The organism is Pseudomonas fluorescens group sp. (genome assembly GCF_020093335.1).
Classification (GTDB): Bacteria; Pseudomonadota; Gammaproteobacteria; order Pseudomonadales; family Pseudomonadaceae; genus Aquipseudomonas; species Aquipseudomonas petroselini.
This window is the reverse complement of record NZ_JAIOKW010000007.1, coordinates 56,218-167,835: the sequence shown is the minus strand read 5'-3', so window position 1 is coordinate 167,835 and position 111,618 is coordinate 56,218. Positions and strand designations below refer to the sequence as shown.

At 61.7% G+C, this 111,618-nt stretch carries 117 protein-coding genes and 1 pseudogene (2 of these 118 cut by a window edge); 61 read left to right on the top strand and 57 right to left on the bottom strand.

All coding sequences use genetic code 11. The annotated features are described in order from the left end of the window. On the top strand, positions 1–1,165 hold the 3' portion of the coding sequence (locus K7431_RS10860; RefSeq protein ID WP_015886016.1) for an MFS transporter. The gene continues 170 nt to the left of window position 1, outside the view; the window shows 1,165 of its 1,335 coding nt (coding positions 171–1,335); the start codon falls outside the window, past its left edge; its stop codon occupies positions 1,163–1,165. Positions 1,166–1,178: 13 nt separating this feature from the next. On the opposite strand, the gene K7431_RS10855 is transcribed toward K7431_RS10860, so the two are convergent. Next, positions 1,179–2,057, bottom strand: a complete 879-nt coding sequence (locus K7431_RS10855; RefSeq protein WP_015886017.1) for a DMT family transporter — start codon at positions 2,055–2,057, stop codon at positions 1,179–1,181. A gap of 199 nt (positions 2,058–2,256) precedes the next feature. Here K7431_RS10855 and K7431_RS10850 point away from each other — a divergent pair, with 199 nt between their 5' ends. The 3 genes from K7431_RS10850 to K7431_RS10840 are packed head-to-tail and all read left to right on the top strand — an operon-like array spanning position 2,257 to position 4,604. After that, positions 2,257–2,670, top strand: coding sequence for a membrane lipoprotein lipid attachment site-containing protein (locus K7431_RS10850; protein ID WP_015886018.1), 414 nt, complete (start codon positions 2,257–2,259; stop codon positions 2,668–2,670). Between the two features lie 56 nt (positions 2,671–2,726). After that, on the top strand, positions 2,727–3,614 hold the full coding sequence (gene ypfJ / locus K7431_RS10845; protein ID WP_015886019.1) for a KPN_02809 family neutral zinc metallopeptidase: 888 nt from the start codon (positions 2,727–2,729) through the stop codon (positions 3,612–3,614). After that, positions 3,615–4,604, top strand: coding sequence for a hypothetical protein (locus K7431_RS10840; protein ID WP_015886020.1), 990 nt, complete (start codon positions 3,615–3,617; stop codon positions 4,602–4,604). A gap of 57 nt (positions 4,605–4,661) precedes the next feature. On the opposite strand, the gene K7431_RS10835 is transcribed toward K7431_RS10840, so the two are convergent. The 3 genes from K7431_RS10835 to K7431_RS10825 are packed head-to-tail and all read right to left on the bottom strand — an operon-like array spanning position 4,662 to position 6,735. Further along, positions 4,662–5,261 carry an HAD family hydrolase gene (locus tag K7431_RS10835; protein ID WP_015886021.1) on the bottom strand — a complete coding sequence of 200 codons (600 nt, stop codon included), beginning with the start codon at positions 5,259–5,261 and terminating at the stop codon, positions 4,662–4,664. Continuing rightward, the gene (tesB, locus tag K7431_RS10830) at positions 5,258–6,127 is read right to left on the bottom strand and encodes an acyl-CoA thioesterase II (RefSeq protein WP_015886022.1); all 870 of its coding nucleotides are present in this window, start codon (positions 6,125–6,127) and stop codon (positions 5,258–5,260) included. The genes K7431_RS10835 and tesB overlap by 4 nt, the downstream gene beginning before the upstream one ends. 38 nt (positions 6,128–6,165) lie before the next feature. After that, a complete protein-coding gene (locus K7431_RS10825) occupies positions 6,166–6,735 on the bottom strand; it encodes a GNAT family N-acetyltransferase (RefSeq protein ID WP_015886023.1) in 570 nt (189 codons plus the stop codon). 75 nt (positions 6,736–6,810) lie between these two features. Here K7431_RS10825 and K7431_RS10820 point away from each other — a divergent pair, with 75 nt between their 5' ends. Beyond that, a complete protein-coding gene (locus K7431_RS10820) occupies positions 6,811–7,731 on the top strand; it encodes a histone deacetylase family protein (protein ID WP_015886024.1) in 921 nt (306 codons plus the stop codon). Positions 7,732–7,902: 171 nt separating this feature from the next. Beyond that, the gene (locus K7431_RS10815) at positions 7,903–9,129 is read left to right on the top strand and encodes a TIGR03862 family flavoprotein (RefSeq protein WP_015886025.1); all 1,227 of its coding nucleotides are present in this window, start codon (positions 7,903–7,905) and stop codon (positions 9,127–9,129) included. Positions 9,130–9,265: 136 nt separating this feature from the next. On the opposite strand, the gene K7431_RS10810 is transcribed toward K7431_RS10815, so the two are convergent. After that, positions 9,266–10,600 (bottom strand): DEAD/DEAH box helicase, encoded by a 1,335-nt coding sequence (locus K7431_RS10810; RefSeq protein WP_015886026.1) that lies wholly within the window; start codon positions 10,598–10,600, stop codon positions 9,266–9,268. Between the two features lie 48 nt (positions 10,601–10,648). Further along, entirely contained in the window at positions 10,649–11,545 is an 897-nt protein-coding gene (gene yedA / locus K7431_RS10805; protein ID WP_015886027.1) for a drug/metabolite exporter YedA, read from the bottom strand. A 160-nt stretch (positions 11,546–11,705) separates the two neighbouring features. Here yedA and K7431_RS10800 point away from each other — a divergent pair, with 160 nt between their 5' ends. After that, on the top strand, positions 11,706–12,167 hold the full coding sequence (locus K7431_RS10800; RefSeq protein ID WP_015886028.1) for an Lrp/AsnC family transcriptional regulator: 462 nt from the start codon (positions 11,706–11,708) through the stop codon (positions 12,165–12,167). Positions 12,168–12,256: 89 nt separating this feature from the next. Here the strand turns inward: K7431_RS10800 and K7431_RS10795 are convergent, their stop codons facing one another. Then, positions 12,257–12,520 carry an acyl carrier protein gene (locus K7431_RS10795; RefSeq protein WP_015886029.1) on the bottom strand — a complete coding sequence of 88 codons (264 nt, stop codon included), beginning with the start codon at positions 12,518–12,520 and terminating at the stop codon, positions 12,257–12,259. Next, entirely contained in the window at positions 12,510–13,076 is a 567-nt protein-coding gene (locus tag K7431_RS10790) for a hypothetical protein (RefSeq protein WP_043205943.1), read from the bottom strand. Before K7431_RS10790 ends, K7431_RS10795 begins: the two co-directional genes overlap by 11 nt. Before the next feature lie 479 nt (positions 13,077–13,555). Here K7431_RS10790 and K7431_RS10785 point away from each other — a divergent pair, with 479 nt between their 5' ends. Further along, the gene (locus K7431_RS10785) at positions 13,556–13,852 is read left to right on the top strand and encodes a DUF6124 family protein (RefSeq protein WP_015886031.1); all 297 of its coding nucleotides are present in this window, start codon (positions 13,556–13,558) and stop codon (positions 13,850–13,852) included. A 223-nt stretch (positions 13,853–14,075) separates the two neighbouring features. Here the strand turns inward: K7431_RS10785 and K7431_RS10780 are convergent, their stop codons facing one another. From K7431_RS10780 to K7431_RS10770, 3 genes are all read right to left on the bottom strand, one after another. After that, positions 14,076–14,687 (bottom strand): 3'-5' exonuclease, encoded by a 612-nt coding sequence (locus K7431_RS10780; protein WP_015886032.1) that lies wholly within the window; start codon positions 14,685–14,687, stop codon positions 14,076–14,078. A gap of 43 nt (positions 14,688–14,730) precedes the next feature. Beyond that, entirely contained in the window at positions 14,731–15,207 is a 477-nt protein-coding gene (locus K7431_RS10775) for a LabA-like NYN domain-containing protein (RefSeq protein WP_015886033.1), read from the bottom strand. A gap of 117 nt (positions 15,208–15,324) precedes the next feature. Further along, positions 15,325–16,071, bottom strand: coding sequence for a DUF2076 domain-containing protein (locus tag K7431_RS10770; protein WP_015886034.1), 747 nt, complete (start codon positions 16,069–16,071; stop codon positions 15,325–15,327). Between the two features lie 176 nt (positions 16,072–16,247). Here K7431_RS10770 and K7431_RS10765 point away from each other — a divergent pair, with 176 nt between their 5' ends. Both K7431_RS10765 and K7431_RS10760 read left to right on the top strand, forming a co-directional pair. Next, the gene (locus tag K7431_RS10765; protein WP_015886035.1) at positions 16,248–16,907 is read left to right on the top strand and encodes a YciC family protein; all 660 of its coding nucleotides are present in this window, start codon (positions 16,248–16,250) and stop codon (positions 16,905–16,907) included. Positions 16,908–16,947: 40 nt separating this feature from the next. Continuing rightward, complete coding sequence (locus K7431_RS10760; protein WP_015886036.1) at positions 16,948–18,036, top strand: endonuclease/exonuclease/phosphatase family protein; 1,089 nt, start codon at positions 16,948–16,950, stop codon at positions 18,034–18,036. 61 nt (positions 18,037–18,097) lie between these two features. Here the strand turns inward: K7431_RS10760 and hrpB are convergent, their stop codons facing one another. After that, on the bottom strand, positions 18,098–20,608 hold the full coding sequence (gene hrpB / locus K7431_RS10755) for an ATP-dependent helicase HrpB (protein ID WP_015886037.1): 2,511 nt from the start codon (positions 20,606–20,608) through the stop codon (positions 18,098–18,100). A gap of 124 nt (positions 20,609–20,732) precedes the next feature. Here hrpB and K7431_RS10750 point away from each other — a divergent pair, with 124 nt between their 5' ends. Then, positions 20,733–21,152 carry a hypothetical protein gene (locus K7431_RS10750; RefSeq protein WP_043205945.1) on the top strand — a complete coding sequence of 140 codons (420 nt, stop codon included), beginning with the start codon at positions 20,733–20,735 and terminating at the stop codon, positions 21,150–21,152. A 9-nt stretch (positions 21,153–21,161) separates the two neighbouring features. Then, complete coding sequence (locus K7431_RS10745; RefSeq protein ID WP_015886039.1) at positions 21,162–22,055, top strand: cation diffusion facilitator family transporter; 894 nt, start codon at positions 21,162–21,164, stop codon at positions 22,053–22,055. Here K7431_RS10745 and K7431_RS10740 read toward each other — a convergent pair. Beyond that, positions 22,052–23,125, bottom strand: a complete 1,074-nt coding sequence (locus tag K7431_RS10740; RefSeq protein ID WP_043205947.1) for a DUF6515 family protein — start codon at positions 23,123–23,125, stop codon at positions 22,052–22,054. The genes K7431_RS10745 and K7431_RS10740 overlap by 4 nt on opposite strands. Before the next feature lie 397 nt (positions 23,126–23,522). Here K7431_RS10740 and K7431_RS10735 point away from each other — a divergent pair, with 397 nt between their 5' ends. Continuing rightward, on the top strand, positions 23,523–24,002 hold the full coding sequence (locus K7431_RS10735; protein WP_003176264.1) for an Lrp/AsnC family transcriptional regulator: 480 nt from the start codon (positions 23,523–23,525) through the stop codon (positions 24,000–24,002). Between the two features lie 199 nt (positions 24,003–24,201). Beyond that, positions 24,202–24,411 carry a DUF2788 domain-containing protein gene (locus K7431_RS10730; protein ID WP_025999909.1) on the top strand — a complete coding sequence of 70 codons (210 nt, stop codon included), beginning with the start codon at positions 24,202–24,204 and terminating at the stop codon, positions 24,409–24,411. Here K7431_RS10730 and K7431_RS10725 read toward each other — a convergent pair. The 4 genes from K7431_RS10725 to K7431_RS10710 all read right to left on the bottom strand — a co-directional run bounded on the left by K7431_RS10725 (position 24,406) and on the right by K7431_RS10710 (position 30,877). Further along, positions 24,406–25,041 (bottom strand): pseudouridine synthase, encoded by a 636-nt coding sequence (locus K7431_RS10725; RefSeq protein ID WP_015886041.1) that lies wholly within the window; start codon positions 25,039–25,041, stop codon positions 24,406–24,408. The genes K7431_RS10730 and K7431_RS10725 overlap by 6 nt on opposite strands. Positions 25,042–25,112: 71 nt before the next feature. After that, a complete protein-coding gene (gene amn, locus K7431_RS10720; protein WP_162471075.1) occupies positions 25,113–26,585 on the bottom strand; it encodes an AMP nucleosidase in 1,473 nt (490 codons plus the stop codon). 178 nt (positions 26,586–26,763) lie between these two features. Next, the gene (locus K7431_RS10715; RefSeq protein WP_043205950.1) at positions 26,764–28,419 is read right to left on the bottom strand and encodes an acyl-CoA dehydrogenase family protein; all 1,656 of its coding nucleotides are present in this window, start codon (positions 28,417–28,419) and stop codon (positions 26,764–26,766) included. A 67-nt stretch (positions 28,420–28,486) separates the two neighbouring features. Then, positions 28,487–30,877, bottom strand: a complete 2,391-nt coding sequence (locus K7431_RS10710) for a hybrid sensor histidine kinase/response regulator (protein ID WP_015886044.1) — start codon at positions 30,875–30,877, stop codon at positions 28,487–28,489. A 276-nt stretch (positions 30,878–31,153) separates the two neighbouring features. Between K7431_RS10710 and K7431_RS10705 the strand changes: the two genes are divergently transcribed. From K7431_RS10705 to K7431_RS10690, 4 genes are all read left to right on the top strand, one after another. Then, the gene (locus K7431_RS10705; protein WP_015886045.1) at positions 31,154–31,951 is read left to right on the top strand and encodes a hydroxymethylpyrimidine/phosphomethylpyrimidine kinase; all 798 of its coding nucleotides are present in this window, start codon (positions 31,154–31,156) and stop codon (positions 31,949–31,951) included. Between the two features lie 18 nt (positions 31,952–31,969). Then, the gene (thiE, locus tag K7431_RS10700) at positions 31,970–32,599 is read left to right on the top strand and encodes a thiamine phosphate synthase (protein WP_015886046.1); all 630 of its coding nucleotides are present in this window, start codon (positions 31,970–31,972) and stop codon (positions 32,597–32,599) included. Positions 32,600–32,610: 11 nt separating this feature from the next. Then, positions 32,611–33,894: a glutamate-1-semialdehyde 2,1-aminomutase gene (gene hemL / locus K7431_RS10695; protein ID WP_015886047.1), complete on the top strand. Its 1,284-nt coding sequence runs from the start codon at positions 32,611–32,613 to the stop codon at positions 33,892–33,894. A 225-nt stretch (positions 33,895–34,119) separates the two neighbouring features. Continuing rightward, a complete protein-coding gene (locus K7431_RS10690) occupies positions 34,120–34,674 on the top strand; it encodes a tetratricopeptide repeat protein (protein ID WP_015886048.1) in 555 nt (184 codons plus the stop codon). A gap of 146 nt (positions 34,675–34,820) precedes the next feature. Here K7431_RS10690 and K7431_RS10685 read toward each other — a convergent pair whose 3' ends face one another. Beyond that, positions 34,821–35,147, bottom strand: coding sequence for a DUF1820 family protein (locus K7431_RS10685; protein WP_003194436.1), 327 nt, complete (start codon positions 35,145–35,147; stop codon positions 34,821–34,823). A gap of 131 nt (positions 35,148–35,278) precedes the next feature. On the opposite strand from K7431_RS10685, the gene miaB reads away from it, so the two are divergent. From miaB to lnt, 5 genes are all read left to right on the top strand, one after another. After that, positions 35,279–36,607, top strand: a complete 1,329-nt coding sequence (gene miaB, locus K7431_RS10680) for a tRNA (N6-isopentenyl adenosine(37)-C2)-methylthiotransferase MiaB (protein WP_015886049.1) — start codon at positions 35,279–35,281, stop codon at positions 36,605–36,607. A 215-nt stretch (positions 36,608–36,822) separates the two neighbouring features. After that, positions 36,823–37,827: a PhoH family protein gene (locus K7431_RS10675; protein ID WP_015886050.1), complete on the top strand. Its 1,005-nt coding sequence runs from the start codon at positions 36,823–36,825 to the stop codon at positions 37,825–37,827. After that, positions 37,820–38,314, top strand: coding sequence for an rRNA maturation RNase YbeY (ybeY, locus tag K7431_RS10670; protein WP_015886051.1), 495 nt, complete (start codon positions 37,820–37,822; stop codon positions 38,312–38,314). Before K7431_RS10675 ends, ybeY begins: the two co-directional genes overlap by 8 nt. Positions 38,315–38,319: 5 nt before the next feature. Continuing rightward, the gene (locus tag K7431_RS10665) at positions 38,320–39,159 is read left to right on the top strand and encodes an HlyC/CorC family transporter (protein WP_010206772.1); all 840 of its coding nucleotides are present in this window, start codon (positions 38,320–38,322) and stop codon (positions 39,157–39,159) included. 8 nt (positions 39,160–39,167) lie between these two features. Continuing rightward, positions 39,168–40,691: an apolipoprotein N-acyltransferase gene (gene lnt / locus K7431_RS10660; RefSeq protein WP_015886052.1), complete on the top strand. Its 1,524-nt coding sequence runs from the start codon at positions 39,168–39,170 to the stop codon at positions 40,689–40,691. 123 nt (positions 40,692–40,814) lie between these two features. On the opposite strand, the gene K7431_RS10655 is transcribed toward lnt, so the two are convergent. Both K7431_RS10655 and K7431_RS10650 read right to left on the bottom strand, forming a co-directional pair. Continuing rightward, positions 40,815–41,576 (bottom strand): YdcF family protein, encoded by a 762-nt coding sequence (locus K7431_RS10655; protein WP_015886053.1) that lies wholly within the window; start codon positions 41,574–41,576, stop codon positions 40,815–40,817. Between the two features lie 98 nt (positions 41,577–41,674). Beyond that, a complete protein-coding gene (locus K7431_RS10650) occupies positions 41,675–41,992 on the bottom strand; it encodes a hypothetical protein (RefSeq protein ID WP_043205955.1) in 318 nt (105 codons plus the stop codon). 262 nt (positions 41,993–42,254) lie between these two features. Between K7431_RS10650 and leuS the strand changes: the two genes are divergently transcribed. The 5 genes from leuS to K7431_RS10625 all read left to right on the top strand — a co-directional run bounded on the left by leuS (position 42,255) and on the right by K7431_RS10625 (position 48,401). Next, positions 42,255–44,861, top strand: a complete 2,607-nt coding sequence (gene leuS, locus K7431_RS10645; RefSeq protein ID WP_015886054.1) for a leucine--tRNA ligase — start codon at positions 42,255–42,257, stop codon at positions 44,859–44,861. An 88-nt stretch (positions 44,862–44,949) separates the two neighbouring features. Beyond that, positions 44,950–45,555, top strand: coding sequence for an LPS-assembly lipoprotein LptE (locus tag K7431_RS10640; protein ID WP_015886055.1), 606 nt, complete (start codon positions 44,950–44,952; stop codon positions 45,553–45,555). A gap of 39 nt (positions 45,556–45,594) precedes the next feature. Next, positions 45,595–46,632 carry a DNA polymerase III subunit delta gene (gene holA, locus K7431_RS10635; protein WP_015886056.1) on the top strand — a complete coding sequence of 346 codons (1,038 nt, stop codon included), beginning with the start codon at positions 45,595–45,597 and terminating at the stop codon, positions 46,630–46,632. Positions 46,633–46,849: 217 nt separating this feature from the next. Continuing rightward, a complete protein-coding gene (arfA, locus tag K7431_RS10630; RefSeq protein ID WP_003176285.1) occupies positions 46,850–47,014 on the top strand; it encodes an alternative ribosome rescue factor ArfA in 165 nt (54 codons plus the stop codon). A 61-nt stretch (positions 47,015–47,075) separates the two neighbouring features. Then, on the top strand, positions 47,076–48,401 hold the full coding sequence (locus K7431_RS10625; protein ID WP_015886057.1) for a lytic murein transglycosylase: 1,326 nt from the start codon (positions 47,076–47,078) through the stop codon (positions 48,399–48,401). Positions 48,402–48,531: 130 nt separating this feature from the next. On the opposite strand, the gene K7431_RS10620 is transcribed toward K7431_RS10625, so the two are convergent. The 13 genes from K7431_RS10620 to K7431_RS10560 all read right to left on the bottom strand — a co-directional run bounded on the left by K7431_RS10620 (position 48,532) and on the right by K7431_RS10560 (position 61,039). Further along, positions 48,532–49,452 carry a S66 peptidase family protein gene (locus K7431_RS10620; protein WP_015886058.1) on the bottom strand — a complete coding sequence of 307 codons (921 nt, stop codon included), beginning with the start codon at positions 49,450–49,452 and terminating at the stop codon, positions 48,532–48,534. A gap of 182 nt (positions 49,453–49,634) precedes the next feature. After that, entirely contained in the window at positions 49,635–50,636 is a 1,002-nt protein-coding gene (gene lipA, locus K7431_RS10615) for a lipoyl synthase (protein WP_057444888.1), read from the bottom strand. A 26-nt stretch (positions 50,637–50,662) separates the two neighbouring features. Further along, the gene (lipB, locus tag K7431_RS10610) at positions 50,663–51,310 is read right to left on the bottom strand and encodes a lipoyl(octanoyl) transferase LipB (protein WP_015886060.1); all 648 of its coding nucleotides are present in this window, start codon (positions 51,308–51,310) and stop codon (positions 50,663–50,665) included. After that, positions 51,310–51,585, bottom strand: coding sequence for a DUF493 domain-containing protein (locus K7431_RS10605; RefSeq protein WP_015886061.1), 276 nt, complete (start codon positions 51,583–51,585; stop codon positions 51,310–51,312). Before K7431_RS10605 ends, lipB begins: the two co-directional genes overlap by 1 nt. 84 nt (positions 51,586–51,669) lie before the next feature. Further along, on the bottom strand, positions 51,670–52,827 hold the full coding sequence (locus K7431_RS10600) for a D-alanyl-D-alanine carboxypeptidase family protein (protein WP_015886062.1): 1,158 nt from the start codon (positions 52,825–52,827) through the stop codon (positions 51,670–51,672). A 180-nt stretch (positions 52,828–53,007) separates the two neighbouring features. Then, complete coding sequence (locus K7431_RS10595; protein ID WP_015886063.1) at positions 53,008–54,012, bottom strand: septal ring lytic transglycosylase RlpA family protein; 1,005 nt, start codon at positions 54,010–54,012, stop codon at positions 53,008–53,010. After that, entirely contained in the window at positions 54,012–55,022 is a 1,011-nt protein-coding gene (mltB, locus tag K7431_RS10590) for a lytic murein transglycosylase B (protein ID WP_015886064.1), read from the bottom strand. Before mltB ends, K7431_RS10595 begins: the two co-directional genes overlap by 1 nt. A 17-nt stretch (positions 55,023–55,039) precedes the next feature. Continuing rightward, positions 55,040–56,143, bottom strand: a complete 1,104-nt coding sequence (rodA, locus tag K7431_RS10585; protein ID WP_015886065.1) for a rod shape-determining protein RodA — start codon at positions 56,141–56,143, stop codon at positions 55,040–55,042. A 31-nt stretch (positions 56,144–56,174) separates the two neighbouring features. After that, positions 56,175–58,073 carry a penicillin-binding protein 2 gene (mrdA, locus tag K7431_RS10580; RefSeq protein WP_015886066.1) on the bottom strand — a complete coding sequence of 633 codons (1,899 nt, stop codon included), beginning with the start codon at positions 58,071–58,073 and terminating at the stop codon, positions 56,175–56,177. 15 nt (positions 58,074–58,088) lie between these two features. Continuing rightward, positions 58,089–58,556 (bottom strand): 23S rRNA (pseudouridine(1915)-N(3))-methyltransferase RlmH, encoded by a 468-nt coding sequence (gene rlmH / locus K7431_RS10575; protein ID WP_003176297.1) that lies wholly within the window; start codon positions 58,554–58,556, stop codon positions 58,089–58,091. 9 nt (positions 58,557–58,565) lie between these two features. Beyond that, entirely contained in the window at positions 58,566–59,060 is a 495-nt protein-coding gene (gene rsfS / locus K7431_RS10570; protein WP_003237041.1) for a ribosome silencing factor, read from the bottom strand. A 69-nt stretch (positions 59,061–59,129) separates the two neighbouring features. Next, the gene (gene nadD / locus K7431_RS10565; RefSeq protein ID WP_043205958.1) at positions 59,130–59,774 is read right to left on the bottom strand and encodes a nicotinate-nucleotide adenylyltransferase; all 645 of its coding nucleotides are present in this window, start codon (positions 59,772–59,774) and stop codon (positions 59,130–59,132) included. Then, positions 59,774–61,039: a glutamate-5-semialdehyde dehydrogenase gene (locus K7431_RS10560; RefSeq protein ID WP_015886068.1), complete on the bottom strand. Its 1,266-nt coding sequence runs from the start codon at positions 61,037–61,039 to the stop codon at positions 59,774–59,776. Before K7431_RS10560 ends, nadD begins: the two co-directional genes overlap by 1 nt. Before the next feature lie 175 nt (positions 61,040–61,214). Between K7431_RS10560 and K7431_RS10555 the strand changes: the two genes are divergently transcribed. Further along, a complete protein-coding gene (locus K7431_RS10555) occupies positions 61,215–61,898 on the top strand; it encodes a DNA-3-methyladenine glycosylase (protein ID WP_015886069.1) in 684 nt (227 codons plus the stop codon). A gap of 64 nt (positions 61,899–61,962) precedes the next feature. Continuing rightward, positions 61,963–63,279, top strand: a complete 1,317-nt coding sequence (locus K7431_RS10550; protein WP_015886070.1) for a bifunctional DedA family/phosphatase PAP2 family protein — start codon at positions 61,963–61,965, stop codon at positions 63,277–63,279. On the opposite strand, the gene K7431_RS10545 is transcribed toward K7431_RS10550, so the two are convergent. The 4 genes from K7431_RS10545 to K7431_RS10530 form a co-directional block, all read right to left on the bottom strand. Continuing rightward, complete coding sequence (locus K7431_RS10545; RefSeq protein ID WP_043205960.1) at positions 63,273–63,488, bottom strand: hypothetical protein; 216 nt, start codon at positions 63,486–63,488, stop codon at positions 63,273–63,275. The two genes, K7431_RS10550 and K7431_RS10545, sit on opposite strands and share 7 nt — an antisense overlap. A 100-nt stretch (positions 63,489–63,588) precedes the next feature. Further along, positions 63,589–64,179: an LON peptidase substrate-binding domain-containing protein gene (locus tag K7431_RS10540; protein WP_015886072.1), complete on the bottom strand. Its 591-nt coding sequence runs from the start codon at positions 64,177–64,179 to the stop codon at positions 63,589–63,591. A 21-nt stretch (positions 64,180–64,200) separates the two neighbouring features. Beyond that, on the bottom strand, positions 64,201–64,917 hold the full coding sequence (locus tag K7431_RS10535) for an LrgB family protein (protein ID WP_015886073.1): 717 nt from the start codon (positions 64,915–64,917) through the stop codon (positions 64,201–64,203). Further along, a complete protein-coding gene (locus K7431_RS10530; RefSeq protein ID WP_015886074.1) occupies positions 64,914–65,267 on the bottom strand; it encodes a CidA/LrgA family protein in 354 nt (117 codons plus the stop codon). The genes K7431_RS10535 and K7431_RS10530 overlap by 4 nt, the downstream gene beginning before the upstream one ends. Before the next feature lie 176 nt (positions 65,268–65,443). Here K7431_RS10530 and K7431_RS10525 point away from each other — a divergent pair, with 176 nt between their 5' ends. The 3 genes from K7431_RS10525 (at position 65,444) to K7431_RS10515 (ending at position 68,393) form a co-directional block, all read left to right on the top strand. Next, a complete protein-coding gene (locus K7431_RS10525) occupies positions 65,444–65,899 on the top strand; it encodes a MaoC family dehydratase (RefSeq protein WP_003194496.1) in 456 nt (151 codons plus the stop codon). A gap of 104 nt (positions 65,900–66,003) precedes the next feature. Next, positions 66,004–67,722 carry a C13 family peptidase gene (locus K7431_RS10520; protein WP_015886075.1) on the top strand — a complete coding sequence of 573 codons (1,719 nt, stop codon included), beginning with the start codon at positions 66,004–66,006 and terminating at the stop codon, positions 67,720–67,722. A gap of 29 nt (positions 67,723–67,751) precedes the next feature. Beyond that, the gene (locus tag K7431_RS10515; RefSeq protein WP_015886076.1) at positions 67,752–68,393 is read left to right on the top strand and encodes an oxidoreductase; all 642 of its coding nucleotides are present in this window, start codon (positions 67,752–67,754) and stop codon (positions 68,391–68,393) included. Positions 68,394–68,582: 189 nt separating this feature from the next. Here the strand turns inward: K7431_RS10515 and K7431_RS10510 are convergent, their stop codons facing one another. Genes K7431_RS10510 through K7431_RS10495 form a run of 4 tightly spaced genes read right to left on the bottom strand, consistent with a single transcriptional unit; the run spans position 68,583 to position 72,800 of the window. After that, on the bottom strand, positions 68,583–68,867 hold the full coding sequence (locus tag K7431_RS10510) for a YceK/YidQ family lipoprotein (RefSeq protein WP_015886077.1): 285 nt from the start codon (positions 68,865–68,867) through the stop codon (positions 68,583–68,585). Continuing rightward, a complete protein-coding gene (gene ubiX, locus K7431_RS10505; protein ID WP_015886078.1) occupies positions 68,860–69,489 on the bottom strand; it encodes a flavin prenyltransferase UbiX in 630 nt (209 codons plus the stop codon). The genes K7431_RS10510 and ubiX overlap by 8 nt, the downstream gene beginning before the upstream one ends. After that, entirely contained in the window at positions 69,486–70,835 is a 1,350-nt protein-coding gene (gene mpl / locus K7431_RS10500; protein WP_015886079.1) for a UDP-N-acetylmuramate:L-alanyl-gamma-D-glutamyl-meso-diaminopimelate ligase, read from the bottom strand. Before mpl ends, ubiX begins: the two co-directional genes overlap by 4 nt. Positions 70,836–70,892: 57 nt before the next feature. Next, on the bottom strand, positions 70,893–72,800 hold the full coding sequence (locus K7431_RS10495; RefSeq protein WP_015886080.1) for a sigma-54-dependent Fis family transcriptional regulator: 1,908 nt from the start codon (positions 72,798–72,800) through the stop codon (positions 70,893–70,895). A gap of 273 nt (positions 72,801–73,073) precedes the next feature. On the opposite strand from K7431_RS10495, the gene exaC reads away from it, so the two are divergent. The 11 genes and pseudogenes from exaC to K7431_RS31095 form a co-directional block, all read left to right on the top strand. Then, complete coding sequence (exaC, locus tag K7431_RS10490) at positions 73,074–74,594, top strand: acetaldehyde dehydrogenase ExaC (protein ID WP_015886081.1); 1,521 nt, start codon at positions 73,074–73,076, stop codon at positions 74,592–74,594. 205 nt (positions 74,595–74,799) lie between these two features. Then, entirely contained in the window at positions 74,800–76,233 is a 1,434-nt protein-coding gene (gene eat, locus K7431_RS10485) for an ethanolamine permease (RefSeq protein ID WP_015886082.1), read from the top strand. A gap of 64 nt (positions 76,234–76,297) precedes the next feature. Then, positions 76,298–77,692, top strand: coding sequence for an ethanolamine ammonia-lyase subunit EutB (locus K7431_RS10480; protein WP_015886083.1), 1,395 nt, complete (start codon positions 76,298–76,300; stop codon positions 77,690–77,692). Then, positions 77,689–78,522 carry an ethanolamine ammonia-lyase subunit EutC gene (gene eutC, locus K7431_RS10475; protein WP_015886084.1) on the top strand — a complete coding sequence of 278 codons (834 nt, stop codon included), beginning with the start codon at positions 77,689–77,691 and terminating at the stop codon, positions 78,520–78,522. Before K7431_RS10480 ends, eutC begins: the two co-directional genes overlap by 4 nt. A 92-nt stretch (positions 78,523–78,614) precedes the next feature. Next, on the top strand, positions 78,615–79,073 hold the full coding sequence (locus tag K7431_RS10470) for a GNAT family N-acetyltransferase (protein WP_015886085.1): 459 nt from the start codon (positions 78,615–78,617) through the stop codon (positions 79,071–79,073). A 309-nt stretch (positions 79,074–79,382) separates the two neighbouring features. Next, complete coding sequence (locus K7431_RS10465) at positions 79,383–80,039, top strand: DedA family protein (RefSeq protein ID WP_043205963.1); 657 nt, start codon at positions 79,383–79,385, stop codon at positions 80,037–80,039. 6 nt (positions 80,040–80,045) lie between these two features. Continuing rightward, positions 80,046–80,861 carry a zinc-dependent peptidase gene (locus K7431_RS10460; RefSeq protein ID WP_015886087.1) on the top strand — a complete coding sequence of 272 codons (816 nt, stop codon included), beginning with the start codon at positions 80,046–80,048 and terminating at the stop codon, positions 80,859–80,861. Between the two features lie 109 nt (positions 80,862–80,970). Further along, positions 80,971–81,498, top strand: a complete 528-nt coding sequence (ppa, locus tag K7431_RS10455) for an inorganic diphosphatase (RefSeq protein WP_003219382.1) — start codon at positions 80,971–80,973, stop codon at positions 81,496–81,498. Positions 81,499–81,711: 213 nt separating this feature from the next. Beyond that, positions 81,712–82,488, top strand: a complete 777-nt coding sequence (locus tag K7431_RS10450; RefSeq protein WP_015886088.1) for a LexA family transcriptional regulator — start codon at positions 81,712–81,714, stop codon at positions 82,486–82,488. Positions 82,489–82,724: 236 nt separating this feature from the next. After that, complete coding sequence (locus tag K7431_RS31400; protein WP_371914028.1) at positions 82,725–83,084, top strand: DUF4145 domain-containing protein; 360 nt, start codon at positions 82,725–82,727, stop codon at positions 83,082–83,084. Between the two features lie 164 nt (positions 83,085–83,248). Beyond that, a pseudogene (locus K7431_RS31095) lies at positions 83,249–83,850 on the top strand (Fic family protein); the annotation flags it as partial. A gap of 56 nt (positions 83,851–83,906) precedes the next feature. Here K7431_RS31095 and K7431_RS10440 read toward each other — a convergent pair. After that, positions 83,907–84,143, bottom strand: a complete 237-nt coding sequence (locus K7431_RS10440) for a DUF6124 family protein (protein WP_043205969.1) — start codon at positions 84,141–84,143, stop codon at positions 83,907–83,909. A gap of 451 nt (positions 84,144–84,594) precedes the next feature. On the opposite strand from K7431_RS10440, the gene ycaC reads away from it, so the two are divergent. After that, positions 84,595–85,227: an isochorismate family cysteine hydrolase YcaC gene (ycaC, locus tag K7431_RS10435; protein WP_015886090.1), complete on the top strand. Its 633-nt coding sequence runs from the start codon at positions 84,595–84,597 to the stop codon at positions 85,225–85,227. A 52-nt stretch (positions 85,228–85,279) separates the two neighbouring features. Here the strand turns inward: ycaC and K7431_RS10430 are convergent, their stop codons facing one another. Both K7431_RS10430 and K7431_RS10425 read right to left on the bottom strand, forming a co-directional pair. Continuing rightward, positions 85,280–86,593: a sensor histidine kinase gene (locus K7431_RS10430; RefSeq protein WP_043206336.1), complete on the bottom strand. Its 1,314-nt coding sequence runs from the start codon at positions 86,591–86,593 to the stop codon at positions 85,280–85,282. Between the two features lie 184 nt (positions 86,594–86,777). After that, positions 86,778–87,860 (bottom strand): PDDEXK nuclease domain-containing protein, encoded by a 1,083-nt coding sequence (locus K7431_RS10425; protein ID WP_015886092.1) that lies wholly within the window; start codon positions 87,858–87,860, stop codon positions 86,778–86,780. 211 nt (positions 87,861–88,071) lie between these two features. On the opposite strand from K7431_RS10425, the gene K7431_RS10420 reads away from it, so the two are divergent. The 7 genes from K7431_RS10420 (at position 88,072) to K7431_RS10390 (ending at position 95,448) form a co-directional block, all read left to right on the top strand. Beyond that, positions 88,072–88,716 carry an NAD(P)H-dependent oxidoreductase gene (locus tag K7431_RS10420; RefSeq protein WP_043205970.1) on the top strand — a complete coding sequence of 215 codons (645 nt, stop codon included), beginning with the start codon at positions 88,072–88,074 and terminating at the stop codon, positions 88,714–88,716. Next, the gene (locus tag K7431_RS10415; RefSeq protein ID WP_015886094.1) at positions 88,655–89,035 is read left to right on the top strand and encodes a MerR family transcriptional regulator; all 381 of its coding nucleotides are present in this window, start codon (positions 88,655–88,657) and stop codon (positions 89,033–89,035) included. The genes K7431_RS10420 and K7431_RS10415 overlap by 62 nt, the downstream gene beginning before the upstream one ends. An 89-nt stretch (positions 89,036–89,124) precedes the next feature. Beyond that, positions 89,125–90,264: a Fic family protein gene (locus K7431_RS10410; RefSeq protein WP_015886095.1), complete on the top strand. Its 1,140-nt coding sequence runs from the start codon at positions 89,125–89,127 to the stop codon at positions 90,262–90,264. A 75-nt stretch (positions 90,265–90,339) separates the two neighbouring features. Further along, a complete protein-coding gene (locus K7431_RS10405; protein ID WP_003176346.1) occupies positions 90,340–90,582 on the top strand; it encodes an exodeoxyribonuclease VII small subunit in 243 nt (80 codons plus the stop codon). Then, positions 90,579–91,466 (top strand): polyprenyl synthetase family protein, encoded by an 888-nt coding sequence (locus tag K7431_RS10400; RefSeq protein WP_015886096.1) that lies wholly within the window; start codon positions 90,579–90,581, stop codon positions 91,464–91,466. Before K7431_RS10405 ends, K7431_RS10400 begins: the two co-directional genes overlap by 4 nt. Positions 91,467–91,576: 110 nt before the next feature. After that, entirely contained in the window at positions 91,577–93,475 is a 1,899-nt protein-coding gene (gene dxs, locus K7431_RS10395; RefSeq protein ID WP_015886097.1) for a 1-deoxy-D-xylulose-5-phosphate synthase, read from the top strand. 77 nt (positions 93,476–93,552) lie between these two features. Further along, a complete protein-coding gene (locus tag K7431_RS10390; RefSeq protein ID WP_015886098.1) occupies positions 93,553–95,448 on the top strand; it encodes a TonB-dependent receptor domain-containing protein in 1,896 nt (631 codons plus the stop codon). A gap of 19 nt (positions 95,449–95,467) precedes the next feature. On the opposite strand, the gene K7431_RS10385 is transcribed toward K7431_RS10390, so the two are convergent. From K7431_RS10385 to nrdR, 11 genes are all read right to left on the bottom strand, one after another. Beyond that, positions 95,468–96,256: a cobalamin-binding protein gene (locus tag K7431_RS10385; RefSeq protein WP_015886099.1), complete on the bottom strand. Its 789-nt coding sequence runs from the start codon at positions 96,254–96,256 to the stop codon at positions 95,468–95,470. Continuing rightward, on the bottom strand, positions 96,253–96,672 hold the full coding sequence (locus K7431_RS10380) for a nuclear FMR1 interacting 1 family protein (protein ID WP_015886100.1): 420 nt from the start codon (positions 96,670–96,672) through the stop codon (positions 96,253–96,255). The genes K7431_RS10385 and K7431_RS10380 overlap by 4 nt, the downstream gene beginning before the upstream one ends. After that, entirely contained in the window at positions 96,669–97,286 is a 618-nt protein-coding gene (gene ribA, locus K7431_RS10375) for a GTP cyclohydrolase II (protein WP_015886101.1), read from the bottom strand. The genes K7431_RS10380 and ribA overlap by 4 nt, the downstream gene beginning before the upstream one ends. A 129-nt stretch (positions 97,287–97,415) precedes the next feature. Continuing rightward, a complete protein-coding gene (locus K7431_RS10370) occupies positions 97,416–98,144 on the bottom strand; it encodes a transporter substrate-binding domain-containing protein (protein WP_015886102.1) in 729 nt (242 codons plus the stop codon). A gap of 62 nt (positions 98,145–98,206) precedes the next feature. Further along, positions 98,207–99,172, bottom strand: a complete 966-nt coding sequence (thiL, locus tag K7431_RS10365) for a thiamine-phosphate kinase (RefSeq protein WP_015886103.1) — start codon at positions 99,170–99,172, stop codon at positions 98,207–98,209. An 18-nt stretch (positions 99,173–99,190) separates the two neighbouring features. After that, positions 99,191–99,691 carry a transcription antitermination factor NusB gene (nusB, locus tag K7431_RS10360; protein ID WP_015886104.1) on the bottom strand — a complete coding sequence of 167 codons (501 nt, stop codon included), beginning with the start codon at positions 99,689–99,691 and terminating at the stop codon, positions 99,191–99,193. Continuing rightward, positions 99,688–100,164 (bottom strand): 6,7-dimethyl-8-ribityllumazine synthase, encoded by a 477-nt coding sequence (gene ribH / locus K7431_RS10355; RefSeq protein ID WP_003176356.1) that lies wholly within the window; start codon positions 100,162–100,164, stop codon positions 99,688–99,690. The genes nusB and ribH overlap by 4 nt, the downstream gene beginning before the upstream one ends. 90 nt (positions 100,165–100,254) lie before the next feature. Then, entirely contained in the window at positions 100,255–101,346 is a 1,092-nt protein-coding gene (ribBA, locus tag K7431_RS10350; protein ID WP_015886105.1) for a bifunctional 3,4-dihydroxy-2-butanone-4-phosphate synthase/GTP cyclohydrolase II, read from the bottom strand. Positions 101,347–101,361: 15 nt separating this feature from the next. After that, entirely contained in the window at positions 101,362–102,024 is a 663-nt protein-coding gene (locus K7431_RS10345) for a riboflavin synthase (protein ID WP_015886106.1), read from the bottom strand. A 48-nt stretch (positions 102,025–102,072) separates the two neighbouring features. Next, positions 102,073–103,209, bottom strand: a complete 1,137-nt coding sequence (gene ribD / locus K7431_RS10340; RefSeq protein ID WP_043205972.1) for a bifunctional diaminohydroxyphosphoribosylaminopyrimidine deaminase/5-amino-6-(5-phosphoribosylamino)uracil reductase RibD — start codon at positions 103,207–103,209, stop codon at positions 102,073–102,075. Then, positions 103,206–103,676, bottom strand: a complete 471-nt coding sequence (nrdR, locus tag K7431_RS10335; RefSeq protein WP_015886108.1) for a transcriptional regulator NrdR — start codon at positions 103,674–103,676, stop codon at positions 103,206–103,208. Before nrdR ends, ribD begins: the two co-directional genes overlap by 4 nt. Positions 103,677–103,816: 140 nt before the next feature. Between nrdR and K7431_RS10330 the strand changes: the two genes are divergently transcribed. The 3 genes from K7431_RS10330 (at position 103,817) to trxA (ending at position 106,038) form a co-directional block, all read left to right on the top strand. Next, positions 103,817–104,272, top strand: coding sequence for a YbaY family lipoprotein (locus K7431_RS10330; RefSeq protein ID WP_015886109.1), 456 nt, complete (start codon positions 103,817–103,819; stop codon positions 104,270–104,272). After that, positions 104,269–104,925 (top strand): class I SAM-dependent methyltransferase, encoded by a 657-nt coding sequence (locus K7431_RS10325; RefSeq protein ID WP_015886110.1) that lies wholly within the window; start codon positions 104,269–104,271, stop codon positions 104,923–104,925. Before K7431_RS10330 ends, K7431_RS10325 begins: the two co-directional genes overlap by 4 nt. Positions 104,926–105,165: 240 nt before the next feature. Next, positions 105,166–106,038, top strand: coding sequence for a thioredoxin (gene trxA / locus K7431_RS10320; protein ID WP_015886111.1), 873 nt, complete (start codon positions 105,166–105,168; stop codon positions 106,036–106,038). Here trxA and K7431_RS10315 read toward each other — a convergent pair. Next, positions 106,035–106,382 (bottom strand): hypothetical protein, encoded by a 348-nt coding sequence (locus K7431_RS10315; protein WP_015886112.1) that lies wholly within the window; start codon positions 106,380–106,382, stop codon positions 106,035–106,037. The two genes, trxA and K7431_RS10315, sit on opposite strands and share 4 nt — an antisense overlap. Before the next feature lie 130 nt (positions 106,383–106,512). Here K7431_RS10315 and K7431_RS10310 point away from each other — a divergent pair, with 130 nt between their 5' ends. The 5 genes from K7431_RS10310 to K7431_RS10290 all read left to right on the top strand — a co-directional run bounded on the left by K7431_RS10310 (position 106,513) and on the right by K7431_RS10290 (position 110,413). Beyond that, positions 106,513–107,103, top strand: a complete 591-nt coding sequence (locus K7431_RS10310; RefSeq protein WP_015886113.1) for a DUF2796 domain-containing protein — start codon at positions 106,513–106,515, stop codon at positions 107,101–107,103. A gap of 6 nt (positions 107,104–107,109) precedes the next feature. Then, positions 107,110–107,820: an ABC transporter ATP-binding protein gene (locus K7431_RS10305; RefSeq protein ID WP_015886114.1), complete on the top strand. Its 711-nt coding sequence runs from the start codon at positions 107,110–107,112 to the stop codon at positions 107,818–107,820. A gap of 1 nt (position 107,821) precedes the next feature. Beyond that, positions 107,822–109,087 (top strand): ABC transporter permease, encoded by a 1,266-nt coding sequence (locus tag K7431_RS10300; RefSeq protein ID WP_015886115.1) that lies wholly within the window; start codon positions 107,822–107,824, stop codon positions 109,085–109,087. An 11-nt stretch (positions 109,088–109,098) separates the two neighbouring features. Further along, entirely contained in the window at positions 109,099–109,620 is a 522-nt protein-coding gene (locus K7431_RS10295) for a DUF3299 domain-containing protein (protein ID WP_015886116.1), read from the top strand. A 94-nt stretch (positions 109,621–109,714) separates the two neighbouring features. Beyond that, positions 109,715–110,413: an OmpW/AlkL family protein gene (locus K7431_RS10290; RefSeq protein WP_015886117.1), complete on the top strand. Its 699-nt coding sequence runs from the start codon at positions 109,715–109,717 to the stop codon at positions 110,411–110,413. 154 nt (positions 110,414–110,567) lie between these two features. On the opposite strand, the gene K7431_RS10285 is transcribed toward K7431_RS10290, so the two are convergent. Continuing rightward, positions 110,568–111,452 carry a sugar nucleotide-binding protein gene (locus K7431_RS10285; RefSeq protein ID WP_015886118.1) on the bottom strand — a complete coding sequence of 295 codons (885 nt, stop codon included), beginning with the start codon at positions 111,450–111,452 and terminating at the stop codon, positions 110,568–110,570. Positions 111,453–111,593: 141 nt separating this feature from the next. Here K7431_RS10285 and K7431_RS10280 point away from each other — a divergent pair, with 141 nt between their 5' ends. Then, positions 111,594–111,618: the beginning of a DEAD/DEAH box helicase gene (locus K7431_RS10280; RefSeq protein WP_015886119.1), read on the top strand. 4,235 nt of this gene lie beyond the right edge of the window; only the first 25 of its 4,260 coding nucleotides appear in the window; the start codon lies at positions 111,594–111,596; its stop codon lies beyond the right edge, outside the window.

Below are 111,618 nucleotides of genomic sequence, written 5' to 3'. Positions count from 1 at the left end.
GCAACCGATACTGGCCAAAGAGATGAGCTGGACGGCGATGGACTACGCCAACATCAACTTCTGGTTCCAGGTCGGCTACGCCGTCGGCTTTGTGCTGCAAGGCCGCCTGATCGACCGGGTCGGTGTCAAACGCGTGTTCTTCTTCGCCGTACTGCTGTGGAGCCTGGCAACCGGCGCCCACGGCCTGGCCACCTCGGCGGTGGGCTTTATGGTCTGCCGCTTTATCCTCGGGTTGACCGAAGCCGCCAACTACCCGGCGTGCGTCAAGACCACGCGGTTGTGGTTCCCGGCGGGTGAACGTGCCGTGGCCACCGGCATCTTCAACGCCGGTACCAACGTCGGCGCGATGATGACCCCGATGCTGCTGCCGTTGATCCTGCATGTGTGGGGCTGGCAGGCGGCGTTCCTGTGCATGGCCTCGCTCGGTGCGATCTGGCTGGTGTTCTGGGGTTTGAAGTACTACAACCCGGAAGACCACCCTTCGGTCAAACAATCCGAATTGGACTACGTGCAGCAGCAAGTCGAGCCGGAACAACCGGGCGTCCCCTTCAGCCGTATCCTGCGGATGCGCGGCACCTGGGCCTTCGCCATCGCGTATGCCCTCACCGCGCCGGTGTTCTGGTTCTACCTGTATTGGCTGCCGCCGTTCCTGAACCAGCAATACAACCTGGGCATCAACGTGACCCAGATGGGCATTCCACTGATCATCATTTACCTGACCGCCGACTTCGGCAGCGTGGGGGGTGGGATCCTGTCGTCGTTCCTGATCGGCCGAGGCATGAACTCGATCAAGGCACGCTTACTGTCGATGCTGCTGTTTGCCTGCTGCATCGTCGGCGTGATCATGGCCGCCGGTTCCAGCCAGCTGTGGGTCGCGGTGTTTGCCATCTCCCTGGCGATTGGTGCGCACCAGGCCTGGACCGCCAACATCTGGAGCCTGGTGATGGACTACACGCCCAAGCACATGATGAGTACGGTGTTTGGTTTCGGCGGCATGTGCGCGGCCATCGGCGGTATGTTCATGACCCAGATCGTCGGCCACATCCTCACCGTGACGAACAACAACTACACAGTGTTGTTCACCCTGATCCCAGCGATGTACTTCATTGCGCTGACCTGGATGTACTTCATGGCGCCGCGCAAGATCCCTACCGTAGACGTCTGAGCAACCGTCTGAGCTATCTGCGCCGCTGCTGCCAGGCAGCGGCCAACCCGCTCATGCAGATCACCCCGATGCCGACCACCGTGGTCACATCGGGGGTATGGTTGAACACCAGCCAGCCCAACAACCCCGCAAACACGATCTGGCAATAGCCGAACGGCGCCAGCAAAGCCGGCGCCGCGAAGCGAAACGCTTGGGTCAGCATCAAGTGCGCGGTCATGCCGCACGTGCCCAGGGCCAGCATCAACACGCCATGCCACAGCGTGGGGATCTGCCAGAAGAACGGCACCATGGCGCTCATCACCAAGGTATTGCACAGCCCGGCAAAGAAGTTGCTGGTGGTGGGGGTGTCGAACTTACTCAAGATGCGCGTGAGCAGTTGGTAAAAGCAGAAGAACAGCGCCGAACACAGCGGCAGCAACACCGCCGGCGCGAAAAGTTCGCCGCCTGGATGGATGATCACCAGCACCCCGATAAAGCCACAGATCACCGCCAGCCATTGGCCGCGTGTCACATGCTCACCCAGCAGCGGCACCGACAGCGCCGTCACCAGGATGGGTGCCAGGAAGTTCACTGCCGTGGCTTCAGCCAAGGGGATGTAATGCAGCGCCGCCGTGAAGAACAAGCTGGTGCCCAGCAGACACAGCGCCCGCACCACCTGCATCCCCGGCCGTTTGCTGCGCAGTACGCGCAACCCCGATTGCGGCAGGAAAATGCCGGCCATCAACAAGGTGTGCACCAGGTACCGCGCCCACACCACCATCACGATCGGGTAGAACCCGGCCAGGTATTTGGACAGGGCATCGTGGCTGGAGAACAGGAACGTCGCCAGTACAATCAGCAGAATGCCTTTGAAAGGATGGTTGATGCCGGAAAGGGGGGTACTGACAGTCATTGGATTCTCTTGCGTGGCGAGCTGAACGCTGAGCACTGAACGAAGCAGCGCTCAACCCGGTAATCTAGCAGCCGGGCCGGAGTCTGCCCCAAGAGCATAACCAAACACCGGGCGAACAGCGCACTAAATCACGGGATTCGAGTCCAACGCTGCACGATTGCCCTCGCGCTGTACACTTTTTAACCAAGGCCTTGCCGCTATGAAAAAAACGTTTTTTATTCTGTCTGCCCTTGCTCTGCTGACTGCCTGTAATCAGGAATCCAAGGAAGCGCCAAAACCCGCACCGGCGTCCGTACAAGCGACCCTCGTGCCGCAAACGCCGCCTACCGACAAATGGGTGGGCAAGTGGATCGGCGTCGAAGGCCTGTACCTGACCATCGCCAAGGACGACAGCATCGGCCGTGGTCACTACCTCCTCACCATGCAATACGGCCTCGACGCCGATGACGCCGGCACCTTCAAAGGTGAGGCCAATGAAGACGGCATCGCCTTCAACCGTCCGGACGGCCCACAACTGCTGCGCGCCGGTGACGGTGAAGCCACCGGGCTGAAATGGCTGGCGGATAAAAAGGACTGCCTGATTGTCGATACCGGCGAAGGGTATTGCCGCTAATAACGGCCATACTCAACCAACATCCCTGTAGGACCGTTCATCAAGAGGATTGCCCCATGCTATGGAAAAAAGGCCGACGCAGCGACAACGTGGTGGATGCCCGCGATGACAGTGGCGGGGGTGGCGGCGGCATGCGCTTTGGGGGCGGTAAAGGCTTGAGCCTGACGGCGATCGTGCTGATCGTCGGCATCGGCTGGATGACCGGCCAGGACCCGTTGCAGATCCTCGGCCAACTGACCGGCCAGATGGAACAGGCGCCCTCGGTGAGCACCCAATCGCGCCAGGCGCCGCCGGCCAACGATGAACAAGCCGATTTTGTACGGGCCGTGTTGGGCGATACCGAGGACACCTGGGGCCAGGTGTTCAAGGAAAACGGCCTGGCGTACAAGAACCCGAAACTGATTCTGTTCCGTGGCCGGGTCAACTCCGCCTGCGGTGGCGCCACCTCGGCCAGTGGCCCGTTCTATTGCCCGGCTGACCAACAGGTGTACCTGGACCTGGACTTCTTCCGGGAAATGTCGCAACGCTTCCAGGCCGCCGGCGACTTCGCCCAGGCCTATGTGATCGCCCACGAAGTCGGGCACCACGTGCAGACACTTCTGGGCATTTCGTCGAAGATCCAGGCCGCACGCCAGCAAGGCCGCCAGATGCAAGGCGACGGCGGCCTGTTGGTGCGTCAGGAGCTGCAAGCCGACTGCTTCGCCGGGGTGTGGGCCAACCGTGCGCAAAAGCGCCTGAACTGGCTGGAACCCGGTGACATTGAGGAAGCACTGAATGCGGCCAACGCCATTGGCGATGACCGCTTGCAGCAACAGGGTCAAGGGCGTGTCGTACCGGACTCGTTTACCCACGGCACCTCGGCGCAGCGCGTGCGCTGGTTCAAGACCGGCTTCGCCCAGGGCCAGATCACTCAATGCGACACCTTTGCCGCCAAGAGCCTCTAGATGAATAAACGATTGGGATTGCTGCTGGGTGCGCTAGTCACCTGTTCCGCCTTGGCCGCCGAGCCTGTCGTAAAAGAGCATGGCGTAAAAGAAGTCAGTCCCGATCGTTTCCACCTGGAGGCCGGCGACCTCATCCTGGGCTTGAGCCAGGACTGGCGACAGCCACTGCCCACGGTCACCCGCGCCGTGATCATCGTGCACGGCCGCCTGCGCAATGCGCAGACCTACCTGCAAAGCGGTGAAGATGCCGCCGAGCATGCCGGGCTTACCGCCAGCACGCTGGTGATCGCGCCGCAGTTTCTCAACGCGTCCGACGTGAAGCGCAACCACCTGGGCCACTCGGTACTGCGTTGGAAGGGCAACGACTGGATGGCCGGCGAGCCCTCGACCGGGCCGGGCCAAATCAGTTCCTACGGCGCTCTGGACCAGATTATCAAGCACCTGGGCAACCGCACATTGTTCCCGGCGCTGAAAGAAATCGTGGTCGCCGGCCACTCCGGCGGCGGCCAGGTGGTGCAGCGTTTCGCCCTCACGGGCCACGACCACCCGATGCTGCAGACCGAAGGCATCAGCCTGCGTTACGTGGTGGCCAACCCGTCGTCCTACGCCTACTTCAGCCCGCAGCGCCCGGTGAAGTTCGACACCGCCAGTTGCCCCGGCTTCAACGACTGGAAATACGGCATGCAAAACCTGCCGGATTACGCCAAAGGTCAGCGCGCCGAGCAGCTTGAAAACACATACGTGTCACGCAACATCACCTACCTGCTGGGCCAACAGGACACCGACCCGAACCATCCCGCGCTGGATAAAAGCTGCGCCGCCGAGACCCAGGGCGCGTATCGCCTGATTCGCGGGCACAACTATTTTGACTACCTAAAGCAGCGGCATCCGCAGTTGAGCCATAGGCTGGTAGAGGTGCCGGGGGTGGGGCACAACGGGGATGGGATGTTTACGTCGCCGGAAGGCCAGAAAGTACTCTTCGGGAAATAACTGCCGAAACCGGATTAAACATATGGGAGGGGGCAAGCCCCCTCCCACATTTGATTGTCAGCGTATGGGCTGGATCATCCGGCGCAGCACCGCACAATCCTCGGCATGCCAATCCGCCAATTCAGGCCAGGGATTTTCCGGCAGGTTCACCAACACCGTCCGCGCCCCCGCCGCCCGGCCACAGTCCAAGTCAAAGCGATAATCGCCGACCATCACCATCTCGCTCGGCGCCACGTCCCAGGCTGCTGCCAGTTTCAGCAAACCACCCGGGTCCGGCTTCGGCGGCGCATCGTCACGCCCCAGCACATCCTCGACGGCAAAGCAGTCCGCCAGGCCAATCGCCTCCAGCGTGATATGCGCCAATTCCCGCGCATTACGGGTCAGGACACCCAGGCGATCACCACGCCCGGCCAGCTCGCGCACCAGTTCCACTGCACCTTCAGCCGCGACGGAACCCTGCGCCAGCTCCCGTTCATGCTCCAGCAGCCAGGCATGCTTGGCCGCCGCGACCTCCGCCGGCAATGCCGCCAAGTGAGTGAGGATGTCGTCCTCGGGTGGAATCTCCAGCGCCACGCGAATGGCCGCAAAGTCATGCACGGCCACCGTGAGCGTGCCGTCCATGTCGAACACCCAGTGCCTGACGTCCGCCAGGCTCATGCCCAATCCTTGCGATGGCGAATCAAACCTTCCTGCGTCACCGACGCCACCAACTGCCCGGCGCGGTTGTACACGCTGCCACGGGAGAACCCACGGGAATTGCCGGCCCACGGGCTGTCCATGGCGTACAGCAGCCAATCATCGGCACGCAGGTCGGCATGGAACCACAACGCGTGGTCGAGGCTGGCGACTTGCATGTCTTTCTGCCACACGGTCTTGCCGTGGGGCAGCAAGGAGGTAGTCAGCAGGCCGAAGTCCGAGGCGTAGGCCAGCAGGTACTTATGCAACGCAGGTGTGTCGGCCAGGGCGCCGTCGGCGCGGAACCACACGTATTTGACCGGGTCGGAGGGCTGCGGGTTGAACGGGTCTTTCTCGGTCACCGGGCGCACTTCGATCGGTTTGGGGCACAGCAGCTTGTCGCGCATGTGCTCGGGGATCAGGTGCGCCCGCTGCTGGGTCAGTTCCAGCTCCGACGGCAAGTTTTCCGGACCGACCACTACGGGCATGGTGGTCTGGTGATCGAAGCCTTGTTCGTCGTATTGGAACGAAGTGGTGCAGGTGAAGATCGGGTGGCCCTTCTGGATCGCCGTCACGCGGCGCGTACTGAAACTGCCACCGTCGCGCACGCGGTCCACCGAGTACACCACCGGCAACTTCGCGTCGCCAGGGCGCAGGAAATAACCGTGCAGGGAATGCACATGCCGCGCTTCTTCTACGGTCTGGCTGGCTGCCGACAACGACTGGCCGAGCACCTGGCCACCAAACAATTGGCGAAAGCCCAGGTCCTGGCTGCGGCCGCGAAAGAGGTTTTCCTCGATCGGCTCCAGGGTCAGCAAGTCCACCAGATCTTCCAATACTTGGCTCATAGAGCAACTCCTAAAATCTACGGGGCATTCCGGGCTGCCTATCCGTGCAGCGTGTCCAACCATTGGGCGCGGGTGATGCGATACAAAACATGATGGCGCAGCGGGTCATCGGCTGCGACCTTGGGGTGTTCAAAATCTGCCAGCGGATCGTAATGCATACCGATGGCCTGCATGACTTTTTGTGATGGCAGATTGGCTTCGGTGGTGAACGCGACGATTTCGTCCAACTGCAAACGGTCGAAACCACAGCGCAACGCTGTCCAGGCCGCCTCGCTGGCGTATCCCAGGCCCCAGTGCTCGCGGGCCAGGCGCCAGCCGATTTCCACCGCCGGGGTAAAGTCGGTTTCAAAGCTGACATTCGCCAGCCCGGTGAGGCCGATGAATTCACCCGTGTCCTTGCGCTGTAACGCCCACAGGCCAAAGCCGTATTCGGCGAAGTGGCCGCGAATCCGGCCGATCAAGGCTGCGCTTTCCAGGTGGCTCAACGTGGCTGGGAAATAGCGCATCACCTGCGGGTCGGCGCACATGCGTGCAAATTCCAGCAGGTCGCTGTCGCGCCATTGGCGCAACACCAGGCGTGCGCTTTCCAATTCAAGTATCGGCTCCATGGGTCCCCTCCCTTGCCATGTGCGTGAGTGTACCGCGCTGTTAAGATCCCTCGCAGGTTCCCGTCAGAAAATCCCATGCCTTTGCCATTGATCTACCACGATGACTACAGCCCCGAGTTCCCGGCGGAACATCGGTTCCCCATGGACAAATTCCGCCTGTTGCGCGACCACCTGGTGGACAGTGGCCTGACCGAGGACAGCCAATTGCTGCGCCCGCAACTGTGCCCAGCGCAGATTCTGGCCCTGGCCCATGACACGGGGTATATCGAACGCTACATGAGTGGCGAACTGTCCCGCGAAGACCAGCGCCGCCTCGGCCTGCCGTGGAACGAAGCCCTGGCCCGGCGCACCGTGCGTGCGGTCGGCGGCTCGATTCTCGCGGCAGAACAGGCGCTGGAACACGGCCTGGCGTGCCACCTGGCGGGCGGCACCCACCACGCCCATTACGATTACCCAGCGGGCTTTTGCATCTTCAATGACCTGGCGGTGATCAGCCATTACCTGCTGGCCAGCGGCCGGGTCAACCGCGTGCTGATCTTCGATTGCGACGTGCACCAGGGCGACGGCACCGCGCGCATCCTCCACGACACGCCGGATGCCATCACCGTGTCGCTGCACTGCGAAAAGAACTTCCCCGCACGCAAGGCCCAGAGCGACTGGGACATTCCGCTGCCCATGGGCATGGGCGATGCCGATTACCTCAAGGTGGTGGACGACGCGCTCAACTACCTGCTGCCGCTGTATCAACCGGACCTGGTGCTCTACGACGCCGGCGTCGATGTGCATAAGGACGACGCCCTCGGTTACCTCAAGCTGACAGACGCCGGCGTCGCCGCCCGCGACGAAAGCGTGATGCGCCACTGCCTGGGCCGCGATATTCCGGTGATGGGTGTGATCGGCGGCGGCTACAGCAAGGACCGCCCCGCCCTGGCCCGTCGCCACGGCATCCTGCACCACAGTGCGCAACGGGTGTGGACGTCATCAGGTTGTCACTGAATCGTGGGCGTTACCCACATTGCCTGTGGAACCACCTGTGGATAACTTGAGCGTAAGCCTCTGAAAGCGAGCAGCCGTAAGGCTTGTAGGAAAGTGTACGTTTTTTGATCAGGCAGCCACGCTGTCGTCGGGTAGAATACGCGGCCTATTCAAGCCACCAAAGCCCTGCCCATGCCCCAGACCTCACCTCACCACGTCACCCTGATCGGTGGCGGCCCTGCCGGGCTGATGGCGGCCGAAGTCCTGAGCCAAGCGGGCGTGCGCGTGGACCTGTACGACGGCATGCCCTCGGTGGGGCGCAAATTCCTGCTGGCCGGCGTGGGCGGCATGAACATCACCCACTCCGAGGCGTACCCGGCGTTTTTGTCGCGGTATGCCGAACGTGCGCCGCACATGGCGCCGCTGCTGCGTGGGTTTGGCGCCGAGGTGTTGTGCGAATGGATTCACGGCCTGGGCATCGAGACCTTCGTCGGCACCTCCGGCCGAGTATTCCCGACCGATATGAAAGCCGCCCCGCTGCTGCGCGCCTGGCTCAAGCGCCTGCGCGATCAAGGCGTGGTTATCCACACCCGGCATCGTTGGGTGGGGTGGAATGCAGAGGGTGGTTTACTTATCCACAGCCCGGACGGCGATAAAGTTGTCCACAGCGACGCCGTGCTGCTGGCGTTGGGCGGTGGCAGTTGGTCGCGCCTGGGTTCCGACGGTGCCTGGCTCAAGCTGCTGGAAGACAAAGGTGTGCCCTACGCCCCCTTGCAACCGAGCAACTGCGGCTTCGAGGTGTCGGCCTGGAGCGAATTGATGGTCAGCAAATTCTCCGGCGCGCCGCTGAAGAACGTTGCCATTGGGCTGGCGGATGACAAGCCTCGGCTGGGCGAATGCGTGGTCACGGCGACCGGTATCGAAGGCAGTTTGATCTATGCACTGTCGGCGCCGATTCGTGAGGCAATCAATCGCAACGGTTCGGCCACCGTGCATATCGACTTGCTGCCGAGCAAGCCGCTGGACAAGGTCCAGGCCGCCTTGGCCAAGCCGCGGGGTTCACGTTCGATGAGCAAGCATTTGCACAGTCAGTTGGGGTTGGAGGGGGTGAAGGCCGCGCTGTTGCGTGAGTTGGCACCGGCCGAGCACTTCAATGACCCGGCGCAACTGGCGGTGGATATCAAGGCCTTGCCGTTGACGCTGGTGAAGACACGGCCAATGGATGAGGCAATCAGTACGGCGGGCGGGGTGCCGTTTGAGGCGCTGGATGAGCGCTTGATGCTCAAGCAGTTGCCGGGGGTGTTTTGTGCGGGGGAGATGCTGGATTGGGAAGCGCCGACCGGGGGCTACCTACTGACAGGATGCTTTGCCAGCGGAAGGGCGGCTGGGCGGGGGATGTTGGAGTGGCTTAAGCGCTGAGATGTGTGGTGAATCCAGAGCCGGCATCGCAGGCAAGCCAGCTCCCACATTTTGATGTGTGAATACAGTCAAATGTGGGAGGGGCGGTGCGACGATTCGACTTGCCCCCGATGAGGCCATCAGCAGCGCCGAAAAATCACTTCTTCTTACGCGGCCCAGTATTGAACACCGGCACCTTGCGCACCGGCTTGATCGAAGGCTCCACCGGCGCCGCATCCCCGCTGTCCACCCACTTACCCAGGTTGCGCTTACCGCCACCCCCCGACGTTTTAGGCTTCTTCGGTTTTTTCGGCTTCTTCACCACCTGCCCACTGGCGTCGGTGTCCGGCACACGGTGCTCCGGTTCGAAGTCCGGCTCCATCTTGCGGGTCAGGGTCTGACGCGTGAGCATCTCGATCGCCGACAGCATGTTCACTTCATCGGCACACACCAGGGAAATCGCCTCGCCGGTGTTGCCCGCACGCCCGGTACGACCGATGCGGTGGATGTAATCCTCGGCCACGATCGGCAGGTCGAAGTTGACCACCAGCGGCAAATCTTCGATGTCCAGGCCACGGGCCGCCACGTCGGTGGCCACCAGGATCTGCACTTCGCTCGACTTGAAGCGGTCCAGCGCACGTTGGCGGGTGGCTTGTGGTTTGTCGCCGTGGATACCGTCGGCGTTGATGCCCAGGCCTTGCAACTTATCCACCAGCGCATCCACGCCGTTACGGGTCTTGGCGAACACCAGCACCTGCTTCCAGCGGCCTTTGCGCATCAAGTGCACAAACAGCTCCGGCTTGCGCTTCTTGTCCACCGGCACCACCCACTGCTTCACGGTGTTGGCGGCGACGTTGCGCGGGCTGACTTCGATGGTCAGCGGGTCGTTGAGCATCTGCCCGGCCAGCAGGCGGATCTCATCGGAAAAGGTCGCGGAGAACAGCAGGGTCTGGCGCTTTTTCGGCAACATGCGGTAGATGTTCGCCAGCTCTTCGGAGAAGCCCAGGTCGAGCATGCGGTCGGCTTCATCCAGCACCAGGGTTTGCAGCTGGTTGAGTTTCAGCGCGTTCTGGCGGAACAGGTCGATCAGGCGGCCAGGCGTGGCGACCAGAATATCGACACCTTTGCGCAGCTTCATCATCTGCGGGTTGATGCTCACGCCGCCGTACACCGCGTAGGTGGTGAGTGGCAGGTGTTGGGCGTACTCGGCGACGCTGGCATGAACCTGCTCGGCCAGCTCGCGGGTCGGGCACAGGATCAGCGCACGCGCCGAGTTGGCGGCGACTTTCGGCCCTTCGGTGGTCAGCAGTTGCAGCAGCGGCACGGCAAAACCGGCGGTCTTGCCAGTGCCGGTCTGGGCCGCGGCCATCAGGTCGCGACCGGCCAGCACCGCCGGAATGGCTTGCGCCTGCACCGGCGTCGGGGTCTGGTAGCCAAGCGTCTCAAGGGCGCGCAGCAAGGGTTCGATCAGGCCAAGGGTGGCGAAAGTCATGTGTTTACCGTAGGAAAAATTCAGCGCAAGGGCGTAATGCGCCGCAGTTTACCTTATTTCCGGCTTGGGCTTTCGCCACTGGGGCAAGCTGATCAGCAGCACCGCGCTGATGATCACCAACATCGCCAAGGCTTCTTCCAGGCCGATGGTCTCGCCGATAAACACGATCCCCAGCAACACCGCCACTGCGGGGTTGACGTAGGCATAACTGGTCGCCGCTGCGGGACGTACGTGCTTGAGCAGGTACATATAAGCGTTGAAGGCGATGATCGAGCCGAACACGGCCAGGTACGCCAGGGCCAGCCAGCCTTCCAGCGGCGGCATGGCTTGCAGGCGTTCGCCGGTGAGCGCGCTGGCGATCAACAGCGTCACGCCGGCCACCAGCATTTCCGCAGCGCTGGCCATGGCTCCCGGTGGCAACGGCAGGCGCCGACTCCACACCGAACCAAACGCCCACGACGCCGCAGCAAACAGCAGCAAAGCAGCACCCATCGGGCTCGATTGCAACGTGCTGCCCATATTGAGCATAGCGATGCCGATCATCCCCAAGATCACGCCCGCCCATTCCAGCCGGGTATTGCGCGCGCCCCAGAAATAACCGCACAACAACGTGAACAGCGGTACGGTCGCCACCGCCAGTGCCGCCACGCCGGACGACACGCCAGTGTGCTCGGCCACACTCACTGCGCCATTGCCGAAGGTCAGCAGCAAAATGCCAATCTTGGCCGCCGCCTTCCACTGCTCCCACGTCGGCGCCGGCGCTCCACGCCAGCGCAAAAACCCGTACATCGCCGCACCCGCCACCAAAAAACGAATCCCGCCCAGCATCAGCGGTGGCCAGTACTCCACGCCGATGCGAATCACCAAATAGGTGGACCCCCAAATCACATACAACGCAAAAAAGGCAGCGATCAACGGTAAGGGGAAGCGACGTGGGCCAGGCATTGGGTAGCTCTGCGGCATGAGATAGGAGGCTTATTCTAAAAAAGCAGGTCGTTAAACATAAGTTACAAAACCTGTTTAAAACGACGTTACACTTTTCAAAGCATGGTTATGAACGCTATAACCCGTGTTTTCGAAAGCCGCACGCAACTGGAGCCTTATCATGGACAAATACGACCGTATGCTCCTCAGCGCCCTGCTCGAAGACGGCCGCGCGTCCTACGCGCAATTGGCCCGCACGGTAAACCTCTCCGCCCCCGCCGTGGCCGAGCGCGTGGCCAAGCTGGAGGCCTGCGGCGTGATCACCGGGTATCAAGCCAAGGTGGACTTATCGAAAGTGGGTTTGCCGATTCAGTGCGTGATTGAACTGCGACTGACCAATCATGGGAGCCAGAAGGTTTATGACGCATTGGCGGAAATCCCTGAGCTGACGGAATGCCATCGGGTGACCGGTGACCCGTGCGTGATCATGCAGGCGGCGGTGGGCTCGATGCCGGAGTTGGAGAATCTAATCAACCGGATCGCGAAGTTCGGGTTCAGCAAGACGTCGATCATTTTGTCGAGCGCGATAGAGCGGCGGGTGCCGTTGGGGCAGTTGGAGGGGAATGGGAAAAATAGTGGCTGAACCGCCGCCATCGCGGGCAAGCCCGGCTCCCACATTTGTAATGCATTCCAACTGTGGGAGCTGGCTTGCCTGCGATGACGTCAGTTGCATCAAAGCAGATTTGAGCGCTCAACAATCAAATCGACAATCTGCTTGATCGTGGTGATGTGGTCCCAATCCGCCTGAGTGGCTTGCAGATTGAACTGCCATTTGATCTGCATGACAAAGCAGGTCAGGTCGTCATCAATGATCTTAAAGTCGTGAATAAAATCCGTTTGTTCCGACACCTGGCTTCGGTCGATGAAGCCGATGATGTCGACAAACAACTGCAAGACCCTTTCGCTGATCTCTGCTCTGGTCGGACTACCTTCCATTTTTTGCCTCATAGGCACACTTACTAATACTGATTAGATCAAAGATAGCCAGCCCCGCCGCCACGAAGGGAATGCCTCGCCCGATAATGCCAAATATCCGGACAGTACCAAACGTTGCCTTCGCCACCCTCGCCATTGTGGGCTGTCTGATCAGCGTGCGAGGGAAAAAGCGCATGCCAATGAGACTGGCCAGGTTTGTCGTCCTGCTGGAACCTACGTGAACCCAAGTACCCACGGCTATTTTGCTGATCGGTATTCCCGCCGATGCGGTAATAAATGTTGCAGCAGTCAACCCGTAGTGCTCTTGAGTACATTTCCAGAGGTCCTCGACCGTGGTGTTTGGAACCCTAGAATCGACATGCACGGGTCTGAGTAATTGATAGCTGCCGCTGCTGCTAATGCCTGGGGGATTTGGCAACGCCATGATCGCCGGACAACTTATCATCGTGTTGCCCAAATGAAACGCCATGCTTGACGTTGAACCTAGGTCAACGCCACTCAAATCGAGCTCAAACTGGCTTCTCATGATTGCTGTATGAAGATCGCTTTCCTGCACGTCTGTAATCCCTGTACGTAAATGGCAGGCGGGATGGTAGGTCGCAGCAAGAGTTGATAGGTGGATGAAGAGGAAAAACAGAAGGGTCCTAGGCAGTGACAGGATTCAGCCTACTGCCCATTCAGAAACGGACCGCCAGAAGCTGAATTTTCAATGGCCAGCAAGACCCATCTCTTTCATTTGAAGGACGTTTCCGAGAGAATCCCACGGCCTTGTTTCCGTTGGATCAGGTAGCTAGTCTCGCTGCTTCATCGAATGTTCGGTGAACGGACGTGCAAGTCCGACGACGGTAATACGCAACAGTCATACCTCCCAACGCCTGGTTTTAGTCCACGCGTTATTCGTTATGGCAGCTGTACGCGGGAGATCTTCGGATCTACCGGACACCGTCACGGTCTTGCACACCCGCGTACTGCTGCCACCCTAATTCGTGTGCGAGCGAACGGTTGCAGCTTCTTACCTGACGGAGAAGCTACATCATGATCAAAGTCACCCCAGATCCACCCCTCTTCCCCAGCGAAGACGCCCTGCTCAACCGCCGAGCCATCGACTACTACCTCAAAGCCTGCGCCCCGGACGCACCTCATTTCGCCCTGAACGACAACCTGAGCCTGGAAGACGCCCTCGCCCATGCGGCGGATTTGCTGCATTGCGCGGTGGAGACGGCGCATGCGTCGAGTGAAGCGATGAAGGCGCAACAGCGGGCGGTGATGCATTTGGTGGAGATGGCGAAGGGGGTGGTGGATCGGGCGTTGGAGTGTGTGCAGCCGCGATAGCGTGGGGTGAGCGGGCTTTTTGTGGTGAGCGGGCTTGCCCCGCGCTGGACTGCGGAGCAGCCCCAAAACCTGATACTCCGTTCTAACTGAAAGAACGCGGCGTCCTTAATTGGGGCTGCTTCGCAGCCCAGCGCGGGGCAAGCCCGCTCACCACAAAAAGCCCGCTTACCACAGCAAGCCCGCTCACCACAAAAGCACGCTCCCACACGGATTTGTGGCGAGGTCAGAACCCGCGATGCTTCTTCAGGTGCTCATTGATCTTCGCCGCTGGCACTTTCTGCAAGGTGCACAGCAGTTCGTGGGATAGCTCGCGCAAGCCGTGGGTGCTGCGCAGTTCCTGGGCCAGGTGCGCGGTCAGGTTGGCGGCCATCTCCGCATCCGCCATCGCCCGGTGAGCCTTGCCGGTGTGGGGCAGTTGGGCGAAGGCGTTGAGCGTGCCGAGTTTGTGGTTGGGCGCGGTGGGCATCAAGCGGCGAGCCAGTAGCAGGGAGCAGGCGAATTTTTGCAGGCGGGTGCGGCGGATCAAGCCCAGTTCGTAGTCCCAGAATTTCTGGTCGAACGCGGCGTTGTGCGCCATCAGTGGCGTGGTCCCGACGAATTCGTTGACTTCGTTCATCACCCGCTCGGCCGGTGGCGCGCTGCGCAGCATGGCGTTGCTGATGCCGGTGAGTTGTTCGATAAAGCCCGGCACGCGCACGCCGGCGTTCATCAGGCTCTGGTAGCGGTCCACGATCTGGCCACGCTCAAGGATGACCACAGCGATCTCCGTGGCCCGGCAATGACTGTTCGGCGTAATGCCGGTGGTTTCAAAGTCGATGACCGCTATACGTTCCAAACCTGTTCCCACTCCGTCTAACTGTTTATTAAGCCGCCGCGCTCTATTTGAGCAGCAGCGCGCCTTCGATCGGCACGTAGCGGCTGGCCGCGCGTATCAGCGAGTTGGCCGTCAGCCCCGGTACGCCGTAGGCCACCGCTTCGACGCCATGCTTATTGATGATGCGGTCGAGCAGCATGTCGAAATCACCGTCGCCGGAAGCCAGCACGATTTCGTCGACGTGGTCGGCGGCGTCCATGATGTCGATGGTGATGCCCACGTCCCAGTCGCCCTTGGCCGAACCGTCGCTGCGCTGGATGTAGGGCTTGAGTTTTACCGTAAAGCCCAGGTTGCGCAGGATCTGCTGGAATTGCTGCTGCTTGCTGTCGCCACGGTCGATGGCATACGCATACGCCTCGACGATCTGCCCGCGCGAGCTGATATCAGCCCACAAAGCGGCGTAGTTGAAGTGGCAACCATAGGCCTGGCGGACGGTGTAATAGAGGTTCTGAACATCGGCGAACACTGCAATTTTCTTCACCGCACTTCCTCATGACAGCCAGGCGCCAGGGCCCGGAAAGGGTGCCAGTATGCCAGCCGCGAGTGAGTTGCCGGTAAAAATCAGACCGGGGCGACGAAGCGCCCCGGCCAAGATGCGTCAGACGAAGGAATCGTCATCGCCGAAAGAGGAAGAGTCGTCGGAATAATCGCTGTCGGCGAAGCTGTCCGAGTTGTTGCTGCCCCAACTGTCGTTGCCGGCAAACTTCTGGTCATCATTGCCCCAGTTGCCGTTGTCACTGGCAGGCGCCGGCTCTTCGCGGATGATTTCTTCCACCACTTGCGGTTGTTGCGAGTTGTGGTTGAACAGGCTGCTGATACCTTCGGCCAGCAACACACCACCGGCCACGCCGGCAGCGGTTTTCATCGCGCCGCCGAGGAAACCGCTGCCCACTGGCGCTGCGGCAGGCGCCTGTTGCGGCTGTTGATAATTCTGCTGCGGCGCCGGCTGGCCAAAGGACGGCCGTGCCGGTTCACGCCAGCCACCGCCGGAGGACGTCGGCGCATTTTGGGCGGGTTGCGGGTCACGGGAACCGCCGCCGCCAAAGATGCTCGACAAGAACCCACCGCCACTCGAAGGCGCAGGTTGTGCTGATTTAGCCCGTTGCAGCTCATCCTGCAATTGCTGGATCTGCTGCGCCTGCTGTTTGTTCTGCGCGTCGAGACTCTTGAGCGCGTGTTCCTGCACCAAAATCGACTGGGTCATGTAGTACCCAGCGGCCGGTTGGCGAGTCATGTGCTCCTTGATCCGCGCTTCGGCCTGGGCGTCGCGGGGGGCTGAGTCCGTTTCGGCTTGCTGCAACCGTGAAAACAGTCCATCGATCAGGGTTTGCTCTTCGCTGTTCATGGCGACCTCGTTAGATTGCCGGTAGAAATCGTGGTGTCGCCTTTAATCAGGCGCCGTCCTAGTTATGGGGGTGTTACGAGTTGTTTCAATGGTCTTTACTCAAGGTTTACGTTTGCTTACCGCCAGTGATGATCGGTTAAAGTGTTGCCCTTGCTTTCAGGCCTGCGATGAACTTGATGAATCCGTTAGACGTATTGCGCGACTCTTTCCGCTTCACCCAACGCAACCTGGGCGCCATCGTCCAGCTGTGCTTGCCGTTGGTGATTTTCGAAGCCCTGCTGCAACAGGTGCTCAACCACGTGGTGGGCCCGGATGCGTTCCCCGGCTACAGCGTGGTGGTGGGGTTGCTGGTGTACCCGCTGTACACAGGCGCGCTGATCCTGTTTCTGGATGCTCGCACACGGGGCGAGTCGCCGCGCACTAAAGATATATGGGCCATGGCCCTCACCCTGTGGCCGCGCTTCGCCCTGCTGACGGCCATGAGCACGCTGCTGATCCTGTTGGGGCTGTCGCTATACTTCCTGCCGGGCCTGTGGCTGATGGTGGTGCTGGCCTTTGCCGAGTACCTGCTGGTGCTGCGCGGCATGCCGGCGCTGGAGGCGATGAAGGAAAGCTTCCGCCTGAGCCGTGGGCATTTCTGGATGATCCTGGTGTGCCTGCTGTGTGTGATGACCCCCTTGTGGCTGCTCAAGGGCGCCAGTGTTGCGGCGTATCCCGAGCCTGCGCCGCTGCTGGGACTGTTGCTGGACAGCGCCCACAGCTTCCTGCAACTGTTTACCAGCGTGGTGCTGTTTCGTTTATTCATGCTGATCGGTGGCGATGCAGACGCACGGTGATATGCTCCGTGCCACTCCTGAAACGCTATAAGCCGAGCCGATGACCCGTTTATTGCGCATCACCCTGCTGGGCCTGTTGATCATCACAGGCCTGCTCGTCACCCTGATCTACAGCCTCACCTGGCGCCCCGAGCCGAAGGAAACCCTGCCGGTGAGCTGCGTTGCACCGCGTGCGCCCACGCTGCTGCCGGGGCAGGCGCTCAAGGTCATGACCTGGAACGTCCAATACCTGGCCGGCAAGAACTACGTGTTCTGGTACGACACCGCCGACGGCAGTGGCCCGGACGACCGTCCCACCGTGGAAGACATGGCCGCCAGCCTCGACGAAGTGGCACGGGTGATTCGCGATGAACAACCCGACATCCTGCTGCTGCAGGAACTCGACGAAAACGCCAAGCCCTCCCATTACCAGGACCAGCTTGCCCTGCTGCAAGAGCGCCTGGTCGACCTCTACCCCTGCAGCGTCCAGGCCTTCGACTGGAAGGCCGACTTTGTTCCCGACTGGCATATCTTCGGCAGCGTCGGTCGCAAGCTGGCGACACTGAGCCGCTACCAGATCGAGCACGCCGAACGCCTGCAACTGCCGGCGCCCGAAGCCAATATCATCAGCCGCCAGTTCCAACCCAAGCCCGCCCTGCTGTTGACCTACCTGCCGCTGAGCGACGGTGGCCAACTGGCCGTGCTCAATACCCGCCTGGACGGTGATAGCCCTGGGCGCAGTGCGGTACAGGAACAAGTAAAAACCACGGTCAAGCTGCTGGATAAATTCGAAGGCCGTGGCACGCCCTGGCTGATCGGTGGCGATTTCAACCTGCTGCCCCTGGGGCAATTCCTGCGCCTGGACGCCGGCAAGCGCGGGCAGTATTCGCCGGACAGCGAGCTGCATTTGCTGTGGGACAAGTACCCGATGATCCCGAGTAATAGCCAATCCAGCGGGATTGACCGTGAGAAATGGTTGACCCACTTCCCCAACGACCCGAGCGTGGACGGGCCCGACCGCACGCTGGACTACCTGTTCTACAGCCCGCGGATCAAGCGGGTGGAGGCGAAGGTGCGCCAGGAGGATACGTTGCGTATTTCCAACCATCTTCCGGTGATTGCCCGCTTCCTGCTGCCCGCCGCGCCATAACCAACACCGCAAAACCCATGTGGGAGGGGGCTTGCCCCCTCCCACATTTGGACCTGTGGCGTTACGACTTGCGAGGTTTTATCCGCGCGGTCGCTTCGGCCACCAACGGATCATCCGGCCAATAGTGCTTCGGGTACCGCCCCTTCAAATCCTTCTTCACCTCGGCATAGGTACTGCGCCAGAAGTTCGCCAGGTCCTGCGTCACCTGCACCGGCCGACGCGCCGGGGACAGCAGGTGCAGCTTCACCACCTGGCGTCCGCCGGCAATGCGGGGTGTATCCGCCAGCCCGAACAATTCCTGCAAACGCACCGCCAGAATCGGCGGCTGCTCGCTGTAGTCCAGCCGCACCGACGAACCCGACGGCACTTTCACGTGCTGCGGCGCCAGTTCGTCCAGGCGCTGGGGCAACGGCCAGGGCAGCAGGTTGTGCAGGAAGCTGGAGATATCCAGACTGGCGAAGTGGCTCAGCCGCGAGACTTTGCCCAGGTAGGGCATCAGCCAGTGCTCGAGGCTGGCGAGCAACGCCTTGTCGCTGATGTCGGGCCATTCGCTGGTTTTACCGGCGTCCAGCTGGCGCAGCAGCATGACGCGGGCCTGCCACTGGCGCAGCTCCGGCGTCCACGGCAGCAGTTCCAGGCCTTTGCGGCGCACCAGGTTGACCAGCGCCTGGCTGCGTGCGGATTCGTCGAGACCGGTCAACGGCTCACGGCTGAGCACCAATTCGCCGACTTTGCGTTGGCGTTCGGCGCGCAGCACGCCTTCGCGTTCATCCCAGTCCAACTGGTCGACGTTGCACACTTGTTCGGCGAGCACTGTGTCGAACAGCATCGGGTCAAAATCCGCCGCCAGGTAGATGCGTTCTTCACGCTGGCCCTGGCGACTGCCCAGATCGGCGATGACCAGCCAGGGTTGCTTCATGAGGCTGTCAGCCTCGGCGAACACTGCAGCGCGGCCATTGGCCAGGCGGTATTCGGCACCACCGGGGCGCCGTTGCTGGGCGACACGGTCCGGGTAGGCCAGGGCCAGCAAGGCACCGAGCCAGCGCGGGTGATCGGGGTCGGCAACGGGTTGAGCCGCCTGGCCTCTTAAGTAGCCACGATATTGTCGCGCCAGTTGCTTGGCCCGCTGCACGCCGCCTTGGCTGCCGCGTGCGCGCTCCTCGCCGGACAGAAGCGCCAGCCGACTGTGCAAATCCGCACCGCCGCCGCGCAAGATATCGCGCTCTCCCAGCAAGGCGGCCACGTCGCATGCCGTCGCCGCCAACCCGAGATCTTGCCCGCGCAGCAACAAATGGGCGATACGCGGATGGGCCGGCAGCTCGGCCATCTTCTGCCCATGGGCGGTGAGCGTGTCGTCATTCAAGGCGCCGAGGCGCTGCAACAAATCCTGAGCCTGGGCATACGCAGCGGTCGGCGGCACATCCAGCCATACCAACTGCGCAGGCGTGACGCCCCAGCGCGCCAACTGCAGCGCCAGGCCGGCCAGGTCGGCCGCCAGAATTTCCGCACTGCCGTACGCAGCCAACCCTTCATGCTGGTCCTCGGACCACAAGCGATAACACACCCCAGGTTCCAGACGCCCTGCCCGGCCGGCGCGCTGGGTGGCACTGGCGCGGGAGATACGTTGGGTGTCGAGGCGGGTCATGCCGCTGCCGGGGTCGAAACGCGGCACCCGCGCCAACCCGGCATCGATCACCACGCGCACGCCGTTGATGGTCAGGCTGGTCTCGGCGATGTTGGTCGCCAGCACGACTTTGCGTTTGCCCGCGGGCGCCGGGTCGATGGCCGCGCGCTGGGCGTTGAGGTCGAGCTCGCCATGCAACGGGCACAGCAGCACATCGGTGCGATCGCCCAAGGCATCGGCCAACTGCTGGCTGACCCGGCGAATCTCCGCCTGCCCCGGCAAGAACACCAGCACGCTGCCGGTTTCGTCATGCAGGGCTTCGAGGATCGTTTGCACCACACGCGGCTCGATGAATTCACCCGGCTGGTACGGCCGCCCCCAGCGCATCTGCACCGGGAACATACGCCCTTCGCTGCGCAGGATCGGCGCGTCATCCAGCAGGCTGGCCAGGCGTTCGCCTTCGAGGGTGGCGGACATCAGCAGGATTTTCAGCGGTTGCTCATCGCGAAACAGCTCGCGGCCATTCAGGCTCAGGGCCAGCGCCAGGTCGGCATCAAGGCTGCGTTCATGGAACTCATCGAAGATCAGCAGGCCCACGCCGTCCAGCGCCGGGTCGTCCTGCAGGCGGCGGGTGAGGATGCCTTCGGTGACCACTTCGATGCGGGTGTTGGGGCCGACTTTGCTGTCCAGGCGGATGCGATAGCCGACGGTTTCACCGACCTTCTCGCCCAACTCGCTGGCCAAGCGTTCGGCCGCCGCACGGGCGGCGAGACGACGGGGTTCGAGCATCAGGATGGTCTGCCCGGTCAGCCATGGCTCATTCAACAACGCCAACGGCACACGGGTGGTTTTACCGGCGCCGGGCGGCGCTTCCAGCACGGCCTCATGGCGAATCGCCAAGGCGTCACGCAGGGCGGGTAAAACATCATCAATCGGCAACGAATTCATACTGGCTCCAAAGCAGAGCGGCGAGTATAACGGCGAACTGCCGAGTGCCGACGATGGTCTCAAGGCCATTGCCATAAGACCGTTGCTATATAGTCCCGTATCAACCGTGTTCAGGAGAGTTTCCATGCGTATCGCTTCCCGTGTCATCGGCGGTGTCCTCGCCGTCACCCTGCTGAGCCAACTGACGGCTTGCGGCTCGATTTTCTACCCCGACCGCCGTGGCCAGATCGACGGCAAGATCGACCCGACCATTGCCGTGCTCGATGCCGTGGGCCTGCTGTTTTATGTGATCCCTGGCCTGATCGCGTTTGGCGTGGACTTCGCCACCGGCGCAATTTATTTCGAACCGGGCAAGACCGCCCAGGTCGACCCGCAAAAACTCCACGAAGCCATTGGCGCCGACGGCAAGGTCGACAACGCCAAGCTGCAAAGCATCATCCAGAAAGAAACCGGCCGCACCCTGCCGCTCGACGACCCGCGCATGATCCAGTTCAAGGGCAGCGTGCAACAGCTCGCCAGCCTGGGCCTGCAACCCGCCGCTTAAGGACCGTCTATGACCATCAGCCCCGAACACGCCAGGCTCCTGCGCCTGGCCACCCGCGCGTCGGTGGGCGTGGCCTGTGCACTGATTATTACCAAGGCCATCGCCTGGTGGCTCAGCGGCTCGGTGAGCATGCTCGCCGGCTTGACCGACTCCCTGCTGGACGGCGTGACTTCGCTGCTGAATCTGGTCGCGGTGCATTACGCCCTGCGCCCGGCCGATGACGATCACCGTTACGGGCATGGCAAGGCCGAGTCGCTGTCGGGCATGGCCCAGGCGCTGTTTATCGGCGGCAGTGCGGTATTGATCGCGTTCCAGGCCTACGAGCGCCTGCAACATCCAGAGCCGGTGGGCGCGCCGTGGTTAAGCATTGGCGTGATCATCTTTTCCCTGGTACTGACGGTGGCGCTGTTGATGCTGCAACACCGGGTGATCCGCGAAACCGGCTCCAACGCCGTGCGTGCGGACTCGCTGCACTACCGCTCCGACTTGATGCTCAACGGCAGCATTCTCGTGGCACTGGTGCTGGCGGGCATGGGCTTTCATCAAGTCGACGCCTGGTTTGGCCTGGGCATCGCCGCCTACATTTTGTGGAGCGCGATCCAGATCGCCCGGGAAAGCTTTGCGGTGCTGATGGATGAAGAGCTGCCGCCGGACGTCAGCCAGCACATGCTGGAACTGGCCCGTGGCGTACCGGGGGTGTTGGGTGCGCATGATTTGCGCACGCGGATTTCCGGCAGCCACTGGTTTGTGCAACTGCACCTGGAACTGCCGGGAGAATTGACGCTGTCAGTGGCCCATGGCATCAGCGACCAGGCCGCCGATGCCATTCACAAAGCCTACCCGCGCGCCGAAGTGCTGGTGCACGCCGACCCGCGGGAAGTGGTCACGGGCAATAAAACCTAGTACTGCACCTGATAACCACGACTGCTCAGGCAGTTGCCCTGGGCCTGGCGGTAGGTTTGCACCACCGCCGGGTCGGGGGCGTAGGTCACTTGCTGCGGGTCGAAACCACTTTGCTGCACCGCCCAGCGATAACAGTCATAACCGTCCTGCTGCACCTGGGCCGGTGACTGGCCGTTGGCGGGATACGCCACCACGTCATAGCCATTACCTTGCGGCGTAGGCTGCGGCGACGGCACGGCGGTCGGCGGTTGCACCACCACGTACTGCTGGGAGCTGCTTTCGTAGGTGTAGTAAGAGCCCGCGGCGAGGAAGAACAGCGCACTGCCTATCCACACTTCACGCGCATAGTCCGGCAGGGAATGCACGCGGATGCCATACGGTGGTGTCACCACCACATAACGTGGGCCTTGCGGGCGGTACCAGTAGCCGCCGGAGTAGAAGTAATCCTGGCCACGGTAAGGCACGCGGTAATTGTGATCGGGGAAGCGGTCGACCACGTAGCCGGGGCGATGTTGGGGGCCTGGGCCCCAGCCATTGCCGTGCCCGTCGGGGCGGCCTGGCCAGCGGTTGTCACCGGGGCGAGAGCCTGGGCCACCGGCTTCCCAGTGCGGGTTGCCATCATTGCGTCGAGGGATGTCGCGGTAATAACCCTGGCGGGGTTCCTGGGTCTGGCGCACGGTGTCGGGGCGACTCTGGATCGGCAGGTTATTCGCCGGTTGCGGTTGCGGCGGTTGCACCGGTCGCCCCTGCTCATTGCCTTGGGGGCGCCCCTGCCATTGGCCACCACCGTTCTGGCCACCGCGATCAAAATGCTGATTCTGTGGGCGCGGCTGATTGTTTTCGGGCCGTGCCTGAGTGTTTTCCGGCCGTTGCGGGGCATTTTGCGGGCGCGTTGGGTTGTTCTGCGGACGCGGTTGTTCATTTCCACCAGGCCGACCGCCCTCCGGCCCTCTTTCATGCTGACCACCGCCGTCACCGCGCGGTGCGTTGTCACGCTCGTCGGCGACTGCCTGGGCGCCAACGGTGACCATCAGCAAACCTACACCTGCCAAACGCCAGATGCGCTTCATGCTATTCCTCACTGCGGATTAGGGCCTGTCCATGAGACTGGAAAAGCCAGGCCCGGTTCTCGCACAGGTTATCAGCAGGCAAAAGAAAAGGGGTGACCCGTCGGCCACCCCTTGAGAACTTCGTCCTGGCTCAACGCTTTTGACGTTGGCTCACCTCACGCCGTCTTGTGGACAGTGTGCAGCCTGGAGGCCGGCTCAACCCTGCTGAGGTGGCGGCCGCAGCAGGCCTGATTGGGCGAGCTGCTGTGGACTGTTGTCCAGGCGGTGATTCTGTTGATAAAGATACCCGCCTGCGCCCGACAGATGATTGCGAAGATTGCGTCAATAAACAGTGCTTGCGCAATTTTTAACCCTTCATGGATAATTCACCGCAATAGTTACGACAAAGGCCATCCCAATGAGCAAGCTTGACCGATACGACCTGAGTATTTTGGCGGAATTGCAGCGCGACGCGAGGATCTCCAACCAAGAGTTGGCCGAACGCATCGGCTTGTCGCCGTCGCCGTGCTCGCGCCGGGTCAAGCAGTTGGAGGACGACGGCTACATCTCCCGTCAGGTCGCCTTGCTCGACCGCAAGATGCTCGGGCTGAGCCTGACGGCTTACGTGCTGATCGGCATGGACCGCCACACCCCCGAGCGCTTCGAGAATTTTGAAGCGGCGATCCGCACCCTGCCGCAAGTGCTGGAGTGCAGTTTGGTGACGGGGATGGATGCTGACTATCAGTTGAAAGTGGTGGTACCGGACATGGATCACTACCAGAAACTGCTGCTGGGGCATTTGACCCGCATTGAAGGCGTGACCAGCGTGCGTTCCAGCTTTGTGCTCAATCAGGTATTGAACAGCACCGAACTGCCCCTGACCCACCTGCGCACTTAAGATCGGTGAAGGTCAAATGTGGGAGGGGGCTTGCCCCCGATGGCTGAGTGTCAGTCAGTTATTTATCAACTGACCCACCGCTATCGGGGGCAAGCCCCCTCCCACATTTGGATTGCACTTCGATCCAGGTCAATGTTGCGTCTGTAACGCTGCCGTATACTTCCCGCCTGCCCTGTCGGAAAAATACCCCGTGAACAACATCGACCCCGCCCTCTTCGAAGAATGGATGATGACCGGCCTGGTCACGATCCTGATCATTTTCATGGGCTTTATCGTTTGGGACCTGGCGAAGAAGTCCAAGGCCGGGCGCTTTGGCTCGTTTATCCTGTTCTTCGTACTGGGCCTGGGCGTGGCCGCGTTCATCATCAAGAGCGTGGTGATCGGCCTGATCGAGTCCGGCGCTTTATAAGCGCGCCGGCACTTCTTTCCATTGGCCCTGATCCAGGCCATCGATTGTCCAATCGCCAATTCGTACACGCACCAGGCGTAACGTGGGCAGGCCCACGGCCGCCGTCATACGCCGCACCTGGCGGTTACGTCCTTCACGAATCACCAATTCCAACCAATGGGTCGGCACGCTTTTGCGAAAGCGCACAGGCGGGTTACGTGGCCATAACGCCGGTTCTTCCAATAGCCGCGCTTCGGCGGGCAAGGTCTTGCCGTCGTTGAGCGCTACACCGTCGCGCAAGCGTTGCAGCTGCTCTTCGGTGGGCTCGCCTTCCACTTGCACCCAGTAGGTTTTCGCCAGTTTGTGCTTGGGGTCGGCAATCCGCGCTTGCAACTGGCCGTCGTTGGTCAGCAGCAACAGGCCTTCGCTGTCACGGTCCAGGCGGCCCGCCGGGTAGATACCGGGGATATCGATAAAATCCTTGAGGGTCGCGCGCCCGCCTTCGTCGCTGAACTGGGTCAGCACATCGAACGGCTTATTGAACAGGATCAACTTCGGCTCGGCCGGTGGTGCCTTGGCGACACGCCGCGCAGCGGAATACGGGGATTTCACACCAGGGCGGCGTGAATCGGGACGGGAAGGACGGGACATGGCAAAGGAACATCTAACGGTCAGGACCGACAATGCTAGTGGCCTGACCGTTAAATAACCATCCCAACCGCTTAGCGGAACGGCGGTTCGTCGAAGCTGCGCAGTTTGCGCGAGTGCAGCGAGTTAAGTTCGGTACGCAGCAAATCCACGGCCTCAATGCCGATCTTCAAGTGCTGGCTCACCGCACGTTCATAGAACGCGTTAGCCGAACCCGGCAGCTTGATTTCGCTGTGCAGCGGTTTGTCCGACACACACAGCAACGTGCCGTACGGCACCCGCAAGCGATAACCCTGGGCCGCGATGGTGCCGCTTTCCATGTCCACGGCGACGGCGCGGGACAGGTTGATCAGCGGGCGCTCCTGGGCCCAGCGCAGTTCCCAGTTACGGTCGTCGTAGGTCAACACGGTGCCGGTGCGCAGGCGTTTTTTCAGCTCTTCGCCTTTTTCGCCGGTGACATTGGCCGCCGCTTGCTGCAAGGCCATCTGCACTTCGGCCAAGGCCGGGATCGGGATATTCGGCGGCACCACCCGGTCGAGAATCCCGTCGCGGCGCATGTAGGCGTGGGCCAGTACGTAATCGCCGATGGTCTGGGATTGGCGCAGTCCGCCGCAGTGGCCGATCATCAGCCAGCAATGCGGGCGCAGCACCGCCAGGTGGTCGGTGATGTTCTTGGCGTTGGACGGGCCGACGCCGATATTCACCAGGGTCACACCGTGGCCATCAGTGGCTTGCAGGTGATAGGCCGGCATCTGGTAACGGTGCCACACCACGCCTGCGGCAATCGCCGACGCTTCGCCGTGGTCCATGGCCTTGTCGATCACCACGTTGCCCGGCAGCACCATGCGGATAAAGCGCGGGTCGCTGCGCAGTTGCTCCAGGCCATGCAGGATGAACTGGTCGACATAACGGTGGTAGTTGGTCAGCAGGATCCACGGCTGTACATGGCGCCAGTCACTGCCGGTGTAATGCACCAGGCGACGCAACGAGAAATCCACGCGGGCAGCATCGAACAGCGCCAGGGGCAGCGGGTCGGTGTTTTCCCAATCGTAGAGGCCATCGGCGATGCCATCGGTGGCGGCCGACAGGTCGGTGCTGGGGAACACGCGCGCCAGGGTCGCAGCGGTCACGCCGGAGCCGGCCAGTTCGTCGCCCTGCTCCACCACGTACGGGTACGGGATGTTCTGCTGGCTGACACCGACTTCCACCGTCACGGTGAAGTCGTGCATCAGCGGCACCAGTTGTTCCAGCAGGTACTTACGAAACGCTGCAGGATGGGTGACGGTGACGCTGTAGGTCCCCGGCAACTGGACCTTGGCATAGGCGCGGGTAGTCTGAGGGACTTCGCCGTGGCAGTGGTAGGTCAGGCGCAGTTCCGGGTAGCGAAACAGCGCACGTTGTGCGGCGTCGGGCTCGACGCGGTCTTTGAGGTATTGCTTGAGGGCTTGATTGAGCGCGCCGGTAGCACGCTCATGCAGAGCCGCCAGCCGATCGACGGCCTCTTCGGCGGTTTGAACGACAACAAAAGCTTCGGTCACGGTAAGCATCCTGTGTTCTGACTTGCAGGCCTTTATCTTGCCTGTATCCCGGCCGCACCGAAACACCAGAGTTGGAATGCAGTAAATGTGGGAGGGGGCTTGCCCCCGATAGCTGACGGTCAGCCAACACCTCTGTCGCTGACAAACCGCTATCGGGGGCAAGCCCCCTCCCACATTTTGACCGCGTTTACATAGATGAATGCGGGCTTGAGCGAGCGACGATGGCGTCGACATCAACGCCTCGCGGCAACGTGCCATACACCCGGCCGGACGACTCGCCCAACCGACTGGCGATAAACCCATCACTCACCGCCGCAATCCCCGCCTCGAGCAGCAACTTGGCCTGCAACGCCACGGCAATGTCCTCGGTGAGCTGCCGCGCGCGGTATTGCATGTCCTGGGTGTCCATGAACGCCGACTTCAGCTGTTCGATATGCCGCGCCAACAGCCGGTCGCCATGTCCATCCCCCAACTCCACAAACAGCGCCTCCAACACACCCGGCTCTTTCGACAACGCCCGCAGCACGTCCAGGCACTGCACATTGCCGGAACCTTCCCACGTCGAATTCACCGGCGCCTCACGGTACAGACGCGGCAGGATGCTGTCCTCGACATACCCGGCACCGCCCATGCACTCGGCGGCTTCGTTGATCATCGCCGGGGCGCGCTTGCAGATCCAATACTTGCCCACCGCTGTCACCAGGCGGGAAAACTTGGCTTCCTGCTCATCACCCAGGTGATCCAGCGCCCGGCCCATGCGCAGGCTCAAGGCCAGTGCGGCTTCGCTTTCCAGCGCCAGGTCGGCCAGCACGTTTTGCATCAGCGGTTGCTCGCTGAGCACGCGGCCACCCACGGAACGATGGGCACAATGATGGCTGGCCTGGGTCAGCGCCTGGCGCATCAGGGCGCTGGAGCCGACCATGCAATCAAAGCGGGTCATGGCGACCATCTCGATGATGGTCGGCACGCCACGACCTTCCTCGCCGATCATCCAGGCCAGGGCGCCACGGAACTCCACTTCGCTGGAGGCGTTGGAGCAGTTGCCGAGCTTGTTTTTCAGGCGCTGGATATAGAACTCGTTGCGCGTGTCACCCGGGCGGTGCCGGGGCAGTAGGAAACAGGTGAGGCCCTTGTCGGTCTGGGCCAGCGTCAGGAAGGCATCGCACATCGGGGCCGAGCAGAACCACTTGTGGCCCACCAGTTCATACGCCTGGCCGGGGCCGCCCGCGCCTACGGGGTAAGCGCGGGTGGTGTTGGCGCGCACGTCGGTGCCGCCTTGTTTCTCGGTCATGGCCATGCCGATGGTGGCACCGGCCTTATGGGCGATGCCGACGTTGCGCGGGTCATAGTCGGTGCTGAGAATCTTCGGCAGCCAGGTCTTGGCAAGGTCAGGTTGCAGGCGCAGGGCCGGCACGCAGGCGAAGGTCATGGTCAGCGGGCAGCCGGTGCCCGCTTCAGCCTGGCTGTGCAGGTAGGTCATGGCGGCGCGGGCCACATGGGCGCCGGACTGCGGATGAGCCCACGGCAGCGACGGCAGGCCGTGCTCGACGGCCGTGCGCATCAGCTCGTGGTAAGCCGGGTGAAACTCCACCAGGTCGATGCGATGGCCATAACGGTCGTGGCTGCTGAACACCGGTTTGTTCTGGTTCGCCAGGAATCCGGCCTCCATCAGCGGCCCGCCGGCCAACGCACCGTACGCATCAATGCGCGCGTGTGCCCAGCCGGCGCCAAAGCGGCGCGACCATTCCTGCAGGGGCAAATCGATGCGGTACAGGTTGGTGCCGTCCAGGGACGGGGGCTGGTTGGTGACGTCGTGGGTTTCGGCGAACTGATGCAGGTTCATGACGGGCCTCCTGGAAAAGGCCACGTTTATTTGAGGCCTGAATTTCAGTTAAGCACCGTCATACGCCTTAAAACAGTGGCATACCCGCCGAATGTCCGGCGCTTTCGCCCTCTACCTTGCCCAGTAACCGCCGCGCCAACACCGCCTGCAAGGCCTCGAAACGTACGGGTTTGGCGAGGCGTTCGGAGACGCCGATGCCATGGCAGTGCTCGCGCTCCGACACATTCAGTGAGGTACTTAAGGCGATTACCGGCAACTCGCCGCAACCAGGCAGTGCACGGATCTGACAGCACAATGAGAAGCCACCTTCGGGAAGGTCCAACAACACCGCGTCGAAATTCCCACCCTGCAAGGCCGCCAGTGCATTCGGCCCACTGTCTACGGTTTTCACCCGATAGCCGAGCTTGAGCAGCATGCCGCGTACCACCAGTTGGCCCACGCTGTTGTCATCCACCAGCAGCACCGAGCAGTCCTGCGGGGCGCGCTGCTTATCCGGGACGGGGCTGGACTCGGCCGGCAGCGGGCTGACTTCCATTTCCAGCTGGAAGCGGCTGCCTTTGCTCGGTTCGGAATGATGAGTGAGGCGCCCGCCCAGCAACTCGATCAGCTGCCGACAAATGGCCAGGCCGATACCCAGGCCACCGTATTCGCGGGTGGTGGAACCATCGAGCTGGAAGAAACGCTGATACAGCGTGGCCTCGTCGAGGAAAGCGAAGCCAATACCGGTGTCGGTGACGATAAAGCTCAGGCGCAAGCCACCGTCACTGTGGGGCACGCCGACCACCCGCAGGCGAACCGAGCCTTCGTGGGTGAACTTGAACGCGTTATCGAGCAGGCAATCGAGGCACTGCAGCAGTTTGTCGGCGTCACCCAGCACACGGTCCGGCAGTTCGTCCGCCACGTCGATGGAAAACGCCAGGCCTTTGCTCTGGGCGCTGGCGCTGAACTGCTGGCGCAAGGTGTCGAGCGTACCGCGCAGGCTGAACACCTGGGGCTGGGCATTCAGGCGTCCGGCCTGCAATTCGGTCAGGGTGAGAATGCCGTTGACCATGCGCATCATGTCCCGCGCCGAACCGGCCGCGGTTTGCTGGTACTGCGCCAGGTCCGCGTCCAGGGGCACGGTTTGCATCAGCTCAAGGGAGCCAATCACACCGTTCATGGGGGTGCGCAGTTCGTGGGTCAGGGTGGCGAGGAACTCATCCTTGAGCCGATTGCTGCGGGCCAGTTGCGCATTGAGCACCTCGAGCTTCTGGCTGGCATCGAAGAGGATCTGCGCCTGTTGTTCGCGCATGGCGTTGATGCGGTCGGCCAAGGCCAGGGACAACAGCGCCACTTCAATGGCGGAGCCGATCTGGCTGGCGTACATGGTCAGGAACACATTGGGCAGGTAGCCCAGCACCATCAGGGTATTCACCACCCCACCCAGCAGGAACGCCGACCAGGCAATGATGAAATAGCGCGCCACCCGCTGGCCGCAATACCAGGCCTTGATGGCGGCGACAAAGATGGTCACGGTAAACACCAATGCCAAACCGGTGGCCAGGCGCAGCGCCAGGGCGTAGCTGGTCATCAACGACAACAGCATCACTACGCCACCACCCGCCACCAGCGCCAGCAGTAGACGGTTGATCCAGCGGCTGTGCTGGGCGGTGTGCAAAAAGCTGCGCGCAAACAGGCTGCCGAAGAGCGCTGCCGCACCGATCAGGAACGGCGTCGCGGCATTCGCCCACCAGGGGTTGTTCGGCCAGAAATACTCCACTGCCGCGCCATTCACCGACAGCTGATACATGCCGAACGAAGCGATATACAAGATGTAATAAAGGTAGCTGGTGTCGCGCACGCTGAGGTAGATGAACAGGTTGTAGACCAGCATCCCCAGCAACACGCCATAGATCAGGCCCAACACATACAGGCGCAGCGGCTGTTGTTCCAGGTAGGCCGTGCTGGACCAGAGCGTCAATGGCGCCTGGATCGAACCCTCGCTTTGCAGGCGCAGGTAGACGGTTTTTGTCTCGCCCGGCGTGAAGTCGACCTTGAACAGGTAGTTGTTCTGGCGAATCTCACGGGCGGAAAACGGCAGCGCATCCCCCGTGCGCCCGGCCAGGCGGTAGGTGCCGGTGCTGTCGGGCAGGTAGAGGTCGAGGTGGTCGAGCGGCGGGTACGCCAGCTCCAGCAACCAGGTGCGTTGCACGTCGGGGTTTTGGGCCAGGTAATGCAGATTGACCTTCAGCCAGAACACCGAGCGCGAGTAGCCGGCGTTCAGCGTGTCTTTATCATGGGGTTTGAACTGCGTGGCGGCGGAAGGCGCGCTGACGTCGGCAATCGTGAGGGCGTCGGTCGGGTCTTCGAGCACTTGCATGGCTCGGCCCAGCGGCAGGCTTCGCGTGTCCTGGTTGAACTCGATGGCGCTGGCGAGCATCGGCAGCCCGCACAACAATAAAATCAGCAAATAGCGCATAGAGCCCCAGCGTGGCCTGTCCGGTTATGTCAAAAAGCCCCCCATTCCTTTTGAGATGACGTACACCGGTCATACAGTTAGTCGTTTGGATCCACTCTAGCATAGCCATTAAAGGCTATTGGACACCATTGAAATAATTTTTTGAAAGGCTCTAGAACAAGCGTCCCAGACGGTTTTAACGGCCAGCACCGTGCCAAAAAAGCGCGGTAATCCGGACAAAATTCAACCATCGCCAGACGGCCCCGCCAAAAGCGTTTGGTGGTAAGCTCGCGCACCATGAATATCTACAGCTCTCGCCCTGTTGTCCTCTGTCTCTCCGGCCATGATCCCAGTGGTGGCGCCGGCTTGCAGGCAGATATCGAAGCCCTGCTCGCCCAGGGTTGCCATGCGGCCCCGGCCGTCACCGCCCTGACCGTGCAGAACACCGTCAATGTCAGCGATTTCCGCGTGCTCGACCGCGAGTGGGTGCTGGCCCAGGCCAATGCCGTGCTCAGCGACTCGGACGTGGCGGCGGTCAAGCTGGGCATGCTCGGCTCCACCGCGATGGTCGACACCGTGGTCGAGCTGCTGCAGGCGCATCCACACCTGCCAGTGGTGTGCGACCCGGTGCTGCGTGCCGGCGGCGGCGGCAGCCTGGGCAAGGACGAAGTCGGCTATGCGATGCGCGAGCGGCTGTTGCCGCTGTCGCTGATCGCCACGCCGAACCTGCCCGAAGCGCGCATCCTCGCTGAACTGCCTGAAGGCACCGCGGACGAATGCGCCGAGAAGCTGTTGCCGTATATCAAGCACCTGCTGATCACCGGCGGCCACGGGGACGAGCACGAAGTGCACAACCGCTTATACAGCCGCGACGGCACGCGCCAGACCTTTACCTGCCAGCGCCTGCCCGGCAGCTATCATGGTTCGGGCTGCACGTTGGCCAGTGCATTGGCCGGTCGGATTGCCCACGGTGAAGGCTTGGTCAGCGCCGTGCAATCGGCACTCAACTACACTTGGCGCACCCTGCGTGACGCTGAACAACTCGGCCAGGGCCAGTTTGTACCGCGCCGGTTGCCGCTGGATTTCTGCTCTTAAAAGCACGAGGCCTGCCTGATGAAACTACGTGGCCTTTACGCCATTACCGACAGCCAACTGTTGGCCGGCAAATTCCTCGCCTACGTCGAAGCGGCGTTGGACGGTGGCGTGACCCTGCTGCAGTACCGCGACAAAAGCAGCGACGAAGCCCGCCGCCTGCGCGAAGCCGAAAAGCTGCGGGAGCTGTGCTCGCGCTACAAGACCCAACTGATCATCAACGACGACGCTGAACTGGCCGCGCGCCTAGGCGTCGGCGTGCACCTGGGCCAGACCGACGGCCCACTGACCCCGGCCCGCGCACTGCTGGGCTCCAAGGCCATCATCGGCTCGACCTGCCACAGCCAGATCGAACTGGCCGAACAGGCCGCCAAAGAAGGCGCCAGCTACGTCGCCTTCGGCCGCTTCTTCAATTCCAACACCAAGCCCGGCGCTCCGGCCGCCACGGTCGAGATGCTGGCCCAAGCCCGTGCGCGCGTGCAGCTGCCGATCTGCGTAATCGGCGGCATCACCCTGGAGAACGCCGAACCGCTGGTGGCGCACGGCGCCGACCTGCTGGCGGTGGTGCACGGCCTGTTTGGCGCCGACAGTACGCAGGAAGTCACGCGCCGCGCTCGCGCGTTCAACGATCTGCTTAAAATTTCAGTTTAGAGAGCCCCCTCATGTCCCGTTCCGAAACACTGTTTGCCAATGCTCAGAAACACATCCCCGGCGGTGTGAACTCCCCCGTGCGTGCGTTCAAGAGCGTCGGCGGCACGCCGCTGTTCTTCAAGCATGCCGAAGGCGCCTACGTCACCGACGAAGATGACAAACGCTACGTCGACTACGTCGGCTCCTGGGGCCCGATGATCCTCGGCCACAGCCACCCGGACGTGCTGGACGCGGTGCGCAAGCAGCTGGAACACGGCCTGTCGTACGGCGCGCCGACCGCCATGGAAACCGAAATGGCGGACTTGGTGTGCGCCATCGTGCCGTCGATGGAAATGGTGCGCATGGTCAGCTCCGGCACCGAAGCCACCATGAGCGCGATCCGCCTGGCCCGTGGTTTCACCGGCCGCGACAGCATCATCAAGTTCGAAGGCTGCTACCACGGTCACTCCGACAGCCTGTTGGTGAAAGCCGGCTCCGGCCTGCTGACCCAGGGCGTGCCGAGCTCGGCCGGTGTCCCGGCGGCGTTTGCCAAACACACCCTGACTCTGCCGTTCAACGACATCGCCGCCGTCGAGCAGATGCTCAATGAAGTGGGCCAGGACGTGGCGTGCATCATCGTTGAGCCAGTGGCCGGCAATATGAACTGCGTACCGCCGGCGCCGGGTTTCCTCGAAGGCCTGCGCGAGCAGTGCGACAAGCACGGCGTGGTGCTGATTTTCGACGAAGTGATGACCGGTTTCCGTGTCGCCCTCGGCGGTGCCCAGGCTCACTACGGCGTCACGCCGGACCTGAGCACCTTCGGCAAGATCATCGGCGGCGGTATGCCGGTGGGCTGCTTCGGCGGTAAACGCGAGATCATGCAGCACATCGCGCCGCTGGGCCCGGTGTACCAGGCCGGCACCTTGTCCGGTAACCCGCTGGCGATGGCCGCCGGCCTGACCACCCTGCGCCTGATCAGCCGTCCAGGCTTCCACGCCGAGCTGACCGACTACACCACGCGCTTGCTCGACGGCCTGCAACAGCGCGCCGATGCCGCCGGTATCCCATTTGTTACCACCCAGGCGGGCGGTATGTTCGGCCTGTACTTCAGCGGTGCCGACGACATCGTCACCTTTGATGACGTGATGGGCAGCGATGCCGACCTGTTCAAACGCTTCTTCCACCTGATGCTGGAAGGCGGCGTGTACCTGGCGCCGAGCGCCTTCGAGGCCGGCTTCACCTCAATCGCCCATGGCGACGCCGAGCTGAAACTGACCCTCGACGCCGCTGAACGCGCCTTCGCTGCACTGAAATAATTGGCCGCAAAAATCAGACACCGCCCAAACGGTGTCTGATTTGCTACTTTGCCTACAGAGCTTTCCGAGTTTTTTCGAGAAATTACCTGCAATCCGGCAGATAACTTGCCCAACCAGCAGAAAAACGAGTAAAGACTTTGTAAGCAGAGGCCTGCTTATTTCATAATGCGCGCTTATTGGACCCCCCGAGGGTCCGCGTGCCCCGTCAGAGGTAAGTCGATTCCCATGAAACGCACCGGCCGCACCCTGGTTCTGGGCTGCCTGTTGCTCCTTCAGCCGCTGCTGGCACATGCACAAGCAGGCGGCAACTCGTTGTTAATCCCAGCGATGGGTCGCTGCACCCTCAATACCCAGCCAGACAGCCAGGCCGAATCCCTGAGCGCGTGCCAGAAACAGGCTGACGGCGGGGATGCGCAAGCGCAATACGAGTTGGGCGAGTACTTCCACGACAGCAAAAACCCTGCACGCGACCTCAACAAAGCCTTGAGCTACTTCGAGAAAGCGTCGTTGCAGGGCCATGCGCAGGCGCAATTCGAACTGGGTAACATGTTCTTCAAAGGCGAAGGCGTACCGGCCAATAACGTCCAGGCGTATATCGTGCTGAAAATGGCGGCGGTCAACGGTGCGGAAGATGCTCTGGATACGGCCGACGAAGTGGCCGAGCACATGCAGCGCGATGAACTCGAAGTGGCGACCCAGGTACTCGGCCAGATTTTCCGTAATTACCTGCAGGAACTGCAGAGCGCGGATGGGCGTTCGCCCTTCTCCCCCCTGCCCTAGACCCTGCCCTTGTGGCGAGGGAGCTTGCTCCCGCTGGGCTGCGACACGGCCCCAGCCCCCCTTCACTGACTTCTATATGACACACCTGTATGGCATTGGGGCCGCTTCGCGCCCCAGCGGGAGCAAGCTCCCTCGCCACAAAAGACTTATTTCTCAGGCATCGGCATCGGAAACGGCATCACATTGCTGGTGCCCCGCGCCTCGCTGATCTTCGGCGTGCCCAGGCGCTCGACTTCATCGATGCGCACAATCGAATGCATCGGCACAAAACTGCGCACCACGCCTTCAAACTGAGCCTTGAGCTTCTCCTCGCCCGGGTCGACGACCAATTGAGTGCGCTCGCCAAAGACGAATTCTTCCACCTCCAGGAAACCCCACAGATCGCTCTGATAGATCTGCTTGGCGTACATTTCGAATACCTGGCCCTGGTTGAGGAAAATCACCTTATAGATTGGAGCTTCACGTTTGGTCATGGTGGGCGAGGAACACATGGGGGATATAAAAGAGGGCGCGAACTATAGCATGGCACCCGATGCACAGCGCTAGGAACCGATGGGCATGACCCCTATAATGCGCGGTTCTTTACCACCAGTTGACGATTCCCATGGCCAAGAAGCTTTACATCGAAACCCACGGTTGCCAGATGAACGAGTACGACAGCTCGCGCATGGTCGACTTGCTGGGTGAACACCAGGCCCTGGAAGTCACCGCCCGCGCCGAAGATGCCGACGTGATCCTGCTCAATACCTGCTCGATCCGCGAGCGGGCCCAGGACCGTGTGTACTCGCAGCTGGGCCGCTGGCGCGAATTGAAGCTGGCCAACCCGGACATGGTGATCGCCGTCGGCGGTTGCGTGGCCAGCCAGGAAGGCGCCGCGATCCGCGACCGCGCGCCCTATGTCGACGTGGTCTTCGGCCCGCAGACCCTGCACCGACTGCCGGAAATGATCGACGCCGCCCGTATCACCAAGCTGCCGCAGGTTGACGTCTCGTTCCCGGAAATCGAAAAGTTCGACCACTTGCCCGAGCCGCGTATCGACGGGCCGAGCGCCTATGTGTCGGTAATGGAAGGCTGCAGCAAGTACTGCACGTTCTGCGTGGTGCCCTACACCCGTGGCGAGGAAGTCAGCCGGCCATTTGACGACGTGCTGTCGGAAATCATCCACCTGGCCGAAAACGGCGTGCGCGAAGTGACCCTGCTGGGCCAGAACGTCAACGGCTATCGCGGCCTGACCCAGGACGGCCGCCTGGCCGACTTGGCGGAGCTGATCCGCGTGGTCGCAGCGGTGGACGGTATCGAGCGGATTCGCTACACCACCTCGCACCCGCTGGAGTTCTCCGACAGCCTCATCCAGGCCCACGCCGAAGTGCCGGAACTGGTCAAGCACCTGCACTTGCCGGTGCAGTCGGGTTCGGACCGCATTTTGTCAGCGATGAAGCGCAACCACACCGCACTGGAATACAAATCCAAACTGCGCAAACTGCGCGCGGCGGTGCCCGGCATCTGCATCAGCTCGGACTTCATCGTCGGCTTCCCCGGTGAAACCGAGAAAGACTTCCAGCAGACCATGAAGCTGATCGAAGACGTCGGTTTCGACTTTTCCTACTCGTTCGTCTACAGCCAGCGCCCCGGCACCCCGGCGGCCGATCTTGTGGATGAAACCCCGGAAGCGCTGAAAAAAGAGCGTCTCAACGCCTTGCAACATCGCTTGAACCAGCAGGGTTTCGAGATCAGCCGACAAATGGTCGGTTCCACCCAACGCATCCTGGTCACCGACTACTCGAAAAAAGACCCGGGTGAACTGCAGGGCCGTACCGAGAACAACCGAATCGTAAACTTCCGTTGCGACAATCCGACCCTGATCGGCCAGTTTGCCGATGTGCACATCGATGCGGCTCAGCCCCATTCGTTGCGTGGGTCGTTGTTGCAATAATGACCTGATTAACACCGACTCAATGTGGGAGGGGGCTTGCCCCCGATGGCGGCGAATCAGATCACACATTTATTGCTGACACATCGCTATCGGGGGCAAGCCCCCTCCCACATTTGAACTGCATGGCATCAGGGTTAGATAAGTGCTTTCGTACCCGCGCCTCTGGCGTTATTCTCTATTTCACCTCAACAGCCAAAGGGCGGCTAAAAGCGACCTTGAACGCACCCATAGTAGAACCCCATCGTTTTCTCCTCGAGCCTTTTGAGGCTCGCCGTTTCGCCAACCTGTGCGGACAGTTCGACGAGCACCTGCGCCTGATCGAACAACGCCTGAGCATCGAGATCCGCAACCGCGGCAATCAGTTCGAACTCATTGGTGAACCTCAACACACCACGTCCGCAGAAAACCTGCTGCGCCGTCTCTACCGCGAAACCAAGGGCAGCGAACTGTCGCCGGAAACGGTGCACCTGTACCTGCAGGAATCGGCAGTGGAAGACCTGGCCAACAATCCTGTGGCCGAAGCCAGCGTGGCCCTGCGTACCAAAAAAGGCATGATTCGCCCGCGCGGCTTGAATCAGCAGAAGTACGTCAAGGAAATCCTCGGCAACGACATCAACTTCGGCATCGGCCCCGCCGGTACCGGCAAGACCTACCTGGCCGTGGCCTGCGCGGTCGACGCACTGGAGCGCGAGCAAGTGCGCCGCATCCTGCTGGTGCGCCCGGCGGTCGAGGCGGGCGAAAAGCTCGGCTTCCTGCCCGGCGACCTGGCCCAGAAGATCGACCCGTACCTGCGCCCGCTCTACGACGCACTCTACGAGATGCTAGGCTTTGAATACGTGGCCAAGCTGATCGAGCGCCAGGTGATCGAGATCGCCCCGCTGGCCTACATGCGCGGGCGCACCCTGAACAACAGCTTCATCATCCTCGACGAAAGCCAGAACACCACGGTCGAGCAAATGAAGATGTTCCTCACCCGGATCGGTTTCGGCTCTACCGCCGTGATCACTGGCGACGTCACCCAAGTCGACCTGCCCAAGGGCACCAAGTCGGGCCTGGCCCAGGTGATCGAGGTGCTCAAGGACGTACCGGGCATCAGCTTCACGCACTTCATGCCCAAGGACGTGGTCCGCCATCCGCTGGTGCAGCGTATTGTCGAAGCCTACGAGCGCTTCGACCATCGCGACGATGCGCCGGCCAAGGACGTGCGCCGCGATGCTTGAGCTAGACCTGCAGCTGGCCACCGAAGCGCCCGCCCCCAGCGAAGCACAGTTCCGTGAATGGTGCGCCCTGGCCCTGCGCCAGCGCACCGCCGACTCGGAACTGACCATTCGCCTGGTCGACGAGCCCGAGGGCCGCGAGCTGAACCACACCTGGCGCCAGAAGGATTACGCGACCAACGTGCTGTCCTTCCCCGCCGACGTGCCGGATGAACTGCTGGATATCCCGTTGCTGGGCGACCTGGTCATCTGTGTCGAGGTGGTGGAGCGCGAAGCGAAGGAACAGGGCAAGGAACTTGAGGCCCACTGGGCTCATCTAGTCATCCACGGCTGCTTGCATCTCTTGGGTTACGACCATATAGACGATGACGAAGCCGAGGAAATGGAAACACTGGAACAAACGTTGCTTGCAGAATTGGGTCATCCGGACCCGTATGCAGACGACGACGCTCAAAAACACTCAACTGTAACAATAAAGGATTCAGAGTAATCGCTATGAGCGAAGACCGATCGAGCAACGGGCAGAAGTCATGGCTGGGTAAACTGACCCAGGCTTTTGCCCACGAGCCGAAAAACCGCCAGGAGCTGCTTGAGCTGCTGCGCGAGGCCCATCAAAACAAGTTGCTGGACAGCGAAGCGCTGGCCATTGTCGAAGGCGCCATCCAGGTGGCTGACCTGCAAGTACGGGACATCATGGTCCCGCGCTCGCAGATGATCAGCATCAAGGCGACCCAGACACCACGGGAATTCCTCCCGGCCGTGATCGACTCCGCGCACTCGCGCTACCCGGTGATCGGTGAAAGCCATGACGACGTCATGGGCGTCCTGCTGGCCAAGGACCTGCTGCCGCTGATCCTCAAGGAGAACGGCGACAGCTTCAACATCAAGGACCTGCTGCGTCCGGCCACCTTCGTGCCTGAGTCCAAGCGCCTGAATGTGCTGTTGCGCGAGTTTCGCGCCAACCACAATCACATGGCCATTGTGATCGACGAATACGGTGGCGTGGCGGGCCTGGTCACGATTGAAGACGTGCTGGAACAGATCGTCGGCGACATCGAAGACGAACACGACGTCGAAGAAGACAGCTACATCAAGCCACTGCCCAGCGGTGACTTCCTGATCAAGGCATTGACGCCGATTGAGAACTTCAACGAGTTCTTCGACAGCGAATTCTCCGACGACGAGTTCGACACCGTCGGCGGCCTGGTGATGAGTGCGTTTGGCCATCTGCCAAAACGTAACGAAACCACCGAGATCGGCGCTTATCGCTTCCGCATCCTGAATGCCGATAGCCGTCGTATCCACCTGATCCGCCTGACACCTATTGCTCGCTAAGGACTGAAATGCACCGTCTCACCGCTCCCGGCTGGCCCGGTAATTTGCTGGCCGTGGTGGCCGGTGCTATCACGACCCTGGCGCTGGCGCCGTTCGATCTGTGGCCGTTTGCACTGGTAGCGGTCGGATTCTTCTATGTAGGGCTGCGTGAATTGAGCCCTCGGCAGGCGCTGGGCCGTGGCTGGTGCTTCGGTTTCGGCCTGTTTGGCGCCGGCACCAGCTGGATCTACTACAGCATCCATCACTTCGGCGGCGCTTCGGTGCTGCTGGCTGGCTTCTTGATGCTGCTGTTTACCGCCGCGATTGCCTGGTTCTTCGCCCTGCCCGCCTGGCTGTGGGCGCGCTGGTTGCGCCGCAATGAGGCGCCGTTGGCGGATGCGCTGACGTTTGCCGCGTTGTGGGTCGGCCAGGAAGCGTTTCGCGGCTGGTTCCTCACCGGTTTCCCGTGGTTGTACTCCGGTTACAGCCAACTCGACGGCCCACTCACTGGCCTGGCGCCCTTGGGCGGCATGTGGCTGATTTCCTTTGCCTTGGCACTCACCGCAGCGCTGCTGTGCAACCTGCCGCGCCTGTTGGCCACTAAACGCAACGCGTTTATTGGTGCAGGCCTGGTGTTGCTGGTAGCGCCCTGGGCGATCGGCCTGGCACTCAAGCATCACGCCTGGACCAGCCCGTCTGGCGCGCCGCTGAGCGTGGCGGCCATTCAGGGCAATGTCGAACAAAGCATGAAATGGGACCCGGAGCAGCTCAACGCGCAGCTCGCGCTGTACCGCGACATGAGCTTCAGTTCCAAGCGTGTCGATTTGCTGGTGTGGCCAGAAACGGCGGTGCCGGTGCTCAAAGAGTCCGTTGAGGGCTACCTGGGCATGATGGGCAAGTTCGCCGCCGACCGGCACACCGCGCTGATCACCGGCGTACCGATCCGCCAGGAAGTGCACCACCAGAAGCGCTACTTCAACGGCATCACCGTGGTCGGCGAAGGCGACGGTACCTACCTGAAACAGAAGCTGGTGCCCTTTGGTGAATACGTGCCGCTGCAAGACATGCTGCGCGGCCTGATTGCCTTCTTCGACCTGCCGATGTCGGACTTCGCGCGCGGCCCGTCCGACCAGGCAATGCTCCAGGCCAAGGGCTATCAGATTGCGCCGTTCATTTGCTACGAAGTGGTGTACCCGGAATTCGCTGCCGGGCTGTCAGCCCAGAGCGATTTGCTGCTGACCATCAGCAACGACACCTGGTTCGGCCGCTCGATCGGTCCCCTGCAGCACCTGCAAATGGCGCAGATGCGTGCGCTGGAAGCCGGACGCTGGATGATCCGTGCCACCAACAACGGCGTGACCGGCCTGATCAACCCTTTTGGGCAGATCACCGCGCAAATCCCGCAATTCGAACGCGGCATCCTCTACGGAGAAGTCGTGCCAATGCATAACCTCACGCCGTACCTGCAATGGCGTTCATGGCCGTTGATCATCGTGTGCCTGGGGTTGTTTGGCTGGGCATTGCTGGCGGGCCGGATGGCCAAAACCGTCTGACAGAATCAAAACTAACTAATGTGGGAGGGGGCTTGCTCCCGATAGCGGAATGTCAGTCGGTACCTCCGATACTCATACACCGCGATCGGGAGCAAGCCCCCTCCCACATTTGGATTTGCGGCGTTATCGGTAAAACAACCGGTAGCCTATCTGCCCCACCGCTTCATTGATCAACTGCCCGCTCTGCCACACCGACTTGAACTCCGGCATCCACCCGCCCAGCGGCCTGGCGTTGTCCACGCCCAGGAAACCCACGGGTGCCGGCACCACGGTAAAGCCGGCCTTCTCAAAGCTCCACACCGAACGCGGCATATGCCAGGCTTGAGTAACGACCACCACGCGCTTGATACCCTCGGGCAGCAGGATCTCGGCGCTCATCTGCGCATTTTCCCAGGTCGTACGGCTGCGCTCTTCTTTCCAGCGCACCGTCACGCCAAAGTCATCCTGCATCGACACCGCCATCAACGCCGCCTCACTGGGCGGCGTGCCGTAATGCAGGCCGCCGGTGGTCAGCACCGGCAGCCCGGACGCCTTGGCCAATCGTGCGGCATAACGCTGGCGCTCCAGGCCGATACCCGTGGGCTGGTCGGTGCCCCAGGCCGGATCACCGCGTTCACGCCCCGAGCCCAAGACCACGATGGCATCGGCGCGCTGGGCCAGGGTCGACCAGTCCTCACGGGCCAACGGCGGCTCGCTTTCCAGCGCCCGTGCGCCCCACTCCACCGCCACCGGCAGGCTGATCAGCCACATGCCCCCCAAACCCAGGGCGAAGCAGACAGCCGCCAAGCGCGGGCGGCTACGACGAAACCACCAGGCAAGCGCCAGCAGCAGCAAGAAAATGCCGGGCGGCAGCAGCAGTTGTTTGATGAAATAACGAATAGGCATCGGGCATCTCCATAGATGCCCGAAGCCTAAGGTGTAACGGGGTTTAGCGACAATCTTTACAGTGAAATGGCGGTGATGCCGTTCAGGGGGGCAGTGAATTACTTGTAGCGGGCGGACCGGAGCTTTTCCGGGCCACGACCGGCCGACAAGTCCTTGAGCCACACCACCTTGGCTGAATGCGTAGGCTCCTTGATGGGCGGGGTTGCCACCCAAGGAGGCGCGCTGCGCCCATTACGTTCCAGATAAGCCTTGATCAGTTCCAGCTCCGCACGGCTCAAGCCGCGCAGTTCCAACTCGACAGGCCGTTCATCACGCAATCGGCCCGCCGTCCTCGCTGCATCCAATGCACGACCCAATCGGTCGATCAGTCCTTCGTAGATATCCGGTTTCGATACGATTCGCTGCGATTCAACCATCCCCTCACCTCATTGAAGATATGACTCACTCCCCAATAAACAGCGTAGCCCCCGTGGCTGTACCTGCCTGGCGCCGCGACAGACGGCCCTGCCTGCGCAATCAGGGTTTCCCTCGATAGAGTGGGGTCATGTATGCTACGGCGCTTCCTGTAACTCCACTTCCCGCAGGGTTTGGGCACGGACGCGCCGCTTTTTGGTGTCGATCAACCCAAGCCATGCACCGAAGAGGATTAGGCCACCCCTATTCAGTTCAAAAGTAGCCATGCACGAACACTACCAGCCCCGTGAAATAGAAAATGCCGCCCAATCCTTCTGGGACGAGCAGAAGTCCTTTGAAGTCAGTGAACAGCCAGGCAAGGAGACATTCTATTGCCTATCGATGTTCCCTTACCCCAGCGGCAAGCTGCACATGGGGCACGTGCGCAACTACACCATCGGTGACGTGATTTCGCGCTACCAGCGCATGCAAGGCAAGAACGTCCTGCAACCCATGGGTTGGGATGCCTTCGGCATGCCGGCGGAAAACGCCGCGATGAAAAACAACGTGGCCCCCGCCAAGTGGACCTACGAAAACATCGCCTACATGAAGAACCAGCTGCGCAGCCTGGGCCTGGCGGTGGATTGGTCACGCGAAGTGACCACCTGCAAGCCGGACTACTACCGCTGGGAACAATGGCTGTTCACTCGCCTGTTCGAAAAAGGCGTGATCTACAAAAAAAGCGGCACCGTGAACTGGGACCCGATCGACCAGACCGTCCTGGCCAACGAGCAAGTGATCGACGGGCGCGGCTGGCGTTCCGGCGCGCTGATCGAAAAGCGCGAAATCCCGATGTACTACTTCAAGATCACCGCCTACGCGGATGAACTCTTGTCGAGCCTCGACGACCTGCCGGGCTGGCCCGAACAGGTCAAGACCATGCAACGCAACTGGATCGGCAAGTCCAAGGGCATGGAAGTGCAGTTCCCGTACAACGTCGACTCGATCGGCGAAGCGGGCGCACTCAAAGTCTTCACCACCCGTCCGGATACCCTGATGGGCGCGACCTACGTCGCCGTGGCCGCCGAACACCCGCTGGCCACCCAGGCCGCCCAGAACAACCCTGAGCTGCAAGCGTTCATCGCCGAATGCAAAGGCGGCAGCGTGGCCGAAGCCGACGTCGCCACCCAGGAGAAAAAAGGCCTGCCGACCGGGCTGTTCGTCGAGCACCCACTCACCGGTGAAAAGCTGCCGGTCTGGGTCGCCAACTACGTGCTGATGCACTATGGCGATGGCGCAGTCATGGCTGTGCCGGCCCACGACGAACGCGATTTCGAATTCGCCACTAAGTACAGCCTGCCGATCAAATCCGTGGTGCGCACCAGCTCGGGCGACACCAACCCGGCCCCGTGGCAAGACGCCTACGGCGAGCACGGTGAGCTGATCAACTCCGGCGAGTTTGACGGCCTGGACTTCCAGGGCGCCTTCGACGCCATCGAAGTCGCACTGATCAAGAAAAACCTCGGTGCCTCGCGCACCCAGTTCCGCCTGCGCGACTGGGGCATCAGCCGCCAGCGCTACTGGGGCTGCCCGATCCCGATCATCCACTGCGAAAGCTGTGGCGACGTGCCAGTACCGGAAGACCAATTGCCGGTCGTCCTGCCGGAAGACGTGGTGCCGGACGGCGCTGGCTCGCCACTGGCACGCATGCCCGAGTTCTACGAATGCAGCTGCCCGAAATGCGGCCAGCCTGCCAAGCGTGAAACCGACACCATGGACACCTTCGTCGAGTCCTCGTGGTACTACGCCCGCTACGCCTCGCCGCACTATGAAGGCGGCCTGGTGGAAAAATCCGCGGCCGACCATTGGTTGCCGGTGGACCAGTACATTGGCGGTATCGAACACGCCATCCTTCACCTGCTGTACGCGCGTTTCTTCCACAAGCTGATGCGTGACGAAGGCCTGGTGAGTTCCAATGAGCCGTTCAAGAACCTGCTGACCCAGGGCATGGTAGTCGCCGAGACTTACTATCGCCGTGAAGCCAATGGTGCGTACACCTGGTTCAACCCGGCCGACGTCGAGCTCGAGCGCGACAGCAAAGCCAAGGTCATCAGCGCCAAACTGATCGCCGACGGCCTGCCGGTGGAAATCGGCGGCACCGAGAAGATGGCCAAGTCGAAGAACAACGGCGTCGACCCACAGTCGATGATCGATCAGTTCGGCGCCGACACCTGCCGCCTGTTCATGATGTTCGCCTCGCCGCCCGACATGAGCGCCGAATGGTCCGACTCCGGCGTCGAAGGCTCGCACCGCTTCCTCAAGCGCGTCTGGCGCCTGGCGCACGCCCACATCAGCCAGGGCCTGCCAGGCAAACTGGACGTGGCCGCATTGAGCGACGAGCAGAAACTCATTCGCCGCAGCATCCACCTGGCCATCAAGCAAGCCAGCCAGGACGTGGGCCAGAACCACAAATTCAACACCGCCATCGCCCAAGTGATGACGCTGATGAACGTGCTGGAAAAAGCGCCACAAGCCACTGAACAGGATCGTGCGCTGGTGCAGGAAGGCCTGGAAACGGTCACCCTGCTGCTGGCCCCGATCACGCCGCACATCAGCCACGACCTGTGGAACCGCCTGGGCCACAGCGACGCCGTCATTGATGCGCGCTGGCCGGTGCAGGATGACAGCGCCCTGGTACAGGACACGCTGCAACTGGTGATCCAGGTCAACGGCAAACTGCGCGGCCAGATCGATATGCCGGCCACCGCCAGCCGCGAAGACGTCGAGGCGGCTGCCCGCGTCAACGAAAACGTGCTGCGCTTTACCGAAGGCCTGACGATCCGCAAAGTGATCGTCGTGCCTGGCAAACTGGTCAATATCGTCGCTAGCTAATCGGATCGGGCGCGGGGCTTGAGCCCTGCGCCGAACAAAGCCTTCAGGGCCTCGATAAGGCCCACATGGTTTCAAGGGGAGCAACAAAATGATCAAACGCAATTTGCTGGTGATGGGCCTTGCCGTGCTGTTGAGCGCTTGCGGCTTCCAGCTGCGCGGCACCGGCACCACTGACCTGACGATCAAGGAATTGGACGTCAGCGCCCGCGACGCCTACAGCCAGACAGTCACGCAGCTGCGTCAGGTCCTGGAAAACAGCGGCGTTCACGTCTACACCGGCGCGACCTACAAGTTGTTCCTGGCCAATGAAAAAGAAACCCAGCGCAACCTGAGCTACGCCAGCGCCGGGCGTGCGTCCGATATCGAACTGAGCACCCAGCTCAACTTTGAAATCCAGGGCCGCGACCACCTGCCCTTGATGGCTGACAACATCCAAGTGCAGAAAATCGTCAGCCACGACGGCAACAACCTCGTGGGTTCGGATTCCGAAATCATCCAGGTGCGCAAGGAAATGCGTCGTGAGCTGGTACAGCGCATGGTCCTGCGCCTGTCGATGATCACCCCGGAACAACTCGAGACCTTGCAGCAACGCGCTGACGACAAGGCCAAGGCGGATGCCGACGCACTGAAAGCCGCGCAAGAGTATGAAAACAACACGCCGAAACAATCGCCTGTTGAAGTACCTGTCGAGTAAGCCAGACGGGGCGCTTCAAACGCCCCGTTCGCCCTGCCTATGAAACTCGCCCCCGCCCAACTCGCCAAACACCTGCAAGGTGGCCTCGCGCCTGTCTACGTCGTCAGCGGTGATGACCCGCTGCTGTGCCAGGAAGCCGCCGACGCGATTCGCACCGCCGCGCGCCAGCAAGGTTTCGATGAACGCCAGGTATTCAGCGCCGACGCCAGTTTCGACTGGGGCACGTTGCTGCAAGCTGGCGCGAGCATGTCGCTGTTTGCCGAAAAACGCCTGCTGGAACTGCGTTTGCCGTCGGGCAAGCCGGGTGACAAGGGCGCGGCCGCCTTCATTGAATACTGCTCACGGCCTGCCGAAGACACGGTCTTGCTGATCAGCCTGCCCAAGCTTGACGGCAGCGCGCAGAAAACCAAATGGGGCAAGGCCCTGGTGGAAGGGGCGCAAACCCAGTTCATCCAGATATGGCCAGTGGACAGCAACCAGTTGCCGCAGTGGATTCGCCAACGCCTGTCTCAGTCAGGGCTGTCGGCCACCCAGGACGCAGTGGAACTGATCGCCGCCCGAGTCGAAGGCAACTTGCTTGCCGCCGCCCAGGAAATCGAAAAGCTCAAGCTGATGGCCGAAGACGGGCAGATTACCGTCGAGACCGTCCAAGGCGCCGTCGCGGATAGCGCACGCTTTGATGTGTTCGGACTGGTGGACGCGATCCTCAATGGCGAACCCGCCCACGCCCTGCGCATGCTGGAAGGCCTGCGCGGTGAAGGCGTCGAGCCACCGGTGATTCTCTGGGCCCTGGCCCGGGAGTTGCGGGTGCTGGCCAACATCGCCCTGCAATACAGCCAGGGCACGCCGCTGGACAAAGCCTTCAGCCAGGCCAAGCCGCCGGTGTGGGACAAGCGCAAACCCTTGATGAGCAAAGCCCTGCAACGGCATTCGGCGCAACGCTGGGCGCAGCTTTTGCTTGAGGCGCAACGCATTGATGCGCAGATCAAGGGCCAAGCGGCCGGTTCGCCGTGGATGAGCCTGAGCCGTTTGTCGCTGTTGATGGCCGGCCAGCGCCTGACACTTCCCGCCGAATAACCCCTCTCTCAAATCACTGAAAATCCACTGTGGGAAGGGGCTTGCCCCCGATAGCGGTGTATCAGTCAAAGATGTATTACTGACACTCCCTCATCGGGGGCAAGCCCCCTCCCACATTTTGATTGCATTTACATTTTCACAAATGTGCTGGGCTTTACAGGCAAGCAACTTCGGCAGATGATTCGCACCGTTTCCCCCCTCCAAGAGAGAAGTAACCATGAGCAAAAAGCCATCCAAGCATGGCCCCAACAAGGCCAAATCCATCATCGCCCAGCCACTGTTCCGCAGCCGTCAGGAACGCGCCGGCAAGGGCAAAGGCAGCTACCGCCGCGAAGCCTTCCAGTCTAATAGCTGGGAGGCTTCTTACTTTCTGGCTGCCTGAAGGCAAGCGCCCCTCTGGCATGATAAGGTCTGCACCTGATTTGTAATCCCTGGACCTGTGCATGCCCTCTAGTCTTTCCCGTCGTTGGCACCTGCGCCAACTGATCGCTGCCTCCAGCCTCATTCTGCTTGTCGCCTGCGCCGAGAAACCCACCGCCGCCGACGCTCAACCGCTGCCCAAGCTCCAGACCGCACCCGTGGTAGCGCCCGCTGTCGTGGCCCCGCTGGCTGTGGATAACCTCGATATCCAACCGACCCAGACCTTTGCCGAATGGCAGGCGGCCTTTCGTGTGCAAGCCCTGCAGGCCGGCATCACCGCCGCCGTGTTCGACAATGCCTTCGCCAACGTCACCCCTGACATGGCGGTGATCCGCGCCGACCGCAGCCAGCCGGAATTTTCCCGCCCGGTATGGGAATACCTCGACGGCGCCCTGTCTCCCGTGCGCGTGCGTAATGGCCAGGCATTGCTGATCAAATACGCCGACATCCTGCAAAGCATCGAGCAACGTTATGGCGTCGACCGCCAGGCGCTGGTGTCGGTGTGGGGCATGGAAAGCAATTTCGGCCAGTTCCAGGGCAATAACTCGGTGATCCGCTCCCTGGCGACCCTGGCCTACGAAGGCCGTCGCCCCGCGTTTGCACAAGCGCAGTTGCTGGCAGCGCTGCAGATCATCCAGCACGGCGATATCCAGGCCGACCAGATGAAAGGCTCCTGGGCCGGGGCCATGGGCCAGACGCAATTTATCCCCACCACCTACAACACCCACGCCGTGGACTTCGATGGCGACGGTCGCCGCGATATCTGGAACAGCCCGGCCGATGCCCTCGCCTCCACCGCGCACTACCTGCAAAGCTCCGGCTGGCAGAAAGGCCAGCCGTGGGGCATGGAAGTGAAACAGCTGCCGACGAACTTCGATTACGCCCTGGCCGATGGCGGCACCCGCAAGACGGTGGCTGAATGGCTGAAGCTGGGCATCCAGCTGCCGCCAGGCGCCAGCATGCCGCCCAACGTAGACCAACTGTCCGCCGCCTTGCTGTTGCCGGCGGGTTATCGTGGCCCGGCGTTCCTGGTGCTGGATAACTTCCGCGCAATCCTCAAGTACAACAACTCGTCGTCCTACGCACTGGCGGTGGGACTGCTGTCGGAGCGTTTCGGTGGCGGGGGTGTGATTCGCGGCGATTGGCCGAAGGATGAGCTGCCACTGAGCCGCTCACAGCGTATCGACTTGCAGACGGCGCTGAGTGCCAACGGCTATGACGCAGGCAACCCGGACGGGATTATCGGCGCCAACACGCGCAAGGCGATTCGTGCAGCGCAGCAAGCGCTGGGCTGGCCGGCGGATGGGTATCCGACGGTGAAGTTGCTCGAGTCACTGCAAAACCGCTAGATCTGCCTAGGGCGACTAATGCTATAGGGAGCAAGCCCCCTCCCACATTTGGGCCGCGTACATCCTTTGGAGTGCGGTCAAATGTGGGAGGGGGCTTGCTCCCGATAGCGTTTTGCAGACGACAACAGCTTCAGGCTCTGAACACCACATCCTGCTCCAACACCACCCGCTGCTCCCCCGCATCCAACCTCACCAACGCGCCCATCGGCAACGTCAGGTTCGGATCACAATGCCCGCTGCGCCAGCCTGACAATACCGGAATGCATAACGGCGCAAAGGTCTGCTTGAGCAGCCGCTCCAGCGCAGCCTTGTCCACACCCGCCACATCCCCCACCAGCACACCCGCAACGTGTGCCAGCTTGCCCGCCAGACGCAGATGCGTCAGCAGCCGGTCGATGCGGTAGATCGGCTCGTTGACGTCTTCAATAAACAGGATGATGCCTCCTGCGTCGATTTCGTAAGGCGTGCCCATGACCGCCGCGATCATCGACAGGTTGCCACCCAGCAAGCGCCCGCAGGCGATGCCAGGCTCGATCGTGGTCAACGGGTAGGCCACCGGGTGCACCAACTCGCTGCCGGCGCCCAACTGACCGCGCAACAGGCTGAACAGTGACGACTCCGTGGGGGGTTGCTTGTCGCCCAACAGATCGGCATTGAGCATCGGGCCGTGGAAGGTCACAAAGCCCGCGTAACGGCTGATTGCCAGGTGCAGCGCGGTGATGTCGCTATAACCTACGAATGGCTTGGGGTTGGCGCGCAGCAGGTCAAAGTCCAAGCTATCGAGCAGACGCGGGGTGCCGTAGCCGCCGCGCAGACAGAAGATGGCATCGATTTCAGGGTCGGCGAAGGCGGCATGCAGGTCACGCAGGCGCACGGCATCGCTGCCAGCAAGGTAGCCGTCGCGTTCATAGACGCCGGGGAAGATTCGCAGGTCGTAGCCACGGGTACGCATCCATTGGCCGGCCTTTTCAACGTCCAGCGTGGCGGGGCCAGCGGGGGCGATCAAGGCGATGGTGCCTTCGGCACGCAATGCAGGTACGGCAGCAGTCATCCGCAGTTCTTCCTGAAATAACGCCAAACAAAATGTGGGAGGGGGGCGAGTTTACTTAAGATTAGATGGGGCTGCTTCGCAGCCCAGCGCGGGGCAAGCCCGCTCACCACAGCAAGCCCTCCCACCACAGCGAGCCCGGTCACCACAGCAAGCCCCCTCTCACATTGAGGCAGCGGTGCGGCTTACGAAACCAGGCTCGCCTTGACCAGCTTGGCCTGCTCGTCCGCATGGTACGAGGAACGTACCAGCGGGCCCGACGCGACGTTCTTGAAGCCCATCTTGTAACCTTCCTCGGCGAACCAGGCGAAGGTGTCCGGGTGCACGAAACGCTGCACCGGCAAGTGACTGCGCGACGGTTGCAGGTACTGGCCCAGGGTCAGCATGTCAATGTCGTGTTCGCGCATGCGCTTCATGACTTCGATCACTTCTTCGTCGGTCTCGCCAAGGCCCAGCATCAGGCCGGATTTGGTCGGAATGTGCGGCATCATCTGCTTGAATTTCTGCAGCAGGGTCAGCGACCACTGGTAGTCCGAACCCGGGCGCGCTGCCTTGTACAGGCGTGGCACGGTTTCCAGGTTGTGGTTGAACACATCCGGCGGCTCGGCGGCGGTGATTTCCAGCGCTACGTCCATACGGCCACGGTAGTCCGGCACCAGGGTTTCAAGCATCACGTTCGGCGACAGCTTGCGGATTTCGCGGATGCAGTCGGCAAAGTGCTGGGCACCGCCGTCACGCAGGTCGTCGCGGTCGACGGAGGTGATCACCACGTACTTGAGTTTCAGGTCGGCGATGGCGATAGCCAGGCTTTCCGGCTCGTTGACGTCCAGTGGCTTCGGACGGCCGTGGCCGACGTCGCAGAACGGGCAACGACGGGTGCAGATGTCACCCATGATCATGAAGGTGGCGGTGCCGCCGGAGAAGCATTCGCCCAGGTTCGGGCAGGAGGCTTCTTCGCACACGCTGTGCAGCTTGTGTTTGCGCAGCAGCGCCTTGATACGGTCGACTTCCGGCGAAACCGGGATGCGCACTCGGATCCAGTCAGGCTTCTTCGGCAGTTCGGTGGTCGGAATGATCTTCACCGGGATGCGTGCAACCTTCTCGGCGCCACGCAGCTTGACGCCGGCTTCCACCTTGGCACGCGGGGCCGGGGCCGGACGCTCGGTGATGTCCAGCGTCGGGATCATGGTTTGCACTGCATCAGTAGTCATAATCAGTCGATTCCGCCCGTAAGGGTCGTCTGCTCAGCATAGTCGAGGTGTTTGACGAGCTGCGCACGCAGCCGGGCACTAACCTCGGCAAATTTAATCGGTGTGGCGTGGTCGCTCAGTTGCGTCATCGCCAACCCGGCATAGCCACACGGGTTGATCCGCCGGAACGGCGCCAGGTCCATGTCCACATTCAGCGCCAGGCCATGAAAGGAACAACCGTGGCGAATACGCAGCCCCAGGGAAGCGATTTTCGCGCCGTCCACGTACACACCGGGCGCATCGGGCTTGGCCGCGGCGGTCACGCCGTAACTGGCCAACAACTCGATGAGGCAAGCCTCCATGCGGCTCACCAGGTCACGCACGCCAAACCCAAGCTTGCGCACGTCCAGCAGCAGGTAAGCCACCAGTTGACCGGGCCCATGGTAAGTCACTTGACCCCCTCGGTCGACCTGCACCACCGGAATATCACCCGGCAGCAACAGATGCTCGGCCTTGCCGGCCTGGCCCTGGGTGAAGACCGGCGGGTGTTCCACCAGCCAGATTTCATCTTCAGCCGACGTGCCGCGTTCATTCGTGAACCGCTGCATGGCGTGCCAGACGGGCTCATAGTCCATCCGGCCGAGCTCGCGAAAGCCCAGGACGTGAGACATCACAACACCATGTGCACGAAGCCGGTGGCCCGCAGTTCGCTGTTGATGTTGTAGAGCTGGTCTTGATCAGTCGCAACGATGTGCAACTGAATCGTGGTGTATTTGCCGGTAGAGCTGGAGCGCTCATCCACGCGCTGATCGTTGATCGTCGCGTGTTTACGCACGATCTCGAGGATCAGGTCTTTACGGCCGACACCGGTATCGCTGATCACCTTGATGGGATAGTCCACCACCGGGAATTCGATCTTTGGCGCCTTTACTTCTTTATCGGTCATGGCGTAACGGCCTCGTAAGCGTAAGCCGTGGCGACGGGCAAAGCCCCGTGTCGGATCAACACGGGGCTTTGCAGGTGCACACTATCAGTTGAACAAGCTGTAGAAGAATAGACGGATGCTATCCCAGACGCGGCGGAAGATACCACCTTCGTCAACGGCGTCCAGTGCGATCAGGTCAGCACTGTGAACCACTTTGTCGTCCAGCTTCACTTCAACCTTACCGATCACATCACCCTTGGCGATTGGGGCAACCAACTGCGGGTTCATGGTCATGCTGGCTGCGAGCTTTTTCAGCTGGCCTTTAGGCATGGTCAGGGTCAGGTCTTCAGCCAGGCCGGCTTTGACTTGGGAGGTAGCGCCTTTCCACACTGGCGCGGTCGCCAGCTCAGCACCCTTCTGATAGAAGGTCTGGGTTTCGAAGAAACGGAAACCGTAGGTCAGCAGTTTTTGCGTCTCGGCCGCACGGGCCTGCTCGCTGTTAGTACCGAAGACCACCGCGATCAGACGTTGGCCGTCACGTACAGCGGACGACACCATGCAGTAGCCGGCTTCGTCGGTGTGGCCGGTTTTCAGGCCATCGACGGTCTTGTCGCGCCACAGCAACAGGTTGCGGTTAGGCTGCTTGATGTTGTTCCAGAAGAATTCCTTCTGGGAGTAGATCGCGTAGTGCACCGGGTCGACGCGGATGATCGCGCGCGCCAGGATCGCCATGTCGTGAGCCGACGAGTAGTGCTCTGGGTTCGGCAGACCGGTCGGGTTCATGAAGTGGCTGTTGGTCATGCCCAGGTCGGCCACGGTTTTGTTCATCATGTCGGCGAACGCGTCTTCGCTGCCGGCGATGTGCTCGGCCAGGGCGACGCTGGCGTCGTTACCGGACTGGATGATGATGCCGTGCAGCAGGTCGCTCACAGTGACCTGCGAACCCACCTTGATGAACATCCGCGAACCGCCGGTACGCCAGGCGTTTTCGCTGACGGTGACCGGGTCGTTCTCGCCGATCTGGCCGCGACGGATTTCCAGGGTCGCGATGTAGGCCGTCATCAGTTTGGTCAGGCTGGCCGGCGGCAGGCGCTGGTCACCGTTGCTCTCGACCAGCACGTTGCCACTGGCAGCGTCCATGAGGACCCAGGACTTGGCAGCCAGTTGCGGTGAAGCCGGCACCATTTCAACCGCCCAGGCGGCCGGGGTGATGATCAGCGAGATAAGCAGGCACGTGCGTTTGGCTAAGGTGGTGATGTTCATCCGTCTCTCGAAATTGCTTATGGAAACTTGCCCTCGCGGGCAAAACTTATTCAGACAGCCCGCTTCCAGACTGTCACGTGTTCGGTTGCCCGCTCACCCCTTGCCCCCGGGTTTTTATTGTTCAACGAGCCAACAACCTGGGCCCAGGCCCGCGCACGGGCTTGAACCATCAATCTTTTATTATTCGGCAGTGACCACGCTGGGTTGCCCCAGGTTGGCCATGCGCACGCTGTTCTGTACTTGGGCGACTTCGCTCGGCGAGCCTATCGGGCCCATCCGCACACGGTGCAACGTCTGTTGATTACGCACGATGGAGCTGATGAAGACCGGTGCGTTGACCATACCGCTGAGCTTGGACCTTAACAGTTCTGCCGCATCCGGGTTGGCGAAAGCGCCGACCTGCAGGTATTGCCCGCCAGCCATCGAAGCGCCCGGCGCGGCATGGGGTACGACCACCGTGTCCGGCGCATGCTGTGCCGGTGGCGGCGTCCACTGCTCGATCTTGCCGGTTGAGGCGGTCACTTGCGGCTGCTGGGTTTGCGGTTCGTTAAGCATCAACGGCGCCGGTTTGCCGCGCTGGGCCCAATACTGCGCGGGGTCGATACCTTCGACCTTGACGCGCGCGGTACCGGTTTCGGCGTAACCGAGTTTCTTCGCGGCGGCGTAGGACAAGTCGATGATGCGGTCCGAATAGAACGGCCCACGGTCGTTGACGCGCAGGATCACCGTGCGGTTGTTGTCCAGGTTGGTCACCCGTACATAGCTGGGCAGCGGCAAGGTCTTGTGGGCCGCGCTCATGCCGTACAGGTCATACACTTCGCCGTTGGCGGTGTTCTGGCCATGAAACTTGGTGCCGTACCAGGATGCCGTACCCGACTGGACGTAAGTCTTGGAGTCCTGCAACGGGAAGTAGCTCTTACCCAGCACGGTATAGGGGTTGGCCTTGTACGGGCCGGTGTGCAGGGTTGGCGTGGCATCCGGGATCTTCGACACGTCGACGTCCCACCACGGCGCGCCGTCTTTGTGTGCGCGGTTGATGTCCAGGCCCGGCTGGGCACGGACGACTGCGCCGCCGGACTTTTGCGCCGGCGCGCGGCTGTTGGTGGTGGAACAACTGACGACCAGCAAGGACAACGCGGCGAACGCCACCAGCTTGAGCGGTTGTTTGAACGGCGATGCCCGCATTACTTGTTGCCCCGTGCTTGGACCAGCATGTCTGACAGCTGATGCACGGCCATGGCGTACATCACACTGCGGTTATAACGCGTGATTGCGTAAAAATTCTTCAGGCCCATCCAGTATTCCGGGCCGTTTTCGCCGTCGAGGCGGAACGCGGTCACTGGCATATCATCAGGCAGCGCATTCTGACTCGACCAGCCCAACGCCCGCAACTCCCCGACCGTCTTGGCCGGCTCGATGCCCTGGGTAAGCCCTTCATCGGCGCGATCGCCGGTGACATCGGCGCGAATCACCACCGGTTCGCCGCCAACCCAGCCGTGGCGCTTGAAGTAGCTGGCCACGCTGCCGATGGCGTCGTCGGGATTGCTCCAGATATTGATGTGCCCGTCACCGTCAAAGTCCACGGCATAGGCGCGAAAGCTGCTCGGCATGAACTGCGGCAAGCCCATCGCACCGGCGTAGGAGCCTTTGAGGGTCAGTGGGTCGACCTGTTCTTCGCGGGCCAGCAGCAGGAATTCGCGCAGCTCCTTGCGGAAGAAGTCGGCGCGGGGCGGGTAATCGAAGCCCAGGGTCGACAAAGCGTCGATCACCCGGTAACTGCCGGTATTGCGCCCATAAAAGGTTTCAATGCCGATGATCGCAACGATCACCTGGGCCGGCACACCGTATTCCTGTTCGGCGCGCGCCAATACCGCTTCGTGCTGGCGCCAGAAGTCAACGCCACGCGCCACGCGGGCGTCGGTCAGGAACATCGGACGGTATTCCTTCCACTGCTTCACACGTTCGGCAGGGCGGGAAATGGCATCAAGGATCGCCTGCTTTTTCTGGGCTTCGCGGAACACGCCCATCAGCTGTTCACCGGCAAAACCATAGTCGCGGGTCATTTCACCGACGAACTCGGCGACCTGGGGTGAACCATCGTAGTCACCGGCCTGCGCCTCTTGCGTTGCGCCCAGCAGCCCAATCAGGCCCATCCAGGACGCATGCCGAGTCGCCCAGCCGCGCATTACTTGCATTGACATCTTCACCTTATTCAAACCTGTGCGATCCATTTGCGATGCGTATGAATCGACATCAAAACCCCAAACGCTGACAGCAATGTCACCAGCGAAGTTCCGCCGTAGCTAATGAACGGCAACGGCACCCCCACCACCGGCAGCAGGCCACTGACCATACCGATGTTGACGAAAACGTAAACAAAAAACGTCATGGTCAGCGCGCCGGCCAGCAATTTGCCGAACAGCGTCTGCGCCTGCGCAGTGATCACCAGGCCGCGACCGATCAGCAGCAAATAGATCAGCAACAGCGCGCAAATGCCTACCAGGCCGAACTCTTCGCCCAATACCGCAATAATGAAGTCGGTGTGGCTCTCGGGCAAAAAGTCCAGGTGCGACTGGGTGCCCAGTAACCAACCTTTACCAAATACGCCGCCGGAACCGATGGCCGCCTTCGACTGGATGATGTTCCAGCCGGTGCCCAGCGGGTCGCTTTCGGGGTCGAGGAAGGTCAGGATCCGCTGCTTCTGGTAGTCGTGCATAAAGAAGAACCACATGGCCACGGCCACGGGCACGGCGGCGGCCAGCACGCTGAGGATCCAGCGCCAGCGCAGGCCGCCCATGAACAGCACGAACGCACCGCCGGCCAGGATCAGCAGCGAGGTACCGAGGTCCGGCTGGCGCACGATGAGGATAAACGGCACGCCGATCAGGATCAGGCTGATCCCCACGTGCTTGAGCTGCGGTGGCAAGGTGCGTTTAGACAAGTACCAGGCGATGGTCGCCGGCATCAGAATCTTCATGAATTCCGACGGCTGGAAGCGAATCACCCCCGGAATGTTGATCCAGCGGGTCGCGCCCATGGCGTTGTGACCCATCACGTCCACGACCACCAGCAGTAACACGCCCGCTACATAACCGAGCGGCACCCAGCGCGCCATGAAGCGCGGCTCCAGCTGGGCGATCACTACCATCGACAACAAGCCCAGGCCGAACGACGACGCTTGCTTGATCAGCAGGTCCCAGTTCTTACCACTGGCCGAATACAACACGAACAGGCTGCCGGCCGCCAGGGTCAGCAGCAGGATCAGCAACGGGCCGTCAATGTGCATGCGCTGCAGCAACGTCGCGCGGCGACGCATCACGTCCTCACTGGAGAGGATGCGGTCAAAATTACTCTTCACTGGCCGTAACCTCGGTGCTTGAAGGGGGGCCGCCATATTCGGGCTTGAGCCTGCCGTCGTCGGCCAACAGCCAGGCGTCCATCACTTGGCGCACCACGGGCGCGGCGACGCCGGAACCGGACTCGCCGTTCTCGACCATCACCGCCACCACGATTTTCGGGTCGTCCGCCGGCGCAAAACCGACGAACAGGGCATGGTCGCGGTGACGCTCCTGGACCTTGGAGCGGTCGTATTTTTCGCCCTGCTTGATTGCCACCACCTGGGCGGTACCGCTCTTGCCGGCGATACGGTATTGCGCGCCGATCGCCGCCTTGCGCGCGGTACCACGGGCGCCGTGCATGACTTGCTGCATGCCGTGGTTGACCTTGGTCCAGTCGGACGGGTCGCGCAGCACGATGTCCGGGATCGGGTTTTCATCCAAAGGCTTTTCGCCTTCGATGGTCCTGGCCAGGTGCGGGCGGTTCCAGATGCCTTTGTTGGCCACCAGCGCGGTGGCCTGGGCCAGCTGCAACGGTGTTGCCTGCATATAGCCCTGGCCGATGCCGAGGATCAGCGTTTCGCCTGGGAACCAGGCTTGGCGACGGGTCGCGCGCTTCCACTCCCGCGACGGCATCAGGCCTGGGGATTCTTCGAACATGTCCAGGGAGACTTTCTGGCCGAGGCCGAACTTACCCATGTAGGCGGACAAACGGTCGATACCCAGCTTATGGGCCAGGTCGTAAAAATAGGTGTCGTTGGAGCGCATGATCGCGGTGTCCAAATCGACATAGCCGTCACCGGTGCGGTTCCAGTTACGGTATTTGTGATCGTAGTTGGGCAGCATGTAGTAGCCCGGGTCGAACACGCGGCTTGAGGCCGTGACCACCCCTGCGTCCAACCCCGCAATTGCCACGGCCGGTTTGATCGTCGACCCCGGCGGATACAGGCCGCGCAGTACGCGGTTGAACAACGGGCGGTCGATGGAATCGCGCAACTCGGCGTAAGCCTTGAAGCTGATGCCCGTGACAAACAGGTTGGGGTCAAAGCTTGGCTGGCTGACCATCGCCAGCACTTCGCCGGTCTTCGGGTCCAGCGCGACCACCGCCCCCCGTCGCCCGCCCAACGCCATCTCGGCCGCTTCCTGCAGTTTGATGTCCAGGCTCAACACGATGTCCTTGCCCGGTACCGGGTCGGTACGTTTGAGCACCCGCAGCACGCGGCCGCGGGCGTTGGTCTCGACTTCCTCGTAACCCACCTGGCCGTGCAGCTCGGGCTCGTAGAAACGCTCGATGCCGGTTTTGCCGATGTGGTGGGTGCCGCTGTAATTGACCGGGTCGAGGGTTTTCAGCTCTTTCTCGTTGATCCGCCCCATGTAGCCGACGGAGTGGGCAAAGTGCGGCCCTTGCGGGTAATGCCGCACCAACTGCGCCACCACTTCCACGCCCGGCAGACGGAACTGGTTCACCGCGATCCGCGCGATCTGCTCTTCGGTCAGCTCAAACAGGATGGGCACCGGTTCGAAAGGTCGGCGCCCCTGCTTCATGCGTTTTTCGAAGATCACCCGGTCTTCCGGCGTCAGTTGCAGCACCTCGACGATCACGTCGAGGACCTGCGCCCAGTCGCCGGAGCGCTCGCGGGTCATGCTCAGGCTGAAGCTGGGCCGGTTATCCGCGACCACCACGCCATTACGGTCGAAAATCAGCCCACGGGTGGGCGGAATCGGCTGCACATGCACCCGGTTGTTTTCGGACAGCGTGGAGTGATAGTCGTACTGGATCACCTGCAGGAAATACAGGCGCGCAATCAACACCCCGATCAACCCCACCACCAAAAAAGCACCGAACACGACCCGAGCGCGTACCAGACGTGCGTCTTTCTCGTGGTCCTTGATGCGGATCGGTTGGGTCATCGGGAGGGGCGCAGATTATTTGTGGTAAGGGTGCCCGGACAGAACTGTCCAGGCGCGATACAGCTGTTCACCGATCAGGATCCTTACCAACGGGTGCGGCAGCGTCAGCGCCGACAGCGACCAACGCTGGTCCGCCCGCGCACAGACTTCCGGCGCCAGCCCTTCGGGGCCGCCGACCATGAAGTTGACCGTACGCGAATCCAGGCGCCAGCGATCCAGCTCCACCGCCAGTTGCTCGGTGCTCCAGGGCTTGCCGTGCACTTCAAGGGTGACGATGCGCTCGTTAGGGCCGACCTTGGCCAGCATGGCTTCGCCTTCCTGACGGATGAAGCGCGCCACGTCGGCATTCTTGCCCCGGGTATTGAGCGGTATTTCCACCAGTTCAAGCGAAAGCTCAGCGGGCAGACGCTTGGCATACTCGTGCCAGCCTTCTTCCACCCACTTGGGCATGCGTGAACCGACAGCGATCAGACGCAGGCGCACAGCCGTTCCTTATTCCTGGTCTTTGTTGAGCTTGTCGAAGTGCGCGTGACCCACTTCCGGGCTGTGGTGCTTGCCATCGGCGGCACGGCTCTGCTCGGCGCCTTTCCACAGACGCTCCAGGTCATAGAACTGGCGAGCGTTGGAAGTCATCATGTGAACGATCACGTCGTCCATGTCCAGCAGCACCCAGTCGCTGTCGCCCTTGCCTTCTTCACCCAGCGGCTTCACGCCTTGGGCTTTGACGGCTTCGCGGACCTTGTCGAGCATCGCGCCGATCTGGCGGTTCGAGGTACCGGTGGCGATGATCATGTAGTCGGTGATGCTCTGCTTGTCGCGCACGTCCAGCACCTGGATGTCCTGGGCCTTCACGTCTTCCAGGGCCGCCACGGCGACTTTTACCAGCTCTTCGCCAGCCAGCTCAGGGCCAACATGGGCTTCAACTGGCAGCGGGGCGCTTTTGAAGGTGCCTTTGCGCTTAACTTTGCTTACGTCTTTGTTCGTCATATAAAACTCGTTTTGCTCGTATGTTCGGGCGCTCGCTGTACGACGGTGCGTACGTTCAAGCGCGCCTTTTCAGTTCGACGCACGGTAAAGCCCGTGCGCATCGATGTAGGCCAGGACCGCGTCAGGCACCAGGAAACGTACCGACTTCCCGCTGGCCAGCAGTTGACGGATCTGGGTGGCGGACACCGCAAGCGGGGTCTGCCAGACGAATGCAATATTCCCGTTCGGCCCGGTCAGGGCCAAGGGGTCACTTACCGACCGCGCGGCCAGCAGGTTGCGCAAGGCATCCGGCGGTTCGCTGTCGGCATCCGGGCGTTGCAAAACCAGGATGTGGCAATGCTGGAGGAGTTCCTCCCAGCGATGCCAAGAGGGCAGGCCGCAAAATGCGTCCCAGCCCAAAAGCAGAAACAACTGGTCATCCGCGGCCAACTCGGCGCGCATCAGCTCCAGGGTGTCAACAGTGTAGGACGGTTTATCGCGCTTGAGCTCGCGGTCGTCCACCACCAGCGGTGCGATGCCCTGCACCGCCAACCGCACCATTTCCAGGCGCTGCTGCGGCGACACCTGCGGTGTATCGCGATGGGGCGGCCGAGCGTTGGGCATCACGCGCAACTCATCCAGCGCGAGGGCATCCGCGACTTCCAGGGCACTGCGCAAATGGCCGATGTGCACGGGGTCGAAGGTACCGCCGAGCAGCCCGATGCGTTTGGCCATCAAGTGCGCACATGACCGTCGCCGAACACCACGTACTTCTCGCTGGTCAGGCCTTCCAGGCCAACCGGGCCGCGTGCGTGGAGCTTGTCGGTGGAAATACCGATCTCCGCGCCCAGGCCATACTCGAAGCCGTCGGCAAAACGCGTGGAGGCGTTGATCATCACCGAAGCGGAATCCACTTCGTTGAGGAAGCGCCGCGCATCGCTGAAATGCTCGGAAACGATGGCGTCAGTGTGCTTGGAGCCATAGGTGTTGATGTGTTCGATGGCCTCGTCCAGGTCGTCGACAATCTTGATCGACAGGATCGGTGCCGTGTATTCGGTGTACCAGTCCAGCTCGGTCGCCTCGATCACGTCCGCCCCCAGCAGCGCACGGGTGCGCTCGCAACCCCGCAGTTCCACGCCCTTGTCGCGGTAGATGGCAGCCAGCGGCGGCAGCACGCGATCGGCAATGCCGACGTGCACCAGCAGGGTTTCCATGGTGTTGCACGGGGCGTAGCGGTGGGTCTTGGCGTTGTCGGCGATGCGGATCGCCTTGTCGATATCGGCGGCAATGTCGATGAACACGTGGCATACACCGTCTAGGTGCTTGATGACCGGCACCTTGGCATCACGGCTGACGCGTTCGATCAGGCTCTTGCCACCGCGTGGCACGATCACGTCGACGAATTCCGGCATGGTGATCAGCGCACCCACGGCGGCGCGGTCGGTGGTTTCAACCACTTGCACCACTTCGGCGGGCAACTCGGCCACGGCCAGGCCCTGTTGAATGCAGGCAGCGATGGCACGGTTGGAGTTGATCGCCTCGGAACCGCCACGCAGGATGGTGGCGTTACCGGACTTGAGGCACAGGCTCGCGGCGTCGATGGTCACGTTCGGACGCGACTCGTAAATGATGCCGATCACGCCCAGGGGCACGCGCATCTTGCCGACCTGGATGCCGGACGGCAGGTAACGCATGTCGCGGATTTCACCGATGGGGTCAGGCAGCTTGGCCACCTGACGCAGGCCTTCGATCATGTCGTCGATGCGTGCCGGGGTCAGCGCCAGGCGGTCCAGCAAGGCCGGCTCCAGGCCATTGGCGCGGCCGTTGGCCAGGTCCTGTTCATTGGCGGCGGTGAGCTCGGAGCGCGAAGCATCCAGAGCGTCGGCGGCGGCCAGCAAGGCACGGTTCTTCTGCGCGGTGCTCGCACGGGCGATCAACCGCGAGGCCTGACGGGCAGCGCGACCCAGGCGGGTCATGTAGTCAAGAACGGACTCAGTCATGGTCAGGGAGTCTTGGCAAAGAGGAAAGCGGCAGATTATAGCTGTGACGCCGCCCGACTGACAGCGGTGAGGGGCGGATGGTCGAAATGAACTGTAAAAACCTGGGGTTCAGCGGTAATTAAGGCGGGAGTTGTTATGATTCGGTCACATTTAGCCGTATTTACCCCTGACCGCCATGCCCAGCTCATCGCCCCAACGCCCCGCCAGCGCCCTGCCCGACCGCTTCTTCGACCGGGACGCGCAAATCCTCGCGCAAGCATTGCTCGGAAAAGTCATACGCCATCGTGTCGGCGAAATCTGGCTTTCGGCGCGAATTATTGAAACCGAAGCGTATTACGTGGCCGAAAAAGGCAGTCACGCTTCATTGGGCTACACAGAAAAACGTAAGGCTTTGTTTCTGGATGGTGGCCATATCTACATGTACTACGCCCGTGGCGGCGACTCCCTGAACTTCAGCGCCCATGGGCCGGGTAATGCCGTACTGATCAAATCAGCGTATCCATGGGTCGACGACGTGTCCGGCCCGGCCAGCCTGGCGCAGATGCTGCTGAACAACCCGAACGCCGATGGCAGCCCGCGCGCCGCGCAAAAGCTGTGCGCCGGCCAGACACTGCTGTGCAAAGCCCTGGGGTTGAAGGTACCGATGTGGGACGCCAAGCGCTTCGATCAGGCGTTGCTCTACGTTGAAGACGTGGGCCAGACCCCGACGCAGATCATACAAACCACCCGCCTGGGCATCCCCAGTGGCCGCGATGAACACCTGATGTACCGCTTCGTCGATGCAGGCTATGCGCCATATTGCACACGGAACCCGCTGCGCCGGGGCCAGGTCGAAGGCCGCGACTACGTTTTGATTTGAATGGATCCAGACGGCTGCAACACAGCAGATCAAGTTATGTATTACATAGAGGGAGTGACGTTGTATGGGCCAATGGCTCGATAGCATTACCGGCTGGCTGACCCTGAACCCCGAATGGCTGGCGGTCGCGGTGTTTATCGTCGCCTGTGTGGAGTGCCTGGCCATTGCCGGGCTGATCGTGCCGGGCACGGTTTTATTGTTTGCGATTGCGGCGCTGGCCGGCAGCGGCGCGCTGTCATTGAGCGAAACCCTGCTGGTGGGCTTCCTGGGGGGGCTACTCGGGGACGGGGTTTCCTATTACCTGGGTCGACATTTCCATCAGAACATCCGGCGCCTGCCCGGCCTTCGCCATCACCCCGAATGGATGAACGGCGCTGAAACTTACTTCCACAAATACGGCATCGCCAGCCTGCTGGTCGGACGCTTCATCGGCCCGCTGCGCCCCATGCTGCCGATGGTGGCCGGGATGTGCGACATGCCGTTTCCGCGCTTCGCGGTGGTGAGCATTGTGGCCGCCGCGGGCTGGTCGGTCGCCTATCTGCTGCCGGGCTGGGCGACTGGTGCCGCCTTCCGCCTGCCGTTGCCCGAAGGTTTCTGGCCCGAGGCGGCGGTGGTGGCTGCGTGCCTTGCTGTGTTGATTGGGCTCAGCCTGAACAGCAGCTTGCGCGGCCATCGTCGCGCCACCTTGTGGGTCGGCTGCGCCAGCCTGACGTTGTTGATCGCCGTGTTTATCGGCTATCACTCGCTGGACAACTTTGACCAGGGCCTGAGCGCCCTCGTGCAGGAGCATCGTAGCCCGTGGCTCGACGAAGTCATGGTGCGGATCACCCAGCTGGGTGAGTTCAAGAAGATGTTTTTCGCCAGCGCTGTGTTCACCGGCCTGCTGTTACTGGCGCGGCAATGGCGTCATGCCGTGTTCGTCGGCGCCACGTTGGCCGGGTCTGCTGTCATCAATACGGGAACCAAGCTGTTTTTCGCCCGTGGCCGCCCGGAAATCCTTACAGACCCACTGACCAGCTTCAGCATGCCCAGCGGCCATGCGTCCGGCGCGTTCGCGTTTTTCCTGGCGCTGGCAGTATTGGCCGGTCGTGGACAACCCATCCGGCTGCGCCTGACCTGGATGCTGCTGGGCTGCATTCCCGCGGCGTTCATTGCGCTGTCGCGGGTCTACCTCGGCGCCCATTGGCCCACCGACATCCTGGCCGGCACGCTGCTGGCGATGACGGTGTGTGCATTCAGCCTGGGCGCCAGCGAGTATCGAAGCCCGCTGCCGGCCATGTCGCAAAAGACCTGGTGGCTGCTGTTACCGGCGCTGATCGCGGTGCTGAGCTTCATCGCGCTCACCGGCACCCCTCACGCCCTGCTCCGATATGCCTACTGACCCTTGGCCGGGCCGATCCAATCGACGGAGGCGGCTCGGCGCTCAACGCAGCGTTCACGCCGCTCCAGCAACATCTCATCGGCGATTTCCGCGGCGCGCTCGGCGATGTACTCCGGGCCGCGGTTTGCATCTTGCTGGATCAGTTGCGCGGTCACGCTGATGAGAAACCCGTCCCAGACCGCCTGCTCCGAGTGCGCTAGCCGAATCATGTTCATCTCCTGACCCTGAGTGTGTGATCGGAGACTATTTCAGGCCCCGCGCACGGGACAACGAAGGAACGTCTGATAACAACGCCGGATATTTCCGAAGTCAGTTGAACAGCTCACCCTGCAACTCATCCAGTAACATCTGGATCGCGTCCAACCGCTGCTGCGGGTCATCGAGTTGCAGCAGGTCGATCTTGTCGGCCTCGGTGAAGGGCAGCAGATACGCCAGCTGGTTGCCCAAGGCTTGCTGCCCTTCGGCGCGGGCGTCCATGTCCAGCGAGGCCACCATCGGGTGCTCGGCCAATGCCTGCAGCAGCGCCAGCAAGTCGGCATCCTCCTCTTCCAGCGGCTGGTCCGGCAGGTCTTCGAGCCATTGCACGTCGGCCACCAGCAATTGGTCCTTCTGCACGCCGGCGTCACGTACCCGGAACCGGCGACCGCCTTCCACGCGAATGCCCAGCAGGCCGTTGTCCTGCTGCTTGAAGTCGCGAATCAGCGCTTCACAGCCGATCAGCGCGTAGCCGTCCGGGGCCATGCCTACCTCCTTGCCGTCGAGGATGCACACCACGCCGAAGCTTTCGCCTTTTTTCATGCAGCGGCTGATCATGTCCAGGTAGCGCGCCTCGAACAATTGCAGGTCGAGGGTGCAGCCAGGGAACAGCACGGTATTGAGCGGGAACAGCGCCAGACTCATAAAGGTTTCCTTAAACCCGGTTTAAACGATCACCGACACGGCCAGCGGCAGGAACACTGCCGTGGCCACGCCCATCAGACTCATGGCCAGCGCTGCAAAGGCGCCGCACTCTTCGCTTTCCTGCAAGGCCACCGAGGTGCCGACAGCATGGGCGGTCATGCCCAGCGCCATGCCGCGCGCTTCCGGGCTGTGCACGCCCAACCGTGACAAATACGCCGGGCCGATCATCGCACCCACCACCCCGGTGATCAGCACAAACACCGCCGCCAGCGCCGCCACGCCCCCGATCTGCTCGGCCACCAGCATGGCAATCGGCGAGGTCACCGACTTAGGCGCCATGGTCATCAACATCATGTGTTCGGCGCCAAACCACCTACCCAGCACGACACAGAGCCCGGTAGCCAGCACACCGCCTACCACCAGCGTAGTAAAAATCGGCCAGAACAATTGGCGGATGCGCCGCAGGTTCAAATAAAGCGGTACGGCCAGGGCCACCGTCGCCGGGCCCAGCAGGATGCCCATGATTTCGGTGCTCTTGCGGTACTCGGCGTAGCTCAGGCCACAGGTCAGCAACACGCCGATCACCAGCAGCATGGACACCAGCACCGGCTGCAAGAAGATCCAGCGGGTTTTCTCGAAACCTGCGAGTACCACTTGATAAGCGCCGAGGGTGATGCCGATGCCAAACAACGGATGGTGGATCACCGCCGTCCACGCGCCCTGCCAGTCGAAGGTCATTGATCCTTCTCCTTGCGCTTGACCATCTGTTGCATCAGCACGCCGACAAAGCCCATGGCGATCACCAGCGACAGCACCAGCGCGCCGACGATGGCCCAGAAATCAGCGGCGATGTCCTTGGCATACACCATGACCCCCACCGCCGGCGGCACCAGCAGTAACGGCAGGTACCGCAACAGGCTGCTGGCCGCCAGGCTCAATGGCTCGCCGACTTCACCTCGCCAGACCAGAAAGCCCAACATCAGCAGCAACCCGATGATCGGCCCCGGCAGCACCGGCAACAGCAAATGGTTGATTGCGGTGCCGATCAGTTGAAACAGCACCAGCCAGGTCAGGCCACGTAACAGCATCCGTTCTTCCCCCTCAAGACTCGCCCGCATTATAAGCACGCCCGCCCTATGCACCGGCATTCGCCAAAAGCATGGTGGGTTGACCGGGCTGATTGGCCATGATGATCTACATTGGTTCTCTGTAACCCATAAAAACCCGACGTTGTGCACCGCATGATGAACCAAGGAGAGACGCAATGCCCTATGTACCCGTAGCGCAGCTCAAAGACTATGTCGGCAAGGAACTGGGACGTTCCGAGTGGCTCACCATCGACCAGGCGCGTATCAACCTGTTCGCCGAGGCCACGGGCGACCACCAGTTCATCCATGTCGACCCGGTCAAGGCCGCGCAGACTCCGTTTGGCAGCACCATCGCCCACGGTTTCCTGTCGCTGTCGCTGATGCCCAAGTTGATGGAAGACATCCTGATCATGCCTGAAGGCCTGAAGATGGCGGTCAACTACGGTCTGGACAGCGTGCGCTTTATCCAGCCGGTGAAGGTCAACTCCAAGGTGCGCCTGAACGTGACCCTCACCGACGTCACCGAGAAAAAGCCTGGCCAATGGCTGTTCAAGGCCACCGCCACTCTGGAAATCGAAGGGCAGGAAAAACCGGCTTACATTGCTGAGTCGTTGTCGCTCTGCTTCGTGTAAGCCTTCCCTGTGGTGAGGGATAAAACCTCACCACAGTGTATGTAAATTTATGTATGTAACTCGCAGCTGCGGCATACTCGGCGCTCAATTATCCGGATCCCGCTATGCGCCCACTCGCTCCCCTCGCCCTTGCCCTGTTGCTCACCGCTTGCGGAGATGGCGAATCGCTGTTGCCGCCCGATGCGCGCCTGCCCGACGGCGGACGCTACCGGGGCGATGTGGTCAATGGCTTGCTGCAAGGCCAGGGGCGCGTGGACTACCCCAACGGCAGTTGGTACGCCGGCCAGTTCGACAAAGGCCAATGGCACGGCCAGGGCGAGTGGCATGGCAGCAATGGCGAAGTCTATAAAGGCCAGTTCCAGCAGGGTTTGTTCGATGGCCAGGGCAGCCTGACCACCGCGGGCAGCCACTATGTGGGCGGCTTCAAGAATGGCCGGCGCAACGGCGAAGGCACCCTCAAAGAGGGGCAAATGACCTATCGCGGCGAATTCAAGGACGACCAGTATTCGGGCCTCGGTCGCCTGGAACTGGCTGACGGCAGTCAGTATCAAGGCCAGTTCGCCCACGGCAAACCGAATGGCGAAGGCCAGCGCAACGATGACAGCGGCAACCAGTTCAGCGGCCATTTCGTCGATGGCCAACTGGAAGGCAACGGTACGTTCAACAGTGCCGACGGCGATATCTATGTCGGCCAGTTCAAACAGAACCAGCTCAACGGCAAGGGCCGCTATGAGAACGCCGACGGCGACGTGTGGATCGGCCAGTTCAAGGAGGGCGCGCTCAGCGGCAAAGGCGAATTGATCGGCGTCGACGGCAGCCACTATGTCGGCCAGTTCAGCGATTGGCGCTTTACCGGTGAGGGCCGCCTGAACCTGTCCGACGGCAGTTTCTATATCGGTGGTTTCGACAGCGACAGCTATCAAGGCAAAGGCACCCTTGTCCTTACTGACGGCACCGTACACGCCGGCACCTGGGTCAATGGCATGCGCGTGCGCGACGCCGACGGAAAACTGTTGCCCGACCCTCTGGAAATCGGCGTACTAGCCCAGGGCCACCTTCTGGATGCGGCCCTTGCCGCCGTGCCCGCCTCCACCCCCGCCGTAGAGCTCTATACCCTGGCCGTGGCCGGCGACGGTAAACAAAGCGTGTTCCTGCGCGAGGCCGACTACGTCAGTAACCTGCTCGCAACCCGGTTCGGCGCGCGTGGGCAGATTCGCCTGGTCAATCACCGCGACCACATCGCCGACCGCCCCTTGGCCACGCGCGAAAGCCTGCGTCGCGCCGTGCAAACCCTGGCCGAGCGCACCGGCCCGGAAGACCTGGTATTTATCTACATGACCAGCCACGGCACCCACGAACACGAACTGGTGCTGGACCAACCGCGCATGGAGCTGGCCGATTTGCCTGCCGATGAGTTGGCCGCCGTACTGGCACCGCTGAAGAACCGCGACAAAATCGTGGTGATTTCGGCCTGCTACTCCGGCGGGTTCATCCCGGCGCTGAAAGATGAACGCACGCTGATCATGACCGCCTCGCGGGCCGACCGGGTGTCCTTCGGGTGTTCCGAAGAAGCCGACTTCACCTACTTTGGCGATGCCCTCTTCGCCCAAGCCTTCAACCAGACCGACGACTTGCAGCAAGCCTTCAAGCTGGCACAACTGCAGGTGGCCGAACGCGAACAGGCGGACAACTTCGAAGCCTCCGAACCGCAGATCTGGGCCCCCAAGGGCGTCATCGCCCACTGGCAATTATTACGCAAACAGCAGGCACGAAAGACGCTCGAAAGCGTCTCAATGAATAGCAAGGAAGCCAAAGGCAACTAAGCTGAACTGTGTAACAAGGGGGAAACACCATGTACCTGACGCCTCAGCATATCTTGCTCGCCGGAGCTTCCGGCCTTACCGGCGAACACCTGCTTGACCGCCTGCTCAACGAACCCACCGTCACCCGCGTGCTCGCACCCAGCCGTAAACCATTGGCCGAACACCCACGCCTGGAAAACCCGGTGGGCGACCCGGCCGTGTTTCTGCCGCAACTGAGTGGCCGGGTGGACATCGCCTTCTGCTGCCTCGGCACCACGATCAAACAGGCAGGCTCCGAAGCCGCCTTCCGCGCCGTCGACCTGGACATGGTCGTGGCGTTCGCCAAGCGTGCGCGGGAAATGGGCGCGCGGCACCTGATCGTGATCAGCGCGATCGGCGCCGACCCGAAATCCTCGGTGTTCTATAACCGGGTCAAAGGGGAAATGGAACAGGCACTGAAGACCCAGGACTGGCCACAACTGACCATCGTGCGGCCGTCGTTGCTGCTGGGGGAACGGTTGGAGCCGCGCTTGGCCGAACAATTGGCCGGACCGTTGTCGCGGTTGATTCCGGGCAAGTACCACGGCATCGAAGTGTGCGAACTGGCGCGAGCCATGTGGCGCCTGGCGCTGGAGGAGCAGGATGGGGTGCGGGTGGTGGAATCGGATGAGTTGCGCAAGCTAGGTAAGTAATGTTGCGATGACCGGGCAAGCCTGTTCAAAGGCTGAAAATCTCCCTGTAGTGAGCGGGCTTGCCCCGCGCTGGGCCGCGAAGCGGCCCCAAACCAGGCGAATGGTGTTTACCTGAAGTTCGGCGGTGTATTTATTGGGGCCGCTTCGCAGCCCAGCGCGGGGCAAGCCCGCTCACTACAAAGATGGGCCCTATAGGCCGCCTGTGGCGTTGAATCCAACGCCCAGCACCGTCAACACCGACAGCGGCAACAACAAGGTATCGAGCAATGCACTCGCCGGCAGGTCCACACCCGGATAAGTCGGCGCCTCAGCACCAAACCGATCCTTGGCGCAGCAACCACCGTTCATTGCATACAAATCCAACCGCGTGCCGGCATACACCACTGGCGCGTTTGGCTGCGCGGCATCCAAGGTGCGCGCAGTGGCGCAGCCCGTGAGTTGCAACGCCAGCAAGATCAGCAGGGCCTTATTCATCGCTGCTCAAATGGTGTTCACCCCAACGCGGCAGCATGTCCTGGGGGATGTTCAGCAGGTTGAGAATACGCGCCACTACAAAGTCCACCAGGTCATCGATGGTCTGAGGCTGGTGATAGAAACCGGGCGAGGCCGGCAGAATCGTCACGCCCATGTTCGACAATTTGAGCATGTGCTCCAGGTGAATACTCGAATACGGCGCTTCACGCGGCACCAGGATCAACTGGCGGCGCTCCTTCAAGGTGACGTCGGCCGCGCGCTCGATCAGGTTGTTGCAGGCACCGGTGGCAATCGCCGACAAGGTGCCCGTGGAACATGGCACCACCACCATCGACGCCGGGGCACCCGAGCCGGAGGCCACGGGCGACATCCAGTCCTCTTTGCCGTAGACCTTGATCTGCCCCGCCGCCGCACCGGTGTACTCGGTGAGGAAGGCCTGCATCATCTGCACTTTGGGCGGCAACGCCACGTCAGTCTCAGTAGCCATGACCAATTGCGCGGCCTTGGAGATGAGGAAGTGCACTTCGCGCTCTTCGCGCACCAGGCAATCCAACAGCCGCAGGCCATAGGGCGCGCCCGATGCACCGGTCATTGCCAGGGTGACACGTTCCGGCCCGCTCATTTCAGCGCCTCGGCCAATTTGCCGTGCAGGCCGCCGAAGCCGCCGTTGCTCATGACCACCACGTGGGTACCGGGTTTGGCCTGCTGCCGAACGTGCTCAATGATGCCCTCGATGCTATCGCAGACGGTGGAGGGCACGGTGCACAGGGCAGCGATGCCCGGCAGGTCCCAGCCGAGGTTCGCGGGGGCATACCACACCGCCTCGTCGGCATCGTTGACGCTTTCGGGCAAACCATCGCGGTGCGCGCCGAGTTTCATGGAGTTGGAACGCGGTTCGATGATCGCAATGATCGGCGCATCACCGACACGCTTGCGCAGGCCATCCAATGTGGTAGCAATGGCCGTCGGGTGGTGGGCAAAGTCGTCGTAGATGGTAATCCCATTCACGTCGGCGACTTTTTCCATACGCCGCTTTACGCTCTTGAATGCGCTCAAGGCGGCAATGCCCATGGACGGCACCACGCCCACATGCCGCGCAGCCGCCAGGGTCACCAAGGCATTGGCGACGTTGTGCTGGCCGGTCATGTCCCAATCGACAATGCCCTGGGCTTCGCCGTCGAACAGCACTTCAAACTTGGAACCGTCTTCGCTGAGCAGCTTGACCTGCCACTGCCCGCCCGCCCCGGTGGTCTGCACCGGGGTCCAGCAGCCCATCTCGATCACACGCTGCAAGGCGGGCTCGGTGGTCGGGTGGATCACCAGGCCTTCGCTTGGAATAGTGCGCACCAAATGGTGGAACTGCCGCTCGATGGCCGGCAGATCGGGGAAGATATCAGCGTGATCGAACTCCAGGTTGTTCAGGATCGCCGTGCGCGGGCGGTAGTGAACGAACTTGGAGCGCTTGTCGAAGAAGGCGCTGTCGTATTCGTCTGCCTCGATCACGAAGAACGGCGTATCGCCCAAGCGCGCGGATACCGAAAAGTTCTGCGGCACACCGCCGATCAGGAAACCCGGGCTCATACCCGCGTGTTCCAGCACCCAGGCCAGCATGCTGCTGGTGGTGGTCTTGCCGTGTGTGCCGGCAACCGCCAGCACCCACCGGCCTTGCAACACATGGTCGGCCAGCCATTGCGGGCCAGACACATAAGGCAAACCTTTATTGAGTACGTACTCGACCGCCGGGTTGCCACGCGACATGGCGTTGCCGATCACCACCAGGTCCGGCACCGGGTTGAATTGCGCGGGGTCGTAGCCTTGGGTCAACGCAATGCCCTGAGCCTCGAGTTGCGTGCTCATGGGCGGGTAAACGTTGGCGTCGGAGCCGGTGACGTGATGGCCCAGCTCTTTGGCCAGTACCGCCATCGAGCCCATGAACGTGCCGCAAATACCGAGAATATGAATGTGCATAGTCGACCTCGTAAAACATCGAGGCAGGTTAGCGCAGGGGGGCGAAAATCGCACCCTTTAGCTGAGGGCGTGGCGTGCGATACCGTGCCTGCGCAGCTTTCTATACAGCGTGTTGCGGCTGACGCCCAACTGCTCCGCCGTGTGCGTCATGTGCCAGCGCTGTTGCTGCAAAGCGGTGAGCAATGCCAGGCGCTCCGCGTCTTCCAGCGGCGACTCTGCGGGCCTGGCCTGCGCGGCGGCCACCGGGCGGGCCTGGCGAATCTGCGCGGGCAAGTCCTCAAGCGCTACGCGCCCTTCATCACACAGCGCCACCAGCGTACGCAGCACAGTGCGCAACTGGCGCACGTTACCCGGCCAGGCAAATGCCAACAGCGCCATACGCGCCGCCGGGTCGAGCGCCACCGCTTCGCCATTGGCCTCCTGCGCCAGCAGGAAGTCCAGCAACTGGGATTTATCACTGCGCTCGCGCAAAGCGGGCAACCCGACTTCCAGGCCATTGAGCCGGTAATACAAGTCCTCGCGGAAGCTGCCGTCCTGCACACGCTCCAGCAAATTCCGGTGGGTTGCGCTGATAATTCGCACGTTCACAGCCTGGGGCTCACCGCCGAGCGGGACCACCAGCCGATCCTCCAGCACCCTTAATAGACGGGTTTGCAGCGCCAGGGGCATATCGCCGATTTCATCGAGGAACAGGGTGCCGCCATCGGCCTGCTGCAACTTGCCTTGCATGCCCTCTTTGCGCGCACCGGTAAAGCTGCCGCCGCGATAGCCGAACAGTTCGCTTTCGATCAGGCTTTCCGGGATGGCGGCGCAGTTGAGCGCCACGAATGCCTTGTCGGCACGCTGGCTGGCCTGGTGCACCGCCTTGGCGAAGGCCTCTTTACCGGAGCCGGTTTCGCCATTGATCAGCAACGGCACATCGCGCTCGAATACCCGCAGCGCCTTGCTGAAGTCCCGTTGCAGCGCCGGATCGCCCAGGCAGATGCCGGGCAGGCGCGGCCGCTCCACCACGGCAGGCCGGGCGACCGGCGCGGGAACGCTGCGCGCCTGGCCCCGCAGCGCCGCGAACAGCGGCCGGCCATCACGGGTACGCAGCGGCCAACTGGCCGTGGCATTGGCACTGGCGCGTCCGAGCAACTGGTCCAGGGAGCATTCGAAAAACGCCTCCACCGGCTGCCCCAACAAGCCGCCACGCAGCTGCCCCAACAGGTTCAGCGCGCTCTGGTTGACGGCACAAATGCGCCCGTTGCCATCAAACGCCAGCAGCCCTTCGCTGAACAGGCCCACCGACTCCGCCTGCAGATGAAAACGCAGCAACCAGTGGTGTTCAAAGTGACGCAGGAAGTAGCAACTCTCGATCATCTTCGCCGACAGGTTCACCAACGCCATGGTGTGAAACTGGCTCTGGCGCGACACGGCTTCGCGCGCCGAAGACACATCCAGCACGGCCAGCAGGTCACCGTGGGGATCGAACACCGGGCTCGCCGAACACGTCAGCCCGGTATGCCGGCCACGAAAGTGCTCATCGCGATGGATGGTCAGGGATTGGCGCTCCACCAGGCAGGTGCCGATGCCATTGGTGCCTTCGCAGGCTTCGCTCCAATCCGCCCCCAGCCACAGCCCGGCGCGCTCGAAAATCTTACGCTCGGACGGCGCAGTGACACAGTTGAGGATCACGCCCCGCGCATCCGTGAGCAGCACGGCGTGCCCCGCGCCCGAGAGCTGCTGATGCAGGCTGTTCATCTCGCTGCCGGCGATGTGCAGCACCTGTTGCAGACGCTCGCGGCTTTCCAGCAGGCGGCCGTGTTCAAGCACGGTGGGGGCAATGGTTTGCGCAGGGTCGAGGTGGTAATCCTCCAGGCAACGCAGCCAGGAACGGGCGATGGAGGGGTCGCTGGACGGGTCGCGGCCATGCGCCACAGTGAGCACCTGCTGGGCATGGCGACTGAAATGATCGTTGTGCATTTCTTATTATTCTCCCTGCGTGAGAGCGCCCAGCATCCCCCAGCCATCCGACCAATGCAATCCCGGGCCGACTCACTGGTCACGGGCTGTACCGCAAATGGCACAAACTGTCACATGACCTGTATCAGCCCTGCCACAGCAACGCCTTGCAACAATGCCCAAGCTCTTGATTTCCCTGGCCCACGAAGCGGTGGCCCAACCTTTGCTCTACGCTTTATCAAGCGCTTGCAGCGCTGCGCTCCCAATAAACATAAAAGCCAGGAGATACCCACCATGCGTTACGCACACCCCGGTACTGAAGGCGCCATCGTTTCGTTCAAGGCCAAGTACGGCAACTACATCGGTGGCGAGTTCGTTGCGCCGGTCGATGGCAACTACTTCACCAATACCTCGCCGGTCAACGGCAAGCCCATCGCCGAATTCCCGCGCTCCACGGCCAAAGACATCGACAAAGCCCTGGACGCCGCCCATGCCGCCGCCGACGCCTGGGGCAAGACCTCGGCCCAGGACCGCTCGCTGGTCCTGCTGAAAATCGCCGACCGCATCGAACAGAACCTCGAACTGCTGGCCATTACCGAAACCTGGGACAACGGCAAGGCCGTGCGTGAAACCCTCAACGCCGACATTCCGCTGGCGGCCGACCACTTCCGCTATTTCGCCGGTTGCATCCGTGCCCAGGAAGGCACCAGCGCCGAAATCAATGAACACACCGCGTCCTATCACTTCCATGAGCCACTGGGCGTGGTTGGCCAGATCATCCCGTGGAACTTCCCGCTGCTGATGGCGGCATGGAAGCTTGCCCCGGCCCTGGCCGCCGGTAACTGCGTGGTGCTCAAGCCTGCCGAGCAAACCCCGCTGGGCATCAACGTGCTGATGGAATTAATCGGCGACCTGCTGCCACCGGGCGTACTGAACGTGGTGCACGGTTTCGGTAGAGAAGCCGGCGAAGCCCTGGCCACCAGCAAACGCATCGCCAAGATTGCCTTCACCGGTTCCACGCCAGTGGGCTCGCACATCATGCATGCGGCGGCCGAGAATATTATTCCGTCGACGGTGGAGCTGGGCGGCAAGTCGCCGAACATCTTCTTTGCCGACATCATGAAGGCCGAACCGTCGTTCATCGAAAAGGCTGCCGAAGGCCTGGTGCTGGCGTTCTTCAACCAAGGTGAAGTGTGCACCTGCCCGTCCCGCGCACTGGTGGAAGAGTCGATCTACGACGACTTCATGAAAGTGGTGATGAAGAAGATCGAGTCGATCAAACGTGGCGACCCGCTCGACACCGACACCATGGTCGGCGCCCAGGCGTCCGAGCAGCAGTTCGACAAGATCCTGTCCTACCTGGAAATCGCCAAGGGCGAAGGCGCGCAACTGCTGACCGGCGGCAAGGTCGAGAAGCTCACCGGCGATATGGCCGGCGGCTATTACATCCAGCCGACCCTGCTCAAGGGCACCAATGAAATGCGCGTGTTCCAGGAAGAAATCTTCGGCCCGGTGGTGAGCATCACCACCTTCAAGGACGAAGCCGAAGCCCTGGCCATTGCCAACGACACTGAGTTCGGCCTGGGCGCCGGGGTGTGGACCCGCGACATCAACCGCGCCTACCGCATGGGCCGGGCGATCAAGGCGGGCCGCGTGTGGACCAACTGCTACCACCTGTACCCGGCGCATGCCGCATTCGGTGGCTACAAGAAGTCCGGCGTGGGGCGTGAAACCCACAAGATGATGTTGGATCACTACCAGCAGACCAAGAACTTGCTGGTGAGTTACGACATTAATCCACTGGGCTTCTTTTAACTAACCCGCCTCCCACATTTGAAATGCAATCAAATGTGGGAGGAGCTTGCCCCGATTGCAGTGTGTCAGCCCCTAACTTTTTAACTGATCCACCGCCATCGGGGGCAAGCCCCCTCCCACCGTTTTAGATCTTCATAAGTACTTGCGAAGTGCATCCGGCACAAAGATGCCGAACTAAAAAAATAACAACGAAAGGTACTTTCACATGCCTAGCGAACCTACAAGTTCATCCGTCGACTTTGAAAAAGTCGACTCCCAATACTTCCAACAACGCGAATTGAAAAAAGGCGCCGCCGGCTGGGTGCTGTTAGTCGGCCTTGGTGTTGCCTACGTGATCTCCGGTGACTACGCCGGTTGGAACTTCGGCCTGGCCCAAGGTGGCTGGGGCGGGATGTTCCTGGCCACCTTGCTGATGGCCACCATGTACCTGTGCATGTGTTTTTCCCTCGCCGAACTGTCGTCCATGATCCCCACCGCCGGCGGTGGCTACGGCTTTGCCCGCAGCGCCTTCGGCCCCTGGGGTGGGTTCCTCACGGGCACGGCCATCCTGATCGAATACGCCATCGCCCCCGCCGCCATCGCGGTGTTTATCGGCGCCTATTGCGAATCGCTGTTCGGCATCGGCGGCTGGATGATTTACCTGGCGTTCTACATCATTTTTATCGGCATCCACATCTTCGGTGTCGGCGAAGCCTTGAAGCTGATGTTTGTGATTACGGCCGTTGCTGCGATTGCGCTGGGGGTATTCCTGGTCGCCATGGTGCCGCACTTCAACGTCGCCAACCTGCTGGATATCCCGGTGAGCGAGGCCAAGGGCGCCAGCACTTTCCTGCCCTTCGGCTACGTGGGTGTGTGGGCGGCGATTCCGTATGCCATCTGGTTTTTCCTGGCGGTAGAGGGTGTGCCCCTGGCCGCCGAAGAGACCAAGAACCCGAAGCGCGACCTGCCGCGCGGCTTGATCGGCGCCATTGTGGTGCTGACCAGTTTTGCCCTGCTGATCCTGGTGATTGCTCCAGGGGGCGCCGGCACTTATGCGCTGATCAAGTCCGGCAACCCGCTGGTTGAAGCGCTGGCCTTGGCCTACGGCGGCTCGACCTGGATGGGCAGCTTCGTCAACCTGGTCGGCCTGGCAGGGCTTATCGCGAGCTTTTTCTCGATCATCTACGCCTATTCGCGGCAGATCTTCGCCCTGTCCCGCGCCGGCTACCTGCCGCGCAAACTGTCCCAGACCAATAAAAGCAAGGCACCCGTGCTGGCCCTGGTGATCCCCGGCATCATCGGCTTTGGCCTGTCGCTGACCGGCCAGGGTGACCTGCTGATCCTGGTAGCGGTGTTCGGCGCGACCATTTCCTATGTGCTGATGATGGCCGCGCACATCACCTTGCGCATCCGTCGCCCCAAAATGGATCGTCCGTACCGCACGCCGGGCGGTATTTTCACCTCGGGCATTGCGCTGGTACTGGCCTGCGTGGCCGTAGTGGCGGGCTTTCTGGTGGATCCGCGCGTGGTGATTGGCGCCGCGATCATCTATGGAGTATTAATTGCTTACTTTGCTTTCTACAGCCGGCATCACTTGGTAGCGGGTACGCCCGAAGAGGAATTCGCGGCGATCCAGGCCGCAGAGGCCGCCCTGCACTAGATGCCGTAAACCTCGACGCGGGTGCCATTCTCACAGTGGGCCCGCGCCATCAAGGAGACACTGTATGGCAAGCTTTTCCCACGCGGTGGGTGCTCAAACCTACCGCTTCGACAGCCTCAAGGACGTGATGGCCAAGGCCAGCCCCGCGCGTTCCGGAGACTTTCTCGCCGGCGTGGCCGCACAGAACGACGGTGAGCGGGTGGCAGCGCAGATGGCGTTGGCGAATATCCCGCTGAAACACTTTCTGCAAGAAGTGCTGATCCCCTATGAAAGCGATGAAGTCACCCGCCTGATCATCGACACCCACGATAAACAGGCATTTGCCGCCGTCAGCCACCTGACCGTCGGCGGCCTGCGCGACTGGCTGCTCAGCGACGCGGCCGATGAACACGCCCTACGCGCCTTGGCGCCAGGACTGACACCGGAAATGGCCGCCGCCGTGTCGAAGATCATGCGCGTCCAGGACCTGGTGTTGGTGGCGCAGAAGATCCGCGTGGTCACGCAATTTCGCGGCACCCTGGGCCTCCGCGGACGTTTATCCACACGCCTGCAGCCCAACCACCCGACGGACGAACCGGCAGGCATCGCCGCGAGCATTCTCGACGGCCTGTTGTATGGCAACGGCGACGCCATGATCGGCATCAACCCGGCCACCGACAGCATCGCCTCGATCTGCGCCATGCTGGAAATGCTCGACGCGATCATCCAGCGCTACGAAATCCCGACCCAGGCCTGTGTACTCACCCACGTCACCACGTCCATCGAAGCGATCAACCGTGGCGTGCCGCTGGACCTGGTGTTCCAGTCGATTGCCGGCACGGAGGCGGCCAACGCCAGTTTCGGCATCAGCCTGAGCGTGCTGCAGGAGGGTTACGAAGCGGGTCTGAGCCTCAATCGCGGCACGTTGGGCCAGAACCTGATGTATTTCGAGACCGGCCAGGGCAGCGCCTTGTCGGCCAATGCGCACTTTGGTGTCGACCAGCAAACCTGCGAAACCCGCGCCTATGCGGTGGCTCGGCACTTCAAGCCGTTCCTGGTGAACACCGTGGTGGGCTTTATCGGGCCGGAGTACCTGTACAACGGCAAGCAAATCATCCGCGCCGGCCTTGAAGACCACTTCTGCGGCAAGCTGCTCGGCGTGCCGATGGGCTGCGACATCTGTTACACCAACCACGCCGAAGCCGACCAGGATGACATGGACACCCTGCTGACCCTGCTGGGCGTGGCCGGGATCAACTTCATCATGGGCATTCCCGGCTCCGACGACATCATGCTCAACTACCAGACCACCTCGTTCCACGACGCCTTGTACGCCCGCCAGACCTTGGGGTTGAAGCCGGCGCCGGAGTTTGAGCAGTGGTTGGCGAAAATGGGCATCTTCACGCAAGCCGACGGCAAGGTGCACTTCGGCAACAGCCTGCCACCGGCGTTTCGCCAAGCCTTGGCGCAATTGGGATGAAGGAGCCGCCTGTGCAACTCGACCTGCCTGATAACCCCTGGCTGGAACTGCGCCGCCTGACGCCAGCCCGTATCGCCCTGGGCCGCACCGGCACCAGTATCCCCACCAACGCGCAGCTGGATTTTCAATTCGCCCACGCTCAGGCGCGGGACGCGGTGCATTTACCCTTTGACCCTGCAGGCCTCAGCAGCCAATTGGCCGAACGCGGCCGCGACAGCCTGCTGCTGCACAGCGCTGCTGCCGACCGGCACAGCTACCTGCAACGCCCGGACCTGGGGCGGCGCCTCAGCGATGAATCGGCCCAGGCCTTGCGTGACCACGCCTCAGCCAATCCCGGCGGCGTGGACTTGGCAGTGGTCGTGGCCGATGGTTTATCGGCACTGGCCGTGCATAAACATACCTTGCCGTTTCTGACGCGCATGGAGGAACAAACCCACGCTGAAGGGTGGTCCTTGTCGCCAGTGATCCTGGTGGAACAAGGCCGCGTAGCAGTGGCGGATGAAATCGGGCAATTGCTCGGTGCCAAGATGGTGGTGATCCTGATCGGCGAGCGGCCTGGGCTCAGCTCGCCGGACAGCCTGGGCCTGTATTTCACCTACAACCCCAAGGTCGGCCTTACTGATGCCTATCGCAATTGCATCTCCAACGTACGCCTGGAAGGCTTGAGCTACGGCATGGCGGCCCACCGCCTGCTTTACTTGATGCGAGAGGCGTGTCGGCGGCAACTGTCGGGGGTCAATCTCAAGGACGAGGCGCAGGTCCAGACCCTCGAATCCGATGATCCTGACCTGATGAAAGGCAATTTCCTGCTCAGTTCACCGGATGACTGATTGCGGCACGATTGCGCTTTTTCGTGCCTTTAGGCAGCATCGAGTCACGGCCGCTCGTGTGGTCATACCCCATTTGGAAGTTGAGGCCTGGCATGCGGATTACTCAAGCGACCCTGGAACACCTGGACCTGTTGACCCCGCTGTTCGTCAAATACCGTGAGTTCTACGGCGCCTTGCCCTTCCCGGACTCATCGCGGGGCTTTCTGGAAAAACGCCTGCGCCGCAAGGAGTCGGTGATTTACCTGGCCCTGGCCGATGATGACGACAAGAAGTTGCTGGGCTTTTGCCAGCTGTACCCAAGCTTTTCGTCGTTGTCGCTCAAGCGGGTGTGGATCCTCAATGACATCTATGTGGCGGAGGATGCTCGCCGGCAACTGGTGGCGGATAACCTGATGCGCACGGCGAAGAAGATGGCCAAGGAAACCCACGCGGTGCGGCTGCGGGTGTCGACCAGCAGTGACAACGAAGTGGCGCAGAAAACCTATGAGTCGATCGGGTTTCGCGAAGACACCGAATTCAAGAACTACACGCTGCCGATCAGTGAGGATTGATCGCGGCAGCCCAAACACCTCAAACCTCATGTGGGAGGGGGCTTGCCCCCGATAGCAGTGTGTCAGTCAGCCAATTTGTAACTGGCACTGCCTCATCGGGGGACAGCCCCCTCCCACATTTAGCCCTGCAGCGCTTGCAAGCCCGAGTACCACGACATCCCCCGCTACAAAACCAACACGCTTTTCACGACTCAATCCGTATAATGCGGACCTTTCAGGGTTGTAAGAAATGCGGCATACACTTGTAGCCTTATTACCCGAGCTTCCGCACAGGCCTGCTGAGCCGGGCCATTCACACAGGTGCCATCCATGGATTTCAACCCGCTCGACCTTATCCTGCATCTCGATGTGTACCTCGACCTGCTGGTAACCAATTACGGTCCGTGGATCTACGCCATTCTGTTTCTGGTCATCTTTTGCGAAACCGGCCTGGTGGTCATGCCGTTCCTGCCGGGTGATTCGTTGCTGTTCATCGCCGGCGCCGTGGCGGCAGGTGGCGGCATGGACCCGGTCCTGCTCGGCGGCTTGTTGATGCTGGCGGCGATCCTGGGCGACAGTACCAACTACGTGATCGGGCGAACGCTGGGCGAACGCTTGTTCAACAACCCGAACTCGAAAATCTTCCGTCGCGACTACCTGCAAAAAACCCACGATTTCTACGACAAGCACGGCGGCAAAACCGTGACGTTGGCGCGCTTCCTGCCGATCCTGCGCACCTTTGCACCGTTCGTTGCCGGTATCGCGAAAATGCCCTACGCGCGGTTCTTCGGGTTCAGCGTGCTCGGCACCATTCTGTGGGTCGGCGGCCTGGTGACCCTGGGCTACTTCTTCGGCAACGTACCGTTCATCAAGAAAAACCTGTCGTTGCTGGTGGTGTTCATCATCCTGCTGTCGCTGGTGCCGATGATTATTGGCGTGTTCCGCAGCCGTTTTGGCCGCGCGTCCTCCGAAGCCAAGCCGCAGTAACCTGCGATGTGGTCCCTCAGCGCCTGGCGTCGCCGGCGCTTGCTGGCCAAGCACCCGATTGCCGAGGACACCTGGCAACGGGTGCGCCACCACCTGACCTTCCTCGACGGCATCAGCCCCGAGCAGGACCAGTGGCTGCGCGAAGCCTGCGTGGTGTTCCTCGCCGAAAAGCACCTGACCGCCCTGCCCGGCGTTGAGCTGCACCAGGAACAACGCCTGCTGCTCGCCGCCCAGGCGCAACTGCCGCTGATGAACCTCGGCGACCTTGACTGGTACCAGGGCTTTCACGAAATCGTGCTGTACCCCGACGACTTCGTCAGCCCTCAGCGCCATCGCGACAGCAGCGGCATCGAGCACGAATGGGACGGCGAACACAGCGGCGAAGCCTGGCAACAAGGCCCGGTGATCCTCGCCTGGCCCGGCGTGCTCGCCAGCGGCAACTGGGAAGGCTACAACCTGGTCATCCACGAACTGGCACACAAGCTCGACATGCTCAACGGCGACGCCAACGGCCTGCCGCCGCTGCACAACGACATGCGCGTGCAGGAATGGGCCAGCGTGATGCAAAGCGCCTACGACGACCTCAATCGCCAGTTGGACGACAACCCGGACGCTGACACTGAGATCGACCCCTACGCCGCTGAAAACCCGGCGGAATTCTTTGCCGTCACCAGCGAGTATTTTTTCAGCGCCCCGGATTTACTGGTCAGTCGTTATCCACAGGTGTACGCCCAACTGAGCCGCTTTTATCGCCAGGATCCCCTGGCCCGCCTTACTCGACTGCAAGCCGACGACCCGCGTTATCAGTCGCAGGGCGAATGACCGTACGACGTCTGGCGCATGGCATCGGCGGCGGAATGTGCCTATAATCGCCGCCACTTTTAGGCCAATCCGGCCAAGTTTCTTGGCCAACTAACGGGGGCAACGCCCAATGAGCTACAGCAAGATTCCGGCTGGCAAAGACCTGCCGAACGACATCTACGTCGCCATCGAGATTCCGGCCAACCACGCGCCGATCAAATACGAAATCGACAAAGACAGCGACTGCCTGTTCGTTGACCGTTTCATGGCCACCCCGATGTTCTACCCGGCCAACTACGGTTTTATCCCTAACACCCTGGCTGACGACGGTGACCCCCTCGACGTGCTGGTCGTAACCCCTTATCCGGTTACTCCAGGCTCGGTTATCCGCGCACGCCCAGTCGGCATCCTGAACATGACCGACGACGGCGGCGGCGATGCCAAAGTGATCGCGGTCCCTCACGACAAGCTGTCCCAGCTGTACGTCGACGTGAAGGAATACACCGACCTGCCGCCACTGCTGCTGGAACAGATCAAGCACTTCTTCGAGAACTACAAAGACCTCGAAAAAGGCAAATGGGTGAAGATCGACGGTTGGGGCAACGCAGACGCCGCCCGCGCCGAGATCCTGAAGTCGGTTGCTGCCTACAAAGGCTGATACCGGTTCCTCATTGCTTCGGCAATTGAAAAAGCCCCGATCATTCGGGGCTTTTTTGTGGGAAACGCTAAACGACAAGTTCAATGTTTTGCAAACACTGTTTAACTTCATTCAAAATCCGAAGTATCAAGCTACAACTAAGCAAAGACCTACAACCGCAACTCAACGCATGGTTTATTTGATCTGTATTCCCGGCCAGTAAACTCTGCGTTTATGAATACATCAGGTGATCGTTTAAAAGCGCTACTGCGGGAAGTTCATCTTTCCGCCTCCGACTTCGCCAAAAACCGTGGTGTCACGCCTCAACACGTGAACAACTGGTTCAAGCGCGGTGTACCCATGGGTCGACTCAACGAGATCGCAGAACTGCTGTGCATCTCCAGCCGTTGGCTGCGCACCGGCGAAGGCCCCAAACACCCACCGGCCAACTTCCTGCTGGAAGGCCCGGACACCCGAAAAGGACTGCCCACCACCCGCGAAGGAAGCGGCAAATACCTCACAGGCCCCGCCTGTCTCCCGGAAAAAATCGACGTGGAGATCGACCTCCACCCTTCATTCACCTCAACTGAGCGCATCCGCGTCTCCCTGCACACCCTCCAGACCCTCACCGTAAACCCCGACCGCGCCCTGGGCGCCTACATGGTCGACAACAGCATGATCGACATCATCCAACAAGGCGCCACCCTCGCCATCGACCGAGGCCGCACCCAAATCATCGACGGCGAAATTTACGCGGTAGAGCACGACGGTATGCTGCGCATCAAGTACCTCTACAACCGACCCGGTGGCGGCTTGCGCATGCGCAGCCACAATGCTGGCGAGCATCCCGACGAGTACCTGACTCATGAGCAACGTTTTGAGCAGAACGTCGAGATCCTGGGCTGGGTATTCTGGTGGTCCACACTGAACAACCGTCGCCCGCCCGTGCCGCTGGATGAGCATTTAATCGGCTGGGAAGGCTCTAAATCGGATCCGGAGGTGGGCATTTGAAATGAATGTGGGTATTATGCGCCGCACATTTGGCAGGGGGTGGCTTGACGCTATCCACCCTGCTCGGCGAAGCGGAGGAGTTCCCGCGGATGCCCCTACTATTCAGCCAGACGCGATGTGGGCTGAGCGATTTGAAGGCTGGTGAGGCTTGTCAAAAACAAGCTGAAGCAGTCCCCGAGAAGCCGGCCACAAGCCGGCTTTTTAATGCCTGAAGAATTTCGTATCTCGGCGAAACCTTGGTCCAAGACCTGGCTAGCCACGCCGGTATCGAATTTGACGCCCACACTACTCAGACTGATCTACTGCGCAAGCTCAGTCGCGAGATCCAACTGGATCAGAGTATTCACAGTTTGCTCCATACCCTGCGCGTCGAGGGAAACAGAGCAACGCACGGCTTCCGCCCCCAACATCGTGAAGCAATGGATGGGCTAAAGATCGGTCGCGCATTGGCTATCGGGTATCACCAGTCGTTCGGTAGGAGGGTTAATCTTTCAAATCCAAGCGCTGGGCCAACACCGTACACCCGCCCGATAATCAACAGCAAAAGCCGACTCATCCCAAAAGTAGTCACCCATCGCGTTGTAGATTTCTGGTGATAGGCCCTGATAACCATCCCACGTCAGATCCCAGCCCTCATCATCCAGTTGGTCAGCAGCATCGATTAAAAGGCGCTTACTTTTCCGACACCTATGAGAGCGCTGCAAGCTGGTAGGTCCTCAACATGTCGTTGACAGCGACACAAGCACGAAACATGTCGCAAAAATCCAAAAAAAACGACACGTTCCACACGAGTGCTTACACTGACGACTTGCTCTTCCAGCACGCTCAGGATGGCGCCAACCACGCAGACCCGGCGACCAAAGAGGCGTTGCGTTACCGCAAAACTCTGCATAACGGTTACCAATCGTTGGCTGAGCGACCACTATCCACCTGAGTCATTTCATCATTGCGCATAGAGCCGATTACTACCGACTACTACTTGATGTCACGCGCGAACAAGCCTGGGAGCCCTGGCTGCTGTACATGCTCACCGCCGTGGAAGAAACCGCTCGATGGACCACCGCCAAAATTGCTGCCATTCGCAGCCTATCCGAGCACACCAGCCAGTTTGTCCGTGAGCGCCTGCCAAAAACCTATTCCCGCGAATTAGTGGATGTGATTTTTGAACAGCCCTACTGCCGCATCAGCAACGTCGTCGACAAGCAGATCGCTCAACGCCAGGCCGCCTCTCGCTACCTCAAAGAATTGGTCTTTATTGGCGTTTTAGAAGAGGTTCAGATCGGCAAGGAAAAGCTCTTCATTCATCCCAAGCTGATGCAGCTACTGATTCGCGACAGCAACGACTTCAGGCTATACGCCTGAGCTGCACTTAAAGATCGAATCGCCTGAACGTTGAAGGCTGAACAGGCGAAGTTGTCTTACTTAGGCTGCATACACTCCACAGCCCGATCCGCCACCATCTTCGCCATCTCCACCAAATGCATCACAGCCCTCTGCGGCGCAGCCAGCGGTTGCCCAAGCACCTGCGACGTAGCCACCGCACACTGCAGCAACTCCGCTACACGCACCCAGGCATCCTCGAAGCTCAGCTCTTCATTGACGGTAAATGGGTTGGTCGCTGCCGATGACGGCGAATCTGAAAAAAACTTATCCATAACAAAACCTCTAGCGGTAGGTGATTACCACCGTCCTTTCGCGACTAAACGAGCAGAGGTGGCGGCTGTACGCAGGTTAGTCGACCGGCCGCTAGGCACCGGCGCACCCGAAGGTGCCCTGCGCACAGCCACCATAAAGTGCAGGTAAGAAAACACCTGTCTTTTAGATGGCGCGTGCGCCTAGCGAAGTCCGGGCGACTAAACCCGATCACTGAATAGGCAGTGACAAACCGCAGCCTAGTCGCGGGATTTTGCTGGCGCAAGCGGCTGGGATTCTCTAGGAAACGTCCTGCAAATGAAAGGGATCGGTACTGCTGGCCATGCAAGCATTGTCTCCTATGAGTTGACTGTATTACCTATTTCACCCGATTTATCCCTCGCCACCCACCCATTAATCTATGCCCATGTTGAACGCAACGCCCTTCCCTACTTAAACAAAAAGGATTCAACCATGAGCACTGCAACCTACAACCGCTTGAACAAAGACGACGCCATCGTTCTGCTGGTCGACCACCAAACCGGCCTGATCTCCCTGGTCCAGGACTTCTCGCCCAACGAGTTCAAGAACAACGTGCTCGCCCTGGCCGACCTGGCCAAGTTCTTCAACCTGCCGACGATCCTCACTACCAGCTTCGAGCAAGGCCCCAACGGCCCGCTGGTACCGGAGCTGAAAGAGATGTTCCCGGATGCGCCGTACATCGCGCGCCCTGGTCAGATCAATGCGTGGGACAACGAAGACTTCGTCAAGGCGATCAAGGCCACCGGCCGTAAGCAGATCATCATTGCCGGTGTGGTCACGGATGTGTGCGTAGCGTTCCCGACATTGTCGGCGCTGGCGGAGGGGTTTGAGGTGTTTGTGGTGACCGATGCGTCGGGCACCTTCAACACCACGGTGCAGCAGGCGGCGTGGAGCCGGATGACGCAAGCCGGTGCGCAGTTGATGAACTGGTTTTCGGTAGCGTGTGAGTTGCAGGGCGACTGGCGCAACGATATCGAAGGCCTGGGGAATCTGTTGTCGCAACGTATTCCCAACTATCGCAACTTGATGAATGGTTACTCTGCGCTGACAGCGCGCAAGGACTGACGTAAACCGCTGCATACCGAAAGCCTGCCCTTAAAAGCAGGCTTTCGGCGTTTCAGCCGACGGGCAGGTGGGTGTCGATACGGCCAAGGGCCCGCAGATAGAGGTTCATCGTGGTGCCGGCGCCTGGGGCGGTTTGCACTTTGACCGTGCCTCCCGCGCGTTGGGCGAACTCCAATACCTGGGACAACCCAAGGCCGGTGCCTTTGCCCGCGCATTTGGTGGTGAAGAACGGCTCGAAGACCTGGGCAGCCAGTTCCTCGTGCATACCGGGGCCGTTGTCGGCGATGCTGAGCAGCAGGTAATTACCCGCAGCCAGCGCTTCGTCCTGCTCGACGCTGACCAGCCGTGAGCGGATGTGCACGCGGCCATTGCCGCCCAGGGCATCGCGGGCGTTGGCCAGCAGGTTGATCACCGCGGCGCTCAATTGTGCCTCTTCGCACAACACACCGGTGCCGGCAGCCGCCAGGTCGAGGGAGAGCTCGACCCCGTCCGAGGCAGTCCGCAGCAACACGTCACGCATGCTTTCAAGGCGCTCATTGACGTCGATGCACATCAAGTTGGGGCTGTCGTGACGCACGCTGGTCAGCAGGTGATTGACCAGCAAACGGCCTTGATCCACCGCTTGCAGGCCGGCATCGCTGAAGCGCTCGACGTCGTCCGGGCGGCGCGCGCGCAATCGCACCATCTGCAAGCTGGCACTCAACGCTTGCAGGAGGTTGTTGAAGTCGTGGGCGATGCTGGCCGCCACCATGCCAAGCGACGAAACCCGCTTGGCATGGTGCATGAACTGTTCGGCCTGGCGCCCCAGCGCCTGCGCTTGAGCAAGTTCGTGTTCGAGGTGCCGGGCACGCAATTCCCGTTGTTCACTGAGCAGACGCAGTTGCAGCAACGAGGCGGTTTGCCGGGCCAGCGCCAACAAGGCATTGTGTTGCGCGACCGTCAGCGTGCGGGCCCGGGTATCGATGACACAGACCGTGCCCAGTGCAAAACCACGATCATCGCGAATCGGTGCGCCCGCGTAAAAGCGGATATACGGCGGCCCCAACACCAGCGCGCTGTGTTCGAAACGCGCGTCCAGGGCGGCGTCCTCGACCACCAGCACCTCATCGGGAGACAGGATGGCGTGCGCGCAAAACGCCAGGTCGCGGTGCGTCTCACGAACGTCGAGGCCGATACAGGCCTTGAACCACTGGCGCTCCTTGTCCACCAGCGATACCAACGCAATCGGTACGTCGCACAGGTTGGTTGCCAGCAACACAATGTCATCAAAACCAGGTTCAGGCGCGCTGTCCAGGATGCCCAGATGTTCCAGGGACCGGAGGCGCTCCTGCTCGTTGGCGGGGAGCGGGGCAGGAAGATGAGGCATCTGCATACGTCGCGGTCGGGTCCAGGGAAAAGAATGATGCTCGGCGAAGCACGGCGCAGCAAGGTAAATGAAGAGAACCTTATTTCCGTGCCTCAGTCAGACAGCCTTCGAGGGTTGGTTGTGTTTTTTGGCGCTCCGGCGGTAAACGGTGTGAATGAAGCCGTTGCTTAGAAGCACTGAGCGATTATTCGTTCCCAGCCTGGATGGGTGACTCTTTCTCTTGAACGGGAGCACCGTCACCGGCCAACTCACGCTCGATCTGTTCAATAGTAGGCAGGCTGGTTTGCAGTTCTGCCGGCAACGACTCGACCCGTTGATATTCAGCCACACCGATAGGCCGAGTGTGATCACGCAGAGCGTATTCGGCGACGACCTTATTTTTGCTCTTGCACAGCAGCAAGCCGATGGTGGGACCGTCCTGTGGGTGCCGGAACTGGGCATCCACGGCCGCAAGGTAAAAACTCAATTGCCCCAGATGCTCAGGCTTGAACCTGCCGGCCTTGAGTTCGATCACCACGTAGCAGCGCAACTTCAGGTGATAGAACAGCAGGTCGACAAAAAACTCGTCACCGCCTACATCCAGGCGCATTTGTCGGCCGACAAAGGCAAAGCCCGCACCCAGCTCCAACAGAAAATCGGTGACGTGCTTGATCAAGGCGCTCTCGATATCACGCTCATGCGCATCCGCAGTCAGGCTGAGAAAATCAAAGCGATAAGGATCTTTGAGGGACTCGCGCGCCAGATCGGATTGAGGCTTGGGCAGATGGCTCTCGAAATTGCTCACGCCATTGCCGCTGCGCTCCAGCAGGCGGGCCTCAATCTGGATGACCAGCACATTGCGAGACCAGTTGTGCTTGATTGCCTGGGAGGCGTACCAGCGGCGGGTTTCCGGGCCGGGCAGCTTGTCCAAAAGCGCAAGTTGGTGATACCAAGGCAATTGTGCAAGCACCCCTTGCACAAACTCCACATCTGGCCAAGCCTCCGCAAAAGCGCGCATGTACTTGAGATTACGCGGTGAAAAACCCCTCATCTCCGGGAAGGCGGCCCGCAGATCCTGCGCAAGGCGCTCAATGACCTTGGCGCCCCAGCCCTGCTTCGCCTGGCGGGTCAGGATATCGTTGCCGATCTGCCAGTAAAGCAGCACCAATTCACGGTTTACCGCCAGCGTAGCGCGCTGCTGAGCGGTATGAATGCGACTTTTGAGATCGACCAGCCAATCGTGGTAACCCTCGGGGGCCGTGGTCACGCCAATCGATCGCTCTTTCATGCCTGGCTCACTCTCGTATTAGCAACGGGAGGAAGCCTAGCCAGGGGATTTTGCTCTCACAAGCGCTAGAGCCCGCATCAGGAAGGCGCTTGCGAAGGACTCGGAATCGTCCTACTGGCGATTAAAAATCGTCCCCTCTCGGCGTCAAATCTTGACTCTCCCCTATACGGCAGCCCCTACCCTGAGCCTCTTTTTTTCCAGGACACTCTCCGTGGCTCATCGCACCCTGCTCATCCTCGGCCACCCCTCCAGCACCAGTTTCTGTTCGGCCCTCGCAGACACCTACACCCAATCGGCGAAAAACGCCGGCCATGAGGTACGTGCGCTACGCCTGGGTGAACTCGTTTTCGACCCGGTGCTTCACAACGGCTACAGCGACATTCAAGCCTTGGAGCCCGATTTGCTCAGTGCCCAGTCCGACATCCTCTGGGCGACTCATCTGGTATTTGTTTTTCCGATCTGGTGGGGCGGTATCCCGGCCTTGATGAAGGGTTTCCTCGACCGCATCTTCCTGCCCGGTTTTGCCTTCAAATACCGAGCGGGCAAGGCATTCCCTGACAAACTGCTGCAAGGACGCACCGCGCACTTGTTAGTGACCCTGGACACGCCCCCGTGGTATTACCGCTGGGTCTATCGCATGCCGGGCATTCACCAGATGCGTGCGACTACGCTGGCGTTTTGCGGCATCAAGCCAATCAAGACCTTGATGTTCGGGCCGATACTGGGGTCTACACCGGCGCATCGGGCGAAGTGGCTGAAGCAGGCCGGCGGACTATTTGAAAAAGGGAGTTTTCATGTACATCGGCAAAGCCGCGCAGTTGGCGGGCACCACCATCAAGGCGATTCGTCACTATGAGGCGATCGGCCTGTTGCCGCCGCCGCAACGCCAGGGGCAATACCGGGTGTATTCGGAGCAAAGCGTTGAGCTGCTGATGTTTATCAAGTGCGCGCAGCAATTGGGGTTCAAGCTCAAGGAGTTGCAGGAGATTCTTGCAGGCCACGTAGGCGATGTATTGCCCTGGGAGCGGGCGGACCAGGCAATCGCCGAGAAGAAACACGAATTGGCCACTCAGATTGCAGCACTGCAAAAGACGCAGGCAGGATTGCTTGCGTTCGAAGCCCAGCTAAAGGATGCAGAAGGCCGCTGCGCTCAACCGGCCACAACATCTGCCTGAGTGGACGATGAGCCGAATAGGAGGCACAATCGGCTCGCTACATGAGCCGAATAACGTTTTTATTCGGCTCACGCAACCAGGTACCTCCCATGGACCACCCATTCTGGATCTGGCAACACCCCGACTGGCCGCACTTCCATTGGCAACCAGGACGCTTGGCGGCCTTGCTACGTGAGTGCGGGCAAGCGCAAGGCAAGCTGCTGGGCATGCTCGGCACCGTCAGCCAGGCGGTTAACGCGCACAACGAGCTGGATGCGTTGCTGCAAAACATCCTGACCTCTTCGGCCATCGAGGGGGAACAGTTGAATGTGGGCTCGGTACGCTCATCACTGGCACGGCGCCTGGGCCTGGAGCCGTTGAAGGACGCCAGCGTCAGCCGTCGCAGTGAAGGCTTGGCCGATCTTATGATGGACGCCACCGAGCAATACGCCCAGCCCTTTACCCTCGCCCGTCTTTTGAATTGGCATCATTGGCTGTTTCCAGCACCGGAAGCGGGTTATGCCGCACGGGCACTGAATGTTGGAGCATTGCGTGGCGATGAGCCGATGCAGGTGGTGTCGGGGCGGCTTGATCGGCCGATGGTGCACTTCGAGGCACCGCCGCGCAAAGGCCTGGAGCAAGCGCTGGAAGACTTCCTCGAGTGGTTCGAAACCAGCCGGAATCAACCGGAACTGGACCCGCTGGTCCGCGCCGGCGTGGCGCATTTCTGGTTTGTCACGCTACACCCGTTCGATGACGGTAATGGTCGACTGACACGCACCATCACCGACTTGGCGTTGGCCCAGGGCGAACACCAGGCCATCCGCTTTTACGCCATGTCGGCCAGCATTCTTGAGGACCGCGCAGGCTATTACAAAGCGTTGGAGTCCAGCCAAAAAGCCACGCTGGATATTACCGACTGGCTGGAATGGTTCCTCAAGACCCTGCTGCGCAGCCTGCAGCAAGCCATGGTGCGGATTGACCGGGTATTGGACAAAAGCCGGTTCTGGCAGCAGCACCGCGACCTCGCGTTGTCTGCCGAACAGATCAAGGTGCTCAACCGCCTGCTCGATGGCGGTGAAAAGGGTTTTGAGCACGGTGTCAGCGCGGCGCAGTACCAAGCAGTGGCAAAGGTGTCCAAGGCCACGGCGACGCGGCATCTGGCTGATTTGCTGGAAAAGAACTGCCTGGTCCGACTCCCCGGAGGCGGCCGCAGCACGCGGTATCAAGTCAATACAGCGAACAGGTGACACCCCCACTCATTTGCCCAGAATCCCCATGTCTGCTAGTGTCGCGCCGGTTTACCGTCTACCGGAATAGCCGCCATGGCCCGCAAAAAAGTTGCACTCGATTTCGAACAATCCCTCGCCGACCTGCAAACCCTGGTCGAGCGTCTGGAGAACGGTGAGTTGTCGCTGGAAGACTCGTTGACCGCGTTTGAGCAAGGCATCGGCCTGACCCGTGACTGCCAGAGCGCGCTCGCGCAGGCGGAGCAGAAGGTGCAAGTACTGCTGGAACGTGACGGGGAGTTGGCCGAAGAACCTTTCGATGCGGAACAGCCCGAATGATCGACGCGTATCAGGCCAGTAGCCAAGCCCGGGTCAATGCGGCATTGGAACCCTTGTTTGTTGCGCCAAGCCCGGAAATGAAGCGCCTCTATGAGGCCATGCGCTACAGCGTGATGAATGGCGGCAAGCGTGTGCGCCCGTTGCTGGCGTATGCGGCTTGTGAAGCACTCGGTGCGCCGGCCGAACAGGCGAACGGCGCGGCCTGCGCGGTGGAGCTGATTCACGCCTACTCCCTGGTGCATGACGATTTGCCGGCGATGGACGACGACGATTTGCGGCGCGGCCAGCCCACCACCCACAAAGCCTTCGATGAAGCGTATGCGATCCTGGCCGGTGACGGTTTGCAGAGCCTGGCGTTCAGCGCGTTGCTGGACCCGGCGCTGAGCAGCGTCAATGCCGAGCTCCGCCTGCGCATGGTGACCGCACTCGCACACGCTGCGGGCCCGGCAGGCATGGTGGGCGGGCAGGCGATCGACATGGGTTCGGTCAGCCTCAAGCTGGACCAGCAAGCCCTCGAACACATGCACCGCCACAAGACCGGCGCCTTGATCGAAGCCGCCGTGCACTTGGGCGCGCTGGCCAGCGGGCGTGCTGAAGCGCCTCAATTGGCGGCGCTGAAGACCTACGCGCTGGCCATCGGCCTGGCGTTCCAGGTGCAGGACGACATTCTTGACGTAGAAAGTGACACCGCAACCCTGGGCAAACGCCAGGGCGCCGATATCGCACGGGACAAACCGACTTACCCTGCGCTGCTCGGGCTTGCTGCGGCCAAAGCCTATGCCTTGGTGCTGCGTGACCAGGCCCTGGACGCCCTGCGACCATTCGACGCGGCGGCAGAGCCACTGCGTGACCTGGCGCGGTATATCGTCGAACGCCGCCACTGACACGCGCGGCCTTTACGGCCGCATATGGGCCAAGTTCGGCGCTCTGCGTGGGCAGTTTGCGATGCTTGAGGTAAACTGCCGCCTCTTCTATACCTATAACGATTCGCCTGATGCCCACGACGTTTCAAGAGATTCCCCGCAAGCGCCCGTCCACGCCCCTGCTTGACCGTGCTGTCACGCCGGTCGGCCTGCGTCGACTGGGTGAAGCCGAGCTGGAAACCCTGGCCGATGAGTTGCGCCTGGAATTGCTCTACACGGTCGGCCAGACCGGTGGGCATTTTGGTGCCGGCCTGGGCGTCATCGAGCTGACCATCGCCCTGCATTACGTGTTCGACACCCCGGATGACCGGCTGGTGTGGGACGTGGGCCATCAGGCGTATCCGCACAAAATCCTCACGGGCCGCCGCGAGCAAATGGGCACCCTGCGCCAGAAGGACGGCATTGCCGCCTTCCCGCGCCGCGCCGAGAGCGAATACGACACCTTTGGCGTCGGCCACTCCAGCACCTCCATCAGTGCAGCGTTGGGCATGGCGATTGCCGCCCGCCTGCAGGGCAGCGATCGCAAGGCGATTGCCGTGATTGGTGACGGCGCGCTGACCGCCGGCATGGCCTTCGAAGCGCTGAACCATGCGCCGGAAGTGGACGCCAACATGCTGGTGATCCTCAACGACAACGACATGTCGATCTCGCGTAATGTCGGCGGCCTGTCCAATTACCTGGCAAAAATCCTCTCCAGCCGCACGTATGCAAGCATGCGTGAAGGCAGTAAGAAGGTGCTCTCGCGTCTGCCAGGCGCATGGGAAATTGCCCGGCGCACCGAAGAATATGCCAAGGGCATGCTGGTCCCGGGCACCCTGTTCGAAGAGTTGGGTTGGAACTACATCGGCCCGATCGACGGCCATGACTTGCCCACCCTGATCGCCACGCTGCGCAACATGCGTGACCTCAAGGGCCCGCAATTCCTGCATATCGTCACCAAAAAAGGCAAAGGCTTCGCCCCGGCGGAGGTCGACCCGATTGGTTACCACGCAATCACCAAGCTCGACCCACTGAACGCTCCCGCCGCTGCGCCGAAAAAGGCCAGCGGGCCGAAGTATTCCGGTGTGTTCGGCGAATGGCTGTGTGACATGGCCGCTGCCGACCCACGCCTGGTAGGCATTACCCCAGCGATGAAGGAAGGCTCCGACCTGGTGGCGTTCAGCGAGCGTTTCCCGCTGCGCTACTTCGACGTCGCGATTGCCGAGCAGCACGCGGTGACCTTCGCCGCCGGCATGGCCTGTGAAGGCGCCAAGCCGGTGGTGGCGATCTACTCGACGTTCCTGCAACGCGGTTACGACCAGTTGGTGCATGACGTCGCGGTGCAGAACCTCGACGTGCTGTTCGCCATCGACCGCGCCGGCCTGGTGGGCGAAGACGGCCCGACTCACGCCGGCAGCTTCGACCTGTCCTACCTGCGCTGCATCCCCGGCATGCTGGTGATGACGCCGAGCGACGAGAACGAACTGCGCAAGATGCTCAGCACCGGCCACTTGTACAACGGCCCCGCCGCCGTGCGCTACCCGCGTGGCAATGGCCCGAATGCCGTGATCGAGAAGGACCTGGAGCCTATCGAGATCGGCAAGGGCATCGTGCGTCGCCAAGGCAGCAAGACCGCGTTCCTGGTGTTCGGCGTGCAATTGGCCGAAGCACTGAAGGTCGCCGAGAAGATCGACGCCACCGTGGTCGACATGCGCTTCGTCAAACCCCTGGATGAGGCCTTGGTGCGCGAGATCGCCGGCGGCCATGAACTGCTGGTGACCGTCGAAGAAAACGCCATCATGGGCGGCGCGGGTGCGGCGGTCAGCGAGTTCCTGGCGCGGGAGAATATCCTCAAGTCCGTGCTGCATCTGGGCTTGCCGGATGTGTATGTCGAACACGCCAAGCCGGCGCAGATGCTGGCGGAGTGTGGGTTGGATGAAGCGGGCATTGAAGCCTCAGTACGCGAACGCATGACACTGCTGGCGCTGTAGAAACCGGCTCAACAGGTGGGAGGGGCTTGCCCTCTCCCACATGGGTTATGTATCACGTTTGAAGCTACGGACAGCCGATGAATCGCCTTCGCCTTGCCCTGCCCTTGCTGCTTCTCTGCGCGCCGGACCTGCTGGCCGACACCCGCGACGACGCGCTGAAACTCCCCAACGTCGTCATCAGCGCCAACCGCCAGGTGCAGGCCCGCAACGACAGCAGCGCCGCCAACACGGTGTTCACCCGCGACGACATCGACCGCCTGCAGCCTACCCGCCTCACCGACCTCCTCAGCCGCGTGCCCGGTGTACAAGTCGCGCCCAGCGGTGGGCGTGGCAGCCTGCCGGGGATTTATATGCGTGGCACCAAATCCGCGCAAAGCCTGGTGCTGGTGGACGGCCAGCGCATCGCCAATACCACCTCCGGCGACAGCGGCCTGCAATACCTCAATGTCGACCAGATCGAACGGGTGGAAGTGCTGCGCGGCTCACGCTCGGTGATCTATGGCAGCGATGCGATTGGCGGGGTGATCCAGGTGTTTACTCGGCGCAACGCCGAGCCAGGCGTACAGCCGCGCTTGAAACTCGGGTTTGGCAGCCATCAGACCTGGGAGCGCAGCCTCGGCCTCTCCGGCGGCGACGAACAAACGCGTTTCAACCTGGGGGCGAGCCTGGATGACACCGCCGGGATCAACTCGACGCACACCTCATTCCCCAGCGATGGGGACCATGATGCCTACCGCAACCAGTCCCTCAGCCTGAACCTCAGCCATTCCTTCAGCGATGGGCTGGAGGCGGGTTTCAACCTGTTGGATAACCGTGGCAAATCGGAATACGACAACAGCTTCGGCCGCTACGACCTCGCCACCGGGCAAACAGTTGGGCAAAAGCCCTACACCGACTACGCCGTGAGCAGCGCCAGCGGCTATGTCGATGCCACGCTCAACGAGCACTGGCAATCGCGCCTGGAGCTGGGCCATAGCGAGAACCGCGATACCAAGCGCGACACCCTCAGCGATGACTTCAGCGTGTTCAACACCTACCGCGATTCGGTCAACTGGCAGAACGACCTGACGCTGAATGACCAGAACAGCCTGATACTCGGCGGCGACTGGTACGAAGATCGGTTCCACGGCTCCACCACCTTCACCCAAAACAGCCGCTGGAACCGCGCCGCCTTCGTACAGCATCGCTTCCATGGCGAGTGGTTTTCCACCGAACTGGGGCTACGGCGCGACCAAAACCAGCAGTTCGGCGGGCAGAACAGCTGGAGCGGCACCGTGACAGTGCCGGTCAACCCGGACAACGACCTGCTGCTGACCTACAGCGAAGGCTTCCGCGCGCCGACCTTCAACGACCTGTACTACCCCGACACGCAGTACAGCAACCCCGACCTGCAGCCCGAAACCTCCAAGAGCTACGAGTTGCAATGGCGCAGTCAACTGAGCGACAGCACGCGCCTTGAAGCCTCGCTGTACCGCACCGACTTGAGCGATGCGATCATCCTCGACCGCTCCGGCAAGCCGCAGAACGTGGCGTCGGCGCGTATCAACGGCTTTGAGGCCGCACTCAAGCAGGAGCTGTTTGGCTGGCAAGGCAACCTTGGGTTGTCGCTCATCGACCCACGCGACCGCGACAGCGGCCACACGTTGGCCCGCCGGGCGCGGCAGACGTTGAACCTGGATCTGGATCGGCAATTCGACACGCTGGGGCTGGGCGCCAGCTGGCAGGCCATCAGCAGCAGCTATGACGATGAAGACAACACTCACCGCCTGGGCGGCTATGCCTTGCTTGGGTTGCGCAGCAGTTGGGCGCTGAATCGGCAAGTGGCGCTGTCGCTGAAGGTCGATAACCTGCTGGACAGGTCCTATGCGCGGGCGCGTTACAGCTATAACGACCCGGGCTTTTTAAACAATCAGGATTATCGCGAAGAGGGTCGGGTGTGGATGTTTGGGGTGACGTGGACGCCTGAGAGCTGAGGTGCCTGCGATGGCGGTATCACAGGTTCGGCGCAATCACCTGACACAACCGCCCCACCGCCTCCAACATCTGCCCACTGGGCCTCTCCAGGCCTTTGTCCGGCACTAACCGCACCCGCGCCGCCATCGTCGGCCAGACCTTCCAGGCCTCCTGCTGAGCCTGATCACCCACCAGGATCATCTCGGGATTACGCTGCAGCACCGACTCGATATTGACCTGCGGCGCGGGCAGCTTGAGGTCATCGAACACATTGCGCGCACCGCACACCGTCAGCGCATCGCTGATGATCTGCCCACCGCCCACTGTGTACAGCGGCTGATTCCAGACTTGGTAAAACACCCGCAACGGCTCGGCACGCTGATAGCGCTGGCGCAGTTCGGCCAGGCGTTGGCGCAATTGCGCGGCCAGTTGCCGTCCGGCCTCAGGGCGATCCAATTGCTCGGCGATGGCCTGGACCTGAGTGGTGAGTTGTTCAAGGCTATGGGGTTCGGCGACGTACACCGGGATATTCAGGCGCTGCAACTGCTCACGCTGGGCGGGGCCGACACTGCCAGGCCAGAGCAGGATCAGGTCAGGCTTGAGGCTGAGCAGGCGCTCCATGTCCAACTGGCCGTAATGCCCCACCGACGGCACTTGCGCCAACGCCGCCGGGCGCTCGCCGCCGTCGAGCACGCCCACCAACAGATCGGCGGCGCCCAGTTCGACCACGATTTCAGAAAGCGACGGCGCCAGGCTCACGACCCGTTCGATCGCCAGCGCCTGGGCACTGAATGCCAGCAGCACCACCGCCAGCCAGTGACACCTCATCCCAGTTGACGGGGAATGCGATAGAGGTAGAACAGCACCACGGTCGACAGCGCCAGCAGGAACAGCGGCACCGCTTCCAGGCCGACGAACACCGACAACGCACCGATCCAGGCCGGCACGGCAGCGATCAGCAACGCCGTGCGCCGACGGGCCGCCAGGGTGATCCAGGCAGCGGGTTCTTCGGGAGTATCGAGGGCTTTGGAGGTGGCGATCAACGCATGTTTATAGCCGTTGAAATAACGCAGGCTGAGGAACATCGAGGCCACGCCGGCGATAAAGAAGGGCATGGCCAGCACGGGTAGGAGGGACTCGGCTTGGCCAAACACCAGGTTGATCACAAACAATGGGAGCAACGCCAGGGCCAGGTACTGCCACCAATTGAAGGATAGCCGCCGTTTCACCTGGCCACGGGTCACGCGCGGTCGACCTCGCCCTGGTGCTCGTTACCCATCATGTGGTCGAGCTTGCTGGCCTTGGTGGCCAGGTAGAGTTTGTTGTGCGGATTGTGTCCGGTGTGCAGCGGCACGCGCTCGGCCACCGTGATGCCCATCTCGGTCAAGGCTTTGACCTTGCGCGGGTTGTTGGTCATCAGGCGCAGGGAGCTGACGCCCAGATGCTCCAGCATCGGCAGGCAGATCGCGTAGTCACGCTGGTCGGCGGCAAAGCCCAGGCGCTCGTTGGCCTCGACGGTATCGGCACCGCCATCTTGCAGCTCATAGGCGCGGATCTTGTTCATCAGGCCAATGCCACGGCCTTCCTGGCGCAAGTACAACAGCACGCCCCGGCCTTCACGGGCGATGGCCCGCATGGCTGCTTCCAGTTGCGAACCGCAGTCGCAACGCTGGCTGAACAGCGCATCGCCGGTCAGGCATTCGGAGTGCACCCGGCCCAGTACCGGCGCGCCATCAGCGATATCGCCCAGGCTAAGCACAACGTGCTCGCGCCCGGTGGCTTCTTCGAGAAAGCCGTTCATGGTGAACGTGGCAAAAGGGGTAGGCAGCTTGGAAGCAGCGACGAAAACGACGGGCACCGTGTGCTCCTGATTTCAGTTTTTACAAAGGCGGCCATTGTAACAGCAGGTTCCTACAGACGCTTAAGCTGAATTATCGCTGATAAAGATCAATCGGTTCGATTGGCCTTCGTCCTGGTTCTATGCAGGTTAGAACGGATAGGCCTGGTGCCAGCGCTCGAAAATCGGTCTCAGCTCGCCGCTTTTTACTAACGCGTCCATACGCTGGTCGAACACGCCCGCCAACACCCGCCCTCGCTCGCTGTCGGTAAACCCGACGTAGAGCGGCAACTCAACGACAGGGGTGAGCTTAAACTGTGTGGGGTCTTTCGCCTGGCTGAGTACGAATTTGGACTCGGTGAGGGAGTCGATATAAAAGTCCGCTCTGCCGTGCTGGAGCATCGGCAGGATGCCATCGCGGCGTTCGATCTGGTTGAAGCGCTGTACATTCGGCAAGTACGCCTCGAACTTATAGCCGCGCACCCACGCCAGGCGGTAGTTGGCCAGCGTGGCCAGGGTCGGCGTGGGTGTGGTCGCCAGCCCCAGCGCATAAATGTGGTCGGAATCGTAGCGCCAGTGCGGGTACACCACGCCTTTGACTTCGCCCGGATAGGAACCGACCCAGCCATCCACCTCGCCGCGCTGGGCCAGGCCAACCGAGCGGGTGTAGGGCACAGAGCGGGTTTGCAGCTTGAACCCAGCAGGCTCAAATACCTGTCGCAATAAGTCCCAGGCCAGGCCGCTGCCATCGGCATTGGTGTAGTCATCCCAGGCCTCACTGGCCAGCGACACTTTACCGGGAGCCACCGCGGCCTCCTGTGCCTGCGCCAAGGGGGCGACGCAGCACAGCAGAATCCTCAGCCAGCGGTGCACATCCATAATGATGACCTCCTACAGGTATTGCATCCGTATGAGGCTATAGGGTAGCGCAGGTCGCCCGGTTACGGCGCCTCGCGAAAGTGTTGATAGCCACGAATGGCTGGGGTGATGTCCTGCCCGTCTGCGTCGAGTAGGGTTACGCCCTGCCCCGGCTCGACCCGGCCGATCACATGGATCGGCAACCCATCGGCCAGCAGTGGTGCCAGTTCGGCGGGCGGCAGGGTGAACGCCAGCACGTAGTCGTCCCCCCCGCTCAGGGCCGCCACCCGCGCTTCGTCATCACCGACGAACGCCAGCAGCGCCGTGGACAACGGCAAACGCTGGCGCTCAATCAACAGGCTGACCTGTGATGCCGTGGCGATATGCCCGCAATCGGCCAGGAGCCCATCGGAAATATCCATCGCCGACGTGGCCTTGCCGCGCAGCGCCAGCCCCAGGGCCAACTGCGGTTGCGGCGACCAGTAATGAGCCAGTAACGGATCGGCGATCGCCGCATCGGCGCTGCGCTGGCCCAATACCAGCGGCAAGGCGCCGGCGGCGTTGCCCAGTTCGCCGCCGACACACAGCAGGTCGCCCGGTCGCGCGCCGCTGCGGGTCAAGGCTTGCCCGGCCGGCACACGACCCAACACGGTCAAGGTCAGGCTCAGGGGGCCACGCGTGGTATCGCCGCCCACTAACCCCACGCCGCAACGTTGCGCCATGGCATTCAACCCTTGGGCATAGCGTTGCAGCCAATCGGCATCGACCGTCGGTGTGGTAAGGGCAAGGGTAAACGCGAGGGGATGGGCGCCCATAGCGGCCAGGTCACTCACCGCCACGGCCAACGAGCGCTGGCCGAGCAGGAAGGGGTCGCAGGGGTCGGCAAAATGCACCCCGGCCACCAGTGTATCGGTGGAGATTGCCAACTGCTCCCCAGTGGGGAGCGCCAGCAAGGCGCAGTCATCGCCGATCCCCAGGGCAATCCCCTCGCCGCCTTGCGCACAAGGCGCGGCGGCGAAGTAGTTGCGGATCAGCTCAAACTCGCCCATTCAGGTTTCAAGCGCGATTCAGCGCTTGTACGCCTTCACTTCGGCTTCACGCAGGCGTGGTGCCAGCTTGTCGAGCACGCCGTTGACGAACTTGTGGCCGTCGGTCGAACCGTAGACTTTCGCCAGTTCGATACCTTCGTTGATCACCACGCGGTACGGCACGTCAACGCGATACAGCAGCTCCCAGGCGGACAGGCGCATCACGCACAGCTCAACCGGGTCCAGCTCGTCGATGGTCAGGTCCAGGCATGGCGCCAGGGCTGCATCGATCTCGGTCAGGTGGGCATGCACACCGTGCAGGATGTCGTGGAAGTACGGCAGGTCGGCGAAGGTGAAATCGTTGTCGACGCGAAACTGTGCCTCGATTTCGTTCAACGAAGCGCCCGCTATCTGACGCTGATACAGCGCCTGGGTCGCCAACTGCCGAGCAGCGCGACGCTTCTCGTTCTTGGATGGCTTGCCGGCATCGGCTGGGCGTGGGTCACGCGGGTTGAAGTTGTCGCTCTCGTCGGAAATCACTTGGCCTCCAACTGCGACAGCAGGCTGACCATTTCCAACGCGGACAGGGCAGCTTCAGCGCCTTTGTTACCAGCCTTGGTGCCGGAGCGCTCGATGGCTTGCTCGATGGAATCAACGGTCAGTACGCCGAAAGCGACCGGTACGCCGAACTCCATGGACACCTGGGCCAGGCCCTTGGTGCATTCGCCGGCCACGTATTCGAAGTGCGGGGTACCGCCACGAATGACCGCGCCCAGGGCGATGATCGCCGCGTATTCACCCTGCTGGGCAACTTTTTGCGCAACCAGTGGAATTTCGAAGGCGCCAGGGGCACGGATGATGGTGATGTCGCTCTCGCTCACACCGTGGCGAACCAGGGCGTCCACGGCACCGCTTACCAGGCTTTCAACCACGAAGCTGTTGAAGCGGCCAACCACCAGGGCGTAGCGGCCTTTGGGGGCGATGAAGGTACCTTCGATGGTCTTCAGGGTCATTCGACAAATCTCTTAAAGAGCCGGGACGCGTGTATGACGCGTCCCTTAGTGATATTTGAACCGCGAACAAAGGGCGAAAACCGCCAGCCTTTATTCGGAGGGCACGTATTCTACTACTTCCAAGTCGAAACCGGATATCGCATTAAATTTCATCGGTGCGCTCATCAGGCGCATTTTGCGCACGCCCAGGTCCCGCAGGATCTGCGAACCGGCACCGACGATGCTGTAGGTGGTCGGCTTTTTCACCGGCGCGTGGTCAGCCGTTTCGCGGATATGCGCCAGCAAGACGTCGCCATCCACCGGGTTGCCGAGCAGCAGCACCACACCGCTGCCCGCCTCGGACACCGCGGACATCGCGGCGCGCAGGCTCCAGCGACCCGGTTGCTTGACCATCAGCAGGTCACGCAGCGGGTCCATGTTGTGCACGCGCACCAGGGTCGGCTCTTCGGCGCAAATGGTGCCCAGGGTGAGGGCCATGTGCACGTCGCCTTCCACTGAATCACGGTAGGTAACCAAATTGAATTGGCCCAGTTCGCTGTCGAGTGGCTGCTCGGCAATCCGCTGAACGGTACGTTCGTGGATCATCCGGTAGTGAATCAGGTCGGCAATGGTGCCCACCTTGATGTTGTGTTCGGCGGCAAAGGCTTCAAGTTCGGCACGGCGAGCCATGGTGCCGTCGTCGTTCATCACTTCGCAGATCACGCCGCTTGGCTCGAAACCGGCCATGCGTGCCAGGTCGCAGGCGGCTTCGGTGTGGCCGGCGCGGGCCAGGGTGCCGCCCGGTTGGGCCATCAGCGGGAAAATGTGGCCTGGGCTGACGATGTCTTCGGCCTTGGCGTCTTTGGCGGCGGCGGCTTGCACCGTGCGCGCGCGGTCAGCGGCAGAAATACCGGTGGTCACGCCGGTAGTCGCTTCAATCGACACGGTGAACTTGGTACCAAAACCCGACCCATTGCGCGGCGCCATCAATGGCAGCTTGAGCAACTCGCAACGCTCGCGGCTCATGGGCATGCAGATCAGCCCACGGGCATGCTTGGCCATGAAGTTGATGTGCTCAGCCTGGCAGGCCTCGGCGGCCATGATGATGTCGCCTTCGTTCTCGCGGTCTTCGTCATCCATCAGGATGACCATCTTGCCTTGGCGGATGTCTTCAACCAGTTCTTCGATACTATTGAGCGCCACAGGGCACCCCCTTGGTCAGGATTTCAGGTAGCCATTAGCGGCCAGAAAACTTTCGGTGATGTTCCCGGATGTTGGCTCTGCGGCCTTATCGCCCATCAACAGGCGCTCCAGGTAACGGGCAAGCAAGTCGACTTCCAGGTTCACCCGGCGACCCGGCTGGTACGAGGCCATGATCGTTTCGCTGAGGGTGTGGGGAATGATGGTCAGTTCGAATTCGGCGCCGTTCACGGCGTTCACGGTCAGGCTGGTGCCATCGACAGTGATCGAGCCTTTGTGGGCGATGTATTTGGCCAGCTCTTTGGGCGCGCGGATACGAAATTCCACGGCCCGCGCATTTTCGCTGCGGGCGACCACTTCGCCGACGCCGTCGACGTGGCCGCTGACCAGGTGACCGCCCAGGCGGGTGGTCGGGGTCAGGGCTTTTTCCAGGTTGACCGGGCTGCCGGCCTTGAGATCGTTCATCGCGGTGCAGTCCAGGGTTTCCCGGCTGACGTCGGCGGCAAAACCGTTGCCCGGCAGTTCGATGACGGTCAGGCACACGCCGCTGACCGCAATGCTGTCGCCCAGTTTGACGTCGCCGAGGTCGAGCTTGCCGGTTTCAACCAGCAGGCGCACGTCGCCGCCTTTGGGGGTCATTGCACGGATGCTGCCGATGGATTCGATAATGCCGGTGAACATTTCGTTCTCCTGAAAACGAGGGGCTGACGCTCAAGCGCAGGCCGGGAATTATACGCTCGCTGCTGGCACAGGGATGGCAGTGACCCGCCAGTCGTCGCCTACAGCGCGCATTTCAGTGATCTTGAGTTGGGGGGCGTCGGCCAGTTTATCAAGCGGCCAGTCCAGCAAAGGCCGGGCGGCGGAGCCGAGGAACTTGCCTGCGACGAATATCACGTATTCGTCTACCAGGCCTTGTTGGGCAAACGCACCCGCCAGGCTTGGACCAGCTTCCACCAGCACGTCGTTGACGCCACGCGCAGCCAGCGCGACCAGTGCCGAGCGCAAGTCGACCTGGCCTTCGACACCCGGCACCACCAGGCACTCAGGGCCACGGGGGAACTGATTTTCGGCGGTCACGCAGGTGATGACCAACGCCGGGCCAGCCTTGAAGAACGGCGCGTTGAGCGGCACTCGCAGGCGGCCGTCGATCAGCACGCGCAATGGCGGGCGCGACATGGCCAGGGCGGTGGTGGCGTCATCCAGGCCGAGTTCGGCGGCGCGCACGGTCAGGCGTGCACCGTCGGCCAGCACCGTATCGGCGCCGGTCAGCACCACGCTGGCCTCGGCGCGCAGGCGCTGTACGGCAGCGCGGGCGGCGGGGCCGGTGATCCATTGGCTTTCGCCGCTGGCCATCGCGGTGCGGCCGTCCAGGCTCATCGCCAGCTTGACCCGCACAAACGGCAGGCCCTGCTCCATGCGCTTGAGGAACCCTCTGTTGAGGGCCCGCGCTTCACTTTCCAACACACCGCTGCGCACGTCGATCCCGGCCTGGGCCAGGCGCTGCATGCCGCGCCCGGCGACTTCCGGGTTAGGGTCCTGCATCGCCGCGACCACCCGCGCCAACCCGGCACTCACCAGCGCATCGGCGCACGGCGGGGTGTGCCCATAGTGGCTGCAAGGTTCGAGGGTCACATAGGCGGTGGCGCCGCGCGCCTTGTCACCGGCAGCGCGCAGGGCATGAACTTCGGCATGGGGCTCGCCGGTGCGCACGTGCCAGCCTTCGCCGACGACCTGCCCATCGCGCACAATCACGCAGCCCACCCGAGGGTTGGGGTGGGTGGTGTACAGACCCTTGCGCGCCAGTTCGAGGGCGCGGGCCATGTAATGGGCGTCGAGCACAGCTTGTTCGGCAGAGGGTGAATTCATTCTTTGGCAGGCTCACGGGCCAGGCGGTCGATCTCTTCGCGGAACTCATTGAGGTCCTGGAAGCGTCGATACACCGAGGCGAAACGGATATAGGCAACTTCGTCGAGCTTTTGCAGCTCGCCCATTACCAGTTCTCCAACCACCAGGCTCTTGACCTCGCGCTCGCCGGTCGCACGCAGCTTGTGCTTGATATGCACCAGCGCCGCCTCCAGCCGCTCGACACTCACCGGGCGTTTTTCCAGGGCGCGCTGCATACCGGCGCGCAGTTTTTCTTCGTCGAAGGGTTGGCGGCTGCCGTCGGACTTGATCAGCCGTGGCAATACCAGTTCGGCGGTTTCGAAGGTGGTGAAACGTTCACCGCAGCCAGAGGCCAGGCATTCGCGCCGGCGACGCACTTGATCGCCCTCGGCGACCAGACGCGAGTCAATGACCTTGGTGTCGTTGGCACCGCAGAAGGGACAGTGCATGGTGGGCAGGCAACAAATAAAGGGAGGGCCATGGTAGCGCATCCCCGTGGCAAGACAAGCCATAGCCTTTACGGTATATAGGCTGGCTATTATGTTTCATATTTTTCAAGCCACGGATTTTGTCCTTTCTGGAGCCGTACATGCAGTTACGACCACTTGTTTTGCTCACCCTGTTCAGTGTCCTGGTCGCCTGCAGCAGCGAAGCCCCCAAGCCTGCCGCCCCTCAACCGGCGCCTGCGCAAGAGAAAAAAGTCCCCGGCATTGAAGACACCGGTCCCCTGCCCGCCTACCAGCGTGAAATCAGCGGCAGCCTGACCAACGTGCCGGCCGGCGCTGAAGTCGAGATGGCGTTGCTGGTGATCGACGACCGTTCGCGTCCGCAACAACTGCTGGCCAGCAGTGTGCTGACTGGCAATGGCCAGCCCCTGGCCTTCCGCCTGCGCTACAACCCCGAAGCCTTCCCCGCCGGTGCGCGGGTTGAACTGCGCGGCCGCGCCAGCCAGTCCGGCCAGCTGATCCTGCACCTGCCCGCCGTGCGCATCACCCAGGCGATCACCCAGAGCACCGGCCCCCTGCAACTCGTCAAGGCACCATGACGCCACCGTTGGACCTGCAAGCGGCGCTGAGCGAACTGATCGGCGACGCACAGCTGGTGCCCTGCCCGTTGCCGGGCGCCGAGCTGTCGTTGTGGCTGCTGGATGCCGACAACATGGACCGCGCCTTCAGCCCCGAAGAAACCCGCCGCATCCTGCATGAACCGCCCTACTGGAGTTTTTGCTGGGCCAGCGGCCTGGCGCTGGCGCGCTACCTGGCGGCGAACCCTGAGTGGGTCGCGGGCAAGCGCGTGCTGGACTTTGGCGCGGGTTCCGGCGTGGCCGCGATTGCAGCGGTCAAGGCTGGCGCACGGGAAGTGGTGGCCTGCGACCTGGACCCACTGGCCTTGGCGTCATGCCGGGCGAATGCCGAGCTTAACGGTGTAGAACTGGGCTACTCCGCCGATTTTTTCGCCGAAGCCGACCGCTTCGACCTGATCCTGGTCGCCGATGTGCTCTACGACCGGGCGAACCTGCCGCTGCTGGATCAGTTCCTGACCCGAGGCCGCGAAGCGCTGGTGGCGGATTCGCGCGTGAGGGACTTTCAGCACCCGGATTATCGGAGGCTGGAAATTCTTGATGCACTGACATTGCCGGACCTGGCGGAGCCTTGGGAGTTTCGCAAGGTGAGTCTTTACCACTCGCAGCGCTCTTGAAAGCCCCCCTCCTGTAGTGAGCGGGCTTGCCCCGCGCCGGGTGGCGGAGCCGCCCCAAAACAGGCGGCTAAATTCTGTCTGGAAGGTTGCGGTGACCGGATTGGGGCGGCTTCGCCACCCAGCGCGGGGCAAGCCCGCTCACTACCGTGGCAGGCATCACGCGTTTGAACTCCAAGCCGCTTCCGGTAGCCAGCGCCAGCCCTTATAGTTGCCCCATTCCCGCTTTATTCGAGACGCCCCATGAGTGAACCCACGCCGTATATCTTCGACGTCACCACCGCCAATTTCGACCAGGCCGTGATCCAGAACTCCTTCGAAAAACCCGTGCTGGTGGATTTCTGGGCCGAGTGGTGCGCGCCATGCAAGGCGTTGATGCCGATGCTGGCGAAGGTTGCCGAGAGTTATCAGGGCGAGTTGCTGCTGGCCAAGGTCGATTGCGAGGCCGAGCAGGACATCGTTGCGCGGTTTGGCATTCAGAGCCTGCCGACGGTGGTGCTGTTCAAGGATGGCCAGCCGGTGGATGGGTTCGCCGGAGCGCAGCCGGAGTCGGCGGTGCGGGCGATGCTCGAGCCGCATGTGCAGATGCCGCCACCGGCGGCGGCGGATCCGTTGGAGCAGGCCCAGGCACTGTTTGCCGAAGGTCGCATCAGCGATGCTGAAGCCGTGCTGGTGACGCTGCTGGGCGAAGACAACACTAACGCCGCGGCGTTGATCCTGTACGCCCGCTGCCTGGCCGAACGCGGTGAATTGGGTGAAGCCCAGACCGTGCTGGACGCGGTGAAGAGCGACGATCACAAAGCCGCCCTCGCCGGGGCCAAGGCGCAGATCACCTTCCTGCGCCAGGCTGCCGACCTGCCGGACGCCGCCGACTTGAAAAGCCGCCTGGCGCAAAACCCGCAGGACGACGAAGCGGCCTATCAGTTGGCGATCCAGCAACTGGCGCGCCAACAGTACGACGCGGCGCTGGAAGGTTTGCTCAAGCTGTTTATCCGCAACCGCAGCTACAGCGAAGGCCTGCCGCACAAGACCTTGCTGCAGGTGTTCGAACTGCTGGGCAACGACCACCCGCTGGTGACCGTGTACCGCCGCAAGTTGTTCGCCGCGCTGTACTAATCGCCGACCCAGCTGTACAGCGGCGTATCCCCGCCGCTGGCAACCTTCACCTGGGCGCTGTGGCGCAGGCGTACCAACAGGCGCTTGCCCGCCGAGGCGTCGCCGGCCAGGCCTTCCAACTGGTCAAGCAACTCCAGGCCACTGAGCTGTCCGGCCTTGCGCAACAGCGCCTGGGCGCCCTGCCACAGCTCATCATTGTGTTTGACCGGAGCCACGGGCGCGGCGGCCGGGCTGGCGACGGGCGTAGCCTGCAAGTGCGCGCCCAGCCGTGCCCAATCGCCGTCATCGAGCTCCAGGGTCAAGTCCACCGGCAGGTCGCCGACCGTTCCACGAATTCGCAACATCGTCCTTACTCCTGCATTTTTCCGACAAGCATGCTCCCATGCGGCTTGCGCAACGCCAAGCGGGCGGTCAAACTCTCAGCCAATTGTTATAAGATCACATAACAAAAATTTCATGTTCTGGAGTCTTCTCATGCGCCGTTTGTTGCTTGCTTTGCCGTTTGCCCTGCTGCCATTGGCGGTTGCCCATGCTCATGACGACCACGACCATGAACACGGCAGCCTCGGCGCCCACGAGCATGGCGTCGGCCGCCTCAACGCAGTGCTCGACGGCCAGGCCCTGGAGCTTGAGTTGGACAGCCCGGCAATGAACCTGGTGGGTTTCGAACACCTGGCCACCACCCCGGCGGACAAAGCCAAGGTCGCCGCCGCGCGCAAGCAACTGGAGAACCCCGTCGCCCTGTTCAACCTGCCTAAGGCTTCCGGTTGCGTGGTCAGCACCCAGGAGCTCAACAGTCCACTGTTCGGCGATAAGCCCGAAGCCGACCATGACGACGATGATGACGACGCCAAAGACGGCGCCCACGAACACCCTCACGACCACAGCGAAATCCACGCGCACTACCAGTTCACCTGTGCCACACCGACGGCGCTGAGCACTCTTGACCTGACCCAGGTGTTCAAGACCTTCCCCGCCACCCAGAAAATTCAGGTACAACTGATCGGCCCGAGCGGCCAGCAAGGTGTTGAAGCGACGGCCACCGCAGCCACCCTGAAGTTCTGAGTCCCCATGACCCACGCATTGATCGAACTGTCTGACCTGGGCTTCAACTGGCCCGGGCACCCACAGTTGCTGGACATCCCCGCGTTCCGCCTGGAAGCGGGGGAAACCCTGTTTCTCAAAGGCCCGAGCGGCAGTGGCAAAACCACACTGCTGGGCCTGCTCGGCGGCGTGCAGAAACCCAGCCGAGGCAGCATCCGCCTGCTCGGCCAGGAGCTGACTGAGCTCTCGGCCGGTGCCCGCGACCGTTTCCGCGTCGACCACACCGGCTACATCTTCCAGCAGTTCAACCTGCTGCCGTTCCTGTCGGTGCGCGAGAACGTCGAATTGCCGTGCCACTTTTCCACGCTGCGCGCGCAACGAGCAAAACAGCGCCACGGCAGTGTCGACCAGGCCGCCGCTGCGTTGCTCGCGCACCTGGGTTTGAAAGACAAAGACCTGCTCGAAAGGCGTGCCGACTCGCTGTCCATCGGCCAGCAACAAAGGGTGGCCGCCGCCCGTGCGTTGATCGGCCAGCCGGAACTGGTGATCGCCGACGAGCCTACCTCGGCCCTGGACTACGACGCCCGCGAAGCCTTCCTGCAACTGCTGTTCGCCGAATGCCGCGAAGCGGGCGCCAGCCTGTTGTTTGTCAGCCATGACCAGAGCCTGGCTTCGCTGTTCGACCGCAACCTGTCGCTGGCCGAACTCAATCGCGCCGCCACGCCCGCAGAGGTTTGAGATGTATCTGTTCCGTCTAGCCATGGCCAGCCTGGCTAATCGCCGCTTTACCGCGATCCTCACTGCTTTCGCCATCGCGCTTTCAGTCTGCTTGTTGCTCGCGGTGGAGCGCGTGCGCGTTGAGGCGCGCAACAGTTTCGCCAGCACCATCAGCGGCACCGACCTGATCGTCGGCGCCCGCTCGGGCTCGGTCAACCTGCTGCTGTACTCGGTGTTCCGCATCGGCAACGCCACCAACAACATCCGTTGGGACAGTTTCGAACACTTTGCCGCCAGCCCCCAGGTGAAGTGGGCGATCCCGATGTCCCTCGGCGACTCCCATCGCGGCTACCGCGTGATGGGCACCAACGCGTCCTACTTCGAACACTACCAATACGGCCGCAAGCAAAACCTCGAACTGGCCAGCGGCCGCGCCTTCGCGACCGACCCGTTCGAAGTGGTGCTCGGTGCCGAAGTCGCCGACGCGTTGCATTACAAACTCGGCGACAAACTGGTGCTCGCCCACGGCGTGGCGGTGGTCAGCCTGGTCAAGCACGACGACAAACCGTTCACCGTGGTCGGCATTCTCAAGCGCACCGGCACGCCGGTGGACCGCACGTTGCACATCAGCCTCGGCGGCATGGAAGCGATCCATATCGACTGGCACAACGGCGTGCCCGCGCAGCTCAAAGGCCGTATCAGCGCCGACCAGGCACGTAACATGGACCTTACACCGCAGGCCATCACCGCGTTCATGCTCGGCCTGAACAACAAGATTTCCACCTTCGCCCTGCAACGGGAAATCAACGAATTCCGCGGCGAACCGATGCTGGCGATCCTGCCCGGCGTGGCACTGCAAGAGCTGTGGAGCATGATGGGCACCGCCGAAAAAGCCCTGTTCGTGATCTCGCTGTTCGTGGTGCTCACCGGCCTGATCGGCATGCTCACGGCGATCCTCACCAGCCTCAACGAACGCCGCCGCGAGATGGCGATCCTGCGTTCGGTGGGCGCACGCCCGTGGCATATCGCGACGCTGCTGATCTTCGAAGCCTTCGCCCTGGCGCTGTCTGGCGTGATCGCGGGCGTGGGTTTGCTGTACGTGTGCATGGCCGCGTCGCGCGGGTACCTGCAGGCCAACTACGGCCTGGACTTGCCGATGTCGTGGCCCAGCGAATATGAATGGACGTTGCTCGCCGGTATCCTGGCGGCAGCGCTGTTGATGGGCAGCGTGCCCGCCTGGCGCGCCTATCGACAATCCCTGGCCGATGGCCTGTCCATACGTTTATGAGGAAGGCTTTGATGCGTCGCGCCCTGCTTGCCCTGTTTCTGCTGATTGCCCTGCCCGCCTGGGCGGAAGATCAGCCCAAGGACTTGTCCTGGCAGGAAATGATCCCGCCGGACGCGCCGCCGGAAATTCCCAATATGAAACCGCTGCACGACCTGTCGAACATGGCCGATGCGTTGTCCGTCGAGGCGGCGCCGGCCGCCAAACAGGATTTGCCCAATGCGCCGGTGGTGCAGAGCCTCGACGGTCAGCACATCCGTTTACCGGGTTATATCGTGCCGCTGGAAGTCAGCGAAGAAGGCCGTACCACCGAGTTTCTGCTGGTGCCGTATTTCGGCGCGTGCATCCATGTGCCGCCGCCACCGTCGAACCAGATCGTGCATGTCAAAAGCGAAATCGGCGTGAAGCTCGATGAGCTCTACCAGCCGTACTGGATCGAAGGCGCGATGCAAGTCAAACCGTCCACCAGCGAACTCGCCGATGCCGGTTACCAGATGGATGCCGAGAAAATTTACATGTACGAGCTGCCGGAATAGCGCTGATCGCCCTTTCATTGAGCTGAGTCAAAAGACCGAACGGAACGATCTTTACCATTGGACGTACAACTTTTAAACGTCCTTTGGAGCTCCCATGAACAAGTCTCTGCTCGGCGCGTCCCTCTTCGCGCTCGCCCTCGCTGCCCCTGTTGCACACGCTCACGAAGCGGGCGACATTCTGATTCGCGCCGGTGCAATCACCGTGAACCCGAAGGCAGACAGCAGCAGCGTCAAGGTTGACCAGGGCCCACTGGCCGGCGCCAATCTGGGCGGCAAGGCGACCATGAGCAGCGACACTCAGTTGGGCTTGAACTTCGCCTACATGCTGACCAACCACGTCGGTATCGAACTGCTGGCGGCCACACCGTTCGAGCATGACGTGAAGATCAAGAACACCGCCCTCGGCGCCGCGAACGGCAAACTCGGCACCCTGAAACACCTGCCGCCGACCCTGAGCGTCGTGTACTACCCACTGGACAACAAGTCGGCTTTCCAGCCGTACGTGGGCGCGGGTATCAACTACACCTGGATCTATGACGAACACGTCGGCAGCCGCGCATCGGACGCAGGCTTCAGCAACTTCAAGGCCGAAAACTCCTGGGGCTGGGCGGCGCAGATCGGTGCCGACTACATGATCAACGACAAGTGGATGATCAACGCCCAGGCGCGCTACATCGACATCAGCACCAAAGCGACGGTGGACAACAATGCCCTGGGCCAGGGCACGCGCGCCAAGGTCAATGTGGACGTGGACCCGATGGTCTACATGGTGGGTATCGGCTACAAGTTCTGACACCAACCTGACCAGTAACACAAAACTCAATGTGGGAGGGGGCTTGCCCCCGATTGCAGTGTGTCAGCCAACACATATTTGACTGAACCACCGCTATCGGGGACAAGCCCCCTCCCACATTTGGCTCGTGCCCACATTAGGTTTGTGTGCGGGATCAGCTGTGACGGTAGAACCGGTCCAGCAACGCCGGCAGCCCCGCCCGCCACGCCCGTGGCTTGATGCCGAAGGTGTGAAGGATTTTCTTGCAAGCCAGCACCGCGTGTTGCGGCTCATCCGCCGCATCCGGCCGGGCCGCATGGGCCTGGGCGGTGGGGGATTCGATCGCCAGCGGGTGGAAGGTACGTGCTTCAGTCAAAATCGCCTGGCCCAGCGCCAACGGTGTGGTCGCCTCATGCCCGGCGTAGTGGTACGTGCCCCACAACGGCGCCGCGCAATCGAGTTGCTTGAGCACCGAGATGATCACCCGCGCCGCGTCATCCACCGGCGTCGGGTTGCCGCGACGGTCGTCCGCCATCAGCAATTCATCCGGTTTCTCGGCCCGCGCCAGGAAGCGCCCGAGGGTGCCGTCGACGCTGTCATCCAGCAGCCAGCCGAAACGCAACAGCACATGTTGTGGGCAGGTGGCACGCACACTCTGTTCGATTCGCCACAACGCCTGGCCGCGCAGGCCCAGGGGCACCGGCTCGTCTTTTTCGCTGTAGGCGGTGGCGCGGGAGCCATCGAACACGCGGTAGCTGGACGGTTGCAGCAAGGTGATGTTGTGGTGCTGGCACAGTTCGGCCAGGCGCTCGATGGCGAATTCCTGGGCGGCCAAACGGGTTTCGCTGACCACCTCGGCCTGGAACCAGTCGAAATAGTAGGCGAGGTTGATCAACGCATCGGGACGGGTGTCGTCGAGCAGTTGGGTAAGGCTCGCGGCATCCCAGCCGTCTTTGGGCGGTTTGGGGGCGAGGAAACCGATGTCTTCCTCTGCACCGAGGCGAATCAGCGCCTGCCCGAGGGCATTCCCGCCGCCCAGTAACATAAGGCGCATTCGCATAGATTGAGCAGGCCCGGTCTGTGTGGAACGAAGGTTTTCAGGTATTTGTCAGAATCGTTGCATTTTGCGGGTTTGTAGCGCAACCGTCACGGATAAAGTGCGCGATTGCAACTTGTTGGAACAGGGGCTATCAATCACTTCATGAACCTTCCTGAATCCACCGACA

Bases quoted from the DNA above. Each gene is read 5' to 3' on its own strand.
- K7431_RS10620 (WP_015886058.1), bottom strand. From the start codon at position 49,452: ATGACTGCTGCCGTACCTGCATTGCGTGCCGAAGGCACCATCGCCTTG.
- K7431_RS10715 (WP_043205950.1), bottom strand. From the start codon at position 28,419: ATGAACCTGCATCAGTTCGCCGAAACCCACGACGTCACCAACCAGCCC.
- ycaC (WP_015886090.1), top strand. From the start codon at position 84,595: ATGAGCACTGCAACCTACAACCGCTTGAACAAAGACGACGCCATCGTT.
- K7431_RS10525 (WP_003194496.1), top strand. From the start codon at position 65,444: ATGCCCTATGTACCCGTAGCGCAGCTCAAAGACTATGTCGGCAAGGAA.
- ubiX (WP_015886078.1), bottom strand. From the start codon at position 69,489: ATGAGCGGGCCGGAACGTGTCACCCTGGCAATGACCGGTGCATCGGGC.
- K7431_RS10310 (WP_015886113.1), top strand. From the start codon at position 106,513: ATGCGCCGTTTGTTGCTTGCTTTGCCGTTTGCCCTGCTGCCATTGGCG.
- K7431_RS10495 (WP_015886080.1), bottom strand. From the start codon at position 72,800: ATGCACAACGATCATTTCAGTCGCCATGCCCAGCAGGTGCTCACTGTG.
- mrdA (WP_015886066.1), bottom strand. From the start codon at position 58,073: ATGACCCAACCGATCCGCATCAAGGACCACGAGAAAGACGCACGTCTG.
- K7431_RS10560 (WP_015886068.1), bottom strand. From the start codon at position 61,039: ATGACTGAGTCCGTTCTTGACTACATGACCCGCCTGGGTCGCGCTGCC.
- K7431_RS10315 (WP_015886112.1), bottom strand. From the start codon at position 106,382: ATGTTGCGAATTCGTGGAACGGTCGGCGACCTGCCGGTGGACTTGACC.
- K7431_RS10430 (WP_043206336.1), bottom strand. From the start codon at position 86,593: ATGCCTCATCTTCCTGCCCCGCTCCCCGCCAACGAGCAGGAGCGCCTC.
- rsfS (WP_003237041.1), bottom strand. From the start codon at position 59,060: ATGACGAACAAAGACGTAAGCAAAGTTAAGCGCAAAGGCACCTTCAAA.
- K7431_RS10305 (WP_015886114.1), top strand. From the start codon at position 107,110: ATGACCCACGCATTGATCGAACTGTCTGACCTGGGCTTCAACTGGCCC.
- K7431_RS10640 (WP_015886055.1), top strand. From the start codon at position 44,950: ATGATCAAACGCAATTTGCTGGTGATGGGCCTTGCCGTGCTGTTGAGC.
- K7431_RS10405 (WP_003176346.1), top strand. From the start codon at position 90,340: ATGGCCCGCAAAAAAGTTGCACTCGATTTCGAACAATCCCTCGCCGAC.
- K7431_RS10410 (WP_015886095.1), top strand. From the start codon at position 89,125: ATGGACCACCCATTCTGGATCTGGCAACACCCCGACTGGCCGCACTTC.
- K7431_RS10835 (WP_015886021.1), bottom strand. From the start codon at position 5,261: ATGAGCCTGGCGGACGTCAGGCACTGGGTGTTCGACATGGACGGCACG.
- K7431_RS10750 (WP_043205945.1), top strand. From the start codon at position 20,733: ATGCGTATCGCTTCCCGTGTCATCGGCGGTGTCCTCGCCGTCACCCTG.
- amn (WP_162471075.1), bottom strand. From the start codon at position 26,585: ATGCTTACCGTGACCGAAGCTTTTGTTGTCGTTCAAACCGCCGAAGAG.
- K7431_RS10385 (WP_015886099.1), bottom strand. From the start codon at position 96,256: ATGAGGTGTCACTGGCTGGCGGTGGTGCTGCTGGCATTCAGTGCCCAG.
- K7431_RS10850 (WP_015886018.1), top strand. From the start codon at position 2,257: ATGAAAAAAACGTTTTTTATTCTGTCTGCCCTTGCTCTGCTGACTGCC.
- mpl (WP_015886079.1), bottom strand. From the start codon at position 70,835: ATGCACATTCATATTCTCGGTATTTGCGGCACGTTCATGGGCTCGATG.
- K7431_RS10535 (WP_015886073.1), bottom strand. From the start codon at position 64,917: ATGACCTTCGACTGGCAGGGCGCGTGGACGGCGGTGATCCACCATCCG.
- K7431_RS10785 (WP_015886031.1), top strand. From the start codon at position 13,556: ATGATCAAAGTCACCCCAGATCCACCCCTCTTCCCCAGCGAAGACGCC.
- lnt (WP_015886052.1), top strand. From the start codon at position 39,168: ATGCACCGTCTCACCGCTCCCGGCTGGCCCGGTAATTTGCTGGCCGTG.
- hemL (WP_015886047.1), top strand. From the start codon at position 32,611: ATGTCCCGTTCCGAAACACTGTTTGCCAATGCTCAGAAACACATCCCC.
- eutC (WP_015886084.1), top strand. From the start codon at position 77,689: ATGAAGGAGCCGCCTGTGCAACTCGACCTGCCTGATAACCCCTGGCTG.
- K7431_RS10345 (WP_015886106.1), bottom strand. From the start codon at position 102,024: ATGTTCACCGGCATTATCGAATCCATCGGCAGCATCCGTGCAATGACC.
- K7431_RS10650 (WP_043205955.1), bottom strand. From the start codon at position 41,992: ATGGTTGAATCGCAGCGAATCGTATCGAAACCGGATATCTACGAAGGA.
- K7431_RS10710 (WP_015886044.1), bottom strand. From the start codon at position 30,877: ATGCGCTATTTGCTGATTTTATTGTTGTGCGGGCTGCCGATGCTCGCC.
- lipA (WP_057444888.1), bottom strand. From the start codon at position 50,636: ATGATCCCGACGCTGGACATCACCGAGCGTCCGGCCCCGGCCCCGCGT.
- K7431_RS10450 (WP_015886088.1), top strand. From the start codon at position 81,712: ATGAATACATCAGGTGATCGTTTAAAAGCGCTACTGCGGGAAGTTCAT.
- thiE (WP_015886046.1), top strand. From the start codon at position 31,970: ATGAAACTACGTGGCCTTTACGCCATTACCGACAGCCAACTGTTGGCC.
- thiL (WP_015886103.1), bottom strand. From the start codon at position 99,172: ATGGGCGAGTTTGAGCTGATCCGCAACTACTTCGCCGCCGCGCCTTGT.
- K7431_RS10745 (WP_015886039.1), top strand. From the start codon at position 21,162: ATGACCATCAGCCCCGAACACGCCAGGCTCCTGCGCCTGGCCACCCGC.
- tesB (WP_015886022.1), bottom strand. From the start codon at position 6,127: ATGAGCCAAGTATTGGAAGATCTGGTGGACTTGCTGACCCTGGAGCCG.
- K7431_RS10800 (WP_015886028.1), top strand. From the start codon at position 11,706: ATGGACAAATACGACCGTATGCTCCTCAGCGCCCTGCTCGAAGACGGC.
- yedA (WP_015886027.1), bottom strand. From the start codon at position 11,545: ATGCCTGGCCCACGTCGCTTCCCCTTACCGTTGATCGCTGCCTTTTTT.
- K7431_RS10600 (WP_015886062.1), bottom strand. From the start codon at position 52,827: ATGAACATCACCACCTTAGCCAAACGCACGTGCCTGCTTATCTCGCTG.
- K7431_RS10605 (WP_015886061.1), bottom strand. From the start codon at position 51,585: ATGACCGATAAAGAAGTAAAGGCGCCAAAGATCGAATTCCCGGTGGTG.
- K7431_RS10760 (WP_015886036.1), top strand. From the start codon at position 16,948: ATGACCCGTTTATTGCGCATCACCCTGCTGGGCCTGTTGATCATCACA.
- dxs (WP_015886097.1), top strand. From the start codon at position 91,577: ATGCCCACGACGTTTCAAGAGATTCCCCGCAAGCGCCCGTCCACGCCC.
- K7431_RS10290 (WP_015886117.1), top strand. From the start codon at position 109,715: ATGAACAAGTCTCTGCTCGGCGCGTCCCTCTTCGCGCTCGCCCTCGCT.
- K7431_RS10440 (WP_043205969.1), bottom strand. From the start codon at position 84,143: ATGGATAAGTTTTTTTCAGATTCGCCGTCATCGGCAGCGACCAACCCA.
- K7431_RS10465 (WP_043205963.1), top strand. From the start codon at position 79,383: ATGGATTTCAACCCGCTCGACCTTATCCTGCATCTCGATGTGTACCTC.
- K7431_RS10415 (WP_015886094.1), top strand. From the start codon at position 88,655: ATGTACATCGGCAAAGCCGCGCAGTTGGCGGGCACCACCATCAAGGCG.
- K7431_RS10285 (WP_015886118.1), bottom strand. From the start codon at position 111,452: ATGCGAATGCGCCTTATGTTACTGGGCGGCGGGAATGCCCTCGGGCAG.
- miaB (WP_015886049.1), top strand. From the start codon at position 35,279: ATGGCCAAGAAGCTTTACATCGAAACCCACGGTTGCCAGATGAACGAG.
- K7431_RS10520 (WP_015886075.1), top strand. From the start codon at position 66,004: ATGCGCCCACTCGCTCCCCTCGCCCTTGCCCTGTTGCTCACCGCTTGC.
- holA (WP_015886056.1), top strand. From the start codon at position 45,595: ATGAAACTCGCCCCCGCCCAACTCGCCAAACACCTGCAAGGTGGCCTC.
- K7431_RS10735 (WP_003176264.1), top strand. From the start codon at position 23,523: ATGAGCAAGCTTGACCGATACGACCTGAGTATTTTGGCGGAATTGCAG.
- K7431_RS10595 (WP_015886063.1), bottom strand. From the start codon at position 54,012: ATGCGGGCATCGCCGTTCAAACAACCGCTCAAGCTGGTGGCGTTCGCC.
- K7431_RS10625 (WP_015886057.1), top strand. From the start codon at position 47,076: ATGCCCTCTAGTCTTTCCCGTCGTTGGCACCTGCGCCAACTGATCGCT.
- leuS (WP_015886054.1), top strand. From the start codon at position 42,255: ATGCACGAACACTACCAGCCCCGTGAAATAGAAAATGCCGCCCAATCC.
- K7431_RS10295 (WP_015886116.1), top strand. From the start codon at position 109,099: ATGCGTCGCGCCCTGCTTGCCCTGTTTCTGCTGATTGCCCTGCCCGCC.
- K7431_RS10515 (WP_015886076.1), top strand. From the start codon at position 67,752: ATGTACCTGACGCCTCAGCATATCTTGCTCGCCGGAGCTTCCGGCCTT.
- K7431_RS10665 (WP_010206772.1), top strand. From the start codon at position 38,320: ATGAGCGAAGACCGATCGAGCAACGGGCAGAAGTCATGGCTGGGTAAA.
- K7431_RS10540 (WP_015886072.1), bottom strand. From the start codon at position 64,179: ATGAGTCTGGCGCTGTTCCCGCTCAATACCGTGCTGTTCCCTGGCTGC.
- K7431_RS10330 (WP_015886109.1), top strand. From the start codon at position 103,817: ATGCAGTTACGACCACTTGTTTTGCTCACCCTGTTCAGTGTCCTGGTC.
- ypfJ (WP_015886019.1), top strand. From the start codon at position 2,727: ATGCTATGGAAAAAAGGCCGACGCAGCGACAACGTGGTGGATGCCCGC.
- K7431_RS10300 (WP_015886115.1), top strand. From the start codon at position 107,822: ATGTATCTGTTCCGTCTAGCCATGGCCAGCCTGGCTAATCGCCGCTTT.
- K7431_RS10555 (WP_015886069.1), top strand. From the start codon at position 61,215: ATGCCCAGCTCATCGCCCCAACGCCCCGCCAGCGCCCTGCCCGACCGC.
- K7431_RS10840 (WP_015886020.1), top strand. From the start codon at position 3,615: ATGAATAAACGATTGGGATTGCTGCTGGGTGCGCTAGTCACCTGTTCC.
- K7431_RS10400 (WP_015886096.1), top strand. From the start codon at position 90,579: ATGATCGACGCGTATCAGGCCAGTAGCCAAGCCCGGGTCAATGCGGCA.
- K7431_RS10770 (WP_015886034.1), bottom strand. From the start codon at position 16,071: ATGAACAGCGAAGAGCAAACCCTGATCGATGGACTGTTTTCACGGTTG.
- K7431_RS10740 (WP_043205947.1), bottom strand. From the start codon at position 23,125: ATGAAGCGCATCTGGCGTTTGGCAGGTGTAGGTTTGCTGATGGTCACC.
- K7431_RS10815 (WP_015886025.1), top strand. From the start codon at position 7,903: ATGCCCCAGACCTCACCTCACCACGTCACCCTGATCGGTGGCGGCCCT.
- K7431_RS10510 (WP_015886077.1), bottom strand. From the start codon at position 68,867: ATGAATAAGGCCCTGCTGATCTTGCTGGCGTTGCAACTCACGGGCTGC.
- K7431_RS10855 (WP_015886017.1), bottom strand. From the start codon at position 2,057: ATGACTGTCAGTACCCCCCTTTCCGGCATCAACCATCCTTTCAAAGGC.
- nadD (WP_043205958.1), bottom strand. From the start codon at position 59,774: ATGGCCAAACGCATCGGGCTGCTCGGCGGTACCTTCGACCCCGTGCAC.
- K7431_RS10655 (WP_015886053.1), bottom strand. From the start codon at position 41,576: ATGCCTATTCGTTATTTCATCAAACAACTGCTGCTGCCGCCCGGCATT.
- ribD (WP_043205972.1), bottom strand. From the start codon at position 103,209: ATGAATTCACCCTCTGCCGAACAAGCTGTGCTCGACGCCCATTACATG.
- K7431_RS10325 (WP_015886110.1), top strand. From the start codon at position 104,269: ATGACGCCACCGTTGGACCTGCAAGCGGCGCTGAGCGAACTGATCGGC.
- K7431_RS10795 (WP_015886029.1), bottom strand. From the start codon at position 12,520: ATGGAAGGTAGTCCGACCAGAGCAGAGATCAGCGAAAGGGTCTTGCAG.
- K7431_RS10425 (WP_015886092.1), bottom strand. From the start codon at position 87,860: ATGAAAGAGCGATCGATTGGCGTGACCACGGCCCCCGAGGGTTACCAC.
- K7431_RS10545 (WP_043205960.1), bottom strand. From the start codon at position 63,488: ATGATTCGGCTAGCGCACTCGGAGCAGGCGGTCTGGGACGGGTTTCTC.
- ribH (WP_003176356.1), bottom strand. From the start codon at position 100,164: ATGACCCTGAAGACCATCGAAGGTACCTTCATCGCCCCCAAAGGCCGC.
- lipB (WP_015886060.1), bottom strand. From the start codon at position 51,310: ATGTCTCACGTCCTGGGCTTTCGCGAGCTCGGCCGGATGGACTATGAG.
- eat (WP_015886082.1), top strand. From the start codon at position 74,800: ATGCCTAGCGAACCTACAAGTTCATCCGTCGACTTTGAAAAAGTCGAC.
- arfA (WP_003176285.1), top strand. From the start codon at position 46,850: ATGAGCAAAAAGCCATCCAAGCATGGCCCCAACAAGGCCAAATCCATC.
- hrpB (WP_015886037.1), bottom strand. From the start codon at position 20,608: ATGAATTCGTTGCCGATTGATGATGTTTTACCCGCCCTGCGTGACGCC.
- K7431_RS10685 (WP_003194436.1), bottom strand. From the start codon at position 35,147: ATGACCAAACGTGAAGCTCCAATCTATAAGGTGATTTTCCTCAACCAG.
- K7431_RS10690 (WP_015886048.1), top strand. From the start codon at position 34,120: ATGAAACGCACCGGCCGCACCCTGGTTCTGGGCTGCCTGTTGCTCCTT.
- K7431_RS10725 (WP_015886041.1), bottom strand. From the start codon at position 25,041: ATGTCCCGTCCTTCCCGTCCCGATTCACGCCGCCCTGGTGTGAAATCC.
- trxA (WP_015886111.1), top strand. From the start codon at position 105,166: ATGAGTGAACCCACGCCGTATATCTTCGACGTCACCACCGCCAATTTC.
- nrdR (WP_015886108.1), bottom strand. From the start codon at position 103,676: ATGCACTGTCCCTTCTGCGGTGCCAACGACACCAAGGTCATTGACTCG.
- mltB (WP_015886064.1), bottom strand. From the start codon at position 55,022: ATGCAAGTAATGCGCGGCTGGGCGACTCGGCATGCGTCCTGGATGGGC.
- K7431_RS10810 (WP_015886026.1), bottom strand. From the start codon at position 10,600: ATGACTTTCGCCACCCTTGGCCTGATCGAACCCTTGCTGCGCGCCCTT.
- K7431_RS10480 (WP_015886083.1), top strand. From the start codon at position 76,298: ATGGCAAGCTTTTCCCACGCGGTGGGTGCTCAAACCTACCGCTTCGAC.
- K7431_RS10370 (WP_015886102.1), bottom strand. From the start codon at position 98,144: ATGGATGTGCACCGCTGGCTGAGGATTCTGCTGTGCTGCGTCGCCCCC.
- exaC (WP_015886081.1), top strand. From the start codon at position 73,074: ATGCGTTACGCACACCCCGGTACTGAAGGCGCCATCGTTTCGTTCAAG.
- rodA (WP_015886065.1), bottom strand. From the start codon at position 56,143: ATGCGTCGCCGCGCGACGTTGCTGCAGCGCATGCACATTGACGGCCCG.
- K7431_RS10705 (WP_015886045.1), top strand. From the start codon at position 31,154: ATGAATATCTACAGCTCTCGCCCTGTTGTCCTCTGTCTCTCCGGCCAT.
- K7431_RS10820 (WP_015886024.1), top strand. From the start codon at position 6,811: ATGCCTTTGCCATTGATCTACCACGATGACTACAGCCCCGAGTTCCCG.
- K7431_RS10390 (WP_015886098.1), top strand. From the start codon at position 93,553: ATGAATCGCCTTCGCCTTGCCCTGCCCTTGCTGCTTCTCTGCGCGCCG.
- K7431_RS10530 (WP_015886074.1), bottom strand. From the start codon at position 65,267: ATGCTGTTACGTGGCCTGACCTGGCTGGTGCTGTTTCAACTGATCGGC.
- K7431_RS10470 (WP_015886085.1), top strand. From the start codon at position 78,615: ATGCGGATTACTCAAGCGACCCTGGAACACCTGGACCTGTTGACCCCG.
- K7431_RS10825 (WP_015886023.1), bottom strand. From the start codon at position 6,735: ATGGAGCCGATACTTGAATTGGAAAGCGCACGCCTGGTGTTGCGCCAA.
- ybeY (WP_015886051.1), top strand. From the start codon at position 37,820: ATGCTTGAGCTAGACCTGCAGCTGGCCACCGAAGCGCCCGCCCCCAGC.
- K7431_RS10765 (WP_015886035.1), top strand. From the start codon at position 16,248: ATGAATCCGTTAGACGTATTGCGCGACTCTTTCCGCTTCACCCAACGC.
- ppa (WP_003219382.1), top strand. From the start codon at position 80,971: ATGAGCTACAGCAAGATTCCGGCTGGCAAAGACCTGCCGAACGACATC.
- K7431_RS10550 (WP_015886070.1), top strand. From the start codon at position 61,963: ATGGGCCAATGGCTCGATAGCATTACCGGCTGGCTGACCCTGAACCCC.
- K7431_RS10460 (WP_015886087.1), top strand. From the start codon at position 80,046: ATGTGGTCCCTCAGCGCCTGGCGTCGCCGGCGCTTGCTGGCCAAGCAC.